General features: G+C 40.4%; 65 protein-coding genes, 1 pseudogene and 1 CRISPR repeat array. Of the genes and pseudogenes, 42 read left to right on the top strand and 24 right to left on the bottom strand.

The annotated features are described in order from the left end of the window. Positions 1–46: 46 nt before the first annotated feature. From CDG77_RS08110 to CDG77_RS08100, 3 genes are all read right to left on the bottom strand, one after another. Positions 47–400 carry a Dps family protein gene (locus CDG77_RS08110; protein ID WP_219851999.1) on the bottom strand — a complete coding sequence of 118 codons (354 nt, stop codon included), beginning with the start codon at positions 398–400 and terminating at the stop codon, positions 47–49. Between the two features lie 78 nt (positions 401–478). After that, entirely contained in the window at positions 479–1,036 is a 558-nt protein-coding gene (locus CDG77_RS08105; RefSeq protein WP_094328890.1) for a DsbA family protein, read from the bottom strand. Between the two features lie 507 nt (positions 1,037–1,543). Beyond that, on the bottom strand, positions 1,544–1,822 hold the full coding sequence (locus CDG77_RS08100; RefSeq protein ID WP_094328889.1) for a hypothetical protein: 279 nt from the start codon (positions 1,820–1,822) through the stop codon (positions 1,544–1,546). A gap of 841 nt (positions 1,823–2,663) precedes the next feature. Here CDG77_RS08100 and CDG77_RS08095 point away from each other — a divergent pair. From CDG77_RS08095 to CDG77_RS07965, 28 genes are all read left to right on the top strand, one after another. Then, positions 2,664–3,041: a hypothetical protein gene (locus tag CDG77_RS08095; RefSeq protein ID WP_094328888.1), complete on the top strand. Its 378-nt coding sequence runs from the start codon at positions 2,664–2,666 to the stop codon at positions 3,039–3,041. Positions 3,042–3,392: 351 nt separating this feature from the next. Then, positions 3,393–12,161, top strand: coding sequence for a non-ribosomal peptide synthetase (locus CDG77_RS37395; RefSeq protein ID WP_094328887.1), 8,769 nt, complete (start codon positions 3,393–3,395; stop codon positions 12,159–12,161). 252 nt (positions 12,162–12,413) lie between these two features. Continuing rightward, on the top strand, positions 12,414–13,076 hold the full coding sequence (locus CDG77_RS08085; RefSeq protein ID WP_143856978.1) for a hypothetical protein: 663 nt from the start codon (positions 12,414–12,416) through the stop codon (positions 13,074–13,076). A gap of 231 nt (positions 13,077–13,307) precedes the next feature. Beyond that, on the top strand, positions 13,308–13,886 hold the full coding sequence (cysC, locus tag CDG77_RS08080; protein WP_094328885.1) for an adenylyl-sulfate kinase: 579 nt from the start codon (positions 13,308–13,310) through the stop codon (positions 13,884–13,886). Positions 13,887–13,907: 21 nt separating this feature from the next. Then, on the top strand, positions 13,908–16,070 hold the full coding sequence (locus CDG77_RS08075; protein WP_094328884.1) for a Rieske 2Fe-2S domain-containing protein: 2,163 nt from the start codon (positions 13,908–13,910) through the stop codon (positions 16,068–16,070). Between the two features lie 70 nt (positions 16,071–16,140). Further along, positions 16,141–17,196: a type 2 isopentenyl-diphosphate Delta-isomerase gene (gene fni / locus CDG77_RS08070; RefSeq protein WP_094328883.1), complete on the top strand. Its 1,056-nt coding sequence runs from the start codon at positions 16,141–16,143 to the stop codon at positions 17,194–17,196. Further along, positions 17,197–18,120, top strand: a complete 924-nt coding sequence (locus CDG77_RS08065) for a DMT family transporter (protein WP_223269739.1) — start codon at positions 17,197–17,199, stop codon at positions 18,118–18,120. A 51-nt stretch (positions 18,121–18,171) separates the two neighbouring features. After that, positions 18,172–18,780, top strand: a complete 609-nt coding sequence (locus CDG77_RS08060) for a LysR family transcriptional regulator (RefSeq protein ID WP_143856977.1) — start codon at positions 18,172–18,174, stop codon at positions 18,778–18,780. Further along, positions 18,773–19,480, top strand: coding sequence for a cupin domain-containing protein (locus CDG77_RS08055; RefSeq protein WP_094328882.1), 708 nt, complete (start codon positions 18,773–18,775; stop codon positions 19,478–19,480). The genes CDG77_RS08060 and CDG77_RS08055 overlap by 8 nt, the downstream gene beginning before the upstream one ends. Positions 19,481–19,493: 13 nt before the next feature. After that, complete coding sequence (locus CDG77_RS08050; protein WP_094328881.1) at positions 19,494–20,288, top strand: SDR family oxidoreductase; 795 nt, start codon at positions 19,494–19,496, stop codon at positions 20,286–20,288. A gap of 170 nt (positions 20,289–20,458) precedes the next feature. Next, on the top strand, positions 20,459–25,435 hold the full coding sequence (locus CDG77_RS08045; protein ID WP_094328880.1) for a non-ribosomal peptide synthetase: 4,977 nt from the start codon (positions 20,459–20,461) through the stop codon (positions 25,433–25,435). A gap of 62 nt (positions 25,436–25,497) precedes the next feature. Then, the gene (locus CDG77_RS08040; RefSeq protein WP_094328879.1) at positions 25,498–26,274 is read left to right on the top strand and encodes an SDR family NAD(P)-dependent oxidoreductase; all 777 of its coding nucleotides are present in this window, start codon (positions 25,498–25,500) and stop codon (positions 26,272–26,274) included. A gap of 32 nt (positions 26,275–26,306) precedes the next feature. After that, on the top strand, positions 26,307–28,094 hold the full coding sequence (locus CDG77_RS08035) for an ABC transporter substrate-binding protein (protein ID WP_094328878.1): 1,788 nt from the start codon (positions 26,307–26,309) through the stop codon (positions 28,092–28,094). 152 nt (positions 28,095–28,246) lie between these two features. Next, entirely contained in the window at positions 28,247–29,209 is a 963-nt protein-coding gene (locus CDG77_RS08030; RefSeq protein ID WP_094328877.1) for an isopenicillin N synthase family dioxygenase, read from the top strand. Positions 29,210–29,289: 80 nt separating this feature from the next. Next, entirely contained in the window at positions 29,290–30,279 is a 990-nt protein-coding gene (locus tag CDG77_RS08025; protein ID WP_094328876.1) for an isopenicillin N synthase family dioxygenase, read from the top strand. 73 nt (positions 30,280–30,352) lie between these two features. After that, positions 30,353–31,510, top strand: coding sequence for a hypothetical protein (locus tag CDG77_RS08020; protein ID WP_094328875.1), 1,158 nt, complete (start codon positions 30,353–30,355; stop codon positions 31,508–31,510). A gap of 52 nt (positions 31,511–31,562) precedes the next feature. Then, positions 31,563–33,083, top strand: a complete 1,521-nt coding sequence (locus tag CDG77_RS08015) for an MBOAT family O-acyltransferase (protein ID WP_094328874.1) — start codon at positions 31,563–31,565, stop codon at positions 33,081–33,083. Positions 33,084–33,110: 27 nt separating this feature from the next. Further along, positions 33,111–33,833 carry a class I SAM-dependent methyltransferase gene (locus tag CDG77_RS08010; RefSeq protein ID WP_094328873.1) on the top strand — a complete coding sequence of 241 codons (723 nt, stop codon included), beginning with the start codon at positions 33,111–33,113 and terminating at the stop codon, positions 33,831–33,833. A gap of 33 nt (positions 33,834–33,866) precedes the next feature. Continuing rightward, positions 33,867–35,705, top strand: coding sequence for a carbamoyltransferase family protein (locus CDG77_RS08005; RefSeq protein ID WP_094328872.1), 1,839 nt, complete (start codon positions 33,867–33,869; stop codon positions 35,703–35,705). Between the two features lie 5 nt (positions 35,706–35,710). Then, positions 35,711–36,118: an SxtJ family membrane protein gene (locus CDG77_RS08000; RefSeq protein WP_094328871.1), complete on the top strand. Its 408-nt coding sequence runs from the start codon at positions 35,711–35,713 to the stop codon at positions 36,116–36,118. Next, on the top strand, positions 36,118–36,282 hold the full coding sequence (locus CDG77_RS36295; protein WP_190233927.1) for a DUF5989 family protein: 165 nt from the start codon (positions 36,118–36,120) through the stop codon (positions 36,280–36,282). Before CDG77_RS08000 ends, CDG77_RS36295 begins: the two co-directional genes overlap by 1 nt. Before the next feature lie 10 nt (positions 36,283–36,292). Next, positions 36,293–37,591, top strand: coding sequence for an SGNH/GDSL hydrolase family protein (locus CDG77_RS07995; protein ID WP_143856976.1), 1,299 nt, complete (start codon positions 36,293–36,295; stop codon positions 37,589–37,591). 18 nt (positions 37,592–37,609) lie between these two features. Continuing rightward, on the top strand, positions 37,610–38,698 hold the full coding sequence (locus CDG77_RS07990) for an SGNH/GDSL hydrolase family protein (RefSeq protein ID WP_094328869.1): 1,089 nt from the start codon (positions 37,610–37,612) through the stop codon (positions 38,696–38,698). 11 nt (positions 38,699–38,709) lie between these two features. Next, positions 38,710–39,681 carry a carbohydrate-binding protein gene (locus CDG77_RS07985; RefSeq protein WP_143856975.1) on the top strand — a complete coding sequence of 324 codons (972 nt, stop codon included), beginning with the start codon at positions 38,710–38,712 and terminating at the stop codon, positions 39,679–39,681. A 98-nt stretch (positions 39,682–39,779) separates the two neighbouring features. Beyond that, the gene (locus CDG77_RS07980) at positions 39,780–40,679 is read left to right on the top strand and encodes a hypothetical protein (protein WP_094328867.1); all 900 of its coding nucleotides are present in this window, start codon (positions 39,780–39,782) and stop codon (positions 40,677–40,679) included. A 99-nt stretch (positions 40,680–40,778) separates the two neighbouring features. After that, complete coding sequence (locus CDG77_RS07975) at positions 40,779–41,462, top strand: radical SAM protein (RefSeq protein WP_094328866.1); 684 nt, start codon at positions 40,779–40,781, stop codon at positions 41,460–41,462. A 76-nt stretch (positions 41,463–41,538) separates the two neighbouring features. After that, entirely contained in the window at positions 41,539–42,546 is a 1,008-nt protein-coding gene (locus tag CDG77_RS07970) for an isopenicillin N synthase family dioxygenase (RefSeq protein WP_094328865.1), read from the top strand. A gap of 58 nt (positions 42,547–42,604) precedes the next feature. Continuing rightward, positions 42,605–43,558: an isopenicillin N synthase family dioxygenase gene (locus tag CDG77_RS07965; protein WP_094328864.1), complete on the top strand. Its 954-nt coding sequence runs from the start codon at positions 42,605–42,607 to the stop codon at positions 43,556–43,558. A gap of 85 nt (positions 43,559–43,643) precedes the next feature. Here CDG77_RS07965 and CDG77_RS07960 read toward each other — a convergent pair whose 3' ends face one another. Next, positions 43,644–44,477, bottom strand: a complete 834-nt coding sequence (locus tag CDG77_RS07960; protein WP_094328863.1) for an aldo/keto reductase — start codon at positions 44,475–44,477, stop codon at positions 43,644–43,646. A 466-nt stretch (positions 44,478–44,943) separates the two neighbouring features. Between CDG77_RS07960 and CDG77_RS07955 the strand changes: the two genes are divergently transcribed. From CDG77_RS07955 to CDG77_RS07945, 3 genes and pseudogenes are all read left to right on the top strand, one after another. After that, positions 44,944–46,185: a glycosyltransferase family 4 protein gene (locus CDG77_RS07955; protein ID WP_094328862.1), complete on the top strand. Its 1,242-nt coding sequence runs from the start codon at positions 44,944–44,946 to the stop codon at positions 46,183–46,185. A gap of 34 nt (positions 46,186–46,219) precedes the next feature. Continuing rightward, the gene (locus tag CDG77_RS07950; RefSeq protein WP_223269738.1) at positions 46,220–47,584 is read left to right on the top strand and encodes an MFS transporter; all 1,365 of its coding nucleotides are present in this window, start codon (positions 46,220–46,222) and stop codon (positions 47,582–47,584) included. Positions 47,585–47,767: 183 nt separating this feature from the next. Then, positions 47,768–49,650, top strand: a pseudogene (locus tag CDG77_RS07945) (ABC transporter ATP-binding protein/permease). 1,532 nt (positions 49,651–51,182) lie between these two features. Here the strand turns inward: CDG77_RS07945 and CDG77_RS36290 are convergent. Then, positions 51,183–51,320 carry a hypothetical protein gene (locus CDG77_RS36290; RefSeq protein WP_190233926.1) on the bottom strand — a complete coding sequence of 46 codons (138 nt, stop codon included), beginning with the start codon at positions 51,318–51,320 and terminating at the stop codon, positions 51,183–51,185. Positions 51,321–51,547: 227 nt separating this feature from the next. On the opposite strand from CDG77_RS36290, the gene nifH reads away from it, so the two are divergent. After that, entirely contained in the window at positions 51,548–52,438 is an 891-nt protein-coding gene (gene nifH, locus CDG77_RS07940) for a nitrogenase iron protein (RefSeq protein ID WP_094328859.1), read from the top strand. Positions 52,439–52,494: 56 nt separating this feature from the next. Beyond that, a CRISPR array of direct repeats spans positions 52,495–54,555; the repeat unit is 37 nt; unit sequence GTTTCAATCCCTAATAGGGATTTTGATGAATTGCAAT. 268 nt (positions 54,556–54,823) lie between these two features. Here the strand turns inward: nifH and cas2 are convergent. The 12 genes from cas2 to CDG77_RS36285 form a co-directional block, all read right to left on the bottom strand. Next, positions 54,824–55,111, bottom strand: a complete 288-nt coding sequence (cas2, locus tag CDG77_RS07935; RefSeq protein WP_094328858.1) for a CRISPR-associated endonuclease Cas2 — start codon at positions 55,109–55,111, stop codon at positions 54,824–54,826. 7 nt (positions 55,112–55,118) lie between these two features. Next, positions 55,119–56,123 (bottom strand): type I-D CRISPR-associated endonuclease Cas1d, encoded by a 1,005-nt coding sequence (gene cas1d / locus CDG77_RS07930; protein ID WP_094328857.1) that lies wholly within the window; start codon positions 56,121–56,123, stop codon positions 55,119–55,121. Between the two features lie 158 nt (positions 56,124–56,281). After that, positions 56,282–56,875 carry a CRISPR-associated protein Cas4 gene (cas4, locus tag CDG77_RS07925; RefSeq protein WP_094328856.1) on the bottom strand — a complete coding sequence of 198 codons (594 nt, stop codon included), beginning with the start codon at positions 56,873–56,875 and terminating at the stop codon, positions 56,282–56,284. A 31-nt stretch (positions 56,876–56,906) separates the two neighbouring features. Beyond that, entirely contained in the window at positions 56,907–57,740 is an 834-nt protein-coding gene (gene cas6 / locus CDG77_RS07920) for a CRISPR-associated endoribonuclease Cas6 (RefSeq protein ID WP_094328855.1), read from the bottom strand. After that, the gene (locus CDG77_RS07915; protein WP_094328854.1) at positions 57,730–58,350 is read right to left on the bottom strand and encodes a 2OG-Fe(II) oxygenase; all 621 of its coding nucleotides are present in this window, start codon (positions 58,348–58,350) and stop codon (positions 57,730–57,732) included. Before CDG77_RS07915 ends, cas6 begins: the two co-directional genes overlap by 11 nt. A gap of 79 nt (positions 58,351–58,429) precedes the next feature. Beyond that, positions 58,430–60,703, bottom strand: a complete 2,274-nt coding sequence (cas3, locus tag CDG77_RS07910) for a type I-D CRISPR-associated helicase Cas3' (RefSeq protein WP_094328853.1) — start codon at positions 60,701–60,703, stop codon at positions 58,430–58,432. After that, positions 60,696–61,454 carry a type I-D CRISPR-associated protein Cas5/Csc1 gene (gene cas5d, locus CDG77_RS07905; protein ID WP_094328852.1) on the bottom strand — a complete coding sequence of 253 codons (759 nt, stop codon included), beginning with the start codon at positions 61,452–61,454 and terminating at the stop codon, positions 60,696–60,698. The genes cas3 and cas5d overlap by 8 nt, the downstream gene beginning before the upstream one ends. A gap of 3 nt (positions 61,455–61,457) precedes the next feature. Beyond that, on the bottom strand, positions 61,458–62,486 hold the full coding sequence (gene cas7d, locus CDG77_RS07900) for a type I-D CRISPR-associated protein Cas7/Csc2 (RefSeq protein WP_094328851.1): 1,029 nt from the start codon (positions 62,484–62,486) through the stop codon (positions 61,458–61,460). Positions 62,487–62,506: 20 nt separating this feature from the next. Then, the gene (locus CDG77_RS07895; protein ID WP_094328850.1) at positions 62,507–65,206 is read right to left on the bottom strand and encodes a CRISPR-associated protein Csc3; all 2,700 of its coding nucleotides are present in this window, start codon (positions 65,204–65,206) and stop codon (positions 62,507–62,509) included. A 111-nt stretch (positions 65,207–65,317) separates the two neighbouring features. Then, positions 65,318–65,677, bottom strand: a complete 360-nt coding sequence (locus CDG77_RS07890; protein ID WP_094328849.1) for a DUF5615 family PIN-like protein — start codon at positions 65,675–65,677, stop codon at positions 65,318–65,320. Beyond that, positions 65,674–65,925, bottom strand: coding sequence for a DUF433 domain-containing protein (locus CDG77_RS07885; RefSeq protein WP_094328848.1), 252 nt, complete (start codon positions 65,923–65,925; stop codon positions 65,674–65,676). The genes CDG77_RS07890 and CDG77_RS07885 overlap by 4 nt, the downstream gene beginning before the upstream one ends. Positions 65,926–66,062: 137 nt before the next feature. Further along, complete coding sequence (locus CDG77_RS36285; RefSeq protein WP_190233925.1) at positions 66,063–66,233, bottom strand: hypothetical protein; 171 nt, start codon at positions 66,231–66,233, stop codon at positions 66,063–66,065. 383 nt (positions 66,234–66,616) lie between these two features. Here CDG77_RS36285 and CDG77_RS07880 point away from each other — a divergent pair, with 383 nt between their 5' ends. Further along, positions 66,617–67,480: a WYL domain-containing protein gene (locus tag CDG77_RS07880; protein ID WP_094328847.1), complete on the top strand. Its 864-nt coding sequence runs from the start codon at positions 66,617–66,619 to the stop codon at positions 67,478–67,480. A gap of 34 nt (positions 67,481–67,514) precedes the next feature. On the opposite strand, the gene CDG77_RS07875 is transcribed toward CDG77_RS07880, so the two are convergent. Beyond that, positions 67,515–67,889, bottom strand: coding sequence for a DUF5615 family PIN-like protein (locus CDG77_RS07875; protein WP_094328846.1), 375 nt, complete (start codon positions 67,887–67,889; stop codon positions 67,515–67,517). Next, positions 67,886–68,146 (bottom strand): DUF433 domain-containing protein, encoded by a 261-nt coding sequence (locus CDG77_RS07870; RefSeq protein ID WP_094328845.1) that lies wholly within the window; start codon positions 68,144–68,146, stop codon positions 67,886–67,888. Before CDG77_RS07870 ends, CDG77_RS07875 begins: the two co-directional genes overlap by 4 nt. Before the next feature lie 289 nt (positions 68,147–68,435). Between CDG77_RS07870 and CDG77_RS35255 the strand changes: the two genes are divergently transcribed. The 3 genes from CDG77_RS35255 to CDG77_RS07860 all read left to right on the top strand — a co-directional run bounded on the left by CDG77_RS35255 (position 68,436) and on the right by CDG77_RS07860 (position 71,279). Then, positions 68,436–68,654, top strand: a complete 219-nt coding sequence (locus CDG77_RS35255; protein ID WP_143856973.1) for a hypothetical protein — start codon at positions 68,436–68,438, stop codon at positions 68,652–68,654. 220 nt (positions 68,655–68,874) lie between these two features. Continuing rightward, positions 68,875–70,116: an aminoglycoside phosphotransferase family protein gene (locus CDG77_RS07865; RefSeq protein WP_094328844.1), complete on the top strand. Its 1,242-nt coding sequence runs from the start codon at positions 68,875–68,877 to the stop codon at positions 70,114–70,116. Positions 70,117–70,190: 74 nt separating this feature from the next. Beyond that, positions 70,191–71,279: a T3SS effector HopA1 family protein gene (locus tag CDG77_RS07860; RefSeq protein ID WP_094328843.1), complete on the top strand. Its 1,089-nt coding sequence runs from the start codon at positions 70,191–70,193 to the stop codon at positions 71,277–71,279. Between the two features lie 90 nt (positions 71,280–71,369). On the opposite strand, the gene xth is transcribed toward CDG77_RS07860, so the two are convergent. Next, on the bottom strand, positions 71,370–72,152 hold the full coding sequence (gene xth, locus CDG77_RS07855) for an exodeoxyribonuclease III (RefSeq protein WP_094328842.1): 783 nt from the start codon (positions 72,150–72,152) through the stop codon (positions 71,370–71,372). 455 nt (positions 72,153–72,607) lie between these two features. Between xth and CDG77_RS07850 the strand changes: the two genes are divergently transcribed. From CDG77_RS07850 to CDG77_RS07840, 3 genes are all read left to right on the top strand, one after another. After that, positions 72,608–73,678: a glycosyltransferase family 4 protein gene (locus tag CDG77_RS07850; protein ID WP_094328841.1), complete on the top strand. Its 1,071-nt coding sequence runs from the start codon at positions 72,608–72,610 to the stop codon at positions 73,676–73,678. Positions 73,679–73,733: 55 nt separating this feature from the next. Beyond that, positions 73,734–73,919 carry a hypothetical protein gene (locus CDG77_RS07845; RefSeq protein WP_094328840.1) on the top strand — a complete coding sequence of 62 codons (186 nt, stop codon included), beginning with the start codon at positions 73,734–73,736 and terminating at the stop codon, positions 73,917–73,919. A gap of 214 nt (positions 73,920–74,133) precedes the next feature. Next, positions 74,134–75,156: a zinc-dependent alcohol dehydrogenase gene (locus tag CDG77_RS07840; protein ID WP_094328839.1), complete on the top strand. Its 1,023-nt coding sequence runs from the start codon at positions 74,134–74,136 to the stop codon at positions 75,154–75,156. 185 nt (positions 75,157–75,341) lie between these two features. On the opposite strand, the gene CDG77_RS07835 is transcribed toward CDG77_RS07840, so the two are convergent. After that, the gene (locus CDG77_RS07835) at positions 75,342–76,958 is read right to left on the bottom strand and encodes an ArnT family glycosyltransferase (RefSeq protein ID WP_094328838.1); all 1,617 of its coding nucleotides are present in this window, start codon (positions 76,956–76,958) and stop codon (positions 75,342–75,344) included. Positions 76,959–77,606: 648 nt separating this feature from the next. Between CDG77_RS07835 and CDG77_RS07830 the strand changes: the two genes are divergently transcribed. Next, positions 77,607–78,776 carry a hypothetical protein gene (locus tag CDG77_RS07830; RefSeq protein WP_094328837.1) on the top strand — a complete coding sequence of 390 codons (1,170 nt, stop codon included), beginning with the start codon at positions 77,607–77,609 and terminating at the stop codon, positions 78,774–78,776. A 183-nt stretch (positions 78,777–78,959) separates the two neighbouring features. On the opposite strand, the gene CDG77_RS07825 is transcribed toward CDG77_RS07830, so the two are convergent. Both CDG77_RS07825 and CDG77_RS07820 read right to left on the bottom strand, forming a co-directional pair. Further along, on the bottom strand, positions 78,960–80,276 hold the full coding sequence (locus CDG77_RS07825) for a recombinase family protein (protein ID WP_094328836.1): 1,317 nt from the start codon (positions 80,274–80,276) through the stop codon (positions 78,960–78,962). A gap of 261 nt (positions 80,277–80,537) precedes the next feature. Continuing rightward, positions 80,538–80,897 (bottom strand): VOC family protein, encoded by a 360-nt coding sequence (locus tag CDG77_RS07820; protein WP_094328835.1) that lies wholly within the window; start codon positions 80,895–80,897, stop codon positions 80,538–80,540. Positions 80,898–80,955: 58 nt separating this feature from the next. Between CDG77_RS07820 and CDG77_RS35250 the strand changes: the two genes are divergently transcribed. Beyond that, positions 80,956–81,216 carry a hypothetical protein gene (locus tag CDG77_RS35250; protein ID WP_143856972.1) on the top strand — a complete coding sequence of 87 codons (261 nt, stop codon included), beginning with the start codon at positions 80,956–80,958 and terminating at the stop codon, positions 81,214–81,216. A gap of 147 nt (positions 81,217–81,363) precedes the next feature. Here the strand turns inward: CDG77_RS35250 and CDG77_RS07815 are convergent, their stop codons facing one another. Further along, entirely contained in the window at positions 81,364–83,097 is a 1,734-nt protein-coding gene (locus tag CDG77_RS07815) for a tetratricopeptide repeat protein (RefSeq protein WP_094328834.1), read from the bottom strand. A 595-nt stretch (positions 83,098–83,692) separates the two neighbouring features. Between CDG77_RS07815 and CDG77_RS07810 the strand changes: the two genes are divergently transcribed. Next, positions 83,693–85,612, top strand: a complete 1,920-nt coding sequence (locus CDG77_RS07810; protein ID WP_223269737.1) for an adenylate/guanylate cyclase domain-containing protein — start codon at positions 83,693–83,695, stop codon at positions 85,610–85,612. The last annotated feature ends 52 nt before the right edge of the window (positions 85,613–85,664 follow it).

Here is an 85,664-nt window from a genome sequence, read left to right as displayed (position 1 = left end):
GGCTCACGCCAGGCAGCAATGAACTTGGCAATTGAGTTGCGATCGCTTAAATCAAGCGGAGCAACATGAATATTCCGACTTGATTTGCTGCTGTTTTTTCGATCGCCACTCTCAATTCCTCAATGATTAACTCGTGGGCTTCCAATAACCGCGACAACATCACGGGTACTTCCTCAACGCCGTTGGGCGGACGCTTAATTTTAGTGACTTCTGCCACATGACGTGGATCAGCGATCGCCACACCTCCCAGTGTTTGTACCCGTTCACCTAGTGCATCAATTAACTCAATTTGTTCGCTGGCGTGTTTGTCGAGCAACAGATGTAGTTGATAAAACGTATGTCCGCGCATCAACCAGTGATGTTTCTTGTAAAGGTGATAGAGAATAATCGTATCTGCCAAAATCTGATTCTTGTCGTCCGTATAGAAGTTATGAAATACTCCCCGCTGAAATACTTGTTAAGATAAGCACTAAAAACCTTAATCATTTGCAGCAACAATGGCTGCGATTATCTGCTCAACAGTCCAGCGATCGAGATAGCGAATTCCATTAATAAACAGTGCTGGGGCAGCCGTTACTCCACTGTATAATCCACTTTCAATATCTTCATTGATGCGATCGATGTAGACTTTTTTAGATATATCTTGCAGAAATTGGGAAATATCAAGTCCTAGATTATTGGCATACTCCACCAGATAGCCGTTTCCCAACTCTTGTTGATGGCTGAACAGCATTTCATGCATTGGCCAAAATTGACCTTGGACAGCAGCTGCTTCAGCTGCTTCAGCAGCACGTTGAGCATGAGAATGAATCTCTATCTGTGGAAAATGACGGAAGATGAAGCATAAATAATTCTCCCCCAAAGAAACACTAAGCTGTCGTCCAATGACTTTAATCAGCCTGTAAACGTCCGCACTTTGAGAACATTCATAGTCCCCATACATAACCAGCACTACTGTGGCATTCAGCACACCTTTTATGCGATCTTGTATTGAAGGTGGGACGAATAACAAACTGCGATCGCGGTCAAAACTCACTGAGACCTCCAAAGAAGAAAATGCTCATCGTCAGCGATCTCTTCTGAAATCCTTGTACTACCTGAGCTAAAATCTAGTTTTTGGAAAGGTCTAAGTCATTCAGAAGAAAATTAGATGGTGCGTTAATAAAATGTAATAAATTATACCAGAAACCCCACTTCCATTCCTCTCCCCGTTAGCGTCAGCCTGCCGTTAGGCAAGGGTCGAGAGGCTTTGAAATTCCCATTCCCTTCTAGGGAAGGGGGGTTAGGTTTCCGAGCCTCAGAAGTTACCAAAAATACTTTTCAAACATCCTCTAAGGTCGACTTTATCCAAAATTAAGAACTCGGTTTTCTTTATCCGCCAAAAATCCTGGCTTTTTGGCAAATACTTTTTCCACTTTCATTGATTATCAATGAAGTTAAAAAAGTAAAACTACCGTCACACAAAGGTTTTAGCGATAGCGTTCGTGCAACGACTCCGCAGGAGTATCGCGTTGCGAAAAAATGGATAAAATCGAGCTAAGGCTTAAATACACCTTGGATAGCAGCTTGCTAGCAAAGTTTTTTTCTTATCTAGAGCAGCATTTCTATTTTGAGATTGAGTTTGTTTGGTGTTGTGATTAATTTTCAGGGCATCGTCTCCTAATGTATTGTGCTTTTTAATCTCTGTGTTCAAGATAGGTGCATTCAGATTATTCTCTAGAGTCACACCCTGATTGATTTTGGCAATAGCAGAGTTTCCAGAGAAAGCTATTGCGCCAACGATTACGACTCCTAAACCTTTAGCTAAATTCCAAACATCCATAATTGTATTCCGCCTTTTTTACCAATTTGAAATATTCTTTGGCATCAATTAACTAGAGGATTTCGCCGCCAGTGAGCAACTAAAAGTTTACATACTTTTGTTGAAGCTTTGGAGGCTTTCTGTATAAATATATGCAATTAACTCTAACTTGTCGTCCCCTAAAAGTTGAAACTTTTACTCAATATAGTGATTGATAAATCAGTCCATCTCAAAATGGAATGTTGGCTCCAACTAAAGTTGAAATTTGGATTCCAACTTTAGTACAACTTACTTACAAATTGACAATCCCTCGTTTAACAGCAATAATCACGGCTTGAGTGCGATCGCAGGGTTAGCGCGTCTCAAACCCTATTGACAGGAGGATCGTAGTATGGAATTCGAGTTTGAAATAGCTGCCGCCAGCACAGAAAGCATGTAGCGATAGTTCATAGCGGCTCGCCGTGTCTTTTGGCGAATACTACTCTTACTACTTATGACTTGTCAAGCTGTTAACAAATAAGATGCGTTTGCTCTGCCCCCTGAACAATTACACTTACTCTGTCTTTTTGTGAATATGTCACTAGGTATATTTTAACCGCTTATTTTCTCTAACTAATGAAAAAATGAGCTAACCCGGAGTAATTATTTATTAACTGTCTTAACTGTCTTAACTGTCTTAACTGTCCATTTAAGTGACTTAAACTGCTATTGCATTTTATTGATAAACCTGAGATTATCTGTTTATTAAAATAAAATTGTGAAAAACAAGAAAATAAAAATACTTCTACTTTTCGTTAGGCTAAATAACTTTTATTGCTATTTATAATCTTTAAGTAGCAATAAAACTTTGAGGGTGATTAAAATGAACGAAATCGTTAAAAAGCTTGCTGGACTGGGACTTTCTGGCGTAATTCTCGTGATTCTAGCGGTTACATCAGGAGGTAGTTCCGCCGCCGTTGCAGCTACCCTTACAGCATTAGGGGGGCCGTTTGGTATCGTCGGAGGTATAGCCCTGCTTAATCTAATAACTGTTGCAGGAGATGCCGTAGCCCGATATGGAATAGAAGCCATTCTCAAGGCTATCTATGAAGAACGAAGCAAAACTGAATCCGTGACATTTCTCCTCAATGAAATTAAAGATTTACCAATTACAGAAGAGCTAAAACTCAAACTTAAAAATGAACTGAGACCAGAAAACATTACTAATGCCCAAAAGGTTGAGATTCCAAAAGTAGTTTAAATCGTTGAGGAATAAATTATAACTTCTCAATAGGTAAGCGCTGTGAAAGAGCGGAGAGTTTTTATTAACTCTACTGTTACCTGATGTCAACCTACTGTTAATCAAAGAACAGTACAGTGATTGAAAAGTTTTTGGCATTAAAAAAAGGAATGCTGTTCGATGACACCTGCCGTTAGATATTAGAATTCATCGATCTGAAACCGTTAAATCGATGTTTTATCATGCGGCTAAAAATATACATCAGATTCTTTTGATTCCTTCTTTTAAGACTGATTGAGATGCTTTTACTATCGCCTAATTTCCTTTGATCTAGAAATAATTAATGGAAATCATTTTTATAAATACACAAGTATGAATACACAACATTTATTAAAACACATCTCTAAGCAGAAAATTGTTATTACAGCTACGTTTACAAGTGAACCCATTGAGGATTCCCTATCGTATTGGCTCGAAGAAATAGGAGTCCCTTATTCAATAGAGTTTGCTCCTTACAATCAGGTATTTCAAGAACTTCTCAATCCAGTCAGCCTTCTGACTAACAATCAAAATGGAGTCAATGTAGCTTTAGTTAGGTTTGAGGATTGGGAGGAAACTAAGAATCGTCTGCAATTAACAGTTGACGATTATCTAAAAGAAGAAATTTTTGGCGATCGCTTACGCCACACCTTACCAAATCACTTAGAAATAGCTCACCTTAACCAGTACGAAACCGAGTATCTATATCAAGAGATTTTTGGCGATCGCGTCTATTTAAAGCATGGAATTGTCTTCAATGAAGATGACTGTATAATTGATGTGGGAGCGAATATTGGTCTATTTACCTTATTTGCTCAACAAAAATCCCCAAAAGGGACTATTTATGCTTTTGAACCTGCACCTCACGCCTTTGACAAATTACAAACTAACGCCAAGCTTTACTGTCAAAACACCCATCTTTTTAACTGCGGTTTAGGTGGTGAACGCAAAGAAGAAACCTTCACTTTTTATCCTCGTTCCTCAGTTTTCTCAAGTTTTGCAGCTGATACAGAGCAAGATGAAAAAGCTATTCGCTCAGTCATTATTAATATGCTGCAACGCGATAATTCCCTGGATGAAGAGTCGTTAGAACGCCTAGCTGATGAATTTCTCAAGGATAGGCTTGAACGAGAAACTTATCAAGCTCAGTTGCGAACTCTTTCAGAAATTATCGAAGAATATAAGATTGAAAAAATTGATTTACTGAAACTAGATGCTGAAAAAAGCGAGTTAGCAATTCTCCAAGGAATTAAAGACCATCACTGGTCACTGATTAAACAAATAGCTATGGAGGTGCATGACCAAGAAGGCAGTACAATTCAACATGTCATGCAATTGCTTGAAAACAAAGGCTTTCAATTTGTTGTCGATGAAGAGTCTCTCCTGCACGGTTCTGGACTGTTTAATATCTATGCCACTCGCCCCAACCTGAAGCAAAGCTCAGTATCACAGCAATTTGAAAAAAATCCAGTCCAACTAGAGCAAACCGTTAAGGATTTTGGCAGTGCTTTGAAAACAGCAATAACGCGATCTGCTGAAAGCAGCAGCGCTTCGCGATCGCCAAATCCTTACTTGGTCTTTATCTGTCCTCCCTCTCCAACAACAGATGCAGCAGATAACACTTTACATGAGAGAATGCAGGAACTGTTAGCAGCCGATCTCAAAGATGTCAGTGGTATGTATCTGATAAAAAGTCAAGAATTGACCAGTACCTACCCAGTAGAGGAGTACTACGACCCTTACGGAGATGAACTAGGACACATTCCCTACACGCCAACCTTTTTTTGCACTTTGGGGACAATGCTGGCGCGGAAAATCTTTGCTTTGCAGAGCTATCCTTATAAGGTGATTGCCCTTGATTGCGACCATACATTATGGAGTGGTATTTGTGGAGAGGATGGAGTTGGAGGAGTCAAAATCAATCCACCCTATAGAGCGCTCCAAGAATTTATCATCGCGCAGCAAGCAGCAGGAAAGTTGATTTGTTTGTGTAGCAAGAATGAACAAGAGGATGTATTTGCAGTCTTTGACCAACATCCAGATATGGTGATGGGTCGCCATCATCTCGTTAATTGGCGCATTAACTGGGAATCGAAATCGGAGAATCTAAAAGCTTTAGCTACCGAATTACAACTGAGTTTAGATAGCTTTATTTTCATTGATGACAATCCAATTGAGTGTGCTGAAGTTAGAGCAAACTGTCCAGAAGTGCTGACTTTACAACTTCCAGAACAACCCGATCGCATCCCGCAATTTTTACAGCATATTTGGGCTTTCGACCAACTCCAAGCCACTGAAGAAGACCAACAAAGAACTAATCTCTATCAACAGAATGTCCAGCGCCAGCGTTTGCAACAGGATTCTTTTTCTTTTAGTGATTTCCTCGCCCAACTGAACTTAGAAATAGAGATTTCCCCGATGCAAAGCGAGCAACTTTCGCGGGTTGCTCAACTTACCCAACGCACCAATCAGTTTAACCTCACAACAATCCGCCGATCTGAGGCTGAAATCCAACAACTTTGTAATTCAGAAAAATTAGAATGTCGAGTGGTCAAGGTTAAAGACCGCTTTGGAGATTATGGTTTAGTCGGTCTGCTGTTGTTTGAAGTTCAAGAAAATGCGCTAGTTGTAGACACCTTTTTACTCAGTTGTCGGGTACTTGGTAGGGGTGTGGAGCATAGAATGCTGTCCTATTTAGGAACTCTTGCTCAACAAAGAGGATTAGGACGAGTCGAGCTTTTCTATATACCTACCAAGAAGAATCAACCAGCCTGGGATTTTCTTACTAGTGTTGGTAGACAATTTCAGCAAGAGAACGATGGTGGTTGGTTATTCGAGTTTCCATCTCAAACCGCATCCGAAAGTAAATTACTACTCATATCCGATATAGATAGAGTAGATATTCAGTCTGATGGAAGCTTAGTAGAAACGGCCTCGTCAGAAGGCAATAAAATACTCATATCCGATATAGATATAGTAGATATTCAGTCTGATGGAAACTTAGTAGAAACGGCCTCGTCAGAAGGCAATAAAATACTCATATCCGATATAGATATAGTAGATATTCAGTCCGATCGAGAAGCGAAATTCGGATCTGATAGCTCGGCAAAAATAGCCTCTTTTGCAGACTTTTTTGATCGCATTGCTCGGAATTTATATAGTCCCGAACTCATTCTCAAAGAGATTGCATCTCGACAACAGCGCCAACGTTCTCAGTTAGATATAGAATTTGTTGCTCCTCGTAATCCTATAGAGAAGGCGATCGCACATTTATTCGCAGAAGCCCTCAAACTAGACAGAGTAGGTATTAATGATAACTTCTTTGAACTCGGTGGCGATTCGATTCGGGGTGCGATTCTGATTAATAAATTGCAAGCGCAATTAAACGAGATTATTCATTTTGTTGTTTTATTTGATACTAAAACAGTTGCTCAACTAGGAACTTACATAGAAGAAAACTACCCACAAGCAGTAGCACAACTGGGTGGTAAGGAAATAAATTCAACTATTGATATACCACAAGAGCGAATCGGTGAAGCTAAAGTTTTGCAAATGCGATCGCTTATTCCTCCTCTTGCTTTCCCAATCGATGACGACGCAATCAAAAACCCGCCAGCTATCTTTATTCTCTCGCCTCATCGTAGCGGCTCTACCTTACTGCGCGTCATTCTAGGGGGAAATCCGCAGTTGTTCGCGCCTCCAGAATTGGAATTGCTGACGTTTAATACACTTGGGGAACGAAAAGCAGCATTTTCAGGACGTTACAGCTTTTGGATGGAAGGGACAATTCGGACAATCATGCAAATTCGGGGGTGTAGTCCAGAAGAAGCGATCGCACTTATGGAAGAATTAGAAGCGAAAAATCTCACTACAAAGCAGTTTTACCAACTTATACAGCAATGGCTGGGCGATCAAATCTTGGTAGACAAGACCCCCTCCTACTCCATAGATTTAGAAACCCTAAAACGAGCGGAAAGAAACTTCCAAAACCCTCTCTACATCCATCTTGTGCGTCATCCTTATGCAACGATGCGCTCTTATGAAGAAGCCAGAGTAGAGCAAACCTTTCCCTATCAACATCCCTTCAACAGACGAGAACTCGCTGAACTCGTTTGGTTGATTAGCCATCAAAATATTCTCGAATTCTTGCAACAAGTTCCTCAAGAACGCCAGTATCAAGTCAAATTTGAAGACATAGTTAGCCAACCACAAACGACTGTAGAAAGCTTATGCCAATTTTTAGGGGTGGAATTCCATCCTGATATGCTGCAACCCTACAAAGAGAAAAAGCAGCGCATGACCGATGGAATTTATGCCCAATCTAGAATGGTGGGGGATGTGAAATTTCACGAACATCAGGGCATTAATGCTAACACCGCAGATAGTTGGAAGCAGTACTACACCACCGACTTTTTAGGCGATGTGACTTGGCGAGTAGCAGAGTCTTTGGGATATCACAGAAATAACAATGCTATTCCTCAAGTTAGTCGTAAAAATCAAACTGAATCTCAGACTTTCCCGCTTTCTTTCGCCCAACAGAGACTGTGGGTTTTAGCGCAATTGGAGCCGGACAGCCCCTTCTACAATATGTTTAAGGCTGTTCGTCTCAACGGGCGTTTGGATATAGAAGTTTTAGAACGCAGTCTCAACGAGATTATCCGCCGGCACGAAATTTTACGCACCACCTTTAATGCTGTGGCGGGAACGCCTGTACAAGTAATTGCTCCCCACGCAACCATGAAACTCTCGGTTGTAGACTTGCAAAGATTGTCAGGACAAGAAGAGTCAGAACAATTGCAACTTTTAGCAACTCAAGATCAATTGCAACCCTTTGACCTCACCAAAGGACTGTTGCTGCGAGTCACTCTGGTACAACTCAAATCAGAGTCTTATGCTTTGTTATTGACCATGCACCACATTGTCGGTGATGGCTGGTCAATGGGAGTATTCATCAAAGAATTATCGAGTTTGTATCGAGGCTTTTTGACTGGCGAACCTTCTCCACTTCCAGAATTACCGATTCAATATGCAGATTTTACGATTTGGCAACGCCAATGGTTACAAAAAGGAACGCTCCTCCAAACCCAAATCAATTACTGGAAGCAACAGTTAGCAGCCGCACCACCTCTTTTGGAACTACCAACAGATAGACCTCGTTCGTCTGTGCAAACTTTCCGGGGTTGGTGTTTTTCCTTTCAACTGGATGCAAAACTGACGGCATCGCTGAAAGAACTCAGCCATAAATCAGGAACCACCTTATTTATGACCTTGATGGCGGCTTATGCGACTCTACTATTCCGTTACAGTGGTCAAGAAGATATTCTGTTAGGAACACCGATCGCTAGCCGCAACCAGCAAGATATAGAAGGGTTAATTGGCTTTTTTGTCAATACCTTGGTGATGCGAACTCGACTAGAAGGTAATCCCAGTTTCTCTAAACTACTAACGCAAGTGCGTTCTACTTGCATGGATGCCTACGCCAATCAAGACGTACCTTTTGAGCAGATTGTTGAAGCTTTGCAAATAGAGCGCAGTCTCAGCCACAGCCCTCTATTTCAGGTGATGTTTGCATTGCAGAATGCCCCTATAGAGCAATTAGAAACCCCTGATTTAGCTATTTATCCTCTACATCTAGATAATGTTAACGCCAAGTTTGACCTCACCTTACAAATGTGGGAAAACACAGATGAAGGAAACTCCCTGCAAGGGTTTTGGCAATATAACACCGATTTATTCGATGAAGACAGAATCGCTCGGATGACCGATCATTTTCAAACATTATTGGCGGGAATAGTGGCGAATCCGCAAGAATCGGTAGGTAGATTACCATTGCTAACTGAGCGTGAACGTCATCAATTGCTAGTGGAATGGAATGATACTCAAATAGCATATCCCGATACGAAATGTATCCATCAAGTGTTTGAGGAACAGGTAGAACAAAACAGTCATGCGATCGCACTGGTGTATGAGGACGAGTCTCTAACATATCGAGAGTTAAACGATCGCGCCAATCAATTAGCGCACTATCTACAAACCTTGGGAGTCAAAAAAGAAGTATTGGTAGGGATTTGCGTCGAGCGATCGCCACAGATGATTATCGGAATGCTGGCAATTCTCAAAGCAGGCGGTGCTTATGTTCCTCTAGACTCAAGCTACCCTCAAGAACGTTTGGCTTATATGCTGAATGATTCTCAGGTATCAATACTACTGACTCAAGAACAGTTACAGATACCGGAAACTAACGCAAAAATTGTATTTTTAAATACTAAACAATCTGACGTAATTAGCAGTTATAGCCATAAAAACCCTACTAATGAAGTATCAAGTCATAATCTTGCTTATGTAATTTATACCTCCGGTTCTACAGGAAAGCCGAAAGGTATAACCGTTACTCATCAAGCTGTGAATCGGTTAGTTTGTAACACTAACTACGTGAAGTTAACAGCCGATCGCCGAGTTGCTCAAGCCTCGAATGCAGCTTTTGACGCTGCTACCTTTGAAATTTGGGGAGCTTTGCTTAATGGAGCTAGGCTAGTAGGTATTACTAAAGAAGTCCTGCTTTCGCCGCCACAACTGGCTACACAACTGCAAGATCGGCAAATTGACTTTTTGTTCATCACAACAGCTTTATTTAACCAGCTGGTAAGTCAAGTACCAGGAATCTTTAAAAATCTCCAAACTGTTCTATTTGGTGGAGAAGCGGTTGAACCAAACTGGGTGAGAACATTACTGCAAAATCAGCCTCCAAAGCGGCTGCTGCACGTTTATGGTCCAACAGAAAATACTACTTTCTCTTCCTGGTATTTAGTGCAGGAAGTTCCAGAAGGCGCAACAAACTTACCAATTGGACAACCAATTGCGAATACACAAATCTATATTCTGGATCGTCATCTCCAACCTGTACCGATTGGTGTTCCTGGCGAACTATGTATTGGTGGTGATGGTTTAGCCAGAGGTTATCTTAACCGCCCAGATTTAACTGATGCCAAGTTTATTCCAAATCCGTTTGAGGAGGCACAATTAACTTCTAACAAAAAGTTGTACAAAACAGGAGACTTAGCACGTTACCTACCTGACGGAAATATTGAGTTTATTGGTCGCATTGACAACCAAGTGAAAATCCGTGGCTTCCGCATCGAACTTGCAGAAATTGAGGTTGTTCTAACTCAACATTCTCAGGTAGGAGATGCCATTGTGATTACTAGGGAAGATAAGCCTGGTGTTAAGAGTTTGGCGGCTTACGTTGTTTCAGAAGGAAAACAGCCCACCAGTAACGAGTTGCGCCTGTTCCTCAAGCAAAAGCTTCCCGACTATATGATACCTGCATCCTTCACAGTTCTAGAGGCTTTTCCCATTACATCCAATGGTAAAATAGACCGCCGTGCCTTACCAGTACCAGAGTTCGAGTTTAATGACTTAACCGGCTTTGTCTCCCCCCGCACTCATACTGAAAAAATCTTGCTAAAAATTTGGCAGGATGTTTTATTATTAAAAAAAGTTTGTATTCATGACAACTTTTTTGAATTGGGCGGGGATTCCATTATTGGAATCCAAATTGTCGCCAGAGCTAATCAAGCTGGATTAAAACTAACTCCAAAACAGCTATTTCAGCATCAAACCATCGCTGAGTTAGCTGCTGTAGCCGTGACAACTACCTCCAATGAGGCAGAACAGGGCTTAGTTAAGGGCATTGTTCCCCTAACACCAATTCAGCATTGGTTCTTTGAGCGTAATTTACCCGAACCCGATCACTTTAACCAATCTTTCCTGCTAGAAGTTCCGCCAAATATCCAACCGGAATTACTAGAGCAGGCATTACAAAAGCTGGTGTACCATCATGACGCTTTACGGCTGCGGTTTGTGCAGCAAGCAGCGCAATGGCAACAGTACAACAGTGATGTGTGCGATGCAGTATCGTTAGCGATCGCTGATTTATCCAACCTGACTCAAGCAGAACAATCAAAAGCAATTGAGTTAAAGGCAGATGAAATACAGCGATCGCTAAATATAGCAGATGGGCGGCTACTGCGGGTCGTTCTATTTAACTTAGGCAAATCTTCTCCTGGACGTTTGCTCATCGTTATCCATCACTTGGCTGTCGATGGCATTTCCTGGCGGATTTTGCTGGAAGATTTATCTGGAGCATACAAACAATTAGATAGTGGGAACAACATCCAACTTCCTGCAAAAACAACTTCCTTCAAAGATTGGGCAATCAAATTGCAGGATTATGCAGGTACTCAAGAACTGCACTCAGAGCTAGATTACTGGCTGCACTCAAGGTCGTTCGCAGTTGCTCCTTTACCGTTGGATTCTCCTGCTATTGCGTCAGAAAACACTGTCGGTTCAAGTCAGATTGTCTCTATATCCCTGAATGCAGAACAGACTCGCACTCTGTTGCAAGATGTCCCAGTCGCCTATAACACCCAAATTAACGATGTACTTTTGACTGCATTAGTGCAAAGTTTTGCTGGATGGACAGGCTATGACTCCCTACTAATTGAATTAGAAGGTCACGGGCGAGAGGACTTGTTTGAGGATGTAGACTTGTCCCGCACAGTAGGCTGGTTTACCAGTATATTCCCCATTTGCTTAAAACTTGGAGGTCTTCACCATCCTGGCGAGGCTCTCAAGTCGGTCAAAGAGCAACTGCGACGCATCCCCAACCGAGGTATTGGCTATGGCATCCTGCGGTATCTGAGCATGGATGCAACCATAAACAAGCAACTTGAGCTACTCCCTCAAGCTCAGGTGAGTTTTAATTACTTGGGTCAATTCGACCAAACGCACCTAGCACCCCTTGGTTGGAAATATGCCCAAGAGTCTAGCGGTTCTATTCACAGCCCCAAAGGACAGCGCCGCCATTTGTTGAATGTGAATGGATTAGTCATTGAAGGCAGATTGCAACTGGAGTGGAAATATAGCGCTGCTTTCCATCACCAAGCTACTGTAGAAAACTTGGCTAAAAACTATCTGAAAGTCTTAGAAGCTATTATCGACCACTGTATATCAAAAGAAGCAGGAGGCTATACTCCTTCAGATTTCCCTGAAGTTGGTTTAAGCCAAGAAGCGTTGGACGAACTGCTAGCAGAAATTGAATAAAGTCGTTCACAAGTCATCTCTATCAAGATAAAACTTGCCCTCACTTTGTCCATTGTTTTAAGTTTTCCACACCAAACTTATTTATTGTTTATGACAATCTCGAAAGCGACACTCACAACCACGCGTAATCCAGGAATTTTGGTTAATAAATTTGCTTCCAAAATTTCTTGCATTTCTTATCAAAGTATGCGTCGGTCTAGCAGAGTATTGAGAGAGTTTATGCTTTATTATTTTCCAATTTATAATCTCTCAATGAATGACTTTTTTCGGTTTTATCCCATCTTAGGTTTTATTGAAGCTCTGGTTTATCAAACCGATGATGAAGTTGAAAAAATTCAAGGTGAAGGCTATGCGACACTCCAACATTCTCCTTGGCAATCCAAACAAGAAATTATCTTGGCTGTTTTAGAAGAATACGATATTAAGCATTCTAAAGTTGAATTTTATATGGAGAAACTGGGAGACTACTTTGAATTAGAAACTCAGATTTTAGCCAGTTCTCATGTTACTCACGAAATGATTAAAAAAGCGGCTGAATTACGCTCCTCTGACTATCGAGTATTGCATTGTACTTTGCTCAAAATGTTAGGTCTAAATTACGAAGAAGAAGAGTTAAATGAAGAATTGAAATTGATGTGGCCTCTAGAAGTTGTCAATGACATTGAAGACGATTTGATGTTTTACTCAGACGATGTAGCCGCCAAACATTATAATACATACAGAATGTTTGTAAAAATTTACGGAGAGAAAGCTCCTTATTATATAAAAAAAGAGTTAGAATTTTATGAAAGTCTGTTTTATAAACAGTTAAGAAGATTTTCAGAAATTAAACGAGAATCTTTCAGCAAGCCTTGGAATGCTTATCGTCTAGACCATCCAGTACCAGTCATTCCCGAACCGATTTTAGAAGATTAATATTTTAAGGATTGCTAATAACCAATTGTTAGTTATTAATTGATATCTGCCATTGGTTATTAGCAGCTTATTAACTAAGGGACTGTTGGGGTAGATTTCATTGGCGTTAGTAAAGACGGTTGCCAAATAGATTATCTTTTTGCTGATGTATACTCTTTTGAAAAAGGGAAGATTAAAACTCGGAAAACTCACTTTTTTAGACCAGCAGTTTAGTAAAAACATAAGGGTAGGATGGTGGAAGAACAGCGTGGTGTAACAATATGGTTGACTGGTTTGAGTGGTGCTGGCAAAACCACCATCTGCCAATTTTTGGAGACAGAATTGCGATCGCAAGGTTATAAAATTGAGGTGCTAGACGGTGATGTAGTTCGCCAAAACTTAAGTGAGGGGTTAACTTTCAGTAAAAAGGATCGAGACGAAAATATTCGGCGAATTGGTTTTGTAGCTCACCTGCTAACTAGAAATAATGTTATTGTACTGGTTTCAGTCATATCGCCATATCGGGCAATCCGACAAGAAGTTAAAGAGCGCATTGGAGATTTTATTGAAGTATACGTCAATGCACCATTAGAAGTTTGCGAACAGCGAGATGTCAAAGGTTTATATAAAAAAGCTAGAGCTGGTGAAATCAAAAATTTTACTGGAATTGATGATTTATATGAAGTACCTCTGAAACCTGATGTTGAATGCAAAACTAATAAAGAAACTATTACCCAAAGCGCAAATAAAATTTTAAAAAAGCTAGAAGAGTTAGGATACGCCAATTATCTATCGATGCCACAATTGCAAAAGAACTACTCGCGGATATGATTAAAAGCAGGAAAAAATGAAATGACTTTAATCAAAGAAAAGGAACTGTGTAAACTTTTTGTTGAAGTAGGAAGACAGCAATACTTCCTTGCTGCTACAGGTACTAACTTTGCTAAGAATAATCGAGTAGCATGGAATAATTTTGTCAGAATTTTATTGTCAGCAAAGGGCGATAGTGCTGTTGAAACAGTTTATAAATATCTTGTAAATGCAGTTTTTGAATATAATAAACGTAATAATACAGAAGTAAATATCGAAACGGTTTATAATTATTTTGCCGCTAAAATTATTCGTTCAATCTTTGTTGAACCATCGGAAATAGAGAAAAACTGGTATTTCATTTGTCGCGCGGCAGAAATTCCCCAGGCTGGAGATTTTGTTACCGTTCAAATTTTTCAGGAACCTTTGGTAGCTGTGCGCCAAGCAGACGGAACGGTTCGCGTTTTTCTCAATGTCTGCAATCATCGCCAAGCACCAGTGTTTGAAGGTCACGGTTGTGTAGGTGTAGATAAACCGACTCTTTGCCCTTATCATGGATGGGCTTATAGCATAGGTGGTGATTGCAAGAATGCACCAGGGGCAAATAGAGGCGAGTTTGGTGCTGATTTTAACCTGGAAAATTACAGTTTGCAGCAGTTTGAGGTCAAAATTGATGAGAATCAAGGGGTTTTTGCCAAGCTCTCAGAAAATAATCAACATCAGCTAGAATCACAACTTGAAAACCAGCAAAATATCGGGGTAGAAATTAGTAATCTACTTAATTCTGTGAGTCCAGGCTATGCAGATGGAGAAACCGCCACACTTCCAGAACAAATCCGCTTTTGGTTGAGAATTGGTTATTTAGAAGAGAATATAAAACAGTTAATTGTAGAGATTACCTCAGAAGGAAGAAGCGATAGTCGCCAATTAATATTGCAATCATTGATTGCGGAACTCAAACACATTATCCTGACTGTTGATAGTGATGGATCAACCCCAGAACTGGATGAAGTGCTGCAACGAGTTTACACAAGTGACGAGCAAGGGCAGTTGATTGAAAAGTCTATTGAGTATCCTAAAATTGATACTGATGGCATAGAATATTCCGAATCATCTGAAAGAAGACAAGCATTGCCAATCTGGATTTATGGCGATCCAGCATTGTTTGCTCTCGAAGTTGAGCATTTAATTAAACCAACCTGGCAATTTGTTTGCCATATCAATGAAGTTCCACAACCGGGTAACTTCACTTGGCTGGATATTGTCGGCGAACGAGCCTACGTTATTCGCACTGCTAGCGGTGAATTGTTTGCCGGCAAACTTCAGGATGTTACACAACGAGGGAATTATCCGAAATTTGGTTTACCAAACTACGGTTTAGAACCGATTGATATTGATATTTTTTATGGATTTATTTTCGTTCGCTTTACTTGGGAAGGTTCAAGATTAGCTGATAGTTGGTATCTACCTGGCTTATTAGAACCATACCAACTTGAAGATATGCAACCCATTGGTGGAGTCGGTCGGTATGACATTAGTGTAGAGGTAGATTACAAACTGCTGTGGGAAAACTTCTTAGAAGATTACCACTTTCCCATGATGCACAAAGGTTTAACCCGTCGGTTTGGAGTGTCGAGTGATTGTGAAGGCATTAACGGCATGATTATTCCCATGCGCGATCCGGCTTCGCCCAACTTAACCCCAATCGAGCGACAATATTATGATTGCGCCAAAGCGATCGCTCGACATTCTTGGGAGCGCGAACAAGAATTACAAGATTTTGCTGCTGAAAACGATTCTTTGCCCGAAACGCTGTGTTACTCAGCTTTCTGCTCGATGTCGGCGCAAGAAGAAATCCCAATGCCTTTTTCTTTGAGCGTATTTCCCGAACACGTCCAAACTTTTTCGTTAGTTCCCGCAGGGCCAAGAGAGTGCCGTTTTCATGTTCGCAGTTACGGACATACCCTCAACTCAGATGACACCAACAGTAAAACCATTGAACAAGCGCGAAGAGCGAATATCCAACTACTTTTGGAATCGTTACACGAAGATATTCGTGTTAACTACATCTGTCAAGATAGCGTTTCATCGCGGCTGTTCGACAAAATCGGAGTATTCAGTATTGCCGAGTTTGATGTTGCTAAGTTTCAGGAGGCTATTTACACAAAACTACCAATAACCCGTCATCAACGAAAACCATTATGACCAAAAACTAAAAGGATACAAGCCCCATTATTTATGGGAATCATTAATTTTGAATTCGGAGCAAAGCGACGTGACTACCACTGTCCCATCAGTCAATACTGTAACTGAAATTGAGACTCGTAAAGCTGACCATCTACGTGTTTGTTTAGAAGAAGATGTCCAGTTTCAGGATGTAACTACTGGATTTGAGCGCTATCGCTTTACTCATGATTGTCTTCCTGAAATCAACCGCAGTGACATCAATTTGCAAACAACCTTCCTGGGAAAAAATCTCGGCGCTCCCCTGCTGATTTCTTCTATGACAGGGGGAACCGAATTAGCGCAGCTAGTCAATACTCGTTTAGCAACTGTTGCTCAACGCTACCGATTAGCAATGGGAGTAGGTTCGCAACGCATTATCATTGAACAACCTCGTTTAGCTCCTACCTTTGCTGTGCGCTCTTTTGCTCCTGACATTCTGTTGTTAGCGAACTTGGGGGCTGTGCAACTAAATTATGGATGTGGGCTTGATGATTGCTTGCGTCTTGTAAATTCCCTGGAAGCGGATGCATTAATTTTGCATCTTAACCCCCTGCAAGAATGCGTGCAATCAAAAGGAGATACAAATTTTCGGGGGCTGTTAAGTAAAATTGCCCAACTCTGTCAGCAACTACCCGTTCCGGTTGTTGTCAAAGAAGTGGGAAATGGAATTTCTGGAGCGATCGCACAAAAGTTAATCGATGCGGGAGTTGCAGCCATTGATGTCGCTGGAGCAGGTGGAACTTCCTGGGCAAAAGTAGAAAGCCAACGTGCTAAAGACAATAAGCAGCGCCGTTTGGGACAAACTTTTGCTGATTGGGGTTTACCAACCGCAGAGTGTCTTAACTCCATCCGAGCGATCGCGCCGACAATTCCCTTGATTGCTTCTGGTGGGTTAATCAACGGATTGGATGTCGCCAAAGCGATCGCTTTAGGAGCCGATATAGGAGGTTTAGCCCGACCTTTTTTAGAAGCAGCCGTCAAATCAGAAGCTGCTGTTGATGAGTTAGTCGAAGTTCTGATTGCTGAACTCGAAACAGCTTTATTTTGTACTGGAAATGCCACCTTAGCAGAACTAAGAAGTTCTGGGGCATTGCAACGGATCTAAATGAGTAGCAAACATAACATGAAACTAGATGACTGCAATCAACCCACGCCAAACGCCCTCCACATTCGGGGCATAATTGCGATCGCGATCGTCAGTCTAATATGGGCCACAACCTTCCCACTGACAAAAGATGCAGTCACTAGCTTTTCGCCATCTGTACTTACCGCCAGCCGTTTCACCATTGCAGCCGCGATATTTACCCCATATTTGCGCTCATTAAACGCTCAGATATTACGCGATGGCACAGTTTTAGGACTTCTCCTCTTTGCTTGTTTTGCCAGCCAAGCGATCGGGCTAGAAACTGCCAATGCCAACCGGGGAGGATTCATTTTCAGCCTTAATGTAATCATTGTACCCCTCTTGGCAGCGTTATTCGGTCAGCCCTTGCTGATTAAAACTCTACTCGCCGCCGCAGTTGCCCTCACAGGCATAGGAATTATGTGCTGGGAAAATGGCTCTCTAGGCATAGGTGACTTGTTGTTGTTTGCTGAAACCTTCATTTACGGCGTTTATATGCTCGTACTTCAGGAAACTGCACAACGCCACTCAACCCTATCCCTGACTGCCATCCAACTGTGGATTGTAGCAGTGTTAAGTGCAGTCTGGGCAGCGCCAGAGATGGTTGGGCAATTTGAGACTTTAAGGAATAACTATGTTATTATCCTCTACCTCGGTCTGGTAGGTACTGCTGGTACCATCTGGTTAGAAACAATAGGCCAGCAATGGATTTCAGCAACTGAAGCGGCGCTATTGTGTACCCTCGATCCGGTACTCACATCCGTTTTTTCTTTTTGGCTACTCGGTGAAAAGTTTGGAGTCCGCGGTTTTATTGGCACGGTTCTGGTACTAATTGCATTAATTTTGAGTCAAATTAAGTCTGAGTATATAGATAAAAAATTAATATTTGGCACAGAAGATGTTTAAAAATTAGTAATTTTAACTTTCTTTTTTATCCTATCCGACTTTGTTAAAACTATGCTAAAGTTTTCGATTGAATTTAGACCTCCTATTCCTCCTGCAAAAAGTTTGATTATCGGTACATTGGGGCCTAGTGGTACTAGTAGTGACTATGCTTCTAGCTATATAATCAAACAATTAGAGTCAGAAGAATTAACTGGGGAAATTCAGTTATTTGATGGCTTTCCAGATGTCAAAGAAGCTCTGCTGCAAGACAAGATTGATCTAGCTCTGGTTCCTCATGCTTACCAAATGATTAATGAGTTTTATATGGAGCCAAGTTTTGATTTAGGCTTCATTTTTATCTATCCTACTCCAGTTTATGGATTAGCTAAGAAGAAAAATACAGAGGTAGTTTTTAAAGGAGCTAGACTTGTTACTCATCCTGCGCCTTTACCTTTGTTGTCAAGACTTTTACCAGATTCCCAAGACCAATCAGAAATTCAGGTTGATTTGTCTCCTTCTACTAGCGATGCAGCGATTCAAGTACAAAAGGGTTTAGCTACTCTAGCTATTACTAATAAAAATGCTGTTGACGCTTATGATTTGGAGTTTATTTCCACTTATGGAAAAATCCCTATGAGTTGGTCAATTTTTTATAAAAAATTAGCGGAAAGTCATGTCTAAATTTTTCCCAACTCCTAAAACTACAAAAATTGGTTCAGATGTAGAATTAATAGCATTTGAATGTCAAGACACACTTGTTCAATTAGTATATCTTGCTCCAGGAGCTACTTTTGCACTACACGAACATCTAGAAAGTCAGATGGGGATGATAATTTCTGGTCGTTTAGAAATGAACGTTAACGGAACCAAAGAAATTATTGAGCCACTGCAACAAGCCTACATTGCCAATGCTTATGTTCCTCACGGTTCTGTAAATATCTTTCCAGAAACAGCAATAGTATTCGATGTAAAACGGATTGTAACTTCCTTAGCATCAGAAAAAACTGACGAAGTGTTTCTCAAGGTATCGCCTAAAAAAGATAAAATTACTGGTTTCTCATGCCAATCTATTGTTGCTTCTTGGTTTGAGATTGTGATTACCGAAATTCCGCCAGGAGGAATTATCCCAATGCAACAATCTGCTAGCGAACAAATGGGAATAATCCTGAATGGTCAGTTGACGATCTCTGTGGAAGATGAACACCAGGAACTAGAATATGGTAGTATTTATTATGCTCCATCTGATGTCTTTTATGGAGGATATAATTCCTCTGATGAAGCAGTTTCTTTGGTTGAAATTTTGATTCCACCTCGCTCTCATTTATCTTACCAAAAAGCTTCTTTTAATGAAATAACTGCGCGATCGCTCACTGCTTCCTAAAGGAATATTTATCATGGATTTAGGATTAACACAGAAAGTAGCTTTAGTGACAGGAGCAAGTGCTGGTATTGGTTATAGCGTTGCCCAAAAGCTGGCAGCAGAAGGTTGTCAGTTAATAATTTGTGGGAGAAATTCTGAGCGTTTAGAACAAGCTTATCAAGGTTTGGTTAGTTCCCAAGCAAAAGTTATCCCCATTCTTGCTGATGTTCAAAACCCAAGTGATTCTCAAAGATTAGTACAAGAAGCTCTCACCCAATTTGGCAAAATTGATATCTTGGTCAATAATTCTCAGGGGGCTACATTTTCTAATAAAGCAGTAGAAAATCTATCTGATGAAGATTGGTTAACTGTCTTTGAAGGCAAGTTAATGGGCTATATTCGCATGACGAATCTGGTGCTACCGACAATGAAAAATCAGCAATGGGGGCGCATTATCAATATTGTTGGGACATCAGGAAAAGAACCTTCTAGTCGTCTTGTTAAATCGGGAGTGGGCAATGCTGCATTAATCAACTTTACTAAAACTGTTGCCACAGAAGTTGCTAAGTGGAATGTTTTAGTTAACTGCGTCAATCCTGGTCTGATTGATACTCCAAGGCATAGAGAATACTTAGAAGTATTCGCCCAAAAGGAAGACCGAAAAATTGAGGCGATTATAGAAGGAATAGATAATACCATTCCTATCGGTCGTCGTGGTCTTTCTAGTGAAGTTGCCAATTTAGTGGCTTTTTTGAGTTCAGAATGCGCTAGTTATATAACAGGTGTAACTATTCCAGTCGATGGCGGATTGTCTACAGGAGCTTTTTAAAAACATTTATTTTATATGAATATAGATAAACGAACCGCAAAGGACGGAAAGAACGCAAAGGAAGAGATGGGTTAAGTAATAAATGCAAGTTTAGAAATAAATTAATATTGCATTTTCTCTCTGTATTTATCTGGTTAATTAAAAAAGAGATATTACAAAAAAACATCACAATGGTAGCTATACAAAATCAAAATAAAGCTAAAGATATTGAAGCCATCTACCCCCTTTCGTCAATGCAGCAGGGGATGTTATTTCATACGCTCTATCAGCCAGAATCAAGAATATACTTTGAGCAGTTTCGCTTTACTCTTTATGGCGATTTAAACAAAAGTGCGTTTGAGCAAGCTTGGCAACAAGTGGTGCAAAGACACTCGGCTTTACGGACACTTTTTGTTTGGAAGAACCGCAAACAGCCAGTCCAAGTAGTGCGTAGACAGGTTAATTTATCTTGGATGAACAGAGACTTGCGTTTGCTCTCAACTGAGGAACAGCAAACACAAATTAACTCTTTCTTAAACACAGATAAAGAGCAAAGTTTTGAACTTGACAAAGCTCCCTTGATGCGGTTTGTTTTATTTCAGTTAGCAGACGAGACTTATCATTTTATTTGGAGCTTTCATCATATATTGCTTGATGGTTGGAGTTGGCCGATTCTCTTTAAAGAAATCTTTGCTTTTTACGATTCTATAAATAAAAATCAACAATTATATTTAACTCCAACTCGCTCTTACCGAGACTACATTAATTGGTTGCAGCAGCAAGACTTGTCTAGTGCTGAGGAATTTTGGCGGCGAACTCTTGAGGGTTTTACTGCTTCTACCCCTTTGGTTGTGGAACAAGCAGTAGGGCAGATTGCTCACCAGCAAACCACTAATATTCGACACCAACATCTATCCGCCGAAGCAACTGCTACCTTAAAATCTTTTGCCCAACAACATCACCTCACCGTTTCTACCTTAGTTCAGGCGGGTTGGGCGTTGTTACTTAGTCGCTACAGTGGTGAGTCTGATGTGGTGTTTGGGGCTACAGTGTCCGGTCGTCCTCATAACTTATCTGGTGTAGAGTCGATAGTGGGATTGTTTATTAATACCTTACCTGTACGGATAAAAATCCCTGAAACAGCTGATTTATTGCCTTGGCTAGTGCAATTGCAACAAGAGCATATAGAACGAGAGCAGTATTCATACACCTCACTGGTAGATATTCAAGGTGTAAGTGAGATTCCGAGGAATCAACCTTTGTTTGAAAGCATTGTGGTGTTTGAAAACTACCCTGTAAACGCAACACTGCAAGCGCTTCCGGGAAATTTGAGAATAGGCGATCGCCAAGCCCTCGGAGAAACAAATTATCCTTTAACGGTGGTGGCAATTCCCGGTGATGAACTGGTAATCAAAATCAACTACGATCGCGATCGCTTTGACGCAGATACCATTGATCGGATGATTGGTCATTTACTCACCCTGTTGCAGGGTATTACTACTAATTCTCATCGCAATATAGGCGAATTACCGCTACTCACACCAGCAGAAAAAGATTTACTCCTAGTACAGTGGAACGCTACCCAAGCAGCCCAACCCATCAATGATTGCATCCATCAATTATTTGAGCAACACGTTGAAAAAACACCCGAATCTGTGGCGGTGGTGTATGAAAATCAACGATTTACTTACCGAGAGTTAAACCAACGCGCCAATCAGCTAGCTCATCATCTGCAAAGGTTGGGTATCAAACCAGATGCACCTGTGGGGATTTGTCTGGAACGCTCTCTAGAAGCAGCAGTTGCCATATTAGCAACCCTGAAAGCTGGTGGTGCTTGCGTTCCCCTTGACCCTACCTATCCTCCAGAGCGTTTAGCATTTATACTAGCGGATACTGGTGCAACCGTTGTATTGACTCAAGCTAGTTTAAAAGGGATTGGGGATTGGGGATTAGGGACTAGGGAACAGGAAAATTTGGTGAGGGATTCTGATTCGTTACCCAGTACCCAGTCCCCAGTGCCCAGTCCCCAAATGATTTTGTTAAATGAGGGATGGGATGCGATCGCTAAAGAATCTGATATAAATCTTCAGACAGATACACAAGCGCAAAATTTAGCATATATCATCTATACTTCTGGGTCTACAGGAACTCCTAAAGGTACGCTTGTCCCTCATAGATCGCTCACCAATTTAATCGAACACCATCAAGCGAAGATGACAACAGGTGTGGGTGTGCTTCAGTTTGCTTCCCTCAGCTTTGATGTCAGCTATCACGAAATGTTTGCGGCGTGGGGTTTAGGCGGCACGCTGTATATGATTGGTGAAAGCGATCGCAAAGATTTAGATAAATTAATTCAGTTACTTGCTCAAGAACCAATCGCCAAAGTATTCCTTCCCGTCACCTTATGGCAACAATTAGCAGAAATATACGGAGACGAAGAACATCTATTTCAGAATATTAGAGAAGCGATCGCTTGTGGCGAACAACTCCAGATTACTCAACCAATGATTAAGCTGTTTGGGCGTTTAGAGAATTGCAGACTCTACAATTTATACGGGCCAACAGAAGCAGATTTAGTTACATCATATACATTTGGCGACCAACCAGAAGAATGGCCAATTTATCCGCCAATCGGTAAACCTGCCGTTAACGTCCAAGTTTATCTATTAAACCACAATCTCCAACCCGTGCCGATTGGCGTTCCTGGGGAACTCTACGTTAGTGGTGATGGCTTGGCTCGTGGCTACCTCAACCGCCCAGATTTGACAGAGCAAAAATTTGTCCCAAATCCGTTTTACAATTCAAAATTCAAAATACCCTACGGGAACGCCAAGGGCGTACAAAATTCAAAATTATATAAGACTGGAGATTTGGCACGTTACCTCAGTGATGGCAACATTGAATTTTTGGGACGCATAGACGATTTAGTAAAAGTTCGGGGTTTTCGGGTTGAACTTGGCGAAGTTGAAGCGGTTTTGAGCAAACATCCCCAAATTAACCAAGCAGTGGCTAAGGTGTTTGGGCAAAGTGCCAGAGAAAAATATTTAGTTGCTTACTTCGTACCAATTCAAGGGCAGACAGTCACCATCGAACAGCTGCGTACTTTTCTTCAAGACCAGTTGCCAGACTACATGATTCCATCGGCTTTTGTACAGATGGAATCGTTTCCCCTGACTTCCAACGGTAAAGTCAACCGTCGCACTTTACTAGAACCGACGACCAGCCGACCAGAATTAGCTCAAACTTTTGTTGCACCCCGGACTCCCACCGAAGAAATTTTGGCGGGTATTTGGAGGGATGTTTTAGGGTTAGAACAAGTTGGGATTTATGACAACTTCTTTAATTTGGGAGGACATTCCTTACTGGCTACTCAGGTTATCTCTCTGACACGCAAAGCATTTAAGGTAGAATTGCCTCTGCGAAGTTTATTTGAATCTCCAGCGATCGCAACATTAGCTAGAACAGTTGAGACAGCAACTAAGCATGAACTTTCGCGGGATATCATACCATTTAAAGCGGTGCGAACGTGTGACGGAGTACTGCCAATCTCCTTAACTCAGCTAGAGTTTTGGTTTTTCGAGCAATTCTATCCCGGCAATCCTGTTTACAACCTGCCGCTAGTTTATCGCGTGACAGGTTCGCTAGATGTGAAAGCGTTAGAGCAGAGTTTAAGAGAAATTGTACGACGACATGAAACCTTCCGAAGTACTTTTAAGGTGGAAAACGGACAAGTAGTTTATACAATTTCCCCCGAACCTGTATTTGACTTCGCAGTAATAGACTCACAAAATATCCCTGAAACAGAAGCGAAACGACAAGCTGAGAAGGAGATTAAACAGCCTTTTGATTTGGCGCGGGGGCCGTTATTACGCAGTAAACTTTGGCGTTTGAGTGAAACTGAGCATTTGCTTGTAGTCACAACGCACCATATTGTTGCTGATGGTTGGTCTTTTAGCGTGTTGACTCAAGAAATGGCAACCCTTTACGAAGCTTTTTCTCAGAGTAAGCAATTCCCCCTGAACGAGTTACCCATCCAATATGCAGACTTTGCTCATTGGCAAAGACAATTATTGCAGGGACAAACCTTAGAATCACAGATGCAATTCTGGAAACAACATCTAGGTGACACCCCTCCAATTTTAAAACTACCAACCGATTATCCACGCCCAGCCGTGCGAACCTTCACAGGTGCGCGTCATCCATTGGTGATTTCTTCAGACTTAACCAAAGCACTCAAAACCTTGAGTCAGCAGGAAGGCGTAACCTTATTTATGACCTTGTTAGCAGCACTCAAAACATTACTTTTCTGCTACACAGGACAACCAGACATCATTGTGAGTACAACAGTTGCCAATCGTACCCGTCCCGAAACAGAAGGACTGATTGGTTTCTTTGTCCATTTACTGCCATTCTGCACCAACTTAGAAGGCAATCCCAGCTTCCGCGAACTATTGCGGCGGGTGCGAGAAGTGGCTTTAGGAGTGTATGCACATCAGGAAATGCCCTTCATCAAACTATTAGAAGAACTGCAACCAGTTCGAGACTCTAGTTACACACTGTTAGCTCAGGTGATGTTTGTTTTCCAAAACACTCCAGAAGATGATTTAAAACTAGCAAATTTGACTTTAAAGGAGGAATTTATTGCAACGGATACCAAAGACACAGCCGAGTTTGATTTAAATCTCACACTCCAAGAAACAACAGAGGGAATTGAAGGCGCTTTAGTCTACAGAACCGATTTGTTTACACCTGCTAGCATCGCCAGAATGGTAACAGTCTTTCAAAACTTACTTGAATCTCTAATTACTAATCCTGACCTACGTCTTAGAGAACTTCCCTTTTTAAATGAGGGTGAAAATTTACCAATTCAAAATAACAAATTACCAATAGCGAATAACTTTCAGAATGAATTTACTGAACCCAGTAACTCTATTGAAGAAACCATATTAGCTATTTGGAAAGAAGTTTTAGGGTTAGAACATATCAGTATACAAGATAATTTCTTTGACTTGGGAGGACATTCTGCTCTGGTTCTACAACTCACATACAAATTACAAAAAGCTTGGCAAATAGAATTACCCTTAGTTTCCTTATTTGAGAAAAACACCATAGTTGAGCAAGCAGAAACTATCCGCAATTTACAAAGAAAGGCAGAGATAGAGAATTAGTCTCTTATCAATAACAAATGACAAATGACAAATGACAACCCTTACTAATTGACTAAAAAACCGTGAAACCCTCCCTTTTTGACCTAACAGGAAAAGTCGCCATTATCACCGGATCTGCACGAGGTATCGGCAAATCCATAGCTCAAGGATTAGCATCTGTAGGCACAAAGGTTGTGGTTGCTGATATTAAAGCAACCGAAGCAGAAAAAACTGCACAAATAATTCAGGAGGCTGGAGGCGAAGCGATCGCAATTCCCACCGATGTCAGAAATCGCCAAGATTGTTTACACCTAATTGAGCAAACTGTGGCGCACTATCACAGGCTTGACATTATGGTGTGTAATGCCGGCATTGACATCATCAAACCGGCGGCTGACTTAGAGGAGTTGGAGTGGGATAACATCATCAACGTCAATTTGAAAGGATACTTCCATTGCGCTCAACTGGCGGCTCAACAAATGATCGAACAAGGGACAGGCGGCTCAATTATTATGAACTCTTCTATTGGCGGTGTAGTGGGAATAAGTGGTTCGGCGGCTTATACAGCATCGAAAGGAGGGGTAAATTTACTAGTGCGATCGCTAGCACTGGAATGGGCAGATCGTCAGATTCGAGTTAATGCTTTTGCTCCTGGCTATATAGACAACATTATGGAAGGTACTGAAACATTTCGGCGATCGCCACAGGAAGATCGGCAACATCTGAGTGCTGTGATTCCCATGCAGCGACGCGGAAAACCAGAGGAACTCATCGGCCCAGTGATATTTCTCGCGTCTGAAGCAGCTTCTTATGTGACGGGGGCAATTTTGATGGTGGATGGGGGATACAGCGCCATGTAGGGTAGGTAAAAGAAGTTTCTGAGAGTACAACTATGCGAAGATTGATCGCACTTACTACTATTTGCCGTCGGCAATCGCCAGCTATCATCGGATTTATCCTGGCGATTGTCCTAGTTAGTTGCGTCCAAACTAACTCGATCAACAAAGCAGTAGCTGGATCTCAAATCATCCTTAGTAGTTCTGCCGAACCCAACACCTTTAACCCTCAGTTGATGGAGCAGGGAGTCGGAATTTTGACTTTCCTCTATGAAGGGCTAATTCGTGAAAATGGTCGAGGAGAAATTAAACCAGCATTAGCGCGATCGTGGGAAACTTCTGAAGACCAGAAGCGCATTATTTTTACACTGAGGAAAGGACTGAAATGGTCAGATGGTAAACCACTAACTGCTGATGATGTGGTGTTTACTTATAAAGATATTTACACGAATCCTGCTATTCCTTCCTATGCCAAAGATTTTTTACAAATAGGCAAAACTCGCAGTTTTCCTACAGTGAAAAAATTAGATAATTGGCGCGTTGAATTTACCCTTCCAGAACCTTTTGCTCCCTTTCTTCGCACAACAAAACTAGAAATTTTACCTGCTCACATTCTGCGATCCAGCATCACCACAAAAGACTCAGCAGGTAGACCGCTATTTCTCTCAATCTGGGGAACAAATACTCCACCCAATCAAATTGTTAGCAACGGTGCTTATAAATTGGAATCATACGTTCCAAGTGAGCGAATAACCTTTCGCAAAAATCCCTATTACTGGCGTAAAGATACTCAAAATCATACTCAACCCTATATCGATCGCATTGTTCTAAATACGGTTAGCAATAATGATACAGCATTAATTCAATTTCGTTCTGGAGGACTTGATTTTATTGAGGTAAATTCTAACTATTTTTCATTATTGAAACGAGAAGAAAAAAGGGGAGAATTCACAATTTATAACGGTGGTTCTCAAACAGGAAGCACAGCGATGATGTTTAATTTGAATACAGGACTAAGAAATGGTCAGCCTTTAATTAATCCGATTAAATCTCGCTGGTTCAATACAGTAGCATTCCGCCAAGCCGTTGCTTATAGCATCAATCGCCCGCGGATGGTAAACAACCTATTTGCAGGTGTAGGAGCGCTACAAAATTCACCCATAGCCGTGCAGAGTCCTTACTATCTTTCTCAGCAAGCAGGTTTACCAGTCTACAACTATAACCAAGAGAAGGCAAAAGCATTACTTCTCAAAGCAGGTTTTCGATACAACAATCAAGGTGAGTTATTCGATAGCGATGGGAATCGAGTCCGGTTTACGCTCACCGCTAATGTTGGTAATAAGGTGTTGCAAAACATGGCTCCTTTAATTCAAGACGATTTGAGCCAGATAGGAATTCAGGTAGATTTAAATTTGATTGGAGTGGGATTGGTTGTAGACAAATTAGCAAATCGTCTGGATTGGGATTGTCAGATTATTGATGGTTTCCCAATGACAGTAGAACCCAACGAAGCAGTAAATATTTGGTCTACTAAAGGGAACTGGCATTTTTTCAACCGCCAACCCCAAGCCGGACAAATACCGATTACTAAACAGGAGGTAGCAGATTGGGAACAAAAGATTGACGATCTCTACATTCAAGGTACAGCAGCAAATGAAGCACAGCGTAAACAAATTTATGCAGAAACTCAAAGGTTGAGTCAGGAATATTTACCGTTTATTTATCTAGTAAATTCATTATCAATGGTGTCTATGCGAAATCGGATTCAGGGGGTGAAACATTCGGCTTTACAAGGAACATTTTGGAATATTTATGAACTGAAAAGTAATCCTATCAATAATTAACAAATTTTGAGCAAATTCTTCAAACCTTTGCGCTACTTTGCGTTTACTTTGCGACCCTCTGCGTTTCAAAACATTACGATTTTACACAACGCTGTACTTAAAAAACCAAATTAAATCTAACTTTCAAAATTACAAAGAGGAATTTTTAAACGATGAACCCAATCAAAGAACGTGAACCCCAAGTAATTGTTTCCACACAGATTCCTGTGATTGATTTCCATCCATTTATGGTTGGTGATATTGCAGCTAAAGAAACAGTTGCCAATCAAATCTCGTGTGCTATTCAAGAAATTGGATGTTTTTACCTCGAAAATTGTGTACCTCAGACCTTAGTCGATCGAGTTTTTGCTCAAGCGCAAAGTTTTTTCGCCCTACCACAAGAGGAGAAAAATCAAGTAAAACTTGCTCCAGGAACGAGTCGAGGCTATGTTGCTCGTGGTAAAGAGCGAGTATTGCTAGAAGCATTCAATTTTGGTTTAGACGTTGCAACCGATGAAGCGGGTGTAACTCCCCAAGGATTTGGTGAACCTAATCGATGGCCTGAAAACCAAAAAGAGTTTCGCCAACTGCTACTAGAATTTTTTACAACTTGTCGTGATGCGTCCTTTAGTATTTTACAAGCGATCGCGATCGCCTTGAAACTACCAGAATCCTACTTCACCGATTTCCATCTAGAACGCAACTTCAACACCTCTATCAATCACTATCCATCTCTACACCAAGCTCTCCCTCTCGGCGAGACTCGCTTCGCTGAACATACAGATTACGGCAGTATTACCTTAATATTTCAAGATGAGACGGCTGGGCTAGAAGTTTGCAACGATGCGGGAGAGTGGATTGCAGCCCCCTTCGTCCCTGGTAAAGTTCTGGTCATCCTTGCAGATTTAATGCAGCGCTGGACAAACGATAAGTTTCCCGCCACCAAACATCGAGTTCCCCTACCTTCCAAATTTCCTAGTAATCCCAGGTACTCAATTATCTATTTTGAGTCTCCTGATTACGATGCCGAAATTACTTGCTTAGAGTCAAACGCAACACCCAACTATCCACCAATTCGCACCCATGAATATATCAATCAAATTGCGACAGGAAGCTATGCATCTGAAAAAAAATAGACCTTTTTGTTTGTAGTATGCGCTTTAGCGCTAAAGCGCATACTACAAACTTGAATTTATAACTCAATTCATTTTTAACGATGCTATCAATTAACGAACTTTCAAAAGAGCCTATTATTTCAACACAGATTCCTGTTATTGACTTACATCTATTTTTAGTTGGTGACAGAGTTGCTAAAGAATTAATTGCCAATCAAATCGCCAGTGCTTTACAGGAAATGGGATGTTTTTACCTGAAAAATCACGATATAAACGCAACTTTGATTACTCAAGCATTTACTCAAGCCAAGGATTTGTTTGGACTGCCATTAGAGGATAAAAAGCAGGTAGCTTTAACAGAAAAATGTCATCGAGGATATATTCCTATGGGGATGTCAAGCATACTCAGCGAACAGTTTTATTTTGGTAGAGAAATGAAACCAGAGGAATTAGATAAGCTAGATCATCCTTTTCACCAACCGAACCAATGGCTACAGAATCAACCTGAGTTCCGGGAAGTGATGCTGCAATTTTTCATAGCTTGCCACGCAAGTACGCTAAAAGTTCTTGAAGCTTTAGCCATTGCTTTGAAGCTGCCAGAATCGTATTTTACTGAATTACATTCTGAGCAAAACCATGCTATGGGTTTACATCACTATCCTGGTGCATCTGAACTTCCGCAATCCCAAAATATTCGCCTGGGAGAACATACAGATGGAAACACTATTACTTATGTATTTCAGTATGAGGTAGAAGGCTTAGAAATTTGCACCAAAGCTGGAGCGCGAATTCCAGTTCCCCTAATTCCTGATACGGTTGTCGTCATGGCAGGAGAAGTTTTACAAAGATGGACGAATGATAAAGTTTATGCCACAAAACACCAAGTTGCCATCCCATCTGTATCCCACGACATTAAACCAAGATACTCCTTTGCTTTTTTTGCCTCTCCTAATAATGATGCCGAAATCGCTTGTCCTGACAGTTGTTTAGAGACAAATGAAACTGCAAAGTATCCACCTATTTTAACGAGTGAATTTTACATCCAAAGAAACAATAATAATACATCGATTTTAACTTACTCCAAAAATTAAACTTTTTCCTCTCTGTGCCTTTGGGTCTCAGCATGAAACAAAAATAAGTAATTTATTCTTAATACAACTAACAATGAATGTAGATACCTGGAAAAAAGTAGTACCAAGATCAGTAGTTATGTTTTCTTATAGCATGATTTTTATGCTTTCTTTGATTTCGACTGCGGGATTAATCAATACGGTTTTACCCTCTTCTGTTAGTCCTCAAAATCTTGGTGATATCAGTATTAAGTTCCAATATTTTAGCGATCACAAAGATGATTATGATGTTATTTTCTTAGGGCCTAGTACTACTTACCAAGGAGTTGTCCCTAAAGTATTCGATGCAACAATGGCAGCTAATGGGAAAACTATCAGGTCTTTCAACTTTGGAATCATGGCGGCAAATGTAGCTGAATTGGATTTCTATTTACAAAAGATTCTCGCTTTAAAACCAGCAAACTTAAAATGGATATTTTTAGACTGCTTAGTTGACTTTTTTATGGAGGATGCACCGACTGCGGCTAAAAATGTTTATTGGCATACTCCTATAAAAACGATAGAAAATTTTCAATTAATTTCTGAGTCAACCTCTACTTTGAAAGAGAAAATTAGCGGGTTTTATGCAAATTCAGTAAGTTTTCTTTATAGATGGTTAGGTATTGGTTATTTTTCTAATTTTTGGCTGCAAAAATCGGAAGTATCGGAAGTATTACCAAAAGGAATATCTGGTGATAAATTAATACAGGAAGCCGGATATTATGCAATGGATTGGCTGGAAAATAGTGAAAAATGGAAACAAATTTTTCTATCGAAACGCTTGGAGAGTTATCAAGAGCAACTAAATCAATCAAAATCAGGAGTTTTTGTTCGAGGAAAAGATACGTATCCACTTAATTCTTATGCAATCAAAATTATTAAAAACATAGATTCTAGAATTGATAGTCAAAATAAAATGGAACCTATTTTCTTTATTCCTCCAGTTTTAAATACTGATTTTGATAATTCTGCTATTACAAAAGCTTACAATAATGGTTATATTTCTAATTTATTTGCTTTTAATAGACCCAATACTTTCACTACTTTATACGAAGTTGATCGCCGATCTGATGGTAGGCATTTAAATCACGAAGGCGCTCAAGAATTTACACGCATTTTTGCAGCAGAATTTTCTCAATATTTGAATTCATCTAATCAATCACTTGTATCTAGAAGTCAGTCAATCAAAGCAAAATTTTCCAATCAAACATGAAAAAATATCTCCAACTCGCTAGTTACTAGTTAATTCACACCTGAGAATAAATATGGTTTTTACAGAATTTCGTTTTCTCTTTTTCTTTATGATTATTTTCTGCATCTACTGGGCTTTGCAGAAACACGATCATCGTAAAACTTGGTTATTAATCTGTAGTTACATTTTTTATGGTGTTTGGGATTGGCGCTTTCTTTCCCTGCTTTTGCTTTCGACAGTTGTTGATTACTTTGTTGGTTTGATGTTATCTAGACCACAGGTAGATAATTCAATAGTAAAAGCAGAAATTCAAACAACTGAGACTGTAAAAAATGGATGGATAAATTTTTTCTCTTGGGATGCACTGCTGAATAAACCAATAAATCAGCAGCAGCGCCAAGGATGGTTAGTACTCAGTTTAGTTGTAAATTTAGGTTTATTAGGATTTTTTAAGTACTATAACTTCTTCGTTGACTCTGCCTCAAACTTATTAATTTTTCTGGGTCTACCTGTTAGTATTAATACCCTTCAAATCATTCTGCCAGCAGGAATTAGTTTTTATACATTTCAAACTCTGAGCTATTCAATTGATGCCTATTTGGGTAAACTCAAACCTATTAATAATTTTTGGGATTTTGCTCTATTTGTAACTTTTTTCCCCCAGTTAGTTGCAGGCCCTATTGTCCGCGCATCTACTTTTTTGCCTCAACTATTAACTCCAAAAACTTTAAACAAGGTTGATTTTCAGGGATGCTTAACGCTTTTTCTGGTGGGATATTTCAAGAAAGCTTGTATTTCGGATAATCTTTCTCCCTTGGTAGACCAGTATTTCACGAATCCAGAAGCTTATACTGTCTTAAGTTGTTGGATTGCCGTAATTTCTTTCGCTATACAAATATACTGCGACTTTTCTGGCTATTCTGATATGGCGATCGCCTGTGCAGGTTTACTGGGATATAAGCTACCCCTCAACTTTAATTTTCCCTACTTTTCTGCAAATGTCACTCAGTTGTGGCAACGTTGGCACATTACGCTTTTCACCTGGCTGCGAGACTATATTTATAGCCCTTTGATGAAAATGCGACCAAAAGAAGAACGCACAGAATTCTTTCAGTCTAGAAATATTCTCATCCTGATGCTTACCTCTGGACTTTGGCATGGTGCGGCTTGGCATTTTGTTGTTTGGGGAGGATTGAATGGCGTTGCTTTAATTGTTCACAAGAAATGGTCATCTTGGATTGCTCCCTACAAGCGATTGCTACCACTCAGAAATATGTTAGGCATACCACTGACATTTTACTGGTTTTGTGCGTCTGCAATCTTCTTTCGGAGTAACGATATCACTAGTGCTATCCAAATAGCGAAATCTTTTGTATTCCTCAATTCTCCTGGTTCGGAAAACCTAAACATCCAAGTAGCTTGGATTTTTATACCTTTAGTTATGATGCACTGGGTCGCTTATAAAAATTGGTTGGCGGGCTGGTGGCAAAAAATTCCTCAATGGAGTTTTGCGGTTTTTTATGGGGTGATAGTTTCAACAATACTTCGGTTTGCAGCCATCAATCCTCAACCATTTGTTTATTTTCAATTTTAGTTAATTTTGTATTTTTTATTAAAAGCTATGAGCAAAAATACGATTTCAAATCAAATCAAATCTTTCTTCGATTATCTCTCGTTTAACCTACAATATGAATTGATGCTTTTATCTTTTAGAGGTAAAAGCAGAAAAGAAGTTTTTAGTGATATATATTATCGTAATCGGTGGGATGGTCAGGAATCTATTTCTGGAAGAGGTTCTACTCTTCAACAAACATCGGTAATCATCAAAAAACTACCAATTTTGCTGGAGAAACTTAATATCAAAACAATGCTTGATGCTCCTTGTGGAGATTTTTATTGGTTAAAAGAAGCCCAACTTAATATAGAAAAATACATTGGATGTGATATTGTTGCTGACTTAATTACTACAAATCAACGTAGTTATGGTAACGAAGTCCGAGAATTTACTAATCTCGATTTAGCAACAGATTCACTGCCACAAGTCGATTTGATTTTCTGTAGAGATTGTTTAGTACATCTCTCATTTCAAGATGCTATTGCTGTAATTAAAAACTTTAAAAAAAGCAATTCTAAATATCTTTTAACTACAACTTATCCGGGGATACTTGAAAATAAAGATATTGTTACAGGTGATTGGCGAGCAATCGATTTAAAATTACCTCCGTACAACTTTCCCGATATGCTGGAAATCATTGACGAAGAAACGACTGAAAGAAAGGACTACCCACAAAAGAGTTTGGGTCTATGGAAATTGACTGATATCGAGTTAGGGAATAGGGAATAGGGAATAAATAAAAATGGGAGTTTTATATAAAAAATGCGTATTTTAGGAATTTCAGCTTATTACCACGATAGTGCCGCCGCCTTAGTTGTGGATGGTGATATTGTTGCCGCCGCACAAGAGGAGCGTTTTTCCCGCAAAAAACATGATGCGAGATTTCCTAAAGGTGCGATCGCTTATTGTCTCAAACAAGCAGGTATTGGATTATCAGAAGTAGACCAAATCGTTTTCTACGATAAGCCATTGGTCAAATTTGAGCGACTCTTAGAAACCTATCTCGCTTACGCACCCAAGGGATTAGGTTCCTTTATTGCAGCAATGCCAGTTTGGTTAAAAGAAAAGCTTTACCTCAAAACGTTGTTAAAAAAGGAACTGGCAACCCTCGGAGATTGCAAAAAAACGCAATTACCCCAACTTTTGTTTACTGAACATCACCAAGCGCACGCTGCTTCTGCCTTTTTCCCCAGCCCTTTCGATCGCGCGGCGGTGCTATGCCTTGATGGAGTCGGAGAATGGGCAACTACCTCAGTTTGGTTGGGAGAAGACCATCAACTCACTCCCCAATGGGAAATTGATTTTCCCCATTCCTTGGGGCTGCTTTATTCTGCCTTCACCTATTACACAGGTTTCAAGGTCAACTCTGGCGAATACAAACTCATGGGTTTAGCGCCCTACGGTGAACCCAAATATGTAGACCATATCCTCAACCATCTTTTGGATCTCAAGGAAGATGGCACATTTCGGTTGAATATGGACTACTTCAACTACACCACGGGGTTGACTATGACTACCCCGAAATTTCATCAATTGTTTGGTGGTGAACCACGCCAAAGCGAGGGTAAACTCACCCAGCGAGAAATGGATATAGCTTGTTCTATCCAACACGTTACCGAGGAAGTCGTTTTGCGTTTGGCAAGAACAGTTAAAAAGGAACTGGACACAGACTATCTCTGTTTAGCCGGTGGAGTTGCCCTAAATTGCGTTGCCAATGGACGCATTTTGCGAGAAACAGATTTTCGGGATATTTGGATTCAACCAGCCGCCGGAGACGCAGGGGGAGCAGTTGGAGCAGCATTAGCTATTTGGCATCAGTATCATGAAAAGCCTCGCATTCCTCACGATGGGGATGCCATGCGGGGCGGCTATCTAGGCCCTTGCTTTGGGAAAACAGAGATTCAAGACTATCTCCAGTCTGTGAATGCGCCCTACCAATACCTAGAAGATGACAAACTCATGCCCGAACTTGCTGAAATTCTAGAGCAAGGGAATGTTGTGGGTTGGTTCTCTGGCAGGATGGAGTTTGGCCCGCGAGCTTTGGGAGGTCGTTCGATCGTCGGCGATCCTCGTAATCCCAAGATGCAATCGGTGATGAACCTGAAAATTAAATACCGCGAATCCTTCCGTCCCTTTGCCCCTTCTGTCTTAGCAGAACAGGTTTCTAACTACTTTGAGCTTGAAAGTCCCAGCCCTTATATGCTTTTGGTTGCACCAATCAAAGCCGAGTTGCGGATTCCCATGACAACAGAACAGGAGGAGTTGTTTGGTATAGATAAGTTAAACGTGAAGCGATCGCAAATTCCCGCTATCACTCATGTAGATTATTCTGCTCGGATTCAAACGGTTCATCAACAAACCAATCCTCGATACTATGAACTGCTGCGACATTTTCAGGCAAAAACGGGCTGTGCAGTTTTAGTAAACACATCATTTAATGTCCGAGGCGAACCAATTGTGTGTACCCCAGAAGATGCCTATCGCTGTTTTATGAGAACGGAGATGGACTACTTGGTATTAGAGAACTTTCTCCTCGCCAAATCGAACCAACCCCAGATACAGAAAGATGAATCTTGGAAAACAGAATTTGAATTAGATTAACGCCGATGAACGAAATACAACAACTCGATCGGAAAGGACTACGGGATTTTGGACTGCTTGGTGGTGCGATCGCTGCTGGCTTATTCGGTAGTCTACTGCCCTTGATACACCATGAGTCTTTACCCATTTTACCTTGGGTAATTGCTAGCATCCTTTGGGTGTGGGCGCTGATTGCTCCCACCACGCTCAATGGTGTTTACCAAATTTGGATGAGGATTGGACTAGTTTTAGGTTGGATTAATACGCGGATAATTCTCAGTATTATTTTCTACACCTTAATCACACCAATCGGTCTAGTGATGCGAGGCGTGTTTCATCATGATGCGATGGCCAGAAAGCTAGATGCTGACGTAAAAACTTATCGCATTATCAATCAAGTTAAACCTATAAACAAAATGGAGAAACCCTTCTAATGCTTGAAACAACACAAGACTTGCTGAAAGATTTGTGGGGATTGCTGAAAGAACGCCGCAAGTTCTTCTTATTACCACTCATCGTCACACTATTACTCTTAGGTATCTTGATTGTGTTCGCACAGTCATCCGTACTTGCACCATTTATTTACACACTATTTTGAGGAATGCGAGGTGGTAACATCGTCATTATCATTAAAGCGGTGGGTAGGGGTGATGCTAACCCTAGCTTTATTGCTAGGCGGAATTGTCTTAGGGCTAGCTGTTGTAGAAATTGGCTTACGCATTGCTGGCGTTGAATACAAGACATTTTATACCTTTGATGAACATAGAGGTTGGGCAGGACGACCTTATGCGGCTGGGTGGGTGCATGACGAAGGGGAAGCCTATATCCAATACAACAGTGAGGGTTTTCACGACCGAGAACATTCCTTAGTTAAGCCAGAGAATACTATCCGTATTGCCTTGCTGGGAGATTCTTTTACAGAAGCACGCCAACTGCCACAAACACAAGGACTCGCCGCCGTCATCGAACGCGAACTGAAAAATTGTCCCACCCTAGCAGATCGTGACGTAGAAGTGATGAACTTCGGAGTCAATGGTTATGGAACAGATCAAGAACTAATCGCCTTGCAAGAAAAGGTCTGGAACTATTCACCAGACCTCGTACTTCTGAATTTTTATCCAGGTAACGATGTCATCAACAATTCCCGCAGTCTCACTGAAAAAATGGTGAGTCAGACTGCTATGGATAATAGCGCCCTCATGAAACCCTATTTTGTTGATCGAGATGATAATTGGGTGCTTGATGACTCGTTTGTAAATATGGATATTTATCGCTCACAAAAGTCATTGTGGCATCAGGCTTATCTCCAAGTTCAAGATCGTTTACGGATTTTACAGATTTTAAAACAAGCAAAATACGCTTTCCCACTTCCTCACCAAGATAATAAAAAACGAGACACCCAACTAGCAACACAACCTACAAAAGTTTCTCCCTATAATGACCCTGAATGGCAGAATGTCTGGAAGCAAACAGAATGGCTTGCATACAACACTGCAACCGATCCTGAATGGGAACAAGCATGGCAACAAACAGAAAGACTAATTAGTTTCATACATAATGAAACAATTACTAAAAAAGCGAATTTTGCTGTAGTAACACTAACAACTGCCCTGCAAGTTAATCCCGATCCTGTCGTGCGTCATCATCAGGAAGTGTCAGGGTTAACAGATTGGTTTTACCCAGAAAAGCGGATTGCAGCATTAGGAGAACGTGAAGATTTTACTACTATTAATCTAGGAAAATCTTTTCAGGCTTATGCCGAGCAAAATAATATCTGCTTACATGGGTTTGATAATACTTTTCGTTGCGATGGACATTGGAATGCTTTGGGACATCAGTTAGCAGGGGAGATTGTTGCTAAAACACTGTGTGAAAAGGGATTGACCAAAATAATTCGTAATTCGTAATTATAAGAGTAGGAATTGATGGGAAAAATAAAGCCTTGGCTACAAAATTTATTCCTCATGCTGGCTGGAGTTATAGTTGGGCTGTTAATCATCGAAACTTTTGCCATTACTACTGGAGTTGCTGCCCCACAAAAGTCCAAGGCGCAAATTTTTTATCAATTTATTCAACCGGATGCTCAATTAGGCTACAAACCTAAATCAAACCTGAAGGATTTCAAAACTGTTTGGCAAGAAGCAAAAGTTGCAGAAGTTGCTAATACAGATAGTTATGGATTTCGCAATATAGGGAGAGATTACACAAAATCGAACTTGTATTTTATTGGAGATTCATTTACATGGGGTCAATGGGTCAGTGAAGAAAAAATATTTCCCAGACTGGTAGAATCAGAGTTGCAACAGACAGTAATCAATTTAGGTGTTCCCGGTTATTCTTTTGCTCAATATGAAACATTATTTAATGAATGGATCGCCAAATATAAACCTCAGACAGCCATCTTATCCATAGTTGCTAATGATTTGACTAATTATCCATCTGATATTGGTCAAAAGATATATGATACGCTTAAAGAAAGAAGTTTTTCGCCTTGGTATGAAAAAACCTTTTTGTACCAGTTTGTCTGGAAAAATAACAAAAAAAACTTGCCAGTAAAAGCTGGAACTTCTATCTCTAAAGAAGCAAAAAATGGTTTAACTTTATTTAATTTATCGCTGGCAGCACCTGAGTCAGGAGTAGGTGTAGATAGCGATTATTTGACATCTGATGGAGTGATCAAAGTAGAAGCGGCGTTATCACGAATTATTCGTTTGACCAAAGAAAATCAAGTTAAGCTGTTTGTTTTTCTTGTACCTTCAAAAGAATCAGCTTATATCAAAGATTACGTCCAGTTATTTCCTGAGAATGTAGATTTGCTCAAAAATGAAGAAATTGGGTATCAGCGTTTATGTGACCTTGCAAAATTACAAGATGTAACTTGTGTCAATCTAACTGATGATTTTAGAAAAAATAGCAAACAAGAAAAGCTTTACTTTGATATTGATGGTCATTGGAATCCTGCGGGACATCAACTAGCTGCAAAAGTAATTTTAAAGACTCTAGATAAATCGTAATTCGTAATTAAATGACAATGAGCCAAACAACCGCCGAGGAAATATCTAACGAGATGCCACCGCTTGAAATGGAACTTCAAGACGCTTCTGTACGTATGCCCTATCCTCCACCAACCCCATACCCGATGATGGGGGCTGCTTCGTTAGGAGATATGCCAACCTTTGCGATGGATGGCGAAAATCTTGGGGGTTACTCTCAGTACGGTGTTGCTGCCACTTCGGGGGCAGAAAATCGGCTAGATGTCTTTAGCATTGGCAAAGATAGTGCTGTTTATTACAAAAAGTGGCATGGCTCAGTTTGGAGTGATTGGGAAAGGCTGGGAGGCTACTGTACTTCTGCACCATCTGCGATCGCCAGAGGAGAGAATCGGATTGATATCTTTGTGATTGGGGGCGATCGCTCCGTATATCATAAAGGCTGGGATGGCTCAACCTGGAGCGATTGGCTAAATCTTGGCGGCTACTCTCAGTATGGTGTCGCGGCTGCTTCTTGGGGAGAAAATCGGCTGGATCTGTTTATCGTCAACTGGGATGGAGCCATATACCAAAAGTCTTGGGATGCCTCAATCTGGGGTGATTGGGAAAGGCTGGGGGGCTACTGTATTTCAACACCAGCTGCGGTTTCTTGGGGATTAAACCGGATTGACACCTTTGCCTTGGGTAGCGATCGCGCCATCTATCAAAAGTATTGGGATGGTTCAACCTCGAGTGGTTGGGAAAAACTCGGTGGCTATTCTCAGTATGGTGTTGCGGCTGCTTCTGGAATTGAAAATCGCCTAGATATTTACATCATTGCTCGTAACGGTGCAGTGTACCAGAAGTACTGGGATGGCTCAAACTGGGTCGGTTGGAATAATCTGGGTGGCTACTCTATTGCTGCGCCGGCTGCGGTTGCTTCGGCTCCGAACCGTGTTGAAACTTTTGTGTTGGGTAGCGATCGCGCTGTCTACCACAAGTGGTATCGCGTAGGTGGCAAAGTCTAATCCAAATAAGGTTCAGTTAAAGCTTAACTCTTTCTCAAAGTCAGTTTTTTTAACGAACCGCAAAGAACGCGAAGAACGCAAAGGAAGAAAAGAGGCAAATGACAACCAGCTATCCAACTACAGCAGCAATTTCTCAGAATCGAGGTATGCCATTTCCGGCGATGAGTCCCGCCTCTAAAGAAGATATGCCAACATTTTCCACTGATGGGGAATATTTAGACGGATATTGCCAGTATGGTGTTACAGCCACTTCTTGGTCAGAAAATCGCCTGGATGTTTTACTCACAGCGAGTATTGGCCCTTTATGGCATAAGTGGTGGGATGGCTCAACTTGGAGCGATTGGCAAAGACTCGGTGGTTATTGTATTTCCTCGCCAGCTGCGGTTTCTTGGGGACTGAATCGCATTGATACCTTTGTTTTGGGTAGCGATCGCGCTACATATCGCACATGGTGGGATGGTTCAAAGTGGAGTACTTGGGAAAATCTTGGCGGGTACTCCCACTATGGTGTTGCCGCTGCTTCCGTTGGTGAGAATCGGCTGGATATTTTTGCCGTCGGTATTGATGGCGCGATGTACCACAAGCGTTGGAATGGTTCAGCCTGGGATGAGTGGAACAATCTCGGAGGTTACTGTCTTGCTGCACCGGCTGCGGTTTCTCGCGGCACAGACTGCATTGATACCTTTGTTTTAGGCGGGGATGGTGCGATTTATCATAAGGGGTGGGATGGCTCAACCTGGAGTGGTTGGAAAAACCTGGGAGGGTATTGCCAGTATGGTGTCGCCGCCACTTCTGTCGCTGAAAATCGGCTAGATATTTTTACTGTTGGCTGTGATGGTGCGATGTACCGTAAGACATGGGATGGTTCAGTCTGGAGCGATTGGCAGCATCTCGGTGGTTACTCTACTTCCGCACCGGCTGCGGTTTCTCGGAGTCCAAACTGTATTGACACCTTTGTTGTGGGTGGCGATCGCGCTGTATACCACAAATGTTACTAGCTTTCTCAACAGCATGGCTCATACTCAGAAACTCATCCACTCCGGTTAGAAATCAGCGATCGTGTTGAATAACTGTTGACATTTTAGGAGTTCAAAACGATGTATATTTATCAAGTTGAAATTTCCAATTTTTGTAATCTAACTTGCTCTTACTGTCCTCATCCATCTCAAAGTAGAGCAAAAGGAAATATGTCATTTTCTACATTTGTAGATGTTGTGGAATTAGCAATACAATGTGGACAAAAAGATTTATTTCTTAATAATTTTGGGGAACCCTTACTTCATCCAGAATTATTCGATTTTATCTCTTATGCGAAAACGAAGGGAATTGAATGTAATTTTATAACCAACGGTATACTCCTTGATGAGGAAAAGGCATGGCGCTTGTCTGAATTAGGTGTGCGTGAAATTTATCTGTCAGAACATCTTGTTGGGCAGAAAGAGCGTATTCAAGAAATGTTTAAGGAAAATTCTATTCCTTTGTCTATCGTCTATACCTATAATCCTCATCAGCAGGAAAAGCATGATTGGGCTGGACAAGTTAATTCTAAAACCACATCAAGCCGAAGTTTAACTAGTACGATAGAAAAGTATAAACCTTGCATTTTTGAAACTAAAAAGCGAGTTGTAGTTTTGTGGGATGGAAGTATCAACACCTGTTGTATAGATGTAAACGGAACAGGTATTGTTGGTTCTGTTAAAGATTATCTTGGCAGAACAGATGAATATGAATTTAATGCAATTCCACTATGCAACACTTGTGATTTAATGCGTGAAGAATAATTGATTTTTTTTAGAAAACAGAAACGTTATCAATAACCAAAGAAAAAATCATCAAATTTCTAGGAATTTTATAATTATGACCTCAATCAATGAACTTGCAAAGCAAACAACTGCTACATCACAGATTCCCATTATTGATTTCTATCCATTTGTTACAGGTGACACCAAGGCTAAAGTAGCAGTTGCAAACCAAATTTCTCGCGCTATTGAAGAAATGGGCTGCTTCTATTTAAAAAATGGAGTTTCCCAAACTTTAATTGACCAAGCCTTTACCAAAGCCGAGGGATTTTTTACACTCCCATTAGCAGAAAAAGAGAAAGTAGCCTCAGCAGTAACTGGGCGTAGTCGAGGTTACATACCCTTTGAGAAAATGTTCATTGGCGAACAACCAGGACAATTACATGAGTCCTTTAGTTTTGCTAATGAATTTGACCCAAACAAATCCGGGGCTGACGATTATACAGAGTCCTTGGATGTCCCTAATCAATGGCCAGAAAATCCGCCGGAATTTCGGCAAGTTTTGCAGCAATTCTTTCAAGCTAGCCAAGAATGTGCTTTGAATATCCTAGAAGCATTGGCGATCGCCTTGCAACTACCAAATTCCTACTTTACCGATTTACATTCTCAGCAAAACCACGCCGGAGTTTTCAATTACTATCCCAATATCTCCCAAGCGCCAAAAATAGGACAAACTCGCTTTTTTGAACACACTGATTTAGGCAGCATTACTTTGCTATTTCAGGATCGAGGAGGAGGATTAGAAGTATACACACCTCAAGGAGAGTGGATTACCACCTCATCAGTTCCTAATACCGTTTTGGTAATGGCCGCAGATATGATGTCACGATGGACAAACGATAAATTTTGCGCCACACCTCACCGAGTTTCCGTACCGACTAATTTTCAGAAAGTAAAAGAAAGGTACTCATTTAGCTTTTTTGTGATTCCTAATTACGAAGTAGAAGTCACTTGTCTAGAAAGTTGCTTAAAGGCAGATGAATCTCCCAAATATCCCCCAACTTTTGTAGGCGATCATCTCTTGAATAGAACCAAAGATCGAGCCACAAAATACGGACGTAGTTGAATCTAACTCTGCGTCACTTTGCGTCCCTTTGCGTTTATAATCCACCGACTTTTGACTTATGAACTCAATTCAAGAACTCGAACAACAGACTACCACTTCCACCCAAATTCCCATCCTTAATTTCCATCAGTTTACTGCTGACCAACTCTTACGTGCAATTCAAGAGGTTGGCTGTTTTTACCTGAAAAACTGTGTACCTCAAAATGCAATTGACCAAGCCTTTACTAATGCTAATGGCTTCTTTGCGCTACCAGAAGCAGAAAAAAGACAACTAGCTTGGAAAGACGGCGCAGCGCTTGGATACTTTTACACTAAGTATAACGGTGACTTTCGGGAAGCATTCGTCTTCGGCGAAGCTGTTTTAACAGAACAGATCGATACAGATTCCCCAGTGGCGCAACAGGTTCATCAACACCTGGGACAGCATCCCGCCTTTAGCGATGCTGTGCAGCAATTATTCACAGCTTGTCATGATGCCGGTAATAGCATCCTCAAAGCGATCGCCATTGCCCTAAACTTACCAGAATCATACTTTAGCGATCGCCATCCTCAACAAGCCGACTATGGACTGTTGCATCGCTACTATGAAGTATCCGAACCTCCCCAACCCGGAGAAGCCCGCTTCGAGGAACATACAGATTGGGGCAGTCTATCCTTACTTTTTCAGGATGAAAATGGCGGGCTAGAGGTATGCACTAATGCCGGAGAATGGATTGCTGCGCCCCCACTCCCTAACACACCGATAGTTTTTATCGCAGATGTCATGCAGCGATGGACAAACGATAAATTCCCTGCTACCAAACATCGGGTACTAATGCCAGGCGATGCCCGTAGTCTTCCAGAAAGATACTCCTTAGCTTTCTTTCTCTCTCCTGGTGATGATACAGAAATTGCCTGCATTGAAAATTGTTTAGATGCAGGCAAATCTCCTAAATACCCCCCAATTCTCACAAAGGAATATTACAAACAGAAAACTGAAGATTTGGCAAAAAGATTTAGCAATCCTCAATGAAAGGGAACAGACAAAAGTAAATGGCCTGTTCTCCCCAGAAACTTCTTAATTACGAATTACGAATTACGAATTACGAATTATTCCGTTACCAATTCTCAAGCAGGGCAATAGGTGCAGATGGTGGGGGAAAAGCAACATCCAAAACACTAAGTTCTTCTTTTGTTAACTGCAAATCAAGGGCAGCGCGATTCTGTTCAACGTGGGCGATACTGCTGGCTTTGGGAAAGACGATCGCCTCTTGATGCAACAACCAAGCGATCGCCACTTGTGCAACTGTTACCCCGCGCTGTTGGGCAATTGATTGCAATTTGGGATGTTTGAGTAGTTCGCCTTGTAGCAAAGGTGAATGCGCCGCGATCGGGATTCCTCTTTGCTGACACCAGGATAATAGCTTCCATTCACTATTGCGATGCTGCAAATTATAGGGGATTTGATTTGTAGCAATGGCTTCACCTCCAGGTAAAGCACTGGCTTCTTCCATATCCTCAACATCAAAATTACCAACGCCATAATCTCGAATCTTGCCAGATTGTTTCAACGTCTCAAATGCTGCCAACGTTTCTGATAACGTTACAGGCCCCCGCCAATGCAGCAAATAAAGGTCGAGATAATCCGTCTGCAACCGTTGTAAACTGTTCTCACAAGCTGCGATCGCCCCTTGCCCAATCGCATTACGAGGCGCAACCTTACTAACAAGAAAGACTGATGAACGACAATTAGCGATCGCTTCGCCAATTAAGGTTTCCGCCCTACCCTCACCGTAAATCTCTGCCGTATCAATCAACGTCATCCCTAAATCGATTCCACGACGCAAAGCAGCAATCTCATTGTCACGCTGGGCGATCGCTTCACCCAATCCCGCAGTCCCCATTCCCAATACTGGCATCAATCGACCGGATAGTAAACAAATAGTTTTCATCAGCAATTTCTTAACTTAAAACTTCCACACTAGATCCACTTATTTTCAAATATTTTTGCACAATAAAACACAATTATTTAACTTGTATATTAACTAGACAAAAAAACTCTTGCTCTCTTCTTTGCGCCTTTGGGTGAGAAAAATCTTAATTTCAAACACCCGATTAATAACTCATTCTATTTCAATCCAGTTCAGTCAGTGACTTCCAAATACAAAAATATCCCAAAAATTCTCTCTATTTATTCTCTCTGTGTTCTCTGCGTCTCTGTGGTTCGTTTATTTGGATAATTTATTTCTTGTGAGTCCCTTAAGGTTTAACTCTTTGTCAAAGTGAATTTTTTTAAACGAACCGCAAAGGACGCAAAGGACACAAAGAAAAAGAAAGAAAGAAAGAAAGAAAGAAATGCTTAACTTAACTAAATTGTATTATATCTAGCTTTTACCTAAAACAAACATCTAATTAATTATGAAAATTGCCTTCTTCGATTATCCTGTCACCCTAGCCGAACCCCCTAAAAATGGAGGAATCCGCTTAGTATCTTATGCGTTGGCGCGACGTTTAGCTCGTGCTGGTCATGAAGTTTTATTCTATGGCTCAAAAGGTCACTATCAAGAATTGGAATATCACGAAGATGGCATTACCTATCGCCGTATTCCCGAATCATGGATCGATAAAATATTAGAACCATTAAACTTTCTTGATATCTGGAACATATCCCACCCTCAACGACCTTTCTATGCCTCTAAATTATTTTATTGTGAATTTTACCGCCAAGTCGCCAAGGATATTCAAGCACAGCAATGTGATGTAATTCACATGAACATTGTTTTTCAATTCGTTCCCCTCATGCGTGCCTATAACCCACAAGCGAAAATTGTCTTACATATACATAGTGATTTTCTCCCATTGTTCGATCCAGTAATGGTTAAACAGCACCTTAAGTCAGTTAATTTAGTAATTGGATGCAGCGATTATCTAAAAAATCAGGTTCGTAAATACTTGCCTCATCTTAATAGTCAAACTTTATATAATGGTGCAGATACTCGTCATTTTGCCGTCCCTAATCATCACAATCAAGAAGATAAGAAAAAAGATATTAAACAAATTCTTTTTGTGGGTAGAATTTCACCAGAAAAGGGTATACACGTTTTAATTGATGCCTTTAATAAAGTAGTGTCTCGTTATCCCCAAGTACAGCTAAAACTTGTCGGTTCAGAAACCGCATTAGTCCCGTGGTACACACTTGATAGAGAAGACCCGCAAATTCAGAATATTCTTCCTTATTACCAAGGTAGCTATCGGGAGCAATTGCAAGAGCGAATTGATTCTACCGCCGCCAATTCAGTTTTTTTTCTAGGCAAAGTTCCCCATTTCGAGCTATTTGAGTATTATCAGCAAGCAGATATATTTATTTTTCCATCTGTTTGGAATGAGGCATTTGGAATGCCGATTATCGAAGCAATGTCAATGGGATTACCTGTTATTGCTACCCGTGGGGGTGCTTTCCCCGAACTGATAGAGGATGAGAAAACAGGGTTATTGGTCGAACGCGGGAATGCGGATGCTTTAGCCGACGCAATACTGCGGCTGCTTTTAGATGACAATCTCAGAATTGCAATGGGAGAACTTGGAAACCACCAAGCAGTTGAAAAGTTTGATTGGGATCATCAGGCGCAAAAGCTATTGCACCAATATCAAGCAATATGAAAAGTTTGAATATGCATACACTTAGGAGTTGATCGTGTTAGCAAGTATAGAAAAAACGCCACTGACTATTTTCCGTGAGATGAAACTGTTTATCATTGTTTGGGTGGGACAGCTGATTGCATCTATTGGTAGCAGCATCACCGCATTTGCTTTGGATGTTTGGGTTTACGAACAGACAGGTTCTGTCACCCAATTTGCTCTTATTACCCTTTCCAATACTTTACCTCTGATCTTACTTGCACCTGTAGCTGGGTTATTAGTGGATCGGTGGGATCGGAGATGGACAATGATTCTCAGCGATTTATTTGCAACTTTAGCAACAGTAGCGATCGCTGCTTTATTTATCATCGGTCGATTGGAAGTATGGCATATTTACTTAGCCAATACCTTCGGTGCTATCTTCATGGCTTTTCAGATACCCGCTTTCATCGCTTCCATAACCCTATTAGTACCAAAACAGCACCTTGGTCGTGCTAATGGAATGCTGAGTTTCATGAACGGTACAGCGCGGCTTGTCGCACCACCTTTAGGAGGTATCTTGTTAGGGATGATTTCTCTGCAAGGGATTATCGTGCTGCATTTAACTACCGTATTTTTGAGTATTATTCTTTTGTTGATGGTTCAGTTTCCTAAATCCAGCGCTCCTGTTGTTGCAATTGAGGAAAGTTCTTTTCTCAAAGAAACAACTTATGGATTAACCTATTTATTGGCTCGACCAGGACTACTAGGAGTGTTAATTATTTCAGCTTATAGCTTTTTTCTTGTAGGATGTGTTCAGGTTATCACTATACCTCTGGTATTATCTTTTGCTCCCGTAACAGTTTTAGGGACTATTCTTTCACTCTTTGGCGTTGCTATTTTAGCAGGGGGTTTACTGATTGGTATCTGGGGAGGTCTAGAGCGTAACATGAATACGATATATGGCTGTATGCTGCTAACGGGTGTGTTTCTTGTTGTTGCCGGTTTGCAAGCTTCTATTTTTGTTTTCATTGTCGGCATCTTCTTATTCTTTTTGATCCGACCAATAATTGCTAGTTCAACACAAGCTATTTTTCAGGCGAAAGTAGAACCATTAGTGCAGGGTAGAGTCTTTTCTATTAAAGGAGCGATCGAAGCTGTAGGTTTACCTCTAGGCTATATTACGATAGGGCCTTTGGCAGAAAAGGTGTTTGAACCCTTAATGGCTACTGATGGTTTGTTGGCAGGTAGTATCGGACAAATTATTGGTGTTGGTACAGGTCGTGGGATGGGACTTCTGTGCATCATTATGGGAGTTTTGACTATCTCAGCAACTTGTATTACTTACTTCTCCCCTCGCCTACGATTTGTGGAAGATGAACTACCTGATGTAATTGATGAAGTTGCCATCGCAGCTATATCGACCTCAGATATCCTCTAAGTTCTGAGAGGATGTATTACTCAAACTCTTATTTTTTAGTTAACTAAAAGCAAAATAGGTAAGTAAGGATGATTTCCAAAAAAGCAATAGCTAAAAAGCTTATCCAGTAAAATTTTCCGGCTATATTTGCCTTTACTTCAGTTATAGAGTCATAGAAAATTTTCGACGTACTTATTATAAAATATGCAAGCTCAAGTTCTTCGCAATCAAACCTTAAAAGATACTACTTCTCCATTGTCGGCTTTTAATCGATTTTGGGAGAATGTTAGAGCGATCGCAGGGCCTTATTGGTATCCAACAGAGCCAGGAGACAGAGCATTTTCAGACGTGATTCGCGCATGGGGAATGCTCATTCTCTCGATCTTATTAATAATCGCCCTCGTGGGCGTAGCTGCCTTCAATACCTTCATTAGTAACTATTTAGTCAATGTGATCATTGAAGAGAAAGATATTACTAAGTTTACTGAAATATTGTCAATTTACGGCGTTAGCCTGATCTGCGTAACCTTCTTGGTAGGATTTTCTAAATTTGTCAGAAAAAAAATTGCTCTTGATTGGTACAAATGGCTAAATAATCGCACACTATCAAAATATTTGAGTAATCGTGCTTATTATAGAATTAACTTTCAATCTGATATTGATAACCCAGATCAACGTATATCTCAAGAAATTGAACCCATTACCAGTAATGCTCTAACTTTTTCAGCTACTTTCTTAGAAAAAGTGCTGGAAATGACGGCTTTTTTAGTAATTGTTTGGTCAATTTCCCAACAGATCGCTATAGTTATGCTTGTTTATACGATCGTAGGAAATTTGATTGCTATTTACTTAACTCAAGAATTGAATAAGATTAATCAAGAGGAACTTGAACTTAAAGCTGAATATAATTATTCCCTAACTCATGTTCGTAATCACGCTGAATCGATAGCTTTTTTTCAAGGAGAAAACCAAGAATCAAATATAATTCAGCGCCGATTTAGTAATCTCCTGAAAAATATTGAACGCAAGATTAATTGGGAGAGAGGTAAGGAAATTTTTAACAGAGGATATCAGGCTATTATCCAAATATTTCCGTTTTTAGTACTTGGGCCATTATATATTAATGGTGAAATTGATTTCGGACAAGTTGGTCAAGCCAGTTTAGCTACTGGTTTGTTTGCTAACGCTATGGCAGAATTAATCAATGAATTTGGAACTTCTGGGCGATTTTCGAGTTACGTTGAGCGTCTAGCTGAGTTTTCAGATGCGTTAGAAGCTGTCACCAAAGAGCCAGAGAATGTTAGTACGATTAAAACTATAGAAGAGAATCGTCTTGCTTTTGAGAATGTGACTTTACAAACGCCCAACTATGAACAGGTAATCGTTGAAGATTTATCGTTGTCTGTTCAATCGGGAGAAGGTTTATTGATTGTTGGGCCTAGTGGTCGAGGTAAAAGTTCTCTATTGAGAGCGATCGCTGGTTTGTGGAATGCAGGGACTGGCCGTCTGGTGCGACCTCCTTTAGAAGAAGTCTTGTTTTTACCCCAACGCCCATATATAATTTTAGGAACTTTGCGCGAACAGTTACTCTATCCTAATACCAAGCGTCAAATGACCGACGCAGAACTCAAAGAAGTATTACAACAAGTTAACCTGCAAAACTTGCTAGATCGAGTCGATGGCTTCGATACAGAAGTTCCTTGGGAGAATATATTATCAATAGGAGAACAACAACGCCTAGCTTTTGCACGACTGTTAGTTACTCGTCCTAGCTTTACTATTTTAGATGAAGCAACCAGTGCTTTAGATTTGGAAAATGAAGGAAGGTTATATCAACAGTTACAGGAGACGAAAACAACGTTTATAAGCGTTGGGCATAGGGAAAGTTTATTTAATTATCATCAATGGGTTCTGGAACTTTCACAAGATTCTAGTTGGCGACTTGTGACCGTGCAAGATTATCAAAATAAAAAATAATTACTCAGAACTCTCCTGAAAATACTCATATTACTATAGACAGTTTGCCTACTCGCGTAACTTCATGTTCTGTCAGTAGCACAGGGCTAGCGCGTCTCAAACCCTATTGACAAAAGGACTTGCTGGATCGGTAATCGGGTTTGAAACAAAGTCAGTAGACCGAAAAGTTCTGCGATCGCCAAAAAATAGTAGCCTGTGATACCGTTTTTGGATAAAAGTGCAAAAGCTGATTGCTTGGAATAAATGATAATTTAAACTTATCTATTAACTCCTAAAATCAACTGAAATTAACCAGATGGCAAGTACACTTCACAGGCTACCCCATAGTTGCAGTCTACTGCTTGAGGTAAAAATTCAAGCAAAGCATTTGTTTGAGTGTAAATAACACTGGCCTTGAGTATGAATTGGAATATATTCTGTTAAACAGTTAACTACTTCGTTTAAGGTTTTACTATCTGTTAGAACTGGCTCCGTTGCATTCATAACCAAACTAAATAATCCTCAATTTTGCTTCTTTACCTCCATACTCTACAAAAATTGCATACTACAGATCCAGAACTATCTTTTGGTGGGCGCGTTACCCTTAACTTTTTCGGTGATTAATTAGTTTTACTTATTTATGGTTGCTTCAGGAGTTTTCTAAAAAATGTATCTCAGAATACGGTTTGTTTGACAACAGTCGGTTTTATAAGTATCGCTCTGTGCGCGATCGCAGAACTTTTCGGTCTACTGACTTTATAAATAGTTTCTTATTTAATCTACTTTCATGACGAAGTTTTGCAGTGAAAAAATAACAAGTTATGTTTTTGTTGTAAAACATTAGTTTTAAATACTTTTATAAAATACCCAAAAGTATCTAAATGCACAAATTTGCTATCACTATATTTTTCCTAAATGGCAACCAATAAGAGCGTAACTTATGACTATTAAAGCTTCTAAGGATAATGTTCTCACGATTAGATAAATAATTTAATATTCAGCAAATAAATTAGTGAGATGTATGTTATGGTTTTTATAGGAATCAAAACAGTGAAAACACAAAAAGACTTCAAGACAAGTTTGAGGCAAGCTCAAGAAAGTTTTTTTGCTCTGGTAAGTCCCCTTGAAATCGCTACATCTTTTTGTAACAAAAATCTAAAACTAGATTGAGTAGGATCGTAGCCTTTGTAACAACTTGAAGTCAATTGAAATTTATCTGGGTCTAAGCCAATAAGAGTTGGCTAACCTAGCTAGAGCATTATTACCTGCAAAAGGCGATTACTCTTGGAGTCTGGGAAGAAAGACTCTTAGTACAGCCTGACAAATCAATAGAAATACAGAATATTTACAAACTTAGTCTTGCGGGGACAAACATTTTCAACCGCAAATTAAGTTGAAGCAGTTGCTGATTTTTGGAACGCAAATTTCAAGCAGAATGGTGTAGTTCCACAATTTTCAGGAATTTACCATACTGTCAAAAGTCACCTAGATATTATCTAAGCCAGAGTGTTAGGGATTGCCTGTGCAGGCATTATAGTACTGCACCTATAGCTATCACTTTTTGGCTGGAATTTATCCTGCTGTATCAATCACGAAACGAGAAGCGCTATAGAGGTTCTTGGCGACTTGATATCTGCAAAATCAGAGAACTTGCAGCGACCATTTAGAGTGGATTGCAATTTGGTTGGTTGTGTGGTTCATGGAACAAATCTGCCTTCGTTTGAATTCCTGCTGCAACCACTCTTGAGGCTTGAGCAACCATTTGGGATTCTGTTACAACAACTGACAATGCTGAAGTCAATGTTTTAAAGGCTTCTTTATTAGGAGATGGAGATTTCTCTATCCTTTGAGCGATCGCTTTGTGGGTAAATATGTTCTGATTTTAACTGTTTTTGTCGGGGTGTGATGTCTAGTAACAAGTTGCTACACGTCAACGCCAACAGGCTCTACTTCCCTACGTTCCAAGGGTGAATATCTCATATCAAGCTTCCAAACCCATCAATTAAATCATTGTAGGAAAACACAACCATGACTGACCCAAAAATTAGACAAATAGCTTTCTATGGTAAAGGCGGTATTGGTAAATCTACCACCTCTCAAAACACCCTAGCAGCAATGGCAGAAATGGGTCAGCGCGTGCTGATTGTTGGTTGCGACCCCAAAGCTGACTCTACCCGTTTGATGCTACACAGTAAAGCTCAAACAAGCGTTCTTCAATTAGCTGCTGAACGTGGCGCTGTAGAAGATATTGAACTCGAAGAAGTAATGCTGACCGGTTTCCGGGATGTACGTTGTGTGGAGTCTGGTGGCCCTGAACCTGGTGTAGGTTGCGCCGGTCGTGGTATTATCACCGCTATCAACTTCTTAGAAGAAAACGGTGCTTACAAAGATGTTGATTTTGTAAGTTACGACGTTTTGGGTGACGTTGTGTGCGGTGGTTTCGCTATGCCTATCCGTGAAGGTAAGGCACAAGAAATCTACATCGTTACCTCTGGTGAAATGATGGCGATGTATGCTGCTAACAACATTGCTCGTGGTGTTCTCAAATATGCTCACACTGGCGGTGTGCGCTTGGGTGGTTTGATTTGTAACAGCCGTAACGTTGACCGGGAAATCGATCTTATCGAAACCCTGGCAAAACGCTTGAACACCCAAATGATTCACTACGTACCTCGTGACAACATTGTGCAACACGCAGAATTGCGCCGCATGACTGTTAACGAGTATGCGCCTGACAGTAACCAAGCTAATGAATATCGGACATTAGGTACAAAGATCATCAACAACAAGAATCTGACTGTCCCCACACCTATTGAGATGGAAGAGTTAGAAGATTTGTTGATTGAATTCGGTATCCTCGAAAGCGAGGAAAATGCTGCAATGCTGATTGGTAAGACTGCTACTGAAGCACCTGTATAGTATCAATTAAATAATGGTCTAGGGTGGGCACTAAGCCCACCCTTTTCCCAATTTTTGTTTCAATCCCTAATAGGGATTTTGATGAATTGCAATCTTTGATTAATTTCTGGGGACAAGACCGCCAGATGTTTCAATCCCTAATAGGGATTTTGATGAATTGCAATCTTGGCACCACGAAGGGGTCGATAACTTGATGTATCGTTTCAATCCCTAATAGGGATTTTGATGAATTGCAATCCTTACAAGATGTAGAAGTTTACAACAGAGATTTGCTTGTTTCAATCCCTAATAGGGATTTTGATGAATTGCAATTTCTCATATTCATTTGTCCTGTTTGATTTTCAAGTTTCAATCCCTAATAGGGATTTTGATGAATTGCAATGCATTTCCTCCATATATGCAGCTTTTCTAGAAGCGTTTCAATCCCTAATAGGGATTTTGATGAATTGCAATTAGCCCATGTGATAACCGGAGCAACTTCGGAATTAATGTTTCAATCCCTAATAGGGATTTTGATGAATTGCAATAGTATTCCTGATAGTTGGAAAGCTCATTTTCCGTTTGTTTCAATCCCTAATAGGGATTTTGATGAATTGCAATATGGCGTTCATATACCTTACGAACACATAGCCTAAGTTTCAATCCCTAATAGGGATTTTGATGAATTGCAATGCGTGGATACTTGCAGCGTGGTGAGTCAGTGCCTAGTTTCAATCCCTAATAGGGATTTTGATGAATTGCAATTGCAATTCCCTGGTTCATTTTTCTTGAGGAAATGCTCAACCGTTTCAATCCCTAATAGGGATTTTGATGAATTGCAATTAGTAAAAGTTATCTGCAAAGTTTTTTTCAAAAGTTTCAATCCCTAATAGGGATTTTGATGAATTGCAATTCCTGAGTCTATGAATCTACCAACGCCGCTAGTTGCGTTTCAATCCCTAATAGGGATTTTGATGAATTGCAATATGCTTACCCGTTCCAGCGACATCCTCAAAGGGAATGTTTCAATCCCTAATAGGGATTTTGATGAATTGCAATTTTGGGGAGCATCTGGCGGTGGAAGGGGTGCTGGGTTTCAATCCCTAATAGGGATTTTGATGAATTGCAATGTAAGCTGCTTGAAGTTCTTCACCCGTGAACGAGTTGTTTCAATCCCTAATAGGGATTTTGATGAATTGCAATGCGTGGTGGCGACGTATTTGGGGTATGAGGTAGAGTTTCAATCCCTAATAGGGATTTTGATGAATTGCAATTTGGCTGGCATGTCTCCTGAGCAATTGGGGCAGCAGTTTCAATCCCTAATAGGGATTTTGATGAATTGCAATCAAAATATTACTCCGTCGTTGTCGACAAAAACCGTTTCAATCCCTAATAGGGATTTTGATGAATTGCAATATTGATTTAGCAGTTGATGATTTCTCAAAAACCATGTTTCAATCCCTAATAGGGATTTTGATGAATTGCAATTGAATTTGTCACCAGATTTGAAGCCACTGTAAAAGTTTCAATCCCTAATAGGGATTTTGATGAATTGCAATCCAATGGTGGCACCTATGCAGTAGCTAGTATTCCCGTTTCAATCCCTAATAGGGATTTTGATGAATTGCAATTTTTCAGCTTGCCACCGATCGTAACCAGGATTTTGGGTTTCAATCCCTAATAGGGATTTTGATGAATTGCAATTTTTGCCGAATTACTGGCTGAAATGGAAGCACTGCGTTTCAATCCCTAATAGGGATTTTGATGAATTGCAATGATTAATCGTCGGTGGTAGGGTAGATGGATTTATCGTTTCAATCCCTAATAGGGATTTTGATGAATTGCAATATCACGAAGACCTGATGACTTCCCCTCGTACCATTTCGTTTCAATCCCTAATAGGGATTTTGATGAATTGCAATTCCTTGCTCAGTTGGCTTAAAAGCACAGGTGGCGATGTTTCAATCCCTAATAGGGATTTTGATGAATTGCAATCAGAATGCGTGTGTTAGATGTGGTAATGAGCCTCTTGTTTCAATCCCTAATAGGGATTTTGATGAATTGCAATTAACGGCTCAGGTTGAACACTTGTAGAGCCTTCGTTTCAATCCCTAATAGGGATTTTGATGAATTGCAATGGCAGGAGGCTGAAACCCAAGCTGTATTTAGTTTTCAAGGTGCAGTTTCGCGGTTCAAGGGCAATCATAGCATTAGAGAATTCGTTTGGAAAGAGCGTCAGGAAAATTTAAAGGCTGAAATCGTTTTTTGATAAGCATTTCAGAGATTGCGCGGATGAGGATTAGGCAAATAATGGGCTGAAAGCCTTACTGTACTTGGGATAGAAGCACTTTTTTTCGGCTGTGAAATTTGTACACCTACCCCTCCGCGCATTTGAGATGCAAGAACCTAGCGAGAAGGAGACTCAGCAAAGAAAATTGTTTCGTCTCGTGGCTGTTCTCCGCCAATACGTTCGATTTTTCCCTGACAGCAGCCACAGAGAAAATAAAAGCGCACGCTATCGGTGTCGGGTTTAATCAATTTGGCCAAACGCGATCGCAGTTTAGCATACTGAGTGGGAGTGATGTCGCACTCAAACACACTCAATTGCATCCATTGTCCGTAAGACTTGAGAATGGAATGGATTTTAGTTCGACGCTTATCTTCTGGAATGTCGTAGCTGACAACAATATACATGGGAAAGTTATTTGAGAACTAAGGGGGGATATTTATCGATTTCATTCATGAGGTACTTACTCAATAACCTCGCCTGAATTTCAAAGGATTTTTGGTAGGTGCATTTGTTTCCCATGACTGGATGTTTGAATTCCGATTGTTTCTTTTGTTCGTAGGCGCGGAGAAATGTATGCAGTCCTTCTTTGGTTAAATTCACAGCACCACTGAGCGGTTCGGTGGTAAAGTCAGCTAAGGTTAGCGATCGCTTGTTAATCAGCGACAACACAACAGCATCCACTATTAAAGGACGAAATTCTTCCATCAAATCTAAGGCTAGGGAAGGTCTACCATAACGTTCGACATGTAAGTATCCTAGATAAGGATCGAAGCCGACTATATTTAAAGCACTTTGCACATCATGACGTAGCAATGAATACCCAAAACTCAGTAAAGCGTTAACTGGATCGGTTGGTGGGCGGCGGTTTCTGGCTTCAAATCGGAATTCTGGGGTTTTGATTAGCTGTTGAAAACAACCGAAATAAGCTGCACTACCCGCACCTTCTAAGCCTCTGAGGGAATCAATACTGCTAGTTTTTTCGATTGGTGCGATCGCGTTTTCTAATCGAGTGATGTTATTATTCAGGTCAGTATCAGGATGTTCTCGCTGAGTGCGAAGTAAGCTATGACGGTAATTTTTCAACTTACCGCGCACAAATCCCCGAACTAAATGTATTGCTGATTGTGATTCTCCCACAGCTTGCCATTGGGCTTTCCGAACAAAGATATTTTTGGTAACTTCTGGTTCTAAACGTCCTAAATATCGTCCGTTTTGGGTGAGAAATGTTAAACAAATATGACGATCTAAAAGTTCACTGACGACGGCGGGAGAAATAGTAGCCCGTCCTAGTACTACAATCCCTTCTAGTTTAATTAAAGGGATATCCATGATAGTTTTTTGTTCAGCTTTGACGGTGAGACGTTCGTCAACTTTGCCGATAAAAGCATCGGGTTGTGTTACGTAAAGTGTTCCCATTTTTGATTTTTCCTAGTAATAATCTGGGTTTGAGGAAATATAATTCGATCCGGTTAGCAAGGGTTGTTGGTGTAGATCATTGGTCTTTTAAGACGCGATGAATCGCCGTCTCTACATGATGGGTTTGGGATTATCTGAAAACTGTATTAGGGTATGATTTAATTGACTTCTTGATAACTTTTGACTTTATCAGTGGCTTTGGGTAAACATTGCGAATAAAGGCTGCATCCTTGGCAGCGTTTGCTGTAAACTGGTTTTGGCATTGCTCCGGTTTCTAAGAGATTTGTCACAGATTGAATAGTAGCGATCGCACTTTGCCGTAACTCTGCATTAATCTCTACGAATTGCCGTTGATGGGAGTGGGCATAATAGATATATCCAGTGTTAACAGTTTCTCCTGTCATCTCTTCTAAACATAAGGCTTGGGCGCAAACTTGCAACTCATCGTTATCCCATTCACCTTTGCGTCCCCGTTTGTATTCAACTGGATAAATTTCACCTGATTCAGCTTCAATTAAATCAGATTTTCCGATGAGTTTGTATTGCTCAGACTTCAGCCAAATTGCTCGAATCTGCCAAGTTTCTCCTCGCTGTACATCGCTTGTCGTGTGGACGCGATCGTGTAAAGTTGTGCCTTCAATTGTGTATTGATTATCAGTAAATTCCCCTGCACAAAACATCCGCCAACAGCGATGCGGACAATAGGCATATTGATTCAATGCCGCAATAGAAATGTATTCGGTTTGTTTCATAACTTAGGTAGTTTTTAAATGATGTTTGAAATTAGGGAGAATATAGCCGCCGCGTCATTCCCATGCCCATTGTTGTTTTGCGACCAATTCCTGCATACAAAGCAAAGTCAGCTAAAGCGTTAATTTGCTTAATTTGAATCGGTTCAATTGCTCCCAAAATCTTGTAGTTAACTTCGCCAAGAATGCCAATGAATTTACTACGAGAGTCTGCTAATATTTCTGTGTGAATGTTGACAAAGGAAGGAAATATTGACTCGATCGCAATCTGAGATAATTCTATGCCACTGTATTTATTCCACCGCGAAAGTAGGGAATTGAAAACAGATTCTCTGGTAGGAAGAGTACTGTCATACTGTCCTTGACGGAAGGCGGTAGGTGTGGAGAAGCTAAGGTTAATGGAAGAATTGCGATCGCTAGCTTGTTCGTATAATTGAGCATAAGTACTGGCATTAGCCCAAGGTTGAATAGATTGGGGTGTGCCTTGAATGCTGGTAATATACAAGTCAGCCGGGCCAAGATGCCAAGGGCGATTGGGATTAAGATTTAGCCAGAGTTGGGTAAGTTTGCTAAATATAGTGTCATCTAATAGAGAGATGCGCCACCAACAAGGAGTTCCGACGGGAATGGGTTCTTGATGAGAGTATTGCAATTGAGATCCTCTTTTACCCCCCTTGAAATAACTGTCAATTTGTAGGGGGGAGAGGGTGAAAGCTTTGTCTGCGGTGGAATCGTGGAGGCGATCGCCTAATGTTCTATCTACGGAACTAACGAGTGTTAAAAATAAAGCATGAAGATGTCTGCCAGTAAGATACTGGGAAGGTATAGGAGACTGGGGAAGCAAATTTAATACTAAGCTATGAGGCATACTTTTTTTGCTTTTTTGTAGACTGAGTGCTTCTTGACTCTACAGTGTACTCAGGAATTTCCTGGAGTTCAGCTTCACTCAAACTATACTGTTCACAAACGAGACTGAGGCGATTTCCTGGGGTTTTGACAGCGTTAACCGAATGGGTTAAATCACCTTGAAAATAAACTAAAGTATTGAATTGGGGCTTAATTTGCCCAAGTTGGCGTTTGTGCGATCGCAATACCAGTTCTCCCCCTTCCATATCCGCAGGTACGCGCACATAGAGGACACTGACAACCGCAGGTGGTTCAATGGTTTTGCTGTAGGAACGTAAAGAGCGATCGATATGCGGATCGACACGGGAGCCTTCTTTGAGTTGTAAAGGATTGAGGTAAAAAGCATTACAATTCGGCTGGAGAGCTAAATCGAGGTAAGGTTTGAAGTAGGGGAATTGCTGTTCTACTTTTGCTAATCCAGAACGCTGAAATACGACAGAAAATCCTTTAGTGGCGACAAAATCGCGGTTGAGGTTGTTGATAGCAAAGTAAGGACAAGCTTGGATTTCTCCCCACAAGTTGTTTAGGTAATCGCTGGGGAAGGCGTTGGTTTGTTGTTGATAGTGTTTCACGGGGGATATGAGAAAAATATACTTATAAATTGATGTTCTACAAATTTTCGCACCATTGGTGCGAGAATTTAATTACTTATCACACAATAAAAACCTCATCATCTGGAAGACGTAGCTGTTTAAACTTCATTGCCATCGTTAAGATTCCTGACAATCCTGCTAAAAACTCATATTGTTTTTCAGCATCATCGCAAACAATATTTATGGGATAGGAAATAATTCCTTGTTTACGTAATTGGAAAAGAGCAGCAGCATTAGCGATGGGGCAAATAATTACTCCTGGTAACAAGTGTTTTGACAATGCCTGTAATTCAGGAGTTGGTCGTACTGCTTCTCCAATACTGCGGACAATTTGACAATTTTTAAAAGCTGTTAACTTATTTAGCTCTGTATTAACAAACTCTTGTCGGCTACCAATATAACGCATTCTAAAGCTAAGTTTATAGGTTTCGGTAGCACGACTTTTTATTTCGATAAAGTCACCATTTTGAACAAATTCGTAATAGCATAATAGGTGAAAAGGATCTATTTGAGTTTCTTCCGATTCATCTAGCAGTAAACCATGAGGATCGCGGATGGGAAGGCTTTCAAATAAACTATAACGAAAACTGAATAATGGTGCATAACTAGTACTAAAAACCTCGGCAAATTCTTTTAGTTCCGCTAATATTTCATGTTCTTTAAACACATCCTCGTATGCTTCTAAGGTTATGCGTCCAGCTTGTAAATCATCCGACTCTTCAGGGGACTTTACCTTGATATAAGTTCTGACGAAAGCCTGACCGCCTTTGATATATTTCCAATCTTTTTTTAATTTTTCTAAAGACGTTTTAGCAATGTTTTCAGCACCTCGTAAAACTTTGATTCTATAACGATAGTCTTCCCAAGTGCGATTTCCTCCCAATACAGATTGTAGAGTCTCAAATAATTTAGGTATTAATTCAGCACCTGAAAGATTTTGCAAAGCTTCTTCAAATTCTGACAAGGGACGTGCGATTTCTAGAGATGCTTCTGAACGCCAGTAAGCTGTTAAAAAAGGCTTATCCAAACAAGTAAGTGTATCAAGTACCTCTTTTAGCGCTGTACGTCCCCTAGTAGTATCTAGAGACGTTAAGCCTTCTTCCCAGGCGTTAGCAGGTAAGTAAGCAATAGCTTCTGAATCAGTATTAGTTTCAGATTTACCCAAAACACGCCCTACTCTACCAATTCTCTGCCAAAATGCGGCGCGATCGCGTGCTGAGAAAATCAACCAATCTAAATTTTGCCGTTTCGGTTTAGGGTGTCTTTCAAAGTTAAATCCTACATCTACGGTGCTAGTAGCCAAAATGATTTGACATTGCATAGCCCTTTGTCTGTCTTTTTTTGGCGCAGGGCCTGTAATGCGTCCGATGTCATCACCAAGTCCTTGTTGTCGAAGTAAATCTGAGAGACGATTAATATTATCAAGAGAGTCAAGAATTACAGCACCATTTTCATCAGGTCTTTCTCGAAAACGTTGCACAACTTCTGCTGCTAACTCTGATAACCACTCTTCTTTACTATCTGGTTTTGGTCTTAATTCCAGATTAACTGCTGTTTGTGACGGTAAAAGATTAGTATTACCTGCTTCTCCATCAATTCTTGCTATCTTCACACCAGCCTGTTTTAAATTCTGCAATGCTAATTCACAAGCTGGTTCTGGTGTAGCTGTTAGCAATACTACTTTACGTCCGTCCTGAAAAAAGCGAAAAACTTGAGAATAAGCGAGATAAAACAGCATTCCTACTAGCTGTTTAGCATCGTAGAGGTGAAATTCATCAAAGATGACTGTCGAAAATTTGGTGTAAAAACCATTAGCAATATTGCCTCTATCCAGATTATTATATGCAAAGAAAGTTGCATAGTAGAAAATATCAGGATTTGTTACTAAGAGAATTGGTGTATTCGTCCCAACATCATCGAAAACTGTAGCAGGATTCCGCAAAACATTATACAGCTTTTCCCCTGAACGACTACCAACTTTATCCTTAGGCCAGCTTTTAATGTCTTTAGCAGAAGCAGATTTGACGACATGACGTAAGTTAGCATCACGCACAAATTCTTTTGCGGCTTCTGTTTGCTGTTCAATTAAAGCGTTTGTTGGAGCAATGTAAATAGCACTTTTATTTTGCTGATGCTTTAATACTGTTAGCCCTGCTTTAGTTTTACCCGTGCCAGTTGGTGCTAAATCAAGAATAATATCAGCATCCTTCGATTGTTCAAACACATCTAATTGATGTTGAAGTGCATTCCTGATGAAAGATATTTTATCTGGCGATGCACAAGCTGAAATACTGCGCGGTTCTAACCTGATAACTAATTTTTGATTACTCATTGTTACTTTCTCTACCGCAAAAATGTAACCCTGCTGGTACAACCATTTCCCCAACTTGCCAAGCAGCACCCCGAAAACGAAGATTTTTAATAATTGGTGCAGGAGGGATAGAAATTAAATCGAACGCTAGAGCCTCTATTTGCTGTGGTAAATCAGCAGCATTTAGATAATGTTGACTTTGATATTCACCTTCTGGTAGTAAAGTTACAGGAAATTCATTAAGCACATTCACCTTGACTTTACTCATGAATTTACCAAGGCGAATATAATTTGGTAATTGGTAATTTCCAAATACTAAAGTTTGAAATTTGTTTTTGCGTTCAATCATCCGCAGTCTTCCGGTTTGCGGAAAATTACTTGGTCTAAATGAACTTGGTTTTTTCCCTTGGCGTTGTAATGGTAAATCTTCACGCGCCGTAGCAACACGGTTATTAGTCATTGCATACCAGTATGAATCAGAAAGGGCATTGAAACGTTCAAATCTGAATGTCACTCTACCTACTGGTGAAGCTGGTAATATATAAAAATCTTGTGCGATTGGTTGTAAATCTTCTTTGTAGGTTGGTCGTCCTGTAGCCTGACCTTGGAGGCGATAGGGGGAATTTACCTTACCTAAAGCATAAGTAAGAGCATAATTCCCAATTACCCCCTCGGTGTAATAGGTATCAGACAACTCCCTAGAGGCAAAAAAGACTGGTTCAAGACAGTATAATTCAACAAGTTTTGCCTGCTGAAAAGGAATTGTTGACATAATCTAAATCTCTACTTCAACTGGTGTATTCTTGCCTTTCGCCTTAGCCTTTTTCTTTTCAGGTGCAACCTGACGGAAGGATTCATAAGATTGCGTTAAACGCTTGAGAAAATTATCACGTTCTGCTTCTGACCAATTAGTTTCGACATCAGTCAGTAAATTTGCTAATTCTTCTTCAGATAGCTGCACAGAAACTCCTCTCTTATTTTTCCAATTAGCAATTACTTGTTTGCTTGCTGTAATTAATTGATTAATATTCAAAGGGTGTTCTAAAGGCTTACCTAATACATCATAAGTAGCTTGTACAAGTTCCAAAGAACTAGGAAGTTCGGTAATACTACCAAATACACCTAAAATATCGTTTTCCATGCGTCCAACACGGCTGGAAACAGCACCATAACGGCTTGTGAATAGAATGTTACCGATGATATAGCGCAGTTCATCCGCAGTTACATCTTTTAGGGTGACGACATCCAGAAAATGCACGCCTGGTTTGATGTATTCGCTGGTATTTAAAGCTGTTGAGGCGTTACCTTTTTCATCGCGCATTGTACCAGTTTCGTAGATGGCGTTTATGGTGCGATCGCCTACAACATCACTAGCAGGTAAAATACTGAAAGCATCTTCAGTCCAAATGCGACTTTTTTGAGCGCCACCCCCACCAGCCGCGAAGCCGTAGAGGAAACAATCTACACACATTTCACAAGGTGCATTAGTATTTAAAGAACAAAGAGAGCCATCTTTAGGGTTGGTGTATAAAAGCTCATGCGCTCTTAAATGTTCTCGTCCGTAGCGTCTTTCTGGTGCTACTTGTTTACGCTTAGTCATTACCAACCGTTGAATTATAGTTTTTTGATTTTCCCCCTCTAAACCAGCTTGCACAAATTCGCTACACATTGGTTCACCTGAACCTTCTGTACGGAAGATAGTTTCAGAATGTGTTGTTCTTAAAACAACTAAAGTAATAAAACGTCCTTTGGGGAAATTCTCATAACTTGTTGCTAGTACCGAGGAAAGCTTTGAAATGGACATGATGAAAAACTCCTAATTATTTAAACAGTTGTAGTTGTTTCGACAGAATCATCTTTAGATTCACTTTTAAGTTGTTTACGTGCTTCTTCAAGGAAGAATAAATAAGCAGCTTCTAAAGTTTTTTGGTCAGATAAAAACTTTTCAGGACGTGCTGAATAAACCTCCTCATATAGTTTTTGCAATACATCGTAATAACGCTTAACTTGCTCCAATTTTGTTGCACCTACACGATATTCACGATTAATCCGGTCTAAACGAGTGTAATATTGCTGCACTAAAGCAGCAAAAATTATCTCTAAATCCAGATGAGATTTTTGAGAACGAATAGCAGCAATAAAAGCTGTAAAAGGTTCTGCTTGAGCAGTTCTTTTAAAAGAACTTCCCTTCAGATTTGCTTGTGCTGCAATTTGAGCAGCTTCTTTGAGATACTTAGTTAAAAGCAAGGTTTCATCCGGCATAAAGCTCTCCAGTAAAGTATTTAATGGCTCACAAATGCGACTCCAAATAACACTCAAATTTGGTTCGTCTTGTTCTCGTAGAGTCCAACGTAGCAAGACATAATAAAGTTCAATTGGTCTGACACAAGCACGAGCCAAATCATACAAACAATCATCAGCTTTCTGAATACTTGCAACAGATGTTGCTAGTTTGCCAATGCAACGTAGTCGCTCAAGAATTTTTTCTGCATCTTGGCGCTGTTGATATTGTCCATTTCCTAATAAAGTTTGCAGTGCAGAAGGAATTCCCTCTATTCGTCCATAAACATCACTAAATAACTCCACCTCTAGATTGCTACTCAAGGTAAAAGGAAAGCCAATATCTAAAGACAAGGAAATTTCTAAAGCAAGCCTCAGTGATTTTAGTAAAGCTAAGGAATTATTAACATCTCCCCAAAGTAAAGGAATAATGACAGATGTATGAACAAAATCAGGACGCTTTGGCAATGCTAAACCAACTACTTTGTTAGCTTTAAATTCAAGCTGATTATCTCTATACAATTTCAATTCATCAATAGTGACAGTACCACCTTCAGCATTTGTCGCTGCAAGTTGTTTTAAAAGTTCGCGCCAAATTCTCAAAAGTTCTGGAGCAGAACCTTTAGGTAATGCTAAGTGCAAATAAAGCGGGTCTTGTTTTTTAACAGCAGGAAAGTTCGCACCGACTGCCATTAATTGGTAGGCTAAAGCTGCAATTGAATCTGCTTGTCTTTTCGGTTCAGCACTGATACCACCCGGTAAGCGATTAGAAAAAGCTTGTACCTTTGTACCAGGAGGCATATTATCTGAAATTAGCTCATCTATATCTGTAGAAGTAGAACCTAAAGAGCATCTTTGTCTGGGATTTGCTTCTACATAAGCATTTAAATCATCGACTCCATTTAGCCGAATAGCAAAAGGTAAATTTACCATTCTGCTAACGGCTGCAATCATTTCTTCAGATACTTCTGTTTCTTCAGATATTTGTGTACTTTCCTTTCTTAGTTGGAAAGATTCTTGTAGAGCTTCTTTAATACCCTCAATTCCTTTAACAGCAGCCTTAGCAGCAAATAAAGGTCGCCCATATTGACCATTAAACGGCTCAATTGCAGTACGCTGAAGTTCGGATATACCCGTATGATGAGCAATTTTATCCCAAACTTCTTTAGGGCTTAATCCAGCTTCTCTATAACTGAGGTAAGCTGCCTTTAAACCTTCAGATATGGCAAATTCTTCTGCATTACTTACAGGTAATAACTGAAGTTCAGCCGCTTTTATTAGTGCATTTGCACCAGCCGCATCACCCCATTTGGTTACATCTTTAGTAATTTTGTCTGATTTATATCCAGCTTTTTTCCTTTCTAAAAGAGCCTCAACATTTACCAAAACTTCCTCAATATTCTGTTGGATAGCTTGATAAGTAACTTTAATACCATCCTTGGTAGGTCTGACAAGTCTTTCGATATTATTCCCAAAAACTTGGTCAATTTTGCTTTGCCAAACAGCAGCTATTTCTTTTGTAAAATCTACATTTGCTAAAGCTTCCCCTTCAAAAAGTTCGCCATCAGGGAAAATTGCTAAAGGATTTAACCCATACTTTTGCAAAACCTCTTCGCAAGCACCCAGCAACAGGGCTGTAATATAGCCTTTATCTTCGGAGATGCTGATTCTAAAAAGGTTACAGCTTCGCCCATAAGCAACGGTTAATTCTTTTTCCAGTTTGCGAAAACGTTGTGCATCTGGAATTCCTAAATCAAATAAGTCCGCAGCTGTAAGCATCGCCGCCCAACGTTCAATATTGGGGTCTTCTGGTAAAAATCTTGCTCCATCGCTGACGTTATGACCTGAATGGCGCTCAATTAGCTTTCTGACTAACTCCAAATCATCTTCTGAGACAACAAAGCTAAGTACACAAGCCTTTTCTAGTTGTTCTCGTAAAAATTCCTGATTTCTAGCCAGGGTTTTAACATTACGTCCTTGGGAACCTTCTAGTTTATTGAGGTCATGAACAGCCGTTGCAGCTAGTAGCAAAGGTCTTTTATCTTCTGGAACTTCTGCGATTTGGCTGACTGTCAAAATGAACTGACACGCAGAATCGAGGTGTTCTGCAAGGGTTGTACCCGTTCTCACACCAGTTTGATGACGATGTGCATGGTTTTCGTAAAGCTGGGGGCGAATTTCACTGAAATAAATCTCCTCCAAAGTTTTGGGAGGAGCATTTAAAAGCCGACTGCGCTTAATCATATTGAAAGATATAAATTTAATACCAAACTCAGTCTCACTAAGTGGTCAACAATCACCATAGTCTGTCTTAATTTCTTGTGCCACTAGTACGAGTTTTTATTGAATGAATTTTCAAGCCCTATTTTCAGGTGGGCGAATTCTGACTCTATCTAATTCAGCAGTTACAATTGCACCAGAGAATAATTCGTTTCCGTAAAGCTGAAGTACCCGCAAACAAACTATTGATTGTTCTTTGGTTGAGAGATTAACTAAGCGCAAGATACCACAGTGAGGATTTCCCCGCAGAATTGCTAACTCTCCAAAATCTTTATCAAGGGTGACTAAAATCCTACCTTCACGATAGGCGGTTGCTAAAATTTCCTCGTCACCTGGATCTTTTGGCCAATCTCCAGACCAAACTACATCATACCCAACCGTTTGTAAATCGGTACGCACCTTAGCATTAATGCAAGTATCTAGTAGTATTTTCACCTTGGGTATTCTATCAATAAAGGTTCAACTCGTTCATGACCAACTAATCTTCGTGCATAGACTAAGCAGGCTTGTACATCTTCTTTTTCTAACCAGGGATAAGCTTCTAGCAAACTTTCAATAGTATCTCCTACTGCTAACATTCCTAAAATATGTTCAACAGCTAGACGACGACCTCGAATGATCGGTTTACCACCAAAGATTTGGGGGTTAAATGTGATTCTTTCTAGTAATGTTTGTTCGTTCATGGTTTATACGATGACCTCTAATACAAGGTTTATCGAAACAAATATTGGAGTCAATGGAAATTCTGGACAGCAAATGATCATTGGTCATGATCGAAGCTTATTGCGCTTAATCATATAATGCTAAATGCTATCTAGATTTAGCTCTCAAAGTCGTTATAACTTATGATTTCACCTTCCTCATTAGTTACTGGTTGACATTTCAAATCTGCGATTACCCTCCTCAACCGGAGGATTTCGCGTTGATACTTGTCAATCAGAACCATATATTCAGCAATCTTGTGAGCGATATATTCCACTGAGTAGTTCATGACCTATGACCTCTTGCAGGTTGAACGAAATCTACCTGCTCCTAGTATAGACATATTATTTGTCTAGTGTCATATAAACATTGATGCTGTTTTCCCTAACCTCTAGTTTGGTGTCATATTGGGTTATATTTATTTGTGACCCCAAACATTCCTAGAATCCCTATCAGGGATTGAAAATAGTGACATGTATACATAGGGGTCAGTTTATTTTCGTCCATAAATCCCTATCAGGGGTTGCAAGCCAGGGTATAGCTCTGGCTTTTTTCGTATCTGCCTAGCGAGTGACATTGTGTTTTTTGGTATTGAAATTATTGATTAACTTGGTATACATATAAAATAGCTATAAATACCATTTGTGTCAATAGTGTAATTACAAATAATAGATGCCCAGAAAAAAAGAAACGATTACACTGTCAATTCCGCCAGGAACTAAGGAACAACTAGAAGCGATCGCTCGCCGTCTCAATATCAATTGGGGCAAAGAACCGAGTATTTCGGGCTTAATAGTGGCGATCGCACAACAATCTGTAGAGGTCGGAAAGCCTTTTACGCTTGACTCTAACCAAGTTAATGCCTTACAGCAGGCAATAAAAGCTTTGAATGATGCAGGTCACATTGGAGAAGCGCAAACTGTACTTGCACTTTTGCTAGAACGTGGCAATCTCGAAGCACCTCTTCGTCAATTACTGATGAAACAACTTAGTCAACCTATCCAAGAATGGCGAAATACGATAGAAGAACTAAGTAAAGCAAAACAGCCTTTCTACCTTCTCTATTCCAACTCTCAAGGTCACGAGCTAGATTATAAAGTCCGTCATGCTGAGGTGCGCTTTTTTGAGAAACGCTTTTATCTAATGATCTGGTGCGAAGAGACAGCAGACGTACAAAATGATATCCCAGAATTACCTGAACTTTGGCACAATCGTTGTTTAAGCTTTGAGCGAATTAAGTCTGTTGTACCTACAAGTGGTGATTGGCGAGATGAACTTGATTATATAAAAGTGCAATTACACTTTTATGGCTGGCTAGCCAAAGCCTATCAGCCTAAAGAAGATGATATTGAGGATGACATGATTAATAATGTGCGTCAGGTGGTGCGCCGAGTAGCGAACCCTTTCTGGTTGATTCGAGAAGTATCGCGCTATTGGGAAGATTGTGTGATTGTATCACCAGAGAGTCTGCGCGATCGCCTCAAACAAAAACTCCTCATTCTATGCCAGTTATACGACATCGAAACCAGGAGTTAAGTCTTGTGGGGTAGGCCGGAAAGCCTGCCCTCAATCATACATCTGGCTCAATCGGTCGATATTCCTGAATGCTTCCCCTCTGAATAATCCACAACTTCCCAGTTACCTCTGCGGCATTTAGCCCCTGAATCAGTGTCTCTATTGCTTCTTGCCAAAATGCAAAATTAGGACGAGAGGGTAAGCGAATAATCACAATTCCTGAATAGTCAGAGGGATTGTATTTTAGACGATTTCCAAAACCGCGATCGCAACTAACTAAACATCTAGCTTCACGACGACAAACATCAATAACTTCTGGATCGGGTGCAGAACTTAAACCTTGTGCTGGTACTGTGGCAACATCGTGTCCTGCTAACTGCAATAATGTTACAACGCGCAAGTCGATATTTTCGTCTAGCTTTAATTTCACGGACTTGCTTCCTTCTTTTTTGTCAAAGGAAGTTCCACAAAAACATCCCGCGCCATCTCTGCACCATAGGCGATACAAGCCAGCACATCTTCTCTTTCTATACTTGGATAAGCTTCAAGAACTTCTTCGATTGTTGTACCGCCAGCTAAATAATCCAAGATTAGAGAAACCCAAATACGATGTCCGCGAATGCAAGGTTTACCGAAACAAATATTGGAATCCATAGAAATTCGAGACAACAAATTATTGTCACTCATACAGCTTTACCTTTAGTCGCATCTAGTTCTAACATATCCATCCTTATTGAATTTTCCTTCACCTTTTTCCCTCTCCGACTCGGAGAGGGACGGTTTTACATAGTAAAAGCAGGGAGAGGTCTTTTTTCGCTCAACATACTTGACAAAACTACATTTCCATAAGATGCACTCATGTAACCGTTGTCTACGATCGCCTCTAGTCATGTACACTACGTAAGTAAGACAAATGACGTAATAACAAGGCTTCCAGACATCAATTCTAAAAATTAAAGAAAAAAATAATTACTAATTGCCTAAAAATTCCGGTTTTTTTGACTTTGGGATGATAAATAAAAATAATAGCGTTGAATGTCATGCTTCCCTCTGCGAAGGATTACTGAAATTCTTCGCTGCCTTCAGGATGACTACTCAACACCAAATAACATCTGCCGCCAATCAGTTTTTTGCTGGAGATGCTGCTACATCAAAAGGCTCTACCACAAAACTTGCTCTAGATGTATCTAAGTAACTATGCTGATAAAGTGTAAAGATGTCACCGGATCTAGGAGTGAATTTTAAAGCAATTGTAAAGGAATTTGTACCATTTTGGCAGGTTTTTATCGGAAAGATGGGATATTAGTAGATTGTACGAATCTTTATTATTATTCACTATCTACCGAAAACTGCTAAGTACAACCAAATATCGACACAGATAAGTTTAAGTAATTTAATGAAGTAGGAAGTAATACATGGTATTATCACTGTCTTCTCATAACGTTATCCAGTATCTGCAAGAAGCGGGGCTGTGTAGCTCAGAAGATGACGCATCAGATAAATCTGAGTTGCCAGGAAGTAGTAAGAACAATTCCGATTTACTCGTGACTCTAGCAGATAATCGGAAACTGCTCGTTAAACAAGAACGTAACGTTAAAAACAATGACGGCGCTCCTCATGAATTGTTTCAGGAGTGGCTATTTCATCAGTTGCTCCAGCAGTTTCCCGTTCTCGGCAATATTTCCGCGATCGCACCATTAGTAGTCCATTTTGACGAAGAGAATTCTATTCTTGTTCGCAACTACTTAAGTGAATATCGGGAACTTGCGACATTCTACCACAACAATGAGATTTGTCCAGAAGAAATTGCCACTGCCATCGGCACTACTTTAGCGGGACTCCATCGCGCAACCTACAACCGCCGAGAATATAAGGATTTCATGGCAACTGCTCCCCAAGGAGAGTTTCGCTATGGCTTTTACAATCCGGCGCAAGGGGTAGAGTCAATTGGGCCAGAGATTTTTGGCACAGTTCCCACGGATGCGCTGAAATTCTATCTACTCTACCAGCAATCGGAGAGTTTGGAATCTGCGATCGCAGATTTGGCTTATGCCTGGAATCCTTGCTGCTTGACTCACAACAACCTGAAATTGAACAACATTTTGGTTCATTCCAGGTGGGATAAACTAGACAATTGCCTAGTAAAACTAATTAATTGGGAAGCTTGTTCTTGGGGAGATCCAGCTTTTGATTTAGGAACTTTACTCGCAAGCTATTTAGGCATTTGGCTCAATAGCCTTGTAGTAGATCCCACCATTGAGTTACAAGAATCTCTACATCTAGCGTTGACACCGTTGGAGAGTCTACAACCTTCAATTATTGCTCTAATTAGAGCTTATCTAAATGCCTTCCCCATGATTTTGGAATACCGTAGTGACTTTATTGTGCGCGTTATTCAATTTGCAGGGCTAGCACTGATTCATCAAATTCAGGAGATGATTACCTGCCGGAAATCCTTTAATAATGCTGATATTTGTATGCTGCAAGTGGCTAAAAGTTTACTCACTATGCCGCAGCAAGGCGTACTGACTATTTTCGGGATATCAGAGTCAGAAATCCTTAACCCTGTTGGAAAAGTTCATAAACTTCCTCAGCCTGTAGAGGAGCCACAGCTACTTCGACTCTATTACGAAAAAACCCGGCTTCGGGGTTGTTAATAGCAGGTAGTAGAATAATTCTGAATTCTGACTACTGAATTCTGTTTTTTAAAGTTTGAATTCTAAATGGATTAATGCTAAATTACTCTATCAATCAACCACTAACTTCTCTATTTGACATTGCTAAGAATATTCAGATTGAGTCAAATTTTTGTATTTATCATCCCAATTATCAACCCTTTGCTCTACCGACTAAAGTAGCCGATAGATTTCAGCAAAATTCTGTAGACTTACAACAGAAATATCTCAGCTTATTGCTGCGAAACTTTCTTTATGGAATATATTACAATGGCTCTCTACAAAGTACCTTAGCAGTCAACAGTGATAGTAATAATTACCCGCCAAAGCAGAATTTAGCAGATAATTCCGTCTTAGAAATTGATTGGAACTTTTACGAGCAATTACACGCCAGTAATCACGGCATAGGTTACTTTGACCCTCGATGGGAGGTTCTGCGGAAAGAACCTGATGGTACTATGGCGGTGACTAAAGGCGGTTTAACACTTTATATTGAGCCAGATTGCCATCTCAAATCCAGCAAGAAATCTACCAAAGTGGGTGATATGGTGGCAATCTGGATGCCCAAAAATCGATTGCAAAATGGCTGTTACTTAGCAGTTAGTAATGTAGGACAGGAACAGCAGAGCAATCCTGATGCTGATTTGGGAGCAGGGCGAATTTACTTTAACTTTACACCATCTGGTGCGATCGCTCTCATGGAAAGTCTGACACTGCAATTGAATGCAGCCTCGATACCCTTTAGCTTTCAAGTTCTTCACAATCCCTGTGCATACGGACGCTATGATTCGGGGCTACTCTACTTTGAACTCTCCGACTATCCAGCAATTCGCACAATCCTTCAGGCTATTTATCCAGAAAACCAATCCCATTTCCAGCCCGAAATCCCTTTATTTACAAAATTTTTAGCCCCAGGTTTAGGTTTAGCCGAGGAACCAACCCAAAAGTTTGCCGCACAAGAAAGTTTTGGGATGAACCGTTGCCAAATCGTCGCTAATGCTTTGTTGGAAGCTTGGCAAAAAGGCAAGAATGCAATGGAAGAACGGATGAGAGTTATTGACCAACACTTTGAGCGACACCTAATAGATTTACAGCGTCCTTATCTCAATCCCAGTTCTGAGGATATATATAAGCCGTTAAATTGATGGGGAATGGGGGAGAAGGGGCAAGGGAGCAGGGGGAGCAAAGGAAGAACTACTGATTATTGAGCTATCCCCAATGCCCCATGCCCAAATTCAAAATTCCACAATTACCGGCGTATGGTCGCTGGGTTGGGTTAATTTTCTGGGTGCGGCATCAATGACGCAACTTGTAGCACGCTCGTACAGCACGGGTGTGAGATAGTGATGGTCAATCCGCCAACCTAAGTTGCGACGGAAGGCGGCGGCGCGATAATCCCACCAACTATAATTTCCGCCTTCTGTGGTGAATTTGCGGAAAGCATCGGCAAATCCCAGTTGCAGAATATCCCGTAAAGCTTGGCGTTCTGTTTCCGTTGCCATAATGTGATTTTCTGTACTCACTTGCTCGTGAATATCCTTGTCTTCTAGGGCGATGTTGAAGTCACCGCACACACATATTGCAGGTTCTGACAGCACAAGCAATCGCAAATACTCGTGTAGCGCTGTCAACCAACTCAGTTTGTATTCATATTTTTCAGTTCCGACTGCTGCACCATTGGGAACATATAAATTAACAATCCGAACACCATCAATTACACCTGTAATTACCCGCTTTTGCTCATCCCATTCGTGGTGTAAATCTGGCAAAATCGCCCTAAACCCGCTACTTACGTCTATAAGTGGCTGGCGGCTAATCAGGGCTACGCCGTTATAAGATTTTTGTCCTGATATATAAAGGTTATAGCCCAACTGCTCAAAAGGCGATCGCGGAAACTCAGCATCCGCAACTTTGGTTTCTTGCAAGCAGAGAACATCAACAGGATTATTAGTTAACCATTCAGTAACCTGTTCGAGGCGAGTGCGAATTGAGTTGACGTTCCAAGTAGCGATTTTCATTAGTTATCAGAATTCTTTGTAAATTAATAATTACAAATTATGTAATTATTGTACAATTACTTAATATTTATAATTTCTTTTCCATTTGCCAATTACGTTTAAACAAACCTTTAATCATTTGATCCCATTGAACATTTTAGTATTGCCAGCTACCAAATATTCAATTTTGTAAGTTCTGCTACAAAACATTCTACTTCATTATGATCCCCAAGACAGATGCAATAAGTAATTGATTTGCTATAGGTTATAAATGTAGCTCAGGGTTGACTTTTGCCGATAGTCCTTTAGATTTGTCGGTAAAAAATTTGCGAGACGGTTAACCGTTATTGTGCTTTTGGTAGCCTGTTAGGTTAATTTAAATTTCAAAATAGTGAGTAGAAATGCTCTGTTCTCATACAATAATGATGCAACTCATCATATTGAGAACAATTTCATAGACTGAACCAAAAAAACTTATGAAAATCGCTCAAGTTGCCCCCTTATGGGAAAGAGTTCCACCTCTTAGTTATGGAGGGATAGAACTGGTAGTGAGTCGCTTGACTGATGAACTTGTTAGTCGCGGTCATGAGGTAACTTTATTTGCCTCTGGTGATTCTCAAACTTTGGCTCATTTAGAAGCAGTTTATCCACGTGCATTACGCTTAGACCCAAATGTTAAAGAGTATGCAGTGTACGAGATGCTAGAACTAAGCCAAGTTTACCAACGTGCTAGCGAATTCGATCTTATCCATTCTCATGTAGGGATTTCGGCACTACCTTTAGCGAATTTCATAACAGCAACTTCTACAGTGCATACCCTGCACAATAATTTTACAAACGACACCCGTCACGCATTTAGCTACTATCAGAAGCAACCTTATGTCAGTATTAGTAACTCGCAACGTCAAGTCGATCTAAATTATGTTGGCACTGTTTATAACGGAATAGAGGTAGCAGATTATCCATTTGTAGCGCAACCGTCAGAACCTCCATATTTAGCATTTTTAGGTCGTTTTTCGCCAGAAAAAGGGCCACAATATGCGATCGCTATTGCAAAGCAGACTGGTTGGCGTTTGAAGATGGCAGGAAAGGTTGATGTTGGAGACTCTGAGTTTTTTGAACAAGAGATTGCCCCCCACATTGATGGTCAGCAAATTGAATATCTAGGTGAAATTAACCACGCCGAAAAAACTGAACTTTTGGGCAATGCAGCCATAACTCTTTTTCCTATTAACTGGCAAGAACCTTTTGGGTTAGTAATGACTGAATCAATGGCAACTGGTACACCAGTTATTGCCATGAATTTCGGCTCGGTACCTGAAGTGATTGCCCACGGGAAAACAGGTTTTATCTGCAAAAGCTATGCAGAAATGGCGGCAATGATTCCCCTAGCTTTGGAACTCAATCGTCAAACCTGTCGAAAATATGTAGAAAACAACTTTAGCGTTAGCCAAATGGTTAACGGATATGAAGCTGTTTACAGACAAATTATTAAAGACCGCATAGAATCGAATGGTCGCATTCATGCTGCTAAAATCCACTTTTAATCAACAGTTTTTTTGCTGAGTTTAAACAACAAATTTTTTTAAGGAGAATATTAGTATGAGTACGAGAGCCAACACCTGCCCATGCTGCGGTGGTTCCCTCCTGCGTCATGCCCGTCATGGCGAACTATATTGGTTTTGCCTGTCGTGCAGACAAGAAGTGCCACTGTTAACTGCTACTCGCTTGCCTAATGTGGAAACCCGGAACACTGTAGTGCTTCCCCAACCAGTGGTAAATACCTAGTTTTTGCAATTTGTTTAAGTAAGTTGGCAAGGGCTGTCATTTGTCATTAGTAAGGGCTTTAAGCCTGTTTACGTTTCGTAATATAATTTGGTTTATTTCTACCAAGTTACCCAGATTAATAAAATTTGACTAAAAATTAAGACTGATTTGTTGATATCTATCAATTAGCTCAAACTGGTAAAATCGGATGGATCTAATTGATAGGTTTTAAATTTTGTTAGCAGCGTTACTTTATGGGCAAGAAGATTTACGCTTAGAAAAAGTTGCTGACCCCACTCCTGCGGGTGGCGAAGTTGTGATGCAAGTAGAGACAGCAACAACTTGTGGTACAGATTTGAAAGTCTGGCGGCGTGGTGGTCATGCCAAGATGTTGAAACCGCCAACGCTGTTTGGTCATGAAGGTGCTGGGCGAATTGTTGCCTTGGGTGCAGGGGTTACAAATTGGCAAGTGGGCGATCGCATCGTCGCTAATAATTCCGCCCCATGCATGAAGTGCTTTTTTTGTCAACGTCAAGAGTATTCATTATGTCCGAATCTGACCTGGAATAATGGTACTTTTGCAGAATACTTGAGAATTCCCGCAGCGATAGTACAGCATAATTTATTGCATATACCCGATGAGTTGCCGTGGGAATTAGCAGCCATGACGGAACCTTTAGCTTGTGTATTGCATGGTGTAGCCCGTTCCAATATTAAGCCCAAAGATAAAGTAGTCATCTTAGGAGATGGGGCGATCGGGCTGATGTTTGTGGCGGCGTTGAGTGAGAAAGCCGAGGTGTTGCTGTGGGGAGGTAATCACCAAAGGCTAGAAATTGGTCAGAAATTGGGTGCAGCCCAGACCTTTAATTATCATCAAATCTCGGATATTCCCAGTGTGGTGAAAGAACTTACCCAAGGATGGGGCGCAGATGTAGTTATTGAAGCGACAGGTGTACCAAGTGTTTGGGAAACTGCGATCGCCTGCGCCCGTCCTGGTGGAACAGTTAACTTATTCGGTGGATGTCCGCGGGATACCAGCATTACCGTTAATACAGAACAGCTACACTACAGCGAACTGACCATTAAAGGTGTGTTTCATAATACACCTGAGTATGTGCGGGAGGCATTGGCACTGATCGCTAGTCGCAAAATTTCCTTTGAGTTACTTATTAGCGAACAGCGGCCATTAAAAGATTTAGAACAGGTGTTTTGTGAGATGAAGGCGCGACAGGTAATTAAGGTAGCAATGATTCCTTAATTTTTTGCAGAATATAAGTAGATGCTCTGAGTCTAGCCAAACAATACCCATTAGACTCGAATGCATATCAGGGCGAAGAGGGCAGAAGGGGAATACCAATGCCCCTCATCAGTGCTGAGTGCTGTTAGCGGTAGCGGGGCGTTTAGCCCTTGCACTCAGCAAGGGGATAGACCAATGCCCCCCATTTACAGACGATTAATTTCTTTTGTAACTAACTTCCAGCCTTCAGCTTGGTCAATTAGCTTCATTGAATCTAGCTGGAGATTGTTGAAAGCAGAAGCCTGAAGCAGGAAGTAAGGTTGTCCGTTGTAGTGCCAATAATATTCTAGTTCGCCAACAGAAGCGGGAATGATGGTGCGATCGCTATAATAATCCAACGAGGGACGATGGTAGGGAAAAGACGTGTAAATCTTCCTCGTAGCTGGATTTGCCCGTACAATCATGGCGGCGACTGGTTTAACTGGATAAGCTTCAGATAATTCCCAAACCCAGTAGTTAGATTTCATTAACAGCAGCAGCGAAAGATAACTTCCCCAAAACAAAATCTTCAAAAATTGCCCGTCGCCTCGTTCTGCCAAAATAGCCGCTAAGGTCATTGTTAAGGCTACTGCTGCAAAAATCAGTTGTAAGTCTGTTTTTGGTGTACCCCAACTGAAATAAATGCTACCAGCAGAAGCAACCAAAGCAAGTATTGCCAAACCAGCAACCCAAGCACGGGGATAGGATGAGAGTAAAGGCGAATTTTCTGTATCTGATAATTGGATACCAAAAGCTAAAGCTAAACTAGGGTAAATCGGGAATAAATACCAGGGAACTTTGGTAATCATGAAAGAAATTACCAGCAGATAAACACCACTCCACGCCATTACTAGTTTTGCCCAACTAAGGTTGCGATTTTCCCAGGTTAAGCGGACAGTTTGTGGTAAGAATAATAACCACGGCCATGTGTATTTGAGAAGTTCAACAACATAGTACCAAGGTGGTTCAGGATTACCCTCTACAAATGAGCCAATTCGACCTAGTGATGGGTTTACAAGCCCAACTTGGGCGAAAGTGTAACCATAGTGAATCAGTTGGGCGCTATACCAGGCAGCTACAGGCAGAATACCAATGAAGATTGCTAACCACAGATAGTAACAAGTGAGCAGTCGTGGCGTATCCCAAAAGAGAAATACGATCGCGATCGCACCTAGTAATACGCCTAGCAATCCTTGAGTTAGGCAAATCAAGCCAAAACTCACACCAACACCAAGACAATAACGTAAATCTCGGCGCGATCGCAGCACGCACAACATCATCAGCATCAAAAAACTTACCATTGCGCCATCCAACATTGCCAGCCGCCCATGACGCACTACAGGTAGCATTGTTAGATAAATTAAAGCGCTATAAATAGCAGCCCAACGTTGGCGAAATATCTCTCTAGCAATGCAATACAGTAAAGGGACAGATGTCGCTGTTAAAATTGCTCCAGGTAGGCGCGTTGTCAACTCATTTTCGCCTCCTAGAGAATAAGCCCAAGCAATGAGCAAATGCATCAAAGGCGGCTTGTTATGATATGGTTCGCCTCCTAGCGTTGGGTAAAGCCAACGCATTGAACCTGCTGGAGCGTGCCAAATTTCACGAGCAACCTGTGCCACAGTCCCTTCATCCCAATCTCGCAACGGCAATCCTCCTAGATTGATGCTAAACAGTAACAGTGCTGCCAACAGCAATACTATTAGCCATACCCAATCAATCCATTTGCCAACCGTGCGATGCTGTTTTTCTAGATGACTCCAAATAAAGCTTCCTTCTTGCATATTCTATGTTAATCATTTTACTTGCTGGTTTGATTACATAGAGACATCTAGCGAATCTCCAATGCTGCCACCCAGTAGCAACGTATATTCTTAACAATTGCTAGTTTCCAAGATTAACTCAACTTTATCTAATTAGCGCTCTTTTTTGAAAAATTTATCTTAATTAGTGAAATAACATATAATCCGATAAATGATAAAAAGAATACAACCAAAAAATTATTTATTACCTGGTTATTAGTCCGTAAATTAACTTGTATTTTATTTTAAATGTAATGCTTAGTTCCATTTTTGTCTGTTTAGTTTAAACTAGCTATATTCAGCACAATATGAATTAATTGCTACAGTTTATAAATGATGTGCTGAATGCTTATAGAAATTTACTTTGATTTTCAAATTTTTCTTGTTGGCTTGCTCGTCATATCGTTTGGTGCATCTTCATAGAGAAATTGGTGTCAATATAAGGTTTGAGGTTATCAAGAATAATTCCCGACTATTGTAGAGATGATTGTTAACTAAAATTCCAAATTAAGAAGTTTTGGGATTTTAAATTTAATTAAGCGATTATTTAATTAAAATATCTATGTTATACAATTTTCTCAAAGGATTTTTTACAAAAATAACCAGCTAATAAATTATTGGAGCCTATCAATGAATTTACCTGTAGTTGTAGATATTACTCTTGGCTTAGTTTTCATTTACTTAATTTTGAGCTTACTAGCTTCTGAAATTCAAGAACTGATTGCCACATTATTACAATGGAGAGCTAAACATTTAAAACTGTCAATTGAATTACTTTTGTCAGGTGGTAGTGAAAGTGACAAGTCAGATATTATTAATGCAATAAAGTTAGTCCAAACACTTTATAACGATCCTTTGATTAATACATTGAATCAACAAACCAAGGTAAAAGTAGAAAAGCATTTTCGGAGACTTACTAAAAATCCTGACGAACAAGTACTAGAAAAACAAAGCGGACCTTCCTATCTTCCTTCTGAAACATTTTCAATTACTTTATTAGATACCTTAAAAATTCCTCAGCTAATTAATTATGTAAAACATCCTAGTGAAGAAACAAGAACAAACTTGCATATGATATTAGCATCTTATAAAGAACTTAAAAAAGGCATTAACGATCCAACGAGTGCAAGTTACACAAAGATTCAAGAAGTTTATGGAGATATTGACCAGAAATTTGTAGATTTTATTAATAATGAGTTACCGGATGAAGTTCCTGATAGTTTAATCAAAAGCCTTGCTGTGATTGCTCAACGTAGTCGGATAAAGGTTGGCGATCTCACTGAAGAAATAAATCAGTTTAAAAATGAAGTCGAAACATGGTTCGATCGCTCTATGGATCGAGCCAGTGGTGTTTATAAGCGCAATGCCAAAGGAGTTGCTATTTTAATTGGAATATCAATTGCCTTCTTAACTAATACTGATACATTTCACTTAATTAAAAGACTGTCGGAAGATTCAGTTATCCGCTCTACCATTGCTCAAAGCGCAAGTCAACGAATCGATTATATCAACGATCCAGCAGCCAGAAGGGACATTGAAAAACTATTAGGCAATGCTTCTATACCTATTGGATGGCAAAATATTAATCAACAGTTTGAGTTATTAGATACTACGAAATCGAATCAGGTTTACATTAGAATTTCACAAGTTATCAAATTAATTTGCGGTTGGGTAGTGAGTGGTTTCGCTATTGCGATGGGTGCGCCTTTTTGGTTTGATATCCTCAATAAAGTTATCAATGTGCGAAATGCAGGGCCAAAACCTGTTGCCTATACTAAGGATCAACCGTCTCAAAGATAGCTATGGCAAAGGTGATTCGCGGCTATACAGACAAAACCCACCTCCAATACTGTTCGATTAAGGCAAGAGACGCGATAAAAGAAAGAGACGCGATAAATCGCCGTCTCTACGAAGGACTGATTCTTGTAAAGACGGCGATTTATCGCGTCTGGCGTATATATGATTTATAAACGTCCCTTTAATTTAAAAAATAAAAATAACTTGGAGTTTTAATTCTTTATCCTCAACAGTAATCTCAATTTTTCTGATAAATTCTCGAAAGTAAAATCTTCGCTCTGTTTCCGACAAATCTAACCAAAATTGTGGTATGGAAACAGCTTGAGCAACAGAACGCAAGTTAACTGGGGGAAGCGTTGCCAACTTTGCTTCCAGTGCAGAAATTTCTGTGCGGAGTTTGTAAGCCCTTAGCTTTGCTGTTTCAACATCTAAAATTCCAGTTGTAATTAAAGCGGGTAACTGAGCAAGTATTTCTTGCTGACGAGCGATCGCTTGTCCTAAACTATTCTTGACTGCATCCAATTGCGGAAAATTCATCCCCGCTACAGCTAATGGTAAGTCATGGCAAACGGTTTCAATTGTATGTTCCAACACCTCTTGGTAGGGAATAGCCTTACACTTGGGGCGTTGAGGACAGCTAGTAGAACGTAAATAAAGATACTCCTTATCTTGGTTGCGTTGAGTGACACGAGTAACTGTCAGATGTGATTGACACTCAGCACAGACAACCAACCCAGCTAAAGAACGCCTAGCACTAGCAGTTCGAGATGGTAAACGGCTGTTACGGCGTAAAAGTCGGTCAACTTGGGCTGCTTCGTCTTGAGAAATTATCGGAATATGAGTATTGGAAATAATTTCACCATTTTGGTAAGCTGTATTGCCGCGATAAACTGCATTAGTTAGCCAGCGTCTTCCTGTGGTTACAGAGATTTTTTTGCCGTATTTTTTTGCCAAGTAGCGAACTGAACCGCGTAGGGAACCATAGAGTAAAAAGTGTTCAAAAAAATCTTTGACTACTGGTGAAGTACTGCGATCGATAGTATATTTTCCCTTACCTCTGCGATAACCGTAGGGAACTTTACCGGGTGGCGGTGCAACTTCAAGCCGATTACGGGCGTGTCCTTGACGGATGCGACGACTGCGTTGTTGACGTTGAATTGCATTGAGCAAATTTAGCAAGTCAGCGCCGAGAGGGTAATTTTCGGAAGTGTAGGGTTGTTCAGTGGCAATTATCGCTACTCCCATTGCTTCGAGTTGATGCAAGCGATCGCTAATTTCCTCTACAGTATCCCCTAATTCTTCCAACCGCCGAATCAAAAGATAATCTGCCGGTTCAGTTTCGCAATCGGTAAATAATTGTTGTAATTGCGTTCGCGCAGTGTGTCCAAAAGACTCTCGCTTGCCAAAATCTTCATAAACCCGATCTACCTCCCATCCCCAATCGGCTCGATCGGGAGCAGATTCTAATAGCGGATTGGTATAAGAGTAGGCAATTATTTTCATTTGTCATTTGTCATTTGTCATTTGTCATTGGGTATGGTTATTCTCCTTGTGCCTAAGAGGATGTCTGAAAAGTATCAAATATTTGTTGATCCCCCCTAACCCCCCTTCAAAAGGGGGGAATAAGAGTCTTAAAGTCCCCCTTTTGAAGGGGAGCCACTGCGGTCTTGGGGTCTCCCCAAGTGAAGCAAGTGGCGTGGATTTAGGGGGATCTCCAAGTCTTAGGTGTATACAAAAAAACTTTTCAGACATCCTCTAATCCTCTCACTGCTGACTCAACTCGATAATATTTCCATCAGGATCTTGAGTGAATAGAGCAGGACGGCCGGAAGCGCTGGGTTGAATGAGATAATTGTGATTGAGCAACTCTTGTTTAGCAGCGTCTAAGTTAGCGACTGAGAAAGCGACGTGGGGGTTGCGTCCCCATTTTTCGTTAGGGTTTTTGGTGGGGACAGTAGGTGCAACGATCAGGTGAATTTGATAGTTGCCGACTTGATACCATGCACCAGCATATTTTAGGGAACGATCTATTTTAGATAATCCCAATACTTTGCCATAAAAGTGTTCAGAGCGTTCTAAGTCAGTTACGAGAATTGCTGTGTGGAGACTTTGGGTAATTTGCATTGTCGGTAAGCGCGATCGCGTTTACTTAAATTTTGACGTAGTTTGACACTTACGGGGAGTGTCAAAAGATTACGATCCTGCACAATACGCATTGAATCACTTGGAAAAACACAATGGCAAAGTTGAAACCGCTTTTGAGGATTTGTGGATTGAGAAAAATGGGCAACCGTTGATACAGCAAAGTAAATCACTTTGGCAAGTAAGCACTATTGTATTGATGCGATCGCACTACTTGCCAATAAGTGCCGTCTTGCGGTTGAGTATTTGCATCGTCGTGTTATCTCAATGCAACCTATTGCAATTTGATTGTATCGGGTAACAATGCTATTGTACCGACTGACAATGCGATTGTATCGGGTAACAATGGGATTGTATCGACTGACAATGGCATTGTATTGGGTGATAATGGGATTGTATCGACTAACAATGGGATTGTATCGACTAACAATGCGATTGCATCGACTTGCTACGCCTGCCTAATCACTCCATCACCTGGTAATCTCTCTAACACCTTCCGTGCCATCGCTCCCCAATATTCTTCCTTATACTCAACATATATCTCCAACGCTGTCTGCAAATAAACCCTCGCTTCTGGGTAGTTTTCTTCTGCTTCTGCAAGCATTCCTAAAGCGTGGTAAGTGATTGCTTGAGAATAGCGATCGCTAAATTCGATATTGATAGCCAAAGCTTGTTGATAATTGCGCCGCGACTCCTCAAATTCCTGCAATTCTTGGGCAACCATTCCCAAATGGTGGTATGTGCTGGCAGAAGAATAGCGATCGCTAAATTCGATATCGATAGCCAAAGCTTGTTGGTAATAGCGCCGCGCCTCCTCAAATTCCTGCAATTCTTGGGCAACTCTTCCCAACTCCTGGTATGTGAGTGCTTGGGAATTACGATCGCCAAATTCGATATTGATAGCCAAAGCTTGTTTGTAATTGCGTCGCGCCTCCTCAAATTCTCGCAATTCTTGGGCAACTCTTCCCAAATTGTAGTATGTGCTAGCTTGAGAATTGCGATCGCCATATTCAATATAAATAACCAAAGCTTGTTGGTAATTGCACCGCGCCTCCTCAAATTCTCGCAATCTTTGGGCAACTGTTCCCAAATTATGGTGGACGCGTGCTTGCTCATAGCGATCGCCATATTCAATATAGATAGCCAAAGCTTGTTGGTAATTGCGCCGCGCCTCCTCAAATTCCCCCAATCCTTGGGCAAATATTCCCAAATTTTCGTGGATGCGTGCTTGCTCATAGCGATCGCTAAATTCAATATAGATAGCCAAAGCTTGTTGGTAATAGCACCGCGCCTCCTCAAATTCCCCCAATTCATAGGCAAGCATTCCCAAACTTTGACATGTGGTAGCTTGAGAATAGCGATCGCCAAATTCAATTTTGATAGCCAAAGCTTGTTGGTAATAGCGCCGTGCTTCCTCAAATTCTCGCAATTCATAGACAAGCATTCCCAAATGGTGGTAAGTGCTAGCTGAAGAAAAGCGATCGCCAAATTCGATTTTGAGCGCTAAAGCTTGTTGGTAATTGCGTCGCGCTTCCTCAAATTCCTGTAAATCTTGGGCAACATATCCCAACTGATGGTAGGTGCTAGCTAAAGAATGGCGAGCGTCAAATTCGATTTTGATCGCCAAAGCTTGTTGGTAATAGCGCCGCGCCTCCTCAAATTCCCGCAAATTTTGGGCAACTCTTCCCAACTGATGGTAGGTGCTAGCTGAAGAATAGCGATCGCCTATTTGTTGTTCAATTTCTAGACACTGTTGATAGAAGGTTGCCGCCTGTGTAAATTGTCTTAAGTATAGATAAGCATTGCCCAGTTCAAACAAAGCTGCAATTTCGCCGCGATGATTCTGAAGTTGCTGTGAAATAGTTAAATATTTTTGATAATAAGCGATCGCTGCATTAAATTGCCTTTGCTGATAATAAGAATCTCCTAATGCGTAGAGGACTTCAGCATGGAAGCTGGAATCTTGAAACTCATCAGCTATTTTTTCGGCTTCTTCTAAATATTCTCTAGCTTTGAGCGGTTCTTCATTCCTTAGATAAGCAACTCCTAGCTGATACAAAATATCACTACGATTGCGGAGATTTTCTCCTGTCGTCTGATGTTCAGTGGAGTTAGATTCCATTAAGAGACGGTGTAAGAAATCGATCTGCTCTTGCTCTTCTGGAGATTCTAATCTATTCATTTTGCTTCACTACTGGATTGAGTAATTCCAGCACGCTTTTCATTCATTTATATACATCTTAACTTCCCAATGCTACTAGGGAAGGGTCTGTTCTTGTTAGGTCTATTGGACTTAACCCAGAAGCGCTATAACTTAAATAACTTTCAGCATTACCCAAGACAGGATTGCACAGGAGTAGTTTTGCTAAAATAGCGATCGTTTATAAACTACCCTATTAAGTATAACTTGATGACTACATCCAGAATTACATTCAATTGTCAATCCTCCAAAAGATATAAGACATATTATTTACCCTCACTTAATTAATTCCGATCGACCCAACAAAAAAGTTACTGATAATCGTTTTCGCTCAACTACACTTAGTTTTAGAAGCTATTCTGCAAGGAGAGCAAGAACTGTTTGAATTAGAAGCAATTTAATGAGGAACAAAGCCGAAGTTTTATCTATACATGAATATATATTTTATCGATAAAAAGCATGATATGAATTAAAAAATAAGTTAATTATTCTGATTGAAGATATTACCGATAAACTTGTACTAAAACAAAAAATAGTACAGCAAGCATCGGATAAAAATCTGCACGTGGATACTATAATGTCATACAATAATTACATGTATCAAGTAATTGATTCACTACCAGATGCTTTATTAGTAACCAGTAACGTAGGGAAAATAAAAAAACTCAATAATGCAGCTCAACAATTATTTGGTTTTAGTGAAGAAGAATTAATTAATCAGCCAATATCAAGAATAATTGATGACGATCAAGTATTAATAGAAGCCATTTATCAACATTCTTATTTTAGGCAAAAATTCCAGAACTTCGAGGTAGTTTGTCGAACTAAAACTAGAGAAAAGCGGTTGATTGCTTTTTCTTGTTCAGTAATTCCGAAAAAAATCAAAGGATTAGAAGATATTGTCTACATTGGTCGAGATATTACTGCTCAAAAACATCGAGAACAGCGTACAAGTACGCAGTATGCTATCACTCGAATATTATCAGAATCCCAGAGTGTAAAGCAGGCAATTCCACAAATTTTGCAGTCGATTTGTCAAAACTTAGGATGGGATTTAGGCGAACTTTGGACACCAAGTCAATATATTGGCACATCGGTACATAAACACAGCCTCAATGCAGTACTAAGGTGTGTCGAAATTTGGTCAAGTCGAGTAATTTCTGTGCGAGAGTTTAAAGCAATCACCTGGCAAACTACTTATACACCAAGTGTTGGCTTACCTGGTCGAATTTGGATTAGACGTTTACCCCTTTGGATTCAAGATATTACAGAAGATGGAGATAAAAGGCGATCGCAACCTGCGGCTGAAGCTGGATTGCACGCAGCTTTTGGTTTCCCCATCTTAGACGATAGTGAAATCTTAGGAGTGATGGTTTTCTTTAGCCGGGACGTACAACTAAAAGATAAAGACCTATTGCAAATGATGGGTTCTATTGGTAGTCAAATTGCCCAGTTTATCAAACGCAAACAAGCAGAAAATGCTTTGATAGAAAGCGAAGAACGATATCGGGATTTATTTGAAAATGCTAATGACCTGATTCAATCTGTCAATGCATCTGGTCATTTTTTGTATGTCAACCGTGCATGGCGAGAAACTTTAGGATATAACGAAGCTGAAATTGCGAATATGACTGTTTTCGATATTATACATCCAGAGTTTAAACAAGAATTTTGGCAAAGATTTTATCGCGTGCTATCAGGAGAAAAGTTCGATCGAGTAAAAGCGGCATTCGTTACTAAAGATGGTCAAACAATCTTTCTAGAAGGTAATATTAACTGTAAATTTGCCGAAGGTCATCCGGTTGCAGTTCGTGGCATATTTCGCAATGTCACCCAGCGACTAACAGCAGAAGAAGCGCTGCGCGAGCGGCAGGAAGAAACGGAACATTTACATTTATTGCTGAATATTTTGCCAACCCCAATCTCCAAGGAACTGAAAGCAGAATCAGCTAACATTGCCGATGTCACAGTTTTATTTGCAGATATCGTTGGCTTTACCGAAATAGCTGCTTCTATGAGTGCAATTCAAGTGGTAAACTTACTCAATTCGATTTTCTCAAGTTTCGATCGCCTCACCAAAAAATATGGTTTAGAGAGAATCAAGACAATTGGCGATGCTTATATGGTACTTGGTGGCTTACCTACACGCCGCCCAGATCGTGCTCAAGCGATCGCTAGAATGGCACTCCAGATGCAAACTGCGATCGCTCTATTTAATACTGAGAATAACCAAAACTTCAACCTCCGTATCGGCATTCATAGCGGTTCTGTAGTGGCAAGAGTAATTGACCTCAACAAATTTACTTACGATCTTTGGGGAGACACGATAAACATCGCTAGCTGCATGGAATCCCAAAGTATTGTTGGTAAAATACAGGTTACAGAAAATACTTATAAGTCTTTGCGTAATGAATTTTTATTTGAAAAGCGAGGCGAAATCGAAGTTAAAGGCAAAGGGAAAATGACAACTTATTTTTTGATTGGACAAAAGGGATGAGGGGCATGGGGCATTAGTTATTTTTCCTCTGCCCCCCCGCTCCCTGCTCCCC

Source organism: Nostoc sp. 'Peltigera membranacea cyanobiont' 213 (assembly GCF_002245975.1).
Taxonomy (GTDB): domain Bacteria; phylum Cyanobacteriota; class Cyanobacteriia; order Cyanobacteriales; family Nostocaceae; genus Nostoc.
This window is presented reverse-complemented; position numbering and strand designations above follow the sequence as displayed.

Coding starts and splice junctions, on each gene's coding strand:
- CDG77_RS08100 (WP_094328889.1), bottom strand. CDS start 1,822: ATGGATGTTTGGAATTTAGCTAAAGGTTTAGGAGTCGTAATCGTTGGC.
- CDG77_RS08095 (WP_094328888.1), top strand. CDS start 2,664: ATGAACGAAATCGTTAAAAAGCTTGCTGGACTGGGACTTTCTGGCGTA.
- CDG77_RS37395 (WP_094328887.1), top strand. CDS start 3,393: ATGAATACACAACATTTATTAAAACACATCTCTAAGCAGAAAATTGTT.
- CDG77_RS08085 (WP_143856978.1), top strand. CDS start 12,414: ATGAATGACTTTTTTCGGTTTTATCCCATCTTAGGTTTTATTGAAGCT.
- cysC (WP_094328885.1), top strand. CDS start 13,308: ATGGTGGAAGAACAGCGTGGTGTAACAATATGGTTGACTGGTTTGAGT.
- CDG77_RS08075 (WP_094328884.1), top strand. CDS start 13,908: ATGACTTTAATCAAAGAAAAGGAACTGTGTAAACTTTTTGTTGAAGTA.
- CDG77_RS08065 (WP_223269739.1), top strand. CDS start 17,197: ATGAGTAGCAAACATAACATGAAACTAGATGACTGCAATCAACCCACG.
- CDG77_RS08060 (WP_143856977.1), top strand. CDS start 18,172: ATGCTAAAGTTTTCGATTGAATTTAGACCTCCTATTCCTCCTGCAAAA.
- CDG77_RS08055 (WP_094328882.1), top strand. CDS start 18,773: ATGTCTAAATTTTTCCCAACTCCTAAAACTACAAAAATTGGTTCAGAT.
- CDG77_RS08050 (WP_094328881.1), top strand. CDS start 19,494: ATGGATTTAGGATTAACACAGAAAGTAGCTTTAGTGACAGGAGCAAGT.
- CDG77_RS08045 (WP_094328880.1), top strand. CDS start 20,459: ATGGTAGCTATACAAAATCAAAATAAAGCTAAAGATATTGAAGCCATC.
- CDG77_RS08035 (WP_094328878.1), top strand. CDS start 26,307: ATGCGAAGATTGATCGCACTTACTACTATTTGCCGTCGGCAATCGCCA.
- CDG77_RS08030 (WP_094328877.1), top strand. CDS start 28,247: ATGAACCCAATCAAAGAACGTGAACCCCAAGTAATTGTTTCCACACAG.
- CDG77_RS08025 (WP_094328876.1), top strand. CDS start 29,290: ATGCTATCAATTAACGAACTTTCAAAAGAGCCTATTATTTCAACACAG.
- CDG77_RS08020 (WP_094328875.1), top strand. CDS start 30,353: ATGAATGTAGATACCTGGAAAAAAGTAGTACCAAGATCAGTAGTTATG.
- CDG77_RS08015 (WP_094328874.1), top strand. CDS start 31,563: ATGGTTTTTACAGAATTTCGTTTTCTCTTTTTCTTTATGATTATTTTC.
- CDG77_RS08010 (WP_094328873.1), top strand. CDS start 33,111: ATGAGCAAAAATACGATTTCAAATCAAATCAAATCTTTCTTCGATTAT.
- CDG77_RS08005 (WP_094328872.1), top strand. CDS start 33,867: ATGCGTATTTTAGGAATTTCAGCTTATTACCACGATAGTGCCGCCGCC.
- CDG77_RS08000 (WP_094328871.1), top strand. CDS start 35,711: ATGAACGAAATACAACAACTCGATCGGAAAGGACTACGGGATTTTGGA.
- CDG77_RS36295 (WP_190233927.1), top strand. CDS start 36,118: ATGCTTGAAACAACACAAGACTTGCTGAAAGATTTGTGGGGATTGCTG.
- CDG77_RS07990 (WP_094328869.1), top strand. CDS start 37,610: ATGGGAAAAATAAAGCCTTGGCTACAAAATTTATTCCTCATGCTGGCT.
- CDG77_RS07985 (WP_143856975.1), top strand. CDS start 38,710: ATGACAATGAGCCAAACAACCGCCGAGGAAATATCTAACGAGATGCCA.
- CDG77_RS07980 (WP_094328867.1), top strand. CDS start 39,780: ATGACAACCAGCTATCCAACTACAGCAGCAATTTCTCAGAATCGAGGT.
- CDG77_RS07975 (WP_094328866.1), top strand. CDS start 40,779: ATGTATATTTATCAAGTTGAAATTTCCAATTTTTGTAATCTAACTTGC.
- CDG77_RS07970 (WP_094328865.1), top strand. CDS start 41,539: ATGACCTCAATCAATGAACTTGCAAAGCAAACAACTGCTACATCACAG.
- CDG77_RS07965 (WP_094328864.1), top strand. CDS start 42,605: ATGAACTCAATTCAAGAACTCGAACAACAGACTACCACTTCCACCCAA.
- CDG77_RS07960 (WP_094328863.1), bottom strand. CDS start 44,477: ATGAAAACTATTTGTTTACTATCCGGTCGATTGATGCCAGTATTGGGA.
- CDG77_RS07955 (WP_094328862.1), top strand. CDS start 44,944: ATGAAAATTGCCTTCTTCGATTATCCTGTCACCCTAGCCGAACCCCCT.
- nifH (WP_094328859.1), top strand. CDS start 51,548: ATGACTGACCCAAAAATTAGACAAATAGCTTTCTATGGTAAAGGCGGT.
- cas2 (WP_094328858.1), bottom strand. CDS start 55,111: ATGTATATTGTTGTCAGCTACGACATTCCAGAAGATAAGCGTCGAACT.
- cas1d (WP_094328857.1), bottom strand. CDS start 56,123: ATGGGAACACTTTACGTAACACAACCCGATGCTTTTATCGGCAAAGTT.
- cas4 (WP_094328856.1), bottom strand. CDS start 56,875: ATGAAACAAACCGAATACATTTCTATTGCGGCATTGAATCAATATGCC.
- cas6 (WP_094328855.1), bottom strand. CDS start 57,740: ATGCCTCATAGCTTAGTATTAAATTTGCTTCCCCAGTCTCCTATACCT.
- cas3 (WP_094328853.1), bottom strand. CDS start 60,703: ATGAGTAATCAAAAATTAGTTATCAGGTTAGAACCGCGCAGTATTTCA.
- cas5d (WP_094328852.1), bottom strand. CDS start 61,454: ATGTCAACAATTCCTTTTCAGCAGGCAAAACTTGTTGAATTATACTGT.
- cas7d (WP_094328851.1), bottom strand. CDS start 62,486: ATGTCCATTTCAAAGCTTTCCTCGGTACTAGCAACAAGTTATGAGAAT.
- CDG77_RS07895 (WP_094328850.1), bottom strand. CDS start 65,206: ATGATTAAGCGCAGTCGGCTTTTAAATGCTCCTCCCAAAACTTTGGAG.
- CDG77_RS07885 (WP_094328848.1), bottom strand. CDS start 65,925: ATGAACGAACAAACATTACTAGAAAGAATCACATTTAACCCCCAAATC.
- CDG77_RS36285 (WP_190233925.1), bottom strand. CDS start 66,233: ATGAACTACTCAGTGGAATATATCGCTCACAAGATTGCTGAATATATG.
- CDG77_RS07880 (WP_094328847.1), top strand. CDS start 66,617: ATGCCCAGAAAAAAAGAAACGATTACACTGTCAATTCCGCCAGGAACT.
- CDG77_RS07870 (WP_094328845.1), bottom strand. CDS start 68,146: ATGAGTGACAATAATTTGTTGTCTCGAATTTCTATGGATTCCAATATT.
- CDG77_RS07865 (WP_094328844.1), top strand. CDS start 68,875: ATGGTATTATCACTGTCTTCTCATAACGTTATCCAGTATCTGCAAGAA.
- CDG77_RS07860 (WP_094328843.1), top strand. CDS start 70,191: ATGCTAAATTACTCTATCAATCAACCACTAACTTCTCTATTTGACATT.
- xth (WP_094328842.1), bottom strand. CDS start 72,152: ATGAAAATCGCTACTTGGAACGTCAACTCAATTCGCACTCGCCTCGAA.
- CDG77_RS07850 (WP_094328841.1), top strand. CDS start 72,608: ATGAAAATCGCTCAAGTTGCCCCCTTATGGGAAAGAGTTCCACCTCTT.
- CDG77_RS07845 (WP_094328840.1), top strand. CDS start 73,734: ATGAGTACGAGAGCCAACACCTGCCCATGCTGCGGTGGTTCCCTCCTG.
- CDG77_RS07835 (WP_094328838.1), bottom strand. CDS start 76,958: ATGCAAGAAGGAAGCTTTATTTGGAGTCATCTAGAAAAACAGCATCGC.
- CDG77_RS07830 (WP_094328837.1), top strand. CDS start 77,607: ATGAATTTACCTGTAGTTGTAGATATTACTCTTGGCTTAGTTTTCATT.
- CDG77_RS07825 (WP_094328836.1), bottom strand. CDS start 80,276: ATGAAAATAATTGCCTACTCTTATACCAATCCGCTATTAGAATCTGCT.
- CDG77_RS07820 (WP_094328835.1), bottom strand. CDS start 80,897: ATGCAAATTACCCAAAGTCTCCACACAGCAATTCTCGTAACTGACTTA.
- CDG77_RS07815 (WP_094328834.1), bottom strand. CDS start 83,097: ATGAATAGATTAGAATCTCCAGAAGAGCAAGAGCAGATCGATTTCTTA.
- CDG77_RS07810 (WP_223269737.1), top strand. CDS start 83,693: ATGTCATACAATAATTACATGTATCAAGTAATTGATTCACTACCAGAT.